The sequence below is a fragment of the Paraburkholderia sp. IW21 genome (genome assembly GCF_041321145.1).
In the GTDB taxonomy this organism is placed as follows: domain Bacteria; phylum Pseudomonadota; class Gammaproteobacteria; order Burkholderiales; family Burkholderiaceae; genus Paraburkholderia.
Genome location: NZ_JBGGWA010000011.1, coordinates 170,947 through 286,289, shown reverse-complemented (window position 1 = coordinate 286,289; position 115,343 = coordinate 170,947). Strand labels below are relative to the sequence as shown.

The window sequence follows — 115,343 nt, the reverse complement described above, 5'->3', positions numbered from 1 at the left end:
CCTTCCCGTCCGAAGCCGCTGTCCTTGGCTCCGCCGAACGGCGTTTCCGCCGTCGAGGCGACGAACGTGTTCACGCCGATCACGCCGGCCTGCAGGCGCTCGGCGGTTTCCAGCGTATTGCGCATCGAGCGCGTGAATACGTAGGCGGCGAGGGCGAACGGCAGGCGGTTGGCTTCCTCGATGACTTCGTCGGTGGTCGCGAATGGCGTGAGCGTGCCGACCGGGCCGAACGGCTCGTCGTTCATCAGGCCGATATGCGGCGCCGGGTTGGCGACGAGCGTCGGCTCGTAGAACCAGCCTCGGCCGAATTGCGCCGGGCGCCGGCCGCCGCAGAGAATCTGCGCGCCGTCGCTTGCCGCTTCGTCGACGAGCCGTTCGATCGCTTCGCGGCGGCGCGACGTGGTGAGCGGCCCGAGATCGGTGTTCTGCTCGAGCGGATCGCCGAGTTTCAGTGCCGTCGACCGCTCGACGAGCGCCTTCACGGTCTTGTCGAAGATTGATTGGTGCACATAGAAACGCGTCGGCGATGCGCAGACCTGACCTGCATTGCGAAACTTGCCGAGCGAGGCGAGCTTCGCGAACGCGGCGATATCGGCATCGCGGTGCACGATCACCGGCGCATGGCCGCCGAGTTCCATCGTGACTTTCTTGAGCGTCTGCGCCGACATTTCGACGATCTGCCGGCCGATCGGCACCGAGCCCGTGAAGCTGATCTTGGCGACGCGCGCATCGGCCATGATCGTCGGCGTGATGACGTCGGGCTTGCCGATCACAAGGTTCACGGCGCCTTCGGGGAAACCGGCGTCGGTGAAGCAGCGCACGAGCGCCATCGTCGCGCCCGCCGCCTCGTTCGACGGCCGGATCACGATCGCGTTGCCCGCCGCGAGCGCCGGGCCCATCTTGCGGGCCAGCAGGAGCAGCGGGAAATTCCACGGCGTGAAAGCCGCGACGACGCCGAGCGGCTCGTAGTGCACCAGATAGCGCCCGCCCTTGACGCGGCTTTCATACGACATGCCGAACACGCGGCGCGCTTCGTCGGCGAACCAGTCGATCGATTCCGCTGACGCGTTCGCCTCGCCCGTCGCCTGCGCGATCGGTTTGCCGGTCTCCAGCGTGACGATGCGGCCGAGTTGCGGCGCCCGCTCGTGAATCAGCACCGCCGCGCGCCGCAACAGCGCCGAGCGCTCCCACGGCGTCAACTTGCGCATCGCACGCGAGCCGATCACAGCCGCGGCGACGGCTTGCGTCACCTGCTCCTTCGTCGCCAGCGGCGTGTGGCCGAGCGGCGCTTCGGTGGCGGGGTTCACCGACACCTGGCCGTTGTCCGCCGACGCCGGATGCCAACGCCCCCCGATCAGCAACCCGTGCTCGCGGTAGTGCTCGTGTAATTCCATGCTGCCTCCTGATATGAACCGAGGGCCGATTCGCCAGACGGAATCCGTCGAACTGCCCGGGTGTCGGATGAATGTATTTTTTTGTCTGCACTCTTTTTCTTATATCAACACCTTGACACCTAAGTGTCAACACTTTTAAAGTGTGTGTCAGCGAAACGCGGTCAGTCGCATGCAAACGCGGAAGAGTTCTTGCGATTCGCTTTCGAAAATAACGAACGTGCCGGCGCCGCCGCGCGCGTCCCCGATGCAGCACGCCCTTTCATGGAGCGAGACAAATGAATTCGTATTCCCGTCGTGCCTTTCTTCAAACTCTTGGTGCAGCATCCGTCGCGGCAGGCGCGAGCGTGGTGGCGCCCATGGCTCGGGCGCAGGCCGCGCAATACAAGTTGAAGTACGCGCACAACCTCGCCGTCTCGCACCCGCTGAATATCCGCGCCAAGGAGGCAGCGGACGCGATCAGGAAGGAAACCAGTGGCCGCGTCGACTTGCAGATCTTCCCGAACGGTCAGATGGGCACCGACACCGACATGCTGTCGCAGGTCCGCTCCGGCGCCATCGACTTCCTGACGCAAGGCGGCGTCGTGCTCTCCACGCTCGTGCCGGTATCCGCAATCAACGGCATCGGCTTCGCGTTCAAGGATTACAACCAGGTCTGGGCCGCGATGGACGGCGATCTCGGCGCCCACATCCGCACGGCGATCTCGAAGGTCGGGCTGGTGGCGATGGACAAGGTGTGGGACAACGGCTTCCGTCACATCACCAGTTCGATCAAGCCAGTGCAGACGCCCGCCGACCTGAAGGGCCTGAAGATTCGCGTGCCCGTGAGTCCGCTGTGGACATCGATGTTCAAGGCATTCGATGCCTCGCCGACCAGCATCAACTTCAGCGAAGCGTATTCAGCGCTGCAGACCAAGGTGGTTGATGCCGAGGAAAACCCGCTCGCACTGATCGATACGGGCCGCTTCTATGAAGTGCAGAAATACTGCTCGCTGACCGGCCACATTTGGGACGGCTTCTGGTTCCTCGGCAACGCACGCTCGTGGGGCAACCTGCCGCCGGACCTGCAGGCGATTGTGGCGAAACACCTCAATGCCGCGGCGATCAGGGAGCGCGCCGACGTCGCCGCGCTGAACACCTCGCTTGAAACGCAACTGAAGGCGCACGGCATGATATTCAACAAACCCGATACCCAGCCGTTTCGCGCCGTCTTGCAAAAGGCCGGCTTCTACGACCAGTGGCGCAAAAAATACGGCGACGAATCGTGGGCGCTCCTCGAGAAGTACGCGCAAAAGTTCGCATGAACGCGAACCGTCCAAGAGTGTCTGGAGAACATGTGATGACTTCCCGAGTTCACCCGGAACAGGTATTCGCAAACGAATTCGCTGCGCCCGACCTCCCCGCCGGGTCATCGAAGGTGGTGCGCGTAGGCGTCGCGCTCGAAACGTTCATCAAATGGATCACCGAAGTGCCGGCCGCGGTGCTGCTCGTTGTCGAGGTCGTGCTACTTCTGACCAACGTCACGTGCCGCTATGTCCTGCACGACCCACTCATCTGGGGCGACGAGCTCGCCTCGATCCTGTTCATCTGGCTGTCGATGCTGGGTGCCGTGATCGCGCTGCGGCGCGGCGAGCATATGCGCCTCACGATGTTCCTCGCGAAGATGCCGCAATCGCGCCGAATCTTCGCGGAGACGCTCGGCAATTTCATCGTCATGACTTTCGTGCTGCTGCTCGTGCAGCCAGCCACCCTGTGGGCGATGGACGAGTGGATCATCACGACGCCCGCACTCGGCCTGCCGAACGCGATTCCCGCCGCGGCGATTCCGGTTGCCGCCGTGCTGATGCTCGCGCTAGCGGTCACGCGTCTGCTGGAACGTTCGACACTGCGGGACTGTTTCGCCGCGTTCGCGGTCGTGGGCGGCCTCGCCGTCATCCTGTATTTCGCGCGCAACGCGCTCGCCCCGATGACGGCAATGAGCCTCATCCTGTTCTTCGCTGTCGGCACAATCACGATCATCTGCCTCGGCGTGCCAATCATGGTAGCGTTCGGCGTGTGTACGCTCGCGTACCTGTCGACGGTCACGGCGGCGCCCTTGACGATCGTGGTCAGCACGATGAACCAGGGCATGTCAAGCCTGATCCTGCTCGCCGTGCCGCTCTTCATCCTGCTCGGCGCGCTGATGGAAGCCATGGGACTCGCTGAGGCGATGATCCGCTTTCTCGCATCCCTGATCGGGCACAAGCGCGGCGGCCTCGCCTATGTGCTGATCGGCGCGATGTATCTGGTGTCGGGCATCTCCGGTTCGAAAGTGGCCGACATGGCCGCGCTCGCACCGGGCCTGTTCCCCGAGATGAAGAAGCGCGGCGCGAACGAGGGGGATCTCGTCGCGATGCTCAGCTCGGCGGCGGCGATGTCGGAAACCATTCCGCCGAGTCTCGTGCTGATCACAATCGGCTCGGTGACCGGCGTCTCGATCGCCGCGCTGTTCACGGGCGGTTTCATGCCCGCGGTGGTCGGCGCGATCGCGCTGTGCGCGGTGATCGGGTACAAGAGCCGCAAGGAGCAGTTAGAAGGCGTCAAGCGCGCGTCGCGCGCCGAGATCGGCCGCACGCTCCTCTTCGCATTGCCGGCACTTGCGTTGCCATTCGTGATCCGTGCGGCGGTCGTCGAGGGCGTGGCGACTGCGACCGAAGTCGCGACGATCGGCGTCGCCTATACGTGCCTGGTCGGCTTGCTGCTGTATCGGCGCTTCGAGTGGAACCGGCTGTACCCGATCCTGGTGGAGACGGCGTCGCTGTCGGGCGCGATCCTGATCATCATCGGCTGCGCGACGGCGATGGGCTGGGCGCTCACGCAGTCGGGCTTCTCCGCGCAACTCGCCGCGCTGATGATGGCGGCGCCCGGCGGCAAGTTCGGCTTCCTGGCGATCTCGGCTGTGACGTTCGTGGTGCTCGGCAGTTTCCTGGAAGGAATTCCCGCGATCGTGCTGTTCGGGCCGCTGCTCTTTCCGATCGCGCGCGCGATGGGCATCTCAGACGTGCACTACGCAATGGTCGTCGTGTTCGCGATGGGGCTCGGCCTGTTCGCGCCGCCGCTCGGCCTCGGCTTCTATGCGGCGTGCGCGGTCAGCAAGGTGGATCCGAGCACGGCGATGCGCCGGATGTGGCCATATCTCGGCGCGCTGGCACTCGCTTTGATCGTCATCGTCGCGGTTCCGTGGGTGTCGACCGGGTTCCTGGGTTAAAAGCCGTGCAAAATAGGAACGAAAATGGCATTGATGAGAGCGGCGGCCCAAAAACCGACATGAAACGTGAGATGAAAAGTGAGACAACTGGCGCGATCGACGGCAAGGTGAACGCGCGTGCGCCCGAGGCGATCGCATCGAAGCTGGATGACATTCGCGACCAGGTGCGCGCGATGATCCAGCGCGGCGAACTGCGCCCCGGCGAGCGCGTGAACGAGCAGGCGCTCGCGCATCAGATCGGCGTCGGCCGCAACTCGGCGCGCGAGGCGTTGCGCGCGCTCGAACAGGCGGGACTCGTGCGCATCGTGCCGAACCGGGGCGCGGAAGTGCGGCGCCTGTCGCTCGAGGAAGCGATGGATCTCTACGAGATCCGCGCGGGTCTCGCCCGCACGGCGGGGCGCCTGGCCGCACTGCGCCTGACGGGCGACGAGGAACAGTTGCTCGGCATTCTGCTCGAACAGATGGATGCCGCGGTCGCCGCGCGTGACGGCCGCGAATATCAGACTCTGAACACCGAGTTCCACCGGCAATTGATGGACGCGACCAAGAACCCGCGGCTCATCAAGATCAATCAGGCCGTCGAGGATGAGTTGACGCTGTATCTGCACAAGGGCGTTTATTCGTTCTCTCAGATGCAGCGCTCGGCGAAGGAGCATCGCGAGCTGTTCGAAGCGCTGCGCACCGGACAGGCCGACCTCGCGGCACAGGCGTTCGAAATGCACGTGCAGACCGGCAAGAAGCGCATGCTCGACACGGTTTCCACGAATCCTGCCGATCGTTGAGCAGGCTTTGCTGGCACACGCAAAAGAACTGGAGTCGGTATTTGAAAACCATCGTCTTTCTGGATCGCGCGACGCTTTCCGTCGACATGCCGGAGCTTTCTTTCCCGCACCGTTGGGTCGAATATCCGTCGACTACACCAGAGCAGGTCGTCGAGCGCTGCAACGGCGCGCAGATCGTCGTGACCAACAAGGTGCCGCTGTCACGCGAAGCGCTCGATCAATTGCCCGAACTCGAACTGATCGGCGTGCCCGCCGCCGGGGTCAATCACCTCGATCTGGAAACGTGCCGCGCGCGCGGCATCGGCGTCGTCACGTGCGCCGGCTATTCGACGATCTCGGTGCCCGAGCACGCCTTCGCGCTGTTGATGGCGTTGCGCCGCAATCTCGTGCCGTATTGGCGCGACATATACGCCGGCGGCTGGAGCGGCTCGCCGACGTTCTATGCGGAACTGCATCCGGTCGTGGATCTCTATGGCTCGACGCTTGGCGTCATCGGGTCGGGGCATGGCGGCAAGCGCATCGCCCAACTCGCCGAGGCGTTCGGCATGCGTGTGCTCTTCGCCGACCGCAAGGGCGCAACTGCGCTCCGTCCCGGCTACTCGGCATTCGACGAGGTGCTGCGCGAGTCCGATGTGATCAGCCTGCACTGTCCTCTCACGGAAGAAACACGGCATCTTTTCGGGATTGGCGAATTCGAGCGGATGAAGCGTACTGCTTCGCTCGTGAACACGGCGCGCGGCGGGATCGTCGACGAAGCTGCGCTCGTCGACGCCCTCGATCGCAAACTGATCGCCAACGCCGCGCTCGACGTGCTGGAGCAGGAGCCGCCTGCGCGCGACCACCCGCTGCTGCGCAATCCCAGAGCCGACTTGATCGTGACGCCGCACGTCGCATGGCGTACGCAGGTAGCGATGAACCGGCTGGTGACGCAGTTGGCCGAGGGCATCGAGGAGCACTATGCGCAAGTAGCGTAAGACGGAAAAGATGAGGCATCGAAGTCCTCACAGCGCACATATCTGTTTTGCAGTGCCCATGTTCAATAGGTCGCCCGGCCGCCGGTCAGATCGAAGGTGAAACCTGTCGTAAAGCTGCATGCCGGGCTTGCGATCCACGCAACCATGTCGGCAATTTCTTCGACAGCAACGAACCGCCCCATCGGAATTCTGGCCTTGATTGATGCGATGAATTCTGGCGTCATCTGCTGCTGGAGAGCGGTCTCGGCCATGGTCGGCGCGACACAGTTGACGAGTACGCCCGACTGAGCCAGTTCCTTTGCGATGGACTTGGTATAGGCGATCACGCCGCCTTTCGCCGCTGCGTAAGCGCTATTGTTCGGATTGCCTTCCTTGCCAGCAATCGAGGCTATATTCACGATCCGTCCGTAGCCGATTTCGCGCATCTGCGGAATCGCGACGCGACAGCAGTTGAACACGCCAGTCAGGTCGATATCCAGCACCCGCTGCCACTCGTCGGCGGGATAGTCCCACGTAGGACAGATAGGTCCGTTTATTCCCGCATTATTGACGAGTATTTCAACTCGCGCCGCCGCAGCAAGGGCCTCTGCGAAAGCAGCGCTAACCGACTCAAGGTCAGCGACATTCACCTTCTGTTTGAGCAGCGGTTCGAAACCCGCCACCGCGGAATCGAAATCGGAGAAATCGATATCCCACAAGACAATCCGGCGACCTTCGGAGGCGAGACGTTGCGCAATGGCGAGGCCGATTCCTCGGGCGCCACCGGTGATAATCGCTGTTTCAGTCTTTGGGACTACGGGCGTGGTCATGCGAATTTCGGCCTCCTGAACCAGTTCAAAGTCACAGACTTCAATGCGCGCAATGCACGGCATGCACGTATCGGCTGTGGTCTTAGGCACCGCCGTGACAGTACGGCGGCGCCTTGCACTATTCAATCACGCTGTCCTGGCCTCCGGATGGGACGCCGCGTCCTCATGCATGACGCCTAGCAGCCTTGCCTGCGTGAACTCGTCACGCTCCAGCGCTTGCGCGGTGTCCTGATACGCCACGCGTCCGTTGACGAGAACATAGACACGGTCCGCGATAGGCAAAACCATGTCCGCCTGATGCTCGACGATGATCACACTCGCGCGGTCGCGTAGACGCACCACCGCATCGAGCACCTCCTGCACAACAGCCGGCGCGAGCCCTTCGAACGGTTCGTCTAGCAGAATCGCCTTAGCCGGCGCCATCAAGGCGCGGGCAATCGCCACCATCTGCCGCTCGCCGCCCGAAAGATTCTCGGCACGCGTGTCCTTGCGGTTCGCGAGGCGTGGGAAAAGCGCGTAGATTTCGTCGACGCTCACGCCGCCCTTGCGCGCCGCGAGCCGCAGATTCTCGTAGACCGTCAGGTTCGGGAAGAGCCGCCGTCCTTCCGGCACCATCGCAAGACCGAGCCGGTTGATCACATGGCTCGGCTGGTTGGTGATGTCGTGCCCGTCGAACGTGATCGTGCCGGAATTGACTTGCACGATGCCCGTGGCCGCCCGCAGCGTGGTCGTCTTACCGACGCCGTTACGGCCGAGAATCGCCACCACCTCGCCTTCATTGAGCGTGAGGTCAAGGCCGTCGAGAATCGTGTTGCCACCGTAACCGGCCTTCAGATTCCTCATGGTCAGAAGCGGTCTGGTCGCGGCCGCCCGCACCACGCGCGTAGTCACGCGCTCGGCCATCGGCAGCGTCAGCTTCGAGCGGCCCATGTACGCTTCGACGACTTCCGGATGCGCGGCCACTTCCGCGGGCGCACCATCGGCAATCAGATGTCCGCGATGCAAGACGCTGATGCGGTCGGAAATGGCCAGAACGCGGTCGATATCGTGTTCGATCAACACCACCGCATGATGATTCGCCAACTCGCGCACAAGCTTCGCAACGATCTCACGGTCTGCTTCCGCCAGACCCGCGAGCGGCTCGTCGAGCAGAAGGATCTTCGCCCGGGTCGCCAGCGAGATGGCGATTTCAAGCAGACGCTGCTCGCCATGCGACAGGTTCTCGCACGCCTCGCCCGCCTTCTCGACGAGGCCCACCGCCGCAAGCAGCGACCACGCACGGGCATTCTGCGTTTCAGCGCCATGGGCATCGAGCCACATGCCGAGACGGCCGCGTTCGGCCGCCTGTACGGCCACGCGCACGTTCTCGAACACCGTCAGATTACGAAACACGCTCAGAATCTGGAAGGAGCGGCTCATGCCGAGACGTACGCGCCTGAACATCGCGAGGCGCGTCACATCCTGGCCATCGAAGACGATGCGCCCAGCCGTCGGTTGCAGCACACCTGTCAGCATGTTGAAGAACGTGGTCTTTCCCGCACCATTGGGACCGATAAAGCTGTGCAATCGATAGGGAAACACGTCGAGGTCGATCTTGTCGGCGGTGACCAGCGAACCGAATTGTTTCGACAAACCCCGTACCGAAAGAATCGGGGTATTGGGGTCGACGTCGATACGTGCGCTCCGGTACGGCTCGATGACAGCGGGTCGCGCGGGAATCGTTTCGCGCACCAGCGTCCAGCGAGGCTTTTTCAGAAGGCGCTGCACCAGCCCCTGAATCCCTTCAGGGGAGAAGAACGCGAACGCGATGATGATCGGCGCAAACAGCAGCCACCAATGTTCCGTCAAACCGCTCAGCTTGTCTTCGAGCAGGATGAAGGCAATCGCACCCCACAGCGGCCCAAGGAACTGGTGCACGCCGCCGAGCACGGTCATGAGCAGACTGTCGCCCGCGTGTTCCCAGCTGAGGGTGTTCGCATACGCACCTTGCAGCATCAGACAGAGCAAGCCACCCGCATAACCAATGATCGCCGCGGAGATAACGAAGGAAAACAGTTTCAGGCGATACGTGTCATACCCGAGGCTTGCCGCACGTTGCTCGTTATCGCGCAGCGCCTGCAACGCGCGGCCGAACGGCGAGTGGACCAGCCGCCACAAGGCCCATGCGACGGCCACCACCGTCACGCAGGCGAACACGTGGAATGCCGGGAAGGTCGCGAACATCGGCCGCGGCACATCCTGCAGGCCGTTCTCGCCGCCGGTCACATCGGTCCATTTGAAGGCGATCTCAAAAGCAATCTGCGAGCATGCGAGCGTTAGCAGCGAGAAGTAGAGTCCACGGCGTTTCAACACGATCGCGCCGATCAGTAACGCCATCGCCGCCGTGAGCATGACGCTCAACACCAAGGCGAGTACTTCGTTGTGCACATAGCGTTGCAGTGACACAGCGACGAGATACGTCGACGTACCGAAGAACACCGACGCACCGAATGGCACGAGGCCGGTGTACGCAACCAGCAGATTCACGCCCATGCCGTACAGCGCGTAGATCGCCACTTGCGTGGCACGCTCGAGCGGCGTGCCGGTCAGTGCGAGCAACGCCGAGACGACCATGAGGCAGATCGCGAGCAGCGCGACCGGATGCCGGGATACGAGTTTCAAGTTCATTCGAAGCGCTCCCAACGTTCGCCGAAGAGCCCGCGAGGACGCACGAGCAGCACGATGGCCATCAACACGTACATCGCGACCGCCGAGCCTTCGGGGAAGAATTGCACGGCCAGCGCCGTGACGACACCCACCAGCAGACCCGCCGCCACGGCACCCGCGAAAGAGCCAAGGCCGCCGATAGTGACGATCACAAACGCCGGCATCACAGCGGCCGTCGCCATACTCGGCGTGACGGTCACCAGCGGCGCCGCGAGCAGACCCGCTGTACCGGCCAGCAACGCGCCGAGACCGAACGCACCGGTCAGGACACGCGGCAGATTGATGCCGAGTAAGCCGACCATCTCCGGGTCACGACTGCCGGCGCGCAGGATGCGGCCGTACGGCGTGAATTTGAGGAACCACCAGAGCGCGAGCAGAATCACGACCGTCGTGACGAGCACGAACAGGCGGTACTTCGTCAGCAGGAGCGGTCCATAAACAATGAGGCCCGACAGTGCCTCCGGTGGACTGAATGGCAAGCCGCCCGCTCCCCACACCAGCTGGATCAGCGCGGTCAACAGCAGGGACAGCGCGAACGTGACGATCAGTCCCAGCAGCGGCTCCTTGCCATATAGCCTGCGGATGAAGATGACCTCGATCAGCATGCCGACCCCAGCCACCAGAACGGGCGCGAGCACGACCGCCCACCAGCCGAATTGCGTCGACAGAGCGATCGCGAAATACGCGCCGAGTGCGAACAGCGCCCCGTGCGCGAAGTTGACGATCCCAAGCAACCCGCAAATGATCGAGAGTCCGATCGCGAGCAACACGTAAAGAAATCCCATCACCAATCCATTGGCGATCTGGGACAAGACCATTTCTGCCATGTCCGTACTCCCGGTACCAGCGTGCTTGAAGGATCAGGTCTGACGCGGCGGCATGGCGCAGCCGATTTCCTGGCGCGTTCCGTAGAGCCTGTCGAGATCGGCGGGGTTCTGCGGCACGACCGAGACCCGGTCGAGCCAGTCCCATTTGTCGGCGATGTGGTCCTTGACCTTGAATACGGTCCAGCGACGGACCATCTGGTGGTCCCACGAGCGGTAATAGGCGGGCACAGCGCCGTCGTCCAGTTTGACGGTTTCGAGGCTCGCGGCGATGTCCGCGCCACTCGTGCTCTTCGCCTGCTTGATCCCCTCCAGCAGACCGCGCGTGGCGAACCAGCCAATCCACGCCTTGTCGGCTGGCGGCTTACCGTACTTCGCCGTGTAAGTCTTGATGAAGGCGAGTTCGGCGGGTGTATGGCCGGGTGAGCTGAAGTGCCACGGCTTGCCGTAGTAGCCGGTCGCAGCGTCGGGACTGATCGACCAGAGGTCCGAGTCGCCGATGATCGGACAAGCCACCGGAATCGTCCCCTTGAGGCCCATTTCTGCGTACTGCTTGAGGAACGTCGACAGATCGCCGCCGGGTAGGCCCAGCACGACGACGTCTGGCTTCGACTGGCGGATCTTGAGGATGAAAGAGCTGAAATCGGTGGTGTTCAGCGGCGAGACGTCTGCGCCCGTCATGGTACCGCCCGCCTGCTTCAGCAACTCCGACATGGCGCGCTGGATGTCCTGTCCATAGGCGTAGTTCGCGACCAGGAAGTGCCAGCGCTTGCCCTTTGCGAGGAGCGACGGGGCGAGCGCGCGGCACGTCACCGGCGTCGGCGCGAGCGTACGGAATGTGTACGGGTTGCAACTGCTACCCGTCAGTTCGCGGGCCGCCGCGTTCGGTGCGATATAGGGCACTTTCGCGCGGTTTGCCACTGAAGCCATGGCAAGCGACGTGCCGCTATTGGTGCCCCCGATCACCGCGACGACCTTGTCCTCTTCGACGAGCTTCTGCATATTCTGCTGCGCCGACTGCGGATTGGGTTCGTCGTACCAGACCAGATCGATACGGCGGCCGCGCACCTGATTGCCGGCATCGGCCAAGGCCAGCTTCACGCCGTTCACAATCATCTCGCCCTGTTCCGTCCACACGCCCTGCTTCGCCATCACGAGACCGAGCTTCAGCGGCTGATCGCCCTGCGCCCGCACGAAAGCCGGTGCGGCCAGCACCGCCGCGCCGCTCGCGAGCGTTTTGCCGGCTGCAGACAGCCAGCCGCGTCGCGTCATTCCGCCTGAAGTCCCGGCCGCCTTGTCACCTTCTTTCATGTCTTCACCATGGTCATGACTCATCTGTCTTCCGCTCCTGTTTATGCATCCGGGGGGATCCGGCTAAGTGGGTGTTGCTGTCGATTCCCAGTTTTTTGTGAATATTAATTTTATTTAGAACTGTATTCAACAATCGGCAACCCTTACAGGGTTTTCGTGAATACTCAAAGCTGTGCAAGGACAAGCCGAGCGCAATCTATTGCCGCGTGCGGTAGAACGCGAACGTCTGTCGCAAGCCATCTTCCAGCGGCGTAGCAGGCAAACCGGGAAGCAGGCGATCGAGCGCTGGATCGCACGGAAATTCGGTGGCGATGGGCAATGGCGGCCCGGCGGTGTCGAGGCGAGCGCCGGGCGCCAGAGCGGACAGCTGCTCGATCACGGTATCGACCGAGGCGATCTCCCCTGCCAGCGTGAACACGTGCGCCCCTTGCGCCGGCGCGAAGAGTGCGGCCTCGTACGCCGCGGCCACATCGTCGGCGAATACGAGGCCGGTCGAGCCCGTAAACGGAATCGTGTACGCCTCGCCACGCGCCGCCGCGCGGCACGCGAGACTCGGGCCCGCACTCGACCCGCTTTCCCGTCCCGCGCCATACACGACGAGTGGCCGGAATCCAATACTGGCGAGGCCGCAGTCGTTCCAATACGCGCGTGCCGAGCCTTCGCAGGCCAGCTTGAAGGCGCCGTAGTGCGTCTCGGGATGGGGCAGCACGCCGTCGTCGGGGCCGAAAACGCCGGCGCTGCTCGCATAAAGGACGCTGTGCAAACCCGCCGCGCGCGCGGCGTTGAATACGTTCAGCGTGCCGATCAGATTGATTTGCGCGCCGCGTACGGGGTCGCTCGCGCAACTGGGCGTCAGCACCCCTGCCAGGTGAATGACGTCATCGCAACCTTGCAGCGCGCGCGTCACATCGCCCGCGACGGAAATGTCGCCCGTGACCCATTCGACTTCGCCTGCCTGCTCCGGCGCGAGTTCGCCCAGCAAGCGCGCGTCGCAGCGCAGGTCGAATGCCCGCAAGCTGACACCGCTCGCCAGTAGGCGCCGCATGATCCATGCAGCAAGAAAGCCGCTCCCACCCGTGACCAATACGCGCATCGCTCACTCCTCCCTTGTTGAAAATATTTGATTTTTACGGTTTTTAGAATACCATTCCATTAGTAAAACTTGTTCTACACATTTCTGCAGCATGCAGACGGAGACATTCGAGGGATGAACGAAGCAAGGCAAACCCATTGGGACGAGGAAGTTGACCTGCTGGTGTTCGGTGCCGGCGCGGGCGGCATGACCGCCGCGCTGGTCGCGCATCACGAAGGCATCAAGGTTCTCGTGTGCGAAAAGACCGACGCCGTCGGCGGCATCACGTCCACCTCGGGCGGCACCACCTGGGTGCCGGGCACGCGTTTGAGCGTGAGCGCCGGCGTGCCCGACAGCGTCGACGACGCGCGGCGTTTTCTCGCGTCGGTGGTTGGCGAGCGCGGCGGCGACGAAGCGCGTGAGGCGTTTCTTGAAAGCGGGCCAACAGCGATCGACGAACTTCAGCGCATCAGCGAGGTGAAGTTCTTCGCCGCGGCCGCACACCCGGACTATGTGACGGGGCCCGGCGCGGCCTTTGGCGGGCGCGCGTTGGCGCCGGTCGCATTCGACGGACGCTTGCTCGGCGACGAGTTCGTCCGCGTGAGACCGCCACGCAAAGAGTTCATGGGACTCGGCGGCATGATGGTGGCGCGCACCGATCTCGACGCGCTGCTCGCGCCCTTCGCCTCGACGAAGAACTTCTCGCGGACGCTGGCCGTCGTGGGCCGCTATGTGATGGATCGCCTGCGCTATCCACGCGGCACGCAGCTCGTCATGGGCAATGCGCTGGCCGCGCGGCTCTTCTACAGCTTGCGCAAACAGAAAGTGGAAGTCCGCTTCGAAACACCGCTGATCGAACTGGTGATCGAGCAAGGCGAAGTCACCGGCGCCGTAGTCGAACAGAAAGGCACAGGACGGAGGCGGATTCGCGCGCGTCGCGGCGTGGTGCTAGCCACCGGCGGCATTACCCGCCATCCGGTTTTGCGTAAGCAGTTGTTCCCCGCAGGCGCCCAACCGTTATCGCTTTCGCCCGACACCCATACCGGCGACGGCGTAGACAGTGCGCTCAAGATCAACGCGCAGCTCGATGATGGGCACGACAGCCCCGGTCTCTGGATGCCCTGCTCGATCCTGCGTTCACGCGACGGACAGGACGGCGTCTGGCCGCACATCATTCTCGATCGCGCGAAACCGGGCCTGATTGCGGTGAACGGCCGCGGCGAACGATTCGTCAACGAGTCGGACTCGTATCACGACTTCGTCATGGGCATGCTGCGCAACGCGGGCAACGCTCAGAGCGTGCCCGCCCACCTGGTCGTGGATGCCGCCTTCATTCGCGACTACGGCCTCGGATTGCTGATGCGCGAGCGAAGCCGCAGGCGCATCGCCAGTTTCGAAAAGGCGGGGTATCTGATCAAGGGCAATACGCTGGCTGAACTCGCCGGGAAGCTAGGCGTCGATGCAGCGGGACTCGAGCGCACCGTCGGCACCTACAACCGAGATGCCGCGCAAGGCCAGGACTCCGCGTTTCACCGTGGCTCCAGCCCAATGAACCGGTTCAATGGCGACGCCGCACAGAAACCCAACCCCTGCATCCGTCCGATCGGGCCAGGGCCGTACTATGCCGTGACGGTCTGGCCAGCAGACCTTGCCTGTAGCGCGGGGCTTGCGGGCAACGCCAACGGTCAGGTACTCGACAACGACGGCCATGTCATTCCGGGCCTGTACGCATGCGGCAACGACCTCGCCTCGATATTTCGCGGCACCTACCCCGGCCCGGGGACCACGCTCGGTCCCGCAATCGTGTTTGGTTGGCGAGTGGCAAAGTGTGCGGCTCGCGCGGGGTCTGGTTCGGCTGCGCCGGGGCAGTCCAACTCAGTCGCACCGCCTCCGCGGACGACTGTGTGAAGCCGTTAGCGGGTCTGTAAAAGAGAAAGTTTACGACGGGCGCCCTTGTGGCGCCCGTTCTGGCTCTTATCCGGCAGGTCGTTTGATGTAGCAAAAGCGCGGTGAATACTGCTCGCCGTACTCCGCACGGTGGACTACGGTGGAACGTCACAGGCAGATACGCCACCGCCCGCGCGAACATGCCGCAAGCCGAACGACCCGCCCGGCATACGTGCTTTATGCCGCCCGGGGCCGCCCCTTGCGCTTGGCCACGACGGGCACCACATCGCCCGCCGGCACGACGGGCACCACTTTCAGGCTGCGCTTGAAATACGGCGAACTGAGCGTGGCCGCGCCCATATCCGATGCGGCCTCGAGCAAGGCAGGCGCAAGCTCCTTCAGACGCGCCTCCGGCAACCGGCTAGTCGGTCCGGCCAGACTCACCACACCCACGGCCACGCCGCTCACCGGATGACGGATCACCGCGGCCATCGAAGTCATCCCGACCTCATACGTGTCGCTGGCGACGCCATAGCCGCGTTTGCGCGCGCCGGCCAGATCCTGGAGCAACTGCTGGATCGACTTCGGCGCTCTCGGCCCGGTCTGCCCTGCCTTGCCGATGCCTCCCTGGCGCGAAACCAGTTCGAGGGCCTCTTCGTCGCTCATGGTCGAAAGCCACGCCTGCCCGCTCGCGGTGCAGTGGAGCGGCGGCTGACTGCCCATGTCCGGGTCGTAGCGAAGACCGGATTTGGCTCCCTGCGCCTTACCGACAAACGTGATGTGATCGTCCTCGACCACGCCGAGCCGCGCCAGTTCGCCCGACGCCGACGCCAGCCGGTCGAGCACGGGCTGCGAAATATCGAGCACCCCGCCCGTGGACAACCAGATCAACGCCAGCGACACCAGTTTGAGCGCCAGCACATACTCGCCGTGCTCGTCCTGCCGCACATAGCCTTCTTCGCTTAGCTCAGCCAGCAAGCGATGAGTGCCGCTGCGCGGGATGTTCAGCGTGTCGGCGATCGCGGCCAGCTGCATACTGCCGCCTTGTTTCGCCAGCAGTTCGATGATCGCCAATGCCCGCTCAAGATTCCCTGCCATATTGCACTCTCAGTTCGACTTAGATACCGAATGAGAACACGATTCCACATCGGAACTCAAGCAATGCAAATTCCGATGCGGCCCATGTCAGCGGTTTAGCGGCGTTTAGTGGCTGACGGCTTTGACCCGCAGCACCGGCCCACGATGGCGCGCGCCTTTGAGCAACACCGCGGCGGCCCCCACCGCTGCGGGGACCGCAAGCGCCGTGAGTACTTCACCGAAACCCCAATTCGCGTGCAACATGCTGGCGCCGAGCATCGCCCCTGCAATGCCGCCAAAGCGGCCGATGCCGAGCATCCAGCTGGTGCCTGTGGCGCGCATGCGGGTCGGATAAGAACCGGCGGCAAGCGCGCAAAAGCCGGTGTTGGAGCCGTTCATGCAGTAGCCCATGCCGAACGCAAGCGCGCTGATGCCCATGATTCCATGCCCCGGCAAACCCATGTACCACGCAAAGACACCGCCGATGAACACCGTTGCGCCCAATGCGCGGTGCGGGTTGACGCGGTCCATCAGCCAGCCGATTGCGAGCGAGCCGATCGTGCCGCCCGCCTGAAACAGCGCGCCGACAATCGCCGCCTGCTCAAGCGTAAACCCGGCGCCCCGAATCAATGTCGGCAGCCAGCTGCCCAGCAGATAAACCGTCAGCAAGCCCGCGAAATAGCAGATCCACAACATCACCGTGCCGAATGCGTAGTCGCGCGACAGGATCAATCGCACCGGGCTGCGCTCGCGTTGCTGTGTTTCCTGCGAGACGAAGCGTGTTGCTGCGTCCGCCATGTCCCGCTGGATCCGATTCAACACGCCCACGAGCCGCGCGCGGCGCGTCTCCTTGAGCGACAGATAGCGCGCCGATTCGGGCAACCATTTGATCATCAGCGGAACATAGAGAATCGGCAGTACGCCCCCGAGTATCAACACCGAGGGCCAGCCGTGCGCGGCGATCAGCCAGGTACTCACGAAGCCGCCGCCCGCAGCGCCGAGCGTGAAGCCGCAAAACACGGTCGTCACCATCAGCGCGCGGCAGCGCTGCGGCGCATACTCGGCCATCAGCGTCGCCGCATTGGGCATGGATGCACCGAGTCCGAGCCCGGTCAGAAAGCGCAGCACGGTCAGCTCGGTGACGTTGCTCGCGAACGCCGAGCCGAGGCTCCACACACCGAAAAACAGCACGGCGATCGTCATCACCGTCTTGCGGCCAAAGCGGTCGGCAAGCGGTCCGGCGCACAGCGCGCCGAAAGCGAGCCCGAGCAGGCCGCCACTCATGACGGGACCCAGCGCATCGCGCGGAATGGCCCAGGCGCTCGAGAGCGCCGGCGCGATGAAGCCCATCATCACGGTATCGAGGCCATCGAGCGTCACGATGAACATGCACATCATCAAGACGAGAATCTGGAAGCGCCCGACGGGCTGTTCGTCGAGAAGCTGTTGTACGTCGATGACGCGCGACGCTCGTGTGTTTGGCCGGTTGGCCTTGAGTGAAGCATTCATGGGTTGTCTCCGGATCGTTATTTGTTGTTGTCTTGTTGTCGAGAATGGATGCCAGTCCGTCCGTGCAGCATCTTGCGCGTGCTTTTCAACGGACTGCGTTGTGCGCTGCCACGCGTATCAGCCGCCTGCATAAGCCCTTGCGACCACATCGAGCGTCGCCTCGCGCAGCTTGCGTGCGCGTTCGAGCGCCGGCGCGGTCTTCGCCCATTGCTCCGTCGGCACTTCGACGCTGAGCGGCAAATGGTCGGGAAGCGCGCGCAGGATGCCGGCGAGATCAATCCCGCCTTTGCCCGGCATCATCCGCTCGCAGCGTGCCTGGAAGAGCAGCGTCTCAAGGTCGGTCGGGCGCTCCGCGGGTCCATCGCAGAACTGCACGTAGCCAAAGTACTCGCGAGGCAATGCAGCGAGGTCTTCCGTCGACGAACCGGCACGGTCGAAGTGAAGCGGGTCGATGATGAGGCCCGTATTGCTGCGACCCGCTGCCTTCACGATGCGAGCCGCCTGCGCGATGTCCTTCGCGTTTGTCCACGGCATCGGTTCGAGCGACGGGGACAGTCCGAGCGGCTTCGCGAGATCGCAGAGTTGCGCGAGCCGGTCCGCGGTGCGTGCTTCGTCGGGGTCATTACCCGCCACGAGGACGTAGCTTGCGCCAAGTTCCGCGGCGGTCTCGAGCATGGGCTTGTAGTCCGTCACATCCGTCTCCGGCTTCAGGCGCAGAATCTCCACGTCGAGCACCTTGATGCCAGTGTCCCGCAAGCGCGCCAGCGTTTCACGTTTCAACGGCGTATCGCCGACGATCTCGTGCTGCACTTCCTGGTCGGTTGCGGGCAACAGGCGCAGCCCGACGTAGTCATAGCCCGCCTGCGCCGCGCATTCCACCATCTGCGGCGGAGTCAGTTCAAGCGCGGTCAACGCCGAGAGAGAAAGCGCGCGAGAGTTGTGCTGTGTCATGTCGTTTCCTTCAGTTCTATTGCTCATTCGATGGCTCATTGCATTCCTGAGCGTCTTCAGCGCAGCGGTGAAAACGGTGCCGGCATGCAGATAGTCGATTCCATCGTGGTCAGATGCGCGGGACCCCCCTTGGGCGGCCAGACGCCGTCTTTCACCGCTTCGGCGCGAATCCGCGAACGCTCGTCGACGCTTGTATACGCCCAGATGTTCAGGAAGCGCGGCACGGTGCCGTCGAGCGAATACATCGCACCGATCAGCGGCGAGCGTTGCGTGCGTTCAGGCAAGGCCTTTTCCCACGCGTCGATCGTGTGCCGCAGGCTCGCGAGTTTCGTTCCGTAGACGCGCATCTCGTAGACGCCGCCGTGCACGGCAGGCGCGATCGGCGGCAGGAAGGGGAACAGCGAATAGCTGTCGATCTTCACATCGGTGATGAATTCGCCACAGCCAAACGGGTTGCCTTCGAGCAGCATGCGCTTACGTTCGGTGATCAGCGCGGCTTCCGATTCGAAACCGCGCAGCACCATCACCTGCCCCAGCGCGCCGATGTCCGAGTACCAGCAGCCGAGGAGTGTCGAGCCGGGCTGATTGCCGCTTGTCCCGACGCTCTCGAAGACCTGCGCATTCGAGCCGATTTTCACGGTAAGCGTCACTACGTCATAGAGGGTCATTGCATATGTCCTTGTGCATGATTTGAGGATTCCGCAACCGGAGCCGCCTGGGCCAGACCGGCGAGAGAAAGGCCCGCGAGGTAACCGAATGTCATCGCGGGACCGAGTGTGATGCCGCCAGCCGGGTAACAGCCGCCCATCATGCTGGCGCTGTCATTGCCGACCGCGTATAGACCGGCGACTGGCCGGCTCTCGTTGTCGAGGACGCGGGCAGCCGCATCGGTCGCCAGCCCGGCGAAGGTGCCGAGGCTGCCGGGAAGCAATTTGACGGCGTAGAACGGGCCGTCTTCGAGCGGCGCGACGCACGGGTTCGGCTTGTGCTGGGCATCGCCCTGCACGCGGTTGTACGGTGTGGAGCCGCGATGAAACTGCGGATCGACGCCGTCCTTTGCATCGTTGTTATAGGCCGCCACGGTGCGCGCGAGACCTTGTGGATCGATGCCGCACTGCGTGGCCAGCTCGACCAGACTGCTGGCCCGTTTCAGATAACCCGAGCGCCGGTATGAGCCCGTCGGAAACGGAAACGGCTTCGACACGCCCAAACCGTAACGACGCTGGAAACGATGGTCGCAAACCAGCCACGCGCAGACTTCTTCACCTCGCGGCGTCGACTCGAAGAGCGCGCTCATCAGGTCGTAATAGGACGACGCTTCATTGGCGAACCGCTTGCCTGCACGCGTCACCGCTATCACACCAGGTTTGGCGCGTTCGATCAGATGCGGGAAGGCGACGGGAGGCTCGCCGTTTCGTTGCGGCACGAGCGACACCGGCGCCCACGCCGCGGGCGCTTCGAGCGCGGCGTCGAAATGGCCGCCGATTGCCTCGCCGAGGCGAATGCCGTCGCCCGTGTTTGACAACGGTGCAGCCGACCAATGCTCGCGTCCCGACGGCGTGTAAGCGAAGGTTTGCGCGCGCCGCGCAGCGTCATGCGGATAGCCTCCGCAGGCCAATACGACACCGTGCGTGGCCCGTACCTCGTTAGCGACGCCATCGATCTCGACGTGTGCGCCCACCACGCGGCCCGCCTCGCGCAGTAGTCCTACTGCTTTTGCGTTCGAGCGCAGATCGACGCCACGGTCAGCCGCCGACTTCAGCAGCCGCGCAACCAGCGCGTTCCCGTTGACCAGATGCATCGAGCGGCCATAGCGAAGCTTATGGACAGCAAATGTCGCGAGGCGCCGCGTGACATACAGTGCGGAAAGTAACGAACGCGTCGCGTTGAAAAAATGGCCGAGGTCCGCTCCCGAGGCGATCGCCATTCCCTTGAGCGTCGTTACGCCGAGCGGCGGGCGTAGCTTGTGGATCAGCGGTCCCAGCGCGCGGCCGTCGAATGGCATGACGCAGACCGAGCGGCCTCCGGTTCCAGCGCCTGGCGTTGTGTGGAAGTCCGGAATCCGGTTGCCATCGATGAAACGCATCGACGTATGCCGCTCGAAGAACTCGACCATCTGTGGGCCGTGTTCCAGCAACGCGTTAGTCTTGTCCGCATCGAAATGCGAGCCGAGTTCGTGGCGCAGATAGGTGCGCGGCGCGGCGTCGTCTTCGGTGATCCCGGCGCGGACGGCGAGCGGATTGCGTGGTATCCACATCCATCCGCCGGACCATGCCGTCGTGCCGCCGAAAACCGCCTCCTTTTCCGCCACGATCACACGCAGCCCCCGCACGGCGGCGGTGACCGCAGTGGCCAGGCCACCCGCGCCTGAGCCCAGTACCAGCACATCACATTCGAGCATCGGTTCGCGCTTCATTGCCAATCCGTTTGATCCTTCGGGAGATCCAGTCATTTGGTGAATACTATTCCATTTTATTATTTTATTCAAACATGACTTGATCCTATCCACTCAGCCTGAGCAAAGCCAGGCCGCAGTCAGGAAGCCGCCCGCCCCGGAATCGTTCCGAGCAGACGGTCACAGAGACCGCCGTCGACGCGCAAATCCTGACCGGTCACGTAACGCGATGCGGGTCCAAGCAACCACGCCACCGCCTCGGCGATGTCCTCCGGACGGCCGATTCGCGCAAGCGGCACCCGTTCGGTCCGAAGGCGCTCGACTTCAGGGTCGTGGTACAGAGACTCAGTGAGCGGCGTGCGAATCATCCCCGGCGACACGGTATTCACGCGGATGCCGTGTACTGCCCACTCCTGCGCAAGTTGCCGGCACAGCATCGAGAGCGCTGCTTTCGCGGCCGAGTAGGCACCGTAGCCCGGATGAGGGAACGTGCCGGACATGGAGCTAACCGCGACGATCGCACCGCCCGCTTTGGCGAGATGCACTCGTGCGGCCCGTGCGAGCAGCCAGACCGCGCGGGTATTGATGTCGAACGTACGGGCCCAGTCTTCGAGCGAACCCTCGGCCAACGCAGCCGGCGCGGTGATGCCAGCGTTGCAGACAAGCCCGTCGAGTCCGCCGAGCGCATCGCTTGCGTTGACGACCAGGCGTGCGCAGTCGTCAGGGTCGGAGATATCCGCGCCGAATGGATGCGCCTCCGCGCCGGCCGCGCGCAGTTCACCGACCAGCGCATCGAGCGACGCGCTCTTGCGCGAGCCTGCGGCCGCGATGGCAATGGACGAACCATCCTGTAGCGCGCGGTGCACGAGCGTGTGACAGATCGCCCGCCCAATTCCGCCGCTCGCGCCAGTCACGAGTACGCGCCGCCGTTTGCCGGTCGCCGGTTGCATGCGCGCCTCCATCACAGGGACGGCGCGACGCGCGCGCCCGCTGCAACCGCGCGATGCACGGCGAAGGTCGCGGCCAGCGTGCGGGCCGCATCGTCGCCCGAACAGACCGGCGTTTCGTCACCCGCGATCACCGCCGCAAAATGCCGTAGCTGCTCGGCGTACGGATCGCCGCTGTGCGGCGTGCTGCGCTCCACGGTCAACGGTTCGTGCCAGCCTTTGCCGCTGCGGTACTCCCAGATGTCGAGTTGCGGCAACGTGAGCGAAGCATCGGTGCCCGACAGAAAATGCGTGTTCACCTGCTGACGCGGATAGTGCGCCGCCTCGCCTGCCGCGAGGTCCCAGTTCCATGGCGATGCCGCGCAGTCGGATACGGCCAGCGTGCCAAGCGCCCCATTCGCGAATCGCAGGATGACGGCCGCGGTGTCCTCGACTTCAAAACCCCGCACCGCGTTGGACGTCAGCGCCTGCACGTCGACGATATCGCCGAGCAGGAAACGCATCATGTCGATGTCGTGGATCAGGTTGATCAGGACCGGTCCGCCACCGGCACGACGGCGCCATTCGACGTCGAAATAGGCGTCCGGTTTGTAGAAAGTCGCGAGACCCGTGGCGGTGACGGGCTTGCCCAGACGTCCTGACTGCACGATCTCGCGGGCCCGCCGCAGAATCGGGTTATGCCGGCGATGATGGCCGACGAGCAGCGGCACGCGCGCTTCGACGGCAGCGCTATTCAATTGCTGCGCCTGTTCGACGGTGTCCGCCACGGGCTTTTCCATCAGCACCGGCACGCCGCGCGCGATACAGTCGAGCCCCACGCCGACATGCGTCGCATTGGGCGTCGCGACGATCGCGCCTTCGGGTCGCACGTCGTCGAGCATCGACCGGTAGTCAGCAAACCAGCGCAAACCCTGCTCGCGTGCGAAAGCTTCTGCTTGCGGCGAGGGGTCGGCGACCGCGACGATTTCGCCCTGCGCATGGGATCTCGCGCGCTCGACATGCATGCGTCCGATTGCTCCCGCACCGATCAACACCAAACGTCTCCTGCCCATCTGCTTCTCCTTGATTTGAACGCTCCTGCGCATCTGGCCGGAAAGCCATCCAGCGCATCTGAAACCTTCTTTAATTGTTGAATAGTATTCCAATCAAGATTAAAGTTCACGGAAAATGTGCAGCGGCGATGATCCAGGCCGTCCGGATGGAGACGGACGGTCGTACGCCCTGCGCATGGGACAGAATGGACACCACAGGAGGTTGAAACCAGCATGAGCCAGCAGAACGCATCTTCGTTTTCCCCGTCGCTCGACGAAGGCCTTAGCGGCGCGACGCGCATTTATTTCATCGTCGGCGACCCGATCGCGCAGGTCCGTTCGCCTGCCGGCGTCACCGGCGCGTTGCGGGCGGCCGGGCGCGACGCGCTGGTGGTCCCCGCCCACGTGGCGCCAGCCGATCTCCCCGCCTTCTTCGCGGGCGTAAAGCCGATGCGTAACGTCGACGGCGTGATCATCACCGTGCCACACAAGTTCAGTGCGGCTGAGTACTGCGCAACGCTTTCTGACGAAGCGAGCTTCCTCCGCGCGGTCAATACACTGCGCCGCACGCCCGATGGCAACTGGCACGGCGCAATGTTCGACGGCACAGGATTCGTGGCAGCGCTGACGGATGCGGGTTGCGATCTGATCGGCAAGCGCGCGCTGCTCGTGGGTGCTGGCGGGGCGGGGTCGGCAATCGGCCACGCGCTAGTGAGTGGGGGCCTCATGTCGCTCGACATACGTGATAACGACGCGGCCCGTACGGCGTCTCTGACCGACCGGCTCAATGCGCTGCAACGTGGCAAGGTTTATAGCGCCGCAGCCGATGTGGAAGCGCACACGTTCGATATCGTGGTCAACGCGTCGCCTCTCGGCATGCGTGCGGACGACCCGTTGCCGATCGATGTGTCGCGTCTTCGGGCTGAGACCTTTGTGGGCGACGTCGTCACCAAGCCGCCGCTGACACCGTTGATCGAGGCGGCGCGCGCGCGTGGATGCCGGACGGTGACGGGCACGCAGATGTTTGGCCGCGTCTGCGACCGCATGGTGGAGTTTTTGCTAGGCGCGCAGCAATAAGTACAACGCGCTGCGAACACGTGAACCTGCGTGTGCGCAGCGCGCCAGAGGAAAGCCTGCCGTCAGTGAGTGGGAAGTGGCATCCGGTTCGACGCCTTTGACGTCCCGCTGCTGGCGAGCGTCTCATCGTCGTCATGACATTCATGGTCCATTGCATTGGCCGCATGGCGGCCAGCGACGTAACCGAACGTCATTGCAGGACCGAGGTTGATCCCGCCCGACGGATAGAAACCGCCCATCACACTCGCCATGTCGGTTCCCACCGCATACAGGCCGGCAATGGGCTTGTCATTCTTGTCGAGCGCCTGCGCGGACCCGTTGGTTTTCAGGCCGGCAAAGGTGCCGAAGCTGCCCGGGAATACCTTGACCGCATAAAAAGGACCCTGCTCGATCGGCGCCACACACGGATTGGGCCCCCCGTGCAAAGGGTCGCCGCCTTTGCGGTTATAAGGCGTGGAGCCGCGTCCGAACTGCGGGTCCTCACCGCGGCGCGCATGCTCGTTATAAATCTTGACTGTCGCCGCCAGCGCATCAGGGGCGATACCGCAACGCCTCGCCAGTTCTTCAATCGTTGAACCGCGTTGCAGATAGCCGCTGCGGATAAAAGAGCCGACCGGCACAGGGAATGGCCGCGCGTAACCCAGCCCATACCGACGCAGAAACCGGTGATCACAGATAAGCCACGACGCAACTTCCTGTCCTTCTGGCGCAGTCGCGACCATTGCAGAGGTGTAGTCGTAGTAACCGTCCGCCTCGTTCACAAAGCGCCGGCCGTTCGAGAGCACCCCGATCACACCGGGCTTGGCGCGGTCGATGATGTGCGGGAAGTGGCCGATGCTGCCGTCAGCATGCCAGACTTTCGACACGGGAGCCCAGGCGGCAGCCGATGCCACATCCGTGACCAGACACCCACCCGCCGATTCTCCAAGAGTCACGCCATCGCCCGAGCAACTCTCTGGGGGCAAGGCGAGGTGTTCGCGGCCAGTCGGTGTGCGCGGAAAGAGCGCCTTGCGTCGTGCGACATCATTGGGGAAACCACCGGCGGCTAGTACAACGCCCTTAGCAGCACGAATCGTCAGTTCGCCCGTAGTCGTCGAAACGACTGCGCCACGAACCGCCTTACCCTCAAACACCAGCCGTCTTGCCGGCGCCGACTCCATCAAGGTCACACCCAGGACCTGCGCCGACCTGGCGAGACGCGCCACCAGCGCAACGCCGTTCACCAGTTGCATCGCGCGGCCGTACAGCGCCAGATCAAGCAGATGGCGCGTAAAGCGCTTCGTCACGTGCATGAATGATTTGAACGAGCGCGTCATGCTGAGAAAAGCCATCAGGTCCGCGCCGGCCATGATCGGCATGCCCATGAACGAGGTTTCGCGCATGGTTTTGCGCAGAAGTTTGATCAGCGGGCCGACCTGCCGTCCATCGTAGGGTGCAGCAATCACCTGATGGCCCTGCGTGGCAGCACCTTCAACGTTGCCATGTACGTCGGGAATGCCGTTGCCATCGACAAATTGCAGCGACGTATGCTCTTCGAAGAAGGACACCATGTGCGGGCAGTTGTCGAGAAACGCGTCGACACGCTCCGGGTCGTAGCGGTGGCCGAGTTCGTTCCTGAGATAGGTGCGTGGCTGCTGCGGGTCTTCAATGATGCCAGCGCGTTTGGCCAGCGGATTGCCTGGCACCCACATCCAGCCGCCTGACCATGCGGTTGCGCCACCGAATACGGCGTCTTTCTCTACGACGATTACCTTGAGACCATGCCATGCCGCGGTTACCGCGGCGGCCAGACCCGAGGCGCCGGAGCCGATTACGAGCAGGTCGCAGTTCATCTGATTTGAAGTGTTCATTTCCACAGTTGCTACGAATGAGCCCTTGTCGGGCGCCGAATGCTGTATGGGCCGGTTCATCAATGACGGTGAACCTGAGGGCAGATGGGGTAACACGTTAACTGAATTTCATTCCATGTGGAATACTATTCCACATGAAGAAGGATTGTGTCAATATCGGTCCCGGCACTTAACGACCAGGCGATTTCAGTCGGAACGAAGAATCTGGAAAAACGCGTGTTCTCAGTGGTGGAGACGAGATGCCCTCCATCACACGGTGCAGCCGGCGCGCACGACGGAACGCATCATTGCAATCAGGCGAGGAAGGCGACAGCGAGCGGGGGATTGATTCGGCGCTTGAATATTATGATTTCTTTATCTATGCGTAGGCCGCGGCGCCGATCCATTGCCCGGTACGCAGCGGCTCCTATTAGCGTGGGAGATCGTCCGCGAGTAGACCCGGAATGGGTTACTGGACTGTGTTCACGCCGACACGTTCGGCACTGGATTCGCCCATTGCGCCAAGGCGGCGCGACGCAAGCCGGACAGCACATGGCATCTGGACGAGATGTTCGTGACCCGGTGCCGCGCAGAATCGTTATCGACCAGCTGCGCAGCTATCCGGCGGCGAAAGGCTGACATTCCCGAGCTCGCTCATGTGAAGCAGGTTTTCGTCAAAGCGGCTGCACGCGTGAACAACCGTGCCGAGCGCCCATCAAGTCCATCTTCTCGACGGTTCGCAACGGTCCGGTCGAGGGACGAACGGCATCATCGCATTCAACCCTGACTCGTAACCCTAACTGGCTGTAGCCGCCACATTGGCCCGCGCCTTATGCAATTTTTTGTAGCTGTCGATCAGGCGGTGGTGCCTATCGAGACCCTCCAGTTTCATACTCGTTGGCGTGAGCCTAAAGAAGCGCACGCTGCCGTCCACTGACCCCATTACCGCGTCCATCCGCGCGTCGCCAAACATCCGACGGAAGTTGACCGCGTAGTCGTCCAGTTCCAGGTCGTCATCGAGCAGCACCTCCAGCACCACGTTCAAGGCCTGGTAAAACAATCCGCGCTCGACCGTGTTGTCGTTGTATTGCAGGAAGGCTCCCACCAGCTCTTGGGCCGCCTCAAATTGCTGCAAAGCGAGATGAATCAGCAGCTTCAACTCGAGAACCGTTAGCTGCCCCCAGTCCGTATTCTCGTCGAATTCGATGCCGATCAAAGTGGCAATATCGGAGTGCTCATCGAGTTCACTGTTATCCAACCGCTCAAGCAGTGCTGCCAGGCCGGCATCGTCCAGGCGATGCAAGTTCAAAATATCGGCGCGGAACAACAGCGCCTTGTTTGTGTTATCCCAGATCAAATCCTCTACCGGATAAACTTCCGAATAACCAGGCACTACAATCCGGCAGGCTACGGCGCCCAGCTGGTCATACACCGCCATGTACGCCTCTTTGCCCATGTCTTCGAGAATTCCGAACAACGTTGCGGCTTCCTCGGCATTGGAGTTTTCACCCTGCCCGGAAAAATCCCACTCGACAAACTCGAAATTCGCTTTGGCGCTGAAAAAGCGCCACGACACCACACCGCTGGAATCAATGAAGTGCTCAACGAAGTTATTAGGTTCAGTCACGGCGTTACTGACAAAGGTGGGCTGAGGTAAATCGTTCAGGCCTTCAAAACTACGCCCCTGCAGCAATTCCGTTAGACTCCGTTCCAGCGCCACCTCGAAGCTTGGGTGCGCGCCGAACGAGGCAAACACACCGCCTGTCCGCGGGTTCATCAAGGTGACGCACATCACCGGGTAGGTCCCACCCAGCGACGCATCCTTTACCAACACCGGAAAGCCCTGCGCTTCCAATCCCTGAATCCCGGCCAGGATGCCAGGGTATTTCGCCAGCACCTCGTGCGGCACATCAGGCAATGCGATTTCACCTTCCAGGATTTCGCGCTTTACCGCCCGTTCGAAAATTTCGGACAGACATTGCACCTGCGCTTCGGCGAGCGTATTACCGGCACTCATGCCATTGCTGAGGAATAGGTTTTCGAGCAGGTTGGACGGAAAATACACCACTTCGCCGTCCGACTGCCGCACATACGGCAGCGAACAGATACCGCGCTGTACATTGCCGGAGTTGGTGTCGTACAGATGCGAGCCATGCAGCTCGCCATCGGGATTATAAATTTGCAGGCAGTACGCATCCAGAATTTCAGCCGGCAGCGCATCCTCAGGGCCAGGCTTGAACCAGCGCTCGTTCGGGTAATGGACAAACCCCGCATTGGCGATGTCTTCGCCCCAAAACGCAGCGCCGTAGAAATGGTTGCAATTCAGGCGCTCGATAAACTCTCCCAACGCTGACGCCAACGCGCTTTCTTTGGTCGCTCCCTTGCCATTGGTAAAACACATCGGCGAGTGCGCATCGCGGATATGCAGCGACCACACGTTGGGAACGATATTGCGCCACGAAGCGATTTCAATCTTCATGCCCAAGGCCGCCAAAATGCCCGACATATTGGCGATGGTTTGCTCCAGCGGCAGATCCTTGCCCGCAATATAGGTGCTGGCGTCAGAAGCCGGCTTCAACGTCAGCAAGGACTGAGCATCGGCATCCAGGTTTTCTACCTCTTCGATGACAAACTCGGGCCCGGCTTGCACCACTTTTTTGACCGTACAACGGTCGATAGAACGCAAAATACCCTGGCGGTCTTTGTCGGAGATGTCCGCCGGCAACTCAACCTGAATCTTGAAAATCTGTTGGTACCGGTTTTCCGGATCGACAATATTATTCTGCGACAGGCGGATATTTTCGGTAGGAATATTGCGAGTTACGCAGTACAACTTCACAAAGTAAGCTGCACACAAGGCCGATGAGGCCAGAAAATAATCGAAGGGGCCCGGCGCCGAGCCATCGCCCTTATAACGGACAGGCTGGTCGGCCACTACCGTGAAGTCATCGAACCTGGCTTCAAGACGTAGCTTATCGAGAAAGTTGACTTTAATTTCCATGGGGAAATTCCAAAAATGGTGCGCAAAATAAAATATAAAGCCCTGCAAAAAACAGGGCTTTAATAGTCGATCAACCAGCGAATGATGTTTCCTGGCGGCAATTCTACTCCCTCTCGATCGTCGGTCCCATGGCGGGAGCCCTGTGGGGACACTGCCTCTGCGCTGCTCACGACCCACAGCGCTTCGAACAATTTATCAATCTGACCCATGTCGATACCGACAGAACGTTTCAGCGTGTCGGAGGCCGAAAGATTAATTGGTTATACGAAGCGTATGACGAGGCCGGAACCATCGTCTTACATCAAAAAAACACGATAATAGGCCGGATACAAGCGGTGAAAAGCGCGTCCGTATCGACCGGCGCCTCGCGCCACTTCAGCGAACCGACACAAAGAACATCGACACCACACACACGACCCCGACGAACCAGACCAGCGAGCGCAACGATGCGAGGTTCGCCACGTACAACATGCCGTGCAGCACGCGCGTCACGACGAAAGTAATCGCCAGCCAGTTGATCCATGGGCTCGAACCGCCCGCCTGCCCTGCCACGACGACCGCCGCGGTAAACATCGCCAGCGCTTCCCACGCGTTCTGATGCGCAGCGTGAGCCCGCGCGCGCCAGCCTTCGAGGCCGGCGAGGTAAGTACGCGGCGTGCGATTGTCGTAGCGCTTGCTGACCTTCGCCAGCATGGTCCACGGAAACGGCAGCAACGCCACGATGAGCAGGCATAGATGTGGGATCGTCATTCGTCAGTCTCCTTGTATGCGCGGCGCGAATGCCGCGAGCCGCTGTTATACCCGCCCGCACCGGCCGCCGCCAATCTGAATGCCGCGAGCGCCACCTCTACCGATACCCGAAAAGCGGCAGTCAAAGTGACCGGGCTGCACTTCGGCCATACGAAATACATATTACGAATACCAAATGAACTGGCACACACAATTAATACAATAATTACATTTGTCAGACATCCACCATGCACTGAGATTCTCACCGGAATACGCTCCAGGGATTAATACGGATAAACGCCGGTTCATTCATGCAAGCGTTTAACCGTCGGCGTACACTCGCTCGAAGCCCGCGCTACGGGGCGTACGGGGCTGCAACGCCGCCTTCGTCAATCACGGGTTATGAGAGACTCAGGAGAACAATCCATGAGCTGGACACGGGAACAGAGAAACGTCACGATCGCCGCCTATCTAGGCTGGACCCTGGATGCATTCGATTTCTTTCTAATGGTATTCGTATTGAAAGATATCGCGGCGGAGTTCAATACAACAATCCCGGAGGTCGCCTTCGGCATCATGCTGACCCTGGTGATGCGTCCGCTCGGCGCCTTGATTTTCGGCTGGCTCGCCGACAAATACGGCCGCCGTCCGACGCTGATGGTCAACATCGCTTGCTTTTCGCTGCTTGAATTGCTGTCCGGCTTTTCGCCGAATCTGACCACCCTGCTCGTGCTGCGCGCATTGTTCGGCATCGCCATGGGCGGTGAATGGGGTGTCGGCGGCGCACTGACGATGGAAACGGTGCCGCCGAAGTCGCGCGGCTTTGTGTCGGGCCTGCTGCAAGCCGGTTATCCGAGCGGTTATCTGCTTGCCTCGGTCGTGTTCGGGCTCTTCTATCAATACATCGGCTGGCGCGGCATGTTCTTCGTCGGCGTGCTGCCCGCGTTGCTCGTGTTGTACGTGCGCGCGCACGTCCAGGAATCGCCGGCATTCAAAACGCTCGAGAAGAAAACGCGTCCGGGTCTCCTCGCCACGTTGAAGCAGAACGCCGGGCTGTCGCTCTACGCGATCGTGCTGATGACCGCGTTCAACTTCTTCTCGCACGGTTCGCAGGATCTGTATCCGACCTTCCTGCGCGTTCAGCACCATTTCGATGCGCATACGGTCTCGTTGATCACGATCACGCTGAACATCGGCGCGATTTGCGGCGGCCTGTTCTTCGGTTTCATCTCGGAGAAGATCGGCCGCAAGCGCGCGATCTTCATCGCCGTATTGATTGCGTTGCCGGTGCTTCCGCTGTGGGCTTTCTCGTCCACGCCGGTGCTGCTTGCCGTTGGTGCGTTCCTGATGCAGATCTCCGTGCAAGGTGCATGGGGGGTGATTCCGGTGCATTTGAACGAAATCTCGCCCGATGAAATTCGCGCGACGTTCCCGGGCCTCGTGTATCAACTCGGCAATCTGATCGCGTCGGTGAACGGCCCGCTGCAGGCGAGCGCCGCCGAAGCGCATGGCAACAACTACGCGCTGGTCATGGCCGTCGTGATCGGTATCGTGGTTGTGGTGATCGCCGTGCTGATTCCGTTCAGCCGTGAACGCCGCGGCATCGACATGACGCAGTCGGCGAAACAGGTAGCAGCACGCGCCTAAGGAAGTCCCCCGCTCCGAAGGGCAAAGGCCAAACACAGAGAGCAAGCAATACGAGGCCGTTCCGATTTCGATCGGAACGGCCTTTTTTATTTCCGCGCGGTTTGACAAGCCCCGCGTGCATCGGAAAGGTAGACCTTCGTCAGGTCTTCTAGAGGAGTTAGTCCACACAGGACGCTTGATCGCAGTCCTCATCCTTCTTATCCTGAAAAAAAACGGCTGTTTCAAATAGTCATTTGAATCGCTTGTTTGCGCGCCGGATGCCCGGCAACTGGGAGACGCAACATGGCAGTTCGCACAACAGGCCGGCATGCCGGCGACACGAAGTCCCGCATCCTCGACGCCGCCGAAACACTGTTCATCGAATGCGGCTATGAGGCGATGTCGCTGCGCCAGATTACTTCGCGAGCCGAAGTAAATCTCGCGGCGGTCAACTATCACTTCGGCAACAAGGAAGCGCTGATTCACTCGATGCTGTCGCGCCGGCTCGACCGGCTCAACCAGGAGCGGCTCAAGCTGCTCGACCGCTTCGACGAAATGCTCGGCGCGCGGCTGACCTGCGAGCACGTGCTTGGCGCCATGTTCATTCCCGCACTGCGGCTGTCGCGCGATCCGCGTGTCGGCGGCAAGGCTTTTCTGCGTTTGCTGGGGCGCGCTTATACCGACCCGTCGTCGTTCATTCGCGACTTCCTGAATGCGCATTACGCCTCGGTGGCGGTGCGCTTTTTCGATGCGTTCCAGCGTGCGCTGCCGCATCTGCCGCGTGAAGAGCTCGGCTGGCGTCTGCACTTCGCGATCGGCGCGCTGTCCGGCGTGCTGGCCGGCACCGATACCGACAGCCTGATTTCAGAGTTCTCGCAGGGCAAGTCGATGAACGACCTGCAATTGATCGCGCGTCTCGCCTCGCTGATGGTGGCCGCGCTCAAGGCGCCGCTGCCCGACGGCACGCAACTGGCCGCGTTCGCCGCGGTGCTGGGCGATGCCACTGAGGGCTGCCCGGAAGGCCGGATGGAAGGCGCGAATCCGGCGGCGTCCATGCAGCAAGCGCCACGCGGGTCGGCGCCGTCGACGCCGCCATCCCTGGAGGGCGAGCGCCGCGGTGGCAACATCGCAGCGAGTTCGTTTCAGCCTGCGTTGCACGGCACGGCTTAAACCGGAGCGGGCGCGATTCGAAAGTCGCTCCTCATCACGTAAAAAAACGCCTAAAGAGCGGCTCAAAAGCGCTCCGAGTGTGCGGCGAAGCAGCTAACCGCCGGTTAGAAGATCAATAGAACGCGAACCGTCCGCGCCCCGTGGATGCATTCGCCCACACCATCGAAACAGGAGGAAACGTCATGTCGTGGTTCATCCTGACGCTCGTCATTGCCGCTCTCGCGCTTGTCTACGTTCAGGCGCGCGCCTCCTGGTGGCTTGCCTTCATGATCGTCTGGGTGGCAGCCGCGCATGTCGGCGGCGCAGCGGGCCCGGTGGCGACAACGGTTCTGGCCATCCTGTTCGTGCTGCCCGCTTTGGTGCTGACGCTCACACCGCTGCGCCGCGCGTGGCTCACGAAGCGTGTGCTCGATATCTTCCGCAAGATCCTGCCCGAGATGTCGCCGACCGAGCGCGACGCAATCGAAGCCGGCACCGTCTGGTGGGACGCCGAACTGTTCTCGGGACGCCCGCACTGGGACACGTTGCTCGGCTACGGGCCCGCCACGCTGAGCGCTGAAGAACAGTCGTTTCTCGATGTCGAATGCGAGCATCTGTGCGATCTCGCAAACGATTGGGAAACCACCATGGTGTGGCAGGACCTGTCGCCGAAAACCTGGCAGTACATCAAGGCACGCGGCTTTCTCGGCATGATCATTCCGAAGCAGTACGGCGGCAAGCAATTCTCCGCCTACGCGCATTCGCAGGTCATCATGAAGCTCGCCACGCGCTGCTCGGCCGCCGCCGTCTCGGTGATGGTGCCGAACTCGCTCGGCCCCGCCGAACTGCTGATGCACTACGGCACTGAAGAGCAGAAGAACCACTATCTGCCGCGCCTCGCGCGCGGCGACGAAATCCCCTGCTTCGCGTTGACGAGCCCTTACGCCGGCTCGGATGCGGCGGCGATTCCCGACGTCGGCATCGTCTGCAAGGGCACGTTCGAAGGCCGCGAGATGCTCGGCTTTCGCGTCACCTGGGACAAGCGCTATATCACGCTCGGACCGATCGCCACCGTGCTCGGCCTCGCGTTCCGCGCGCTCGACCCCGACCATTTGCTCGGCTTGAATGAAGAGCCCGGCATCACCTGTGCGCTGATTCCGACCGACCATCCGGGTGTCAACATCGGACGCCGTCACTGGCCGTTGAACGCGGTGTTCCAGAACGGTCCGAACTCGGGCAATGACGTCTTCATTCCGCTCGACTGGGTGATCGGCGGCCGCGCGCAAGTCGGCAACGGCTGGCGCATGCTGATGGAGTGTCTCGCGGCGGGCCGCGCGATTTCGCTGCCGTCGTCGAATGTCGGGATGGCGAAGATCGCCGTGCGCGGCACCGGTGCCTATGCAGCGATTCGCCGCCAGTTCCGCACCCCCGTCGGCAAGTTCGAGGGCGTGCAGGAAGCGCTCGGCCGCATGGGCGGCAATCTCTACGTGATGGATGCCGCGCGCCGCCTGTCCGCGCAGGCGGTGGACCTCGGCGAAAAGCCGTCGGTGATTTCGGCGATCGCGAAGTATCACATCACCGAACGCGCCCGCATGGTCATCAACGACGGCATGGACATCGCCGCCGGCAAGGGCATTTGCATGGGGCCGTCGAACTTTCTCGCGCGCGCCTATCAGCAGGTGCCGATCGCGATCACCGTGGAAGGCGCGAACATTCTGACGCGTTGCCTGATCATCTTCGGCCAGGGTGCGATTCGCTGTCATCCGTATGTGCTGAAGGAAATGGCCGCGACGCGCGAAACGGATCGCGCGAAGGCGCTGCGCGATTTCGATGCAGCCTTCTTCGGCCATGTCAGCTTCACGCTGTCGAACGTGGTGCGCAGTGTCGTTTATGGCGTCACCGGCGGCGCTTTCATCACCAGGCCGCATAAGGCGCACGCACCGCTGCTCTCGTATTACAGCGCGGCTACCCGCCTCTCGACCGCGTTCGCCTTGCTCGCCGACGTCTCGATGTTCGTGCTCGGCGCCGACCTGAAACGGCGCGAACGCATCTCCGGGCGTCTGGGCGACGTGCTGTCCCAGCTCTACCTGATCTCGGCGACGCTCAAGCGCTTCGAAGACGAAGGCCGTCAGGAAGACGATCTGCCGCTGGTGCGTTGGGGTGTCGAAGATTCGCTGTACAAAGCGCAGCACGCGCTCGACGGCGTGCTCGCGAATTACCCTAACCGCCTCGCCGCGGGTCTGGTGCGGGTGCTCGCGTTTCCGTTCGGCCTGCCGTATCGCGAACCCGCCGACCGCCTCGGGACCGAAATCGCCGAGTTGATGCAAACCCCGGGCGCGGCGCGCGAGCGTCTGGTATCCGATTCGTATGTGCCGCACCCTGACGTCGATGCGCTCGGCTATGGCGAACGGGTGTTCCAGTTGAACCCGCGCTTCACGCAGATCGACCAGAAACTACGCGACGCGGTCAAGCAAGGTCTGCTCGAACCGATGCCGCAAAGCCTGCCGCAACTGGCCGCGTGGACCGAAGCGGCGCAGCGGAAAGGCCTGATCGACGCCGACGATCGCCGCGTGCTCGAGGACTATGCGCATTATGGCGAGCAAGTCGTGAGGGTCGACGACTTCCCGCCCGACTTCGACATGCTCGCCAACTTGCAAAAGCGCAAGGAAGCGCTCGAAAAGGCGCTGGAACTCGCGGCCTGAGCGCCTTGGAAAAACATCCGGAGGGGGCACACTCAGTGCCTCAAACTGAGTGCACACTGACACACGTCCGACGTCCCCAATCCCCCAAGGGGGACTTTCTTCGGGGCGGGGATCTCCTTCGAGCGTGGCCAGCGGAGCAACGAACAATATGAACGACGCTTATCTGAACTTCGTCAATTCTCCGTTCGGCGCGCGCCTCGCGCGCTCGTTAGGCTTACCGAAGCCCGAGGTATTGCGCCGCTATCGCGCGGACCAACCCGAGTTCGACGGGCTGGTGGCGATCGGCGCGGGCCGCGAACCGCGTCTGCTCGACGCGCTCGCGAATCTCGTGACCAGCATCGGCGTAACGAGCGTGGCGCATGAAAGTGCCGGGCTCTGGGTGCCGCTCGCGAACCGCCATGGCCTGATGACGGGCCGTTTCGAACCGGCCGATTCCGGCTCGCACGGCAAGCTCGCCGCTCTCCTGTTCGATGCAAGCGGTATCGAAGACAGCAGCCAGCTTGAACCGCTGCACGGTTTCTTCCACGATACGTTGCGCTCGCTCGGCAAGTGCGGCCGCATCGTCGTGCTGGGACGGCCGCCGGAAGCCTGCGCGAGCGCGCGCCAATGGACCGCGCAGCGCGCGCTCGAAGGCCTCACGCGTTCGCTCGGCAAGGAAGCGCGGCGCGGTATTACCGCCAATCTCGTCTACGTCGAGCAAGGCGCCGAGAACGGCATCGAGGCGACGTTGCGATTCTTTCTATCGCCGCGTTCCGCCTATGTATCGGGCCAGGTAGTGCGCATCGGCGTGCGCGCCGGCGCAGACGTCATGCCCGCGTTCGACTGGAATCAGCCGCTCGCAGGTCGGCGCGCGGTGGTCACGGGCGCCGCGCGCGGCATCGGCGCGTCGATCGCGAGCGTGCTCGCCGCGGAGGGCGCACACGTGATCGGCATCGATATCCCATCAGCACGTGACGCACTCGATTCGACCATGCGCCCGTTGAACGGCACCGCCCTCGCCTTCGACATCGCCGCGCCCGAAGCGCCCGCGCAGATCGCCGCGGCGCTCGACGAACTGGGCGTGGATATCGTCGTCCATAACGCCGGCATCACCAAAGACAAAACCATCGCGAAGATGACCGACGCCGCGTGGCAAAGCGTGATCGACATCAACCTGTCCGCGCAGGAGCGGATCGACGATGCGTTGCTCGCGGCCGGCATCTTGCGCGACGGCGGCCGCATCATTGGCGTGTCGTCGATCAGCGGCATTGCGGGCAATCTCGGCCAGACCAATTACGCCACATCAAAAGCAGGCGTGATTGGCCGGGTGCAAAGCATGGCGCCGCATCTGCGCGCGCGCGGCATCACGATCAACGCGGTCGCGCCCGGCTTCATCGAAACGCAGATGACCGCGAAAATTCCGCTGGCCATTCGCGAGGCCGGCCGCCGTATGAATTCGATGAGCCAGGGCGGCCAGCCGGTCGACGTGGCGCAGACCATCGCATGGCTCGCGCATCCGGGATCGGCAGGCGTGAGCGGCCAGATCGTGCGCGTGTGCGGACAAAGCCTGATTGGAGCGTGACCATGGGTGAACCGCGTGATCCGTTCAGGGGCGACCATACAGCGGACGCGGCGCGGCCTGATGCGGTGCGTTCGAAAACCGTCGTCGTCGATCGACTGCCCGCGCCGCCGAAGCTGTATGCACGCGCGCTGTCCGGCATCGTCAAACGTGGGCGCGATACGCACTTGCCGGCGTTGCGCCTCGTGCGCCCCGCGGTTGCCCTCGATCCTGGGCCGATCTGGCGTTACGCGCGGGTGTGCGGCTTCATTCCCGAGCACGGCGTGCCGCTCACGTATCCGCATCTGCTTGCCTTCCCACTGCATCTGCTGATGCTGACCGAGCCGGCGTTTCCATGGCCGGCACTCGGCCTCGTGCATCTGGCGAACCACGTGCGGCTGCGCCGGCCGCTCGCTTACCAGGACGTGTTGCGCGTCGAGGTGGAATTCGGTGCGCTGCTGCGCCATGACAAGGGCCAGGCGTTCGTGCTGCATTCGCGTCTGTACCGGCGCGGCGAAGCGGTCTGGGACGGCGACAGCGTCTATCTGAAGCGCGGCGTGCCGGCGAGCGGCACGCGGCTCGATTCGCTGGAACTCGGGCACGACGCGCTGCAGCGCGTCGCGCGCTGGCAACTCGCGCCGCAGTTGGGCCGCGACTACGCGAGCGCATCCGGCGACTACAACCCGATTCATCTGACCGCGCTATCCGCAAAGGCATTCGGCTTTCCGCGCGCCATCGCGCACGGCATGTGGACGCTGGCGCGCGCCGCCGCCGCGCTGCAGCCGCCCAAGCCGCTCGCCGAGGCTACGCTCTCTGCCGAATTCAAACTGCCGATGCTGCTGCCAGGCGAGGCGTCGTTGTGGAGCGCGTCGCCTTCGCTGATCGAGCGCGACATCGAAGTGCGTGATATTGCCGGAGAAAAACCGCATTTGCGCGGCCGCATGCAGTGGAAACTGCTATGAGGCGCACGCGTGGTTTCGTAACAGCATGGAATTGAAGTTGCCTGGGAATCGTTGTTGAGATAACACGGCCGCCAGCGCAGGAACGAACTTAAAGACGCATTGATCACCCTTCGCACCGTTCAATAACCAGCGAACGACTCAAAGGAGCCGAGCATGTCCAACCCGCTGCCCGCCGTGCGCCGCGTCGCCATCATCGGCGGCAACCGGATTCCGTTTGCCCGCTCGAACACCGCCTACGCGACCGCGTCGAATCAGGACATGCTGACCTTCACGCTGCAAGGCCTGATCGACCGCTACAACCTGCACGGCGAACGGCTCGGCGAAGTGGCGGCCGGCGCCGTCATCAAGCATTCGCGCGATTTCAACCTGACGCGCGAAGCCGTGTTGTCCACCACGCTCGCCAGGGAAACGCCCGCCTACGACATCCAGCAAGCGTGCGGCACCGGGCTGGAAGCGGCGATCCTCGTCGCCAACAAGATCGCCCTTGGGCAGATCGAGGTGGGCATTGCGGGCGGCGTCGATACGACGTCCGATGCACCGATCGGCGTCAACGAAAGAATGCGCAAAATCCTGCTCGAAGCGAATCGCGGCAAGAGTACGGGCCAACGCGTCGGCGCGCTGGCCAAGTTGCGGCCCGGCATGTTTTTCAAGCCGCTATTGCCGCGCAATGTCGAGCCGCGCACCGGGCTGTCGATGGGCGAGCATTGCGAGCTGATGGCCAAGCGCTGGAACATCTCGCGCGAAGCGCAGGACGTGCTCGCTTACGACAGCCACCGCAAGCTCACCGAGGCGTATGCGCGCGGCTTCGTCAACGATCTGATGACGCCGTACCGCGGTCTTGCGCGCGACAACAATCTCCGCTCCGACCTGACGCTCGAGAAACTCTCCGGTCTGAAGCCGGTATTCGATCGCGACGCCGGCACGCTAACCGCGGGCAATTCGACACCGCTGACCGACGGCGCCTCTGCCGTGCTGCTGGCGAGCGAAGAATGGGCGGCCCAGCGCGGGTTGCCGGTGCTGGCGTATCTGAGCGGGTCCGAAACCGCCGCCGTCGACTTTTTCGACAAGAAAGAAGGCCTGTTGATGGCGCCTGCCTACGCCGTTCCGCGGATGCTGGCGCGCGCCGGGCTCACGCTGCAGGATTTCGATTTTTACGAAATTCATGAAGCCTTCGCCGCGCAGGTGTTGTGCACGCTCGCGGCGTGGCAGGATGACGAGTATTGCCGCACGCGGCTCGATTTGCCTGGACCGCTCGGCGCGATCGATCGGGCAAAATTGAATATGAACGGCAGCTCGCTCGCCACCGGCCATCCGTTTGCCGCCACGGGCGGCCGCATCGTCGCGGGGCTGGCGAAGATGCTCGCACAACTCGACAAACCGGCCGGCACCGCGCGCGGGCTGATCTCGATCTGTGCAGCGGGCGGCCAGGGTGTGGTGGCGATTCTGGAACGCTGAGCGTCGCCACTGCCTCAGCGCGTGTTTCAATGAATGCCTTGCTTCGAAGGCTGCTGCAACGACCGCTTTGATTGCCGCTTTGATAACGTCAATGACTGGCTGCAAGACCAGCACACATACAGACGAAGCCACTGCTTCAGGAGACGACCGATGACCCAGCCCACGCAAGCCCCGCTCTCGCCCGCCACTGGATCGGCGCCATCGGCGAACGCGGCGAATCCGGCACCGACTCAGTCTCCGGCTCAGGGTCCGGGTTTGCCACCGAATCCTGCGCCCAACACCGACGGCATCTGGTACGAGTCGTATCCGGCTGATGTGCCGCGCGAAATCGACGTCATGCAATACGAGTCGATCGTGCAGTTCTTCGACGAATGCACCGCGCAGTTCCGCGAGCGGGTCGCGTATGTGAGCGTGGGCGCGAACCTCACATATGGCGAACTCGGCCGCAAAGCGACCGCCTTCGCCGCGTATCTTCAAAGCATCGGCGTGAAGCCCGGCGAGCGCGTCGCGATCATGCTGCCGAATACGTTCCAGTATCCGGTGTCGCTGTTCGGCGTGCTCAAGGCGGGCGGCGTGGTCGTCAACGTGAATCCGCTCTACACGGTGCGCGAACTCGCGCATCAGCTGAAAGACAGCGGCGCGCAAACCATTATCGCGTTCGAGAACTTCGCGAAGACGGTCGAAGACGCGCTGCCCGGCACCAAGGTGCAGAACGTCATCGTGACGGGTCTCGGCGATCTGCTCGCCGACGGTCTGAATCTGAAGGGACGTCTGCTCAATTTCATGCTGCGCCATGTGAAGAAGATGGTGCCGGCGTACAACCTGCCCAACGCGGTGCCACTACGCCAGGCACTTTCGATCGGCTACGCGCGGCCGTTGACGCCCGTGCGCCCGACCCACAACGACATCGCTTTCCTGCAATACACCGGCGGCACCACGGGCGTCGCCAAAGGCGCGATGCTCACGCACAAGAACATCATCGCCAACCTGTTGCAGGCGAAGGCGTGGTCGCAGGGGCAGTTGAGCGGCGAGGTCGAAACGGTGCTCACACCGCTGCCGCTCTATCACATCTACTCGTTGACCGTGAACGCGCTGATCTTCATGGGACTCGGCGGACGCAACATCCTGATCGCGAATCCGCGCGACATGAAGCGCGTGATGATGATCATCCGTCATGAGAAATTCACCGGCATGACCGCGGTGAACACGCTCTATAAAGCGTTCCTCGACAACGAAGCGTTCTGCAAGCGAGACTTCTCGAACCTGAAGCTCGCGATGGCGGGCGGCATGGCCACGCAGAAGTCGGTCGCCGATCGCTTCAAGGCGGTCACCGGCAAGTCGATCATCGAAGGCTATGGGCTCACCGAGTGCTCGCCGATCGTGTCGATGAATCCCGTGGACCTCACGAATCTGCGCGACTTCGAAGGCACGATCGGCCTGCCCGCGCCGTCCACGCACGTGCGCTTCAGGAAAGACGACGACACGTGGGCGAACATCGGCGAAGCGGGCGAACTGTGCGTGAAGGGGCCGCAGGTGATGAAAGGCTATTGGAACCGCCCCGAAGAAACCGCCAAGGTGATCGACGACGATGGCTGGCTCGCCACCGGCGACATCGGCGTGATGGACTCGCGCGGCTTTATCCGGTTGATCGACCGGAAGAAAGACATGATCCTGGTGTCCGGCTTCAACGTCTACCCGAATGAAGTCGAAGACGTGATCGCGGCGCTTCCCGACGTGCGCGAGGTCGCCGCAATCGGCGTGCCCGACGCGGCACAAGGCGAGCGGGTGAAGGTGTTCATCGTGAAGCGCAACCCGTCGCTGACCGCGGAACAGGTGATCGCTCACTGCCGCAAGAACCTCACGGGCTACAAGGTGCCGAAGCTTGTCGAGTTCCGCGATGAGCTGCCGCAGACCAATGTCGGCAAGATTCTGCGCCGCGCGCTGCGCGACGAGGAACTCGCGAAGCAAAAGCCTGCCTGACAGGCTGGGCGCTCGATAACACGTCTTGCGCCACTTTTTCGGAGAGCTTCATGAAGCACAGCATGTCCGCACGCTCGCGCCGCTTGTGCCACCCGTTGTGCCATTTGTGCCATTCGCCGGCCTTCATGCGCCTCGCCCGGTTTTCGTCGGAGACCGCCACGTTTTGCGCGCCGCTGACAGCTTCATTGCGTGCGGCTTCGTCACGGGGACTTCTGATCGGCGCGCTGGTGGCCGCCAGCGCTGCGGTGGCAACGCCGTCGGCGTTCGCGCAGAACGATGACACGCCGCCCGCGCTCGATACCGCCAGCGCCGTCAAGGCGCCGGCCACGCCGTCTTCACAGGTGGGCAAACTCACGCTGGATCAGCAGGTCAAGTGGCTGCGCGCCGCCCAACAAAGCGGCGCGATGGAAAAGCTCGACGACACGCAACTGGTGTCGCTGTTCCAGTCGCTCGATCCGCTTGCGTTGCCGCGCTACATCAAGGAAGGACCGAACCGGTATCCGTCATACGAGTTTACGATGTCACGCTCGGAACGCATTCACGGCCAGTGGCCCGATAAGCCCGATCACATGCTGGTACGCGTCGCGCACGACCCGCTGCGGATCTACGCAAAGTGGCTGGCCGATGGCGCGCATGCCGGCCAGGAAATCATCTACGACGAGTCGAGGCGCACCGACGAAATGTATGGCCACCTCGGCGGCATCATGAATGTGATGCCGGTGTGGACTTCACTGAACGGCGCCCTCGCCCGTGCGCAATCGAATCACCAGGTGCGCGATCTCGGCACCGAGTACATCGCCAACCAGTACCTCGCCGAGGGCAAGAAATACATCGAAGCCGGCTTGCCGCGTTCGACCCAGGTGGCAGTCAAAACCGTCGACGGCGTGCGCGTGGTCGCCTTCACCTTCGAAACGCCGACCGGCCAGCCGCAGTTCTACGCGAAGAAAGAAACGCTCGGGCTGGATCTGCGGCATCCGTATTTCCGCACTGTCGAGTCTTATGCTAACGACGGCAAGATCTTCGAGAAGATCGTGTTCGAAACCATCACGCCAAAGACATTCGACGACTCGACCTTCGATCCGAAGAACAACGCGTACAAGTTCTAGCGGACCAGGCACGGTGTTAACGCGAACGCGACATGGGCGGCCTGCGTGATGGATCCCGCGCCCTGTTCGTGGCTGTGTTCAACCATCTGCCCGACGCGAGTGGCAAGTTCCTTGAGCACGAAGTAATCCGATGCGCGCGTGAGGCCGATCAGCGACGCCGGCGTTTGCGCCGGCACGTGTCCTAGCAGCGGCGCGAGCGTCGAATACCAAAGCGAGCCGATGTCGTCGCCCGTTTCGAAGGTGGGAAGATTCATGTGTGCGAGGTAGTCGGCGAACGCGGGGCCGTACGCCAAGGTGGAGTCGACCACCGCCAGCGTGTTGCGGCGAGCGGCTGCGTGCGCGAGCCACGGCCACGCCCCGCCTGCCACGGTCGAGAACCATGCACCGGTCATCACGAAAGTGCGTCTGTCCATTGCTTCATCACGCCTCACGCCTCACGCCTCACGCCTCACGCCTTCAGGTATAACCTCGCCGGTCGCGCCATGCTGCCGGCCAGATCCCCTGCTTGCCCGGCGCGAGAATGCCGTTCGGGTCGAGCGCGTCCTTGATCGTTTCCGAGAGCCGCAGCAACGCGCCGTCGTTGAAACTGTATTGCGCCGCGGCGAAATCCATATACGCGAGATGCGCGCGATATTCGCCGTAACCCGCCGCGCGTGCATCGCTCATCAGCGAACGCAGTAGCGCGCCCGCCTGCTCGACCTGATTGGCGTCGTCGCGCTCGAAGATCGCCGCGAAGATGTGGTGCAGATGACGCACGCCTGCCGTAAAACCACCGTAGTAATCGAAGCCGTATTCCGCCGCGCGCGTCTTGACCATCGTGTATTGGCGCAACGCGTCGCGCCCGGTCGCCGGACACACTGGCGCGAAGTCCACATGCGCGCCCGCGCCGCCGCGCCAGTCGAGCATGCGAAACGCGCTCATCGCCGGGATGCCCGCAAGGTTGCGATCGCCGCCCGCGGTAGGTTGCGCATCGCCCGCATAACGCGCGGCCGAAAGTCTCGCCTGCGGCACGCGAGCGAAAGCACGCTGCACGATCGCATAGCGCGCGTCGATCAATTCGGGCGTTCCGTACAGCGCGAAATGCAGATTCCAGCGGCCCACGTTCAGCTTGTCGAGCATCGCCGCCACCGCGCGTTCAGGCATCGCGCCTTCGCCTTCGTACCACTGCTGACGCGCCGACAGTCCAGCGGCGCGGCGCAAACCGCCCTCGATCACCGCGTTGTTGCGGATCGTTTCATCGAGCCGCAACGGCCGCAGAATATCCACGATCGCTGCGAGATCCTGCTCATGACGAAACTGGATTTCGCCGAGCAGATAAGCCGGCGGCGCAGGCATCAGCCACACGCCGAGCTTGGTGACGATGCCGTAGTTCGACTGCATGAACATCGCATCGAACGACGGCCCGTAACCCGGCTGATAGAGCTGCCACGCGGTGCCGATTTCGATTCCGCCCATCCCGGTGCGCAACACGTCGCCGTTGGCGAGCACCACTTCCATGCCGCACTGCGTCGCCGCATGATCGCCGTACGCGGTATAGCCGAAGCCGCGCTCGAGCGTATTGCCGACCACGCTGCCCCAACCCGCCGCGGGCGGATCGACCCAGAGCTTGCAGCCTGTGTCGCGCAGATGCGCATACAGATCGAAGTAGCTGACGCCCGGCTCGACCAGCGCATAGGCGAGCGTCTCGTTCACTTCGATGATGCGGTTCATCCGTTGCAGATCGAGCACCACGGAACCGGCCAGCCGCGGCGCGGCCCCGCCATACGCGAAGTTGCGTCCGGTCGAGACCGTCCATAACGGAATGCGGTATTGGTTGGCAATGCGCAACACCGCGCGAATCTCGTCGACCGATGCAGGCAGCAACGCGGCGGACGCGGAAAACGCCTCGCGCTCGCCAGGCGCGAACGGATCGAGATAGGCGGCGAGCCCGGCGGCCGAGGTCACCACCTGCGGCTCGCCGACAATCGCGCGCCAACCGGCAAGGGCGCGGTCGAACCGGGTAGCGGAAACGTTCGGCGGCAAGCTGCGTGTCAAGGCGTCTCCTTTACGGCTGCACGTGAGCGCAGCGGCAAGCTAGCGGTGCATCCCACCACCGCCGTGGCCACCGTGCGACATGCCACCCCACGGGTGCATCGGCGCACCGTGCCAGCCGCCGTGCGTACCCATTCCATGCGATCCGTGCGAATCACGCACATGATCCATATGATGAAAATGATGAAAACGGTCGACGAAAATAAACGACACGCCGGCACCGAATACCACCGGCGGCCCCCAGTACCATGGATCGTAGTAGTAGACCGGCGCCGGTGCCAAGGCCAACGCGGCGGCATCGTCTTCGACGATCTGCCAGCTGCCGTCCGGCTGCAGGCACGCGCGGCCGCTAACCTGCTGCATGACGCCGTCGATTTCCGCCTGGCCCACGACGAAGCGGCACGTCGAAGCGTCAATCGACGGTGCATTCGCATCCGATTGCGCCTCGACCGGCGCCGCGCAGACGGCGCACAGGCACAGACAGGCTACGCCGGAACACCGCCGCCCGCCGAACTGATGAAAAGTAAGCATGATGTTGCTGCCTCGACGCCTCGGCGTAGCGACTCGCAAGGAGCGTGTCGACACCGTGAAGACCCCGTCGGTTTGCCTCGCACGAGACCATGCCGTCGCGGCGTGCATGCAAGCCGCGACGGCATGGTCCTGCAGCGAGTAAACGAAACGCCTTGCGATGCTATTCCGACGGCGCCCGGCGAGCGCGAGGCGTGTCTGTTACCGGGTGTTGCAATGAGATCGTGTGGCCGGCGCCTGGCATGTCCAAGTGCTTGCCGCGCTTACCGCAATTCCCGCACTACTGCCACGCCTCCGGCTTACCGCCGAGCGCGCTGCACACCTCGACAGCAATGGAACGCAGCTTGCCTTCCGCAATCGGCCCGGACAACGCGTAGCCCATACGGTCGCTCACCCAGTAGAAGGTGCGGCGGTTGCCGTCGCGGAACAGGCGGAACGCGGTTTCGTCGCGCGAAATACCGGTGATATACAGCGTGAGACGCGCGCCGCTGCGATTCTCGTACATGAACTGCGCGGCCGGCCCCGCTTCGCCGGGCAACAGGCGCCCACCCACCAGCGAGTAACCGTACTCCTGCAATGACGGCACCGACAGCGGCCGGTTCAGGCGTTTGGACAGCCAGTTGATCAGATGTTCTTCCTCGCTCGCGGCGACTTCCACGGGATGGCGCCGCTCGGGCGTGTACACCGCATACGCGATATCGGCGCGCTCGGCAAAGCTCGGCGGCTGACCGCCCAGACCGTTCCACGCGCCGCCCGTCAGACGCGGTGCGAGCGGCCCCAAAGCAAGCGCGAGACCCGCGCCGGCCGTGAGCCAGCACGCCGCGATGCCGACGCGCTGCCACCACGGCGTCGGCCGGCGCACCACGATGAAAGCCGGCTCATCGGCCACGCTCTGCCCACTCTGCCCACTGCGTCCGCTGTACCCGACATCCTCACGCTGCGGCGCACCGCACAGCGCCTGCAGCGCGGCCTTCTGTGCGCGCCACGCAGCCACTCTCGCGCCGGCCTGCGGCTGCTGCTCCAACTGCGTCTCGATCGCGGCATGCTCCGCAGGCGGCAACTCGCCATCGACAAACGCCGACAGCGCTCGCAAATCGAGCCCGTCGGGCAAGCCGGAATCGTGGTCGTTATTCATCACGGATTTCTCACTACTTTCAGCGGTGGGACTTTACGCGCCAGCCCCACCGCACCCCCTTCAACCGGCCCGTCCGTCAACAGCACGCGCATATGTTCCCGCGCGCGCGACAACCGCGACATCACCGTGCCGATCGGCACGCCAAGCGCCTTGGACGCTTCCTGATAAGACAGTTCCTCCACGCAAACGAGCAACAGCACTTCCCGTTGCTCGACCGGCAGACAATACAGCGCGCGCTGCAGATCGCGCAGCACCAGGCCGTCGACCTCGCCATGCGGCGCTTCGAGATTGCGCCACGGCGCGCTTTCGTCGTCGACCGCGATCTCGCGGCGGCCGCGCAACTGATCGATGTAGAGATGCCGCAGGATCGTCAACAACCACGCACGCAGATTGCTGTTCGGCCGGAACGCCGCCCAGCGCGCGAGCGCACGCTCCGCCGTATCCTGCACGAGGTCGTCGGCCCATGCGCGGTCGCCCGTCAGTGCGCGCGCATAGCGGCGCAACTGCGGGAGCCACGAAATCACTTCCGCTTCGAAATTCACCGGCGTGGCGACGCTCAGTAGCCACCGCCGCTGCCACTGCCGCCGCTGCTGCTGCCCGAAGCGCTGTTGTCGGGTGCAGAGGTGCAGGCGCTCGTCGCAAGGGAGCCTAGCACCAGTGCCAGCAGCACAAAGGCGGCGGAAAGAATGCGGGATGCTTTCATGGTGAGTCTCCTGATGAGCGCCTGGCCGGCGTGTGCGGGCAAGGACCCGATCGGCCACATGCGATATGCAGCGCTGCCATGCTTGACTTAACGTGAGCGGGCTGCGATTTATTCCGCGCGCGGCATCGGCGCGGGTCATCTTTTTCCGCCATCCGCGCCGGCAGTGCTCGACCGTGGCCGAAGAATGCGCGATTCGTCCGCAGATTCGTAACTCAACGTTACAGCCCATACTTATCAGATGCTTATGTGCGCGCAAGCCGTTATAGTGGATCCAGTTCGGCCGCCGACGCGTTCCATCCTCACACAGGGTAGAATCGCGGCGAATAACCGTCTTTCTAACCTGAATTGTCCATGGCTTCCGCAGAATCGCATCCGCAAAACGACTTCATGAACGCTGCGCGCAAAGAACGAAAGCGCGTCGAGATCTACCTTGTCAACGGCATTCGCCTGACAGGATGCATCGAGTCGTTCGATCAGTATCTGGTGATGCTGCGCACGCCTGTCGGCCTGCAAGGCATCTACAAACGCGCGATCTCGACGATCCAGCTCGACACCGGCACGCGTCCGGCGCCGCGAGCCGGGCGCCCTTCGCACGGCGAGCACACTACGCGCGGCCCGCACGGCTCGCGTGAACCGCGCGACCATCGTGAGCCACGTGAACCGCGCGAATCGTACGGCGCGCCGTCGTCGGACCGCCCTGCGTCCGATCGTAGCAGCAGCCCGTCTGACGGGCCAGTGGTCGTAACCCGCCGGCGGCGTCTATTCGGCACGGGCGGCGGCGACGGCGGCAACCATGGCGGCAATGGCGGCAATGGCGGCGCCTCCGGCGGCAACGAATAAACGGCTGCCGCAGCGGCCGGCTACTCCGCGGAATGGCCGAGCCGCTGCAAAATATTTTCCAGCCGCATCACCTGCAATTCCGTTAACTCGAATCCGCATTTGACCGCCAGCACGCGGCGCCGCCAGTACACGGCGTCCAGCATGCGTAGCGCCGGTTGCCGCGTCGCCCAATCCAGATGTTCCAGTTCCGCGTCCACCACGTGTGAGGCGTTAAAGCGTTGCGCGCGCGCAGGGTTTTTTCGGTCCATAGTGTTGGTTGCCTTGTTGTTCGCTGGTTTTGTTTGCTCTCCCCAGGCGCGACATTGCCGGTTCACGGTATCAAGCGTGATTTGCCGATCGGTGTAGTCGGCGGATGTTTTTTGTATTTTTGTTTTCTCGCGACATACGGAAAACGATTTGATGCGGGCTGGTTTTAAATTTTGCTTTTTGCCCGTCGGATTTTTGGCGCCAGGCTTTGAAGGAAATGCTTACGGCACGAAGACCTGGGTTGTTCGGCCCATGTTCGCCGACGCCTGCTTTGCGCTATGCTGAATCGTTGACTCTCTTCCAACGGAGCCTGTCATGACCAAGCATAAGCATCACGCGCCTCATTCTAAGGAAGCCGAACCGCCCACTAAGGCCGCGGATAATCGCCTCGATGAGGCTCTCGAAGAAAGTTTTCCTGCCAGTGATCCGATCGCCGTTGATATGCGTGATCCGCATCACTTGCCAGTGAAGGGGGAGCCTTCGGGGAAGAAGAAGCAGCACTAGATACGTGCTTTGCCGTGGCGCGGCGGCTTGCGGCGGCGATGCTTCGGAAACAGGATGGGTACTGCGCGGGGCAGGGACTTACGTTACGACTACCACGTGTTCTTCCAGTGGGTCGGGCGGCGCTTTCAAAGGCGCTCCGCCCTTCCACCGTCCGGTCTCTCGACCATCGCACTCAGTGCGAAGGCAGGCCGGTTTCCAGTTGACGCTGCAGTTCGCGAACCTGGCGTTGCGTGGCGCGCAGCTGGTCTTGTGCGGCAGCCTTCTGCTGCGCCAGCGCCGTTGCCTGGGCACGGGTCTGCTGCTGCTGGTTCGCGACAATCGTCTGCTGCTGATGGGCGACGTCAAGGTCAGCCTGCAAGCGGTTTGCACGGTCCTGCGACAACGCAATCATGCGTTCCGTGAACGCCTTCTGCGCTTCCAGCTGCGTGCGGCGAATCTCGACGTCCGACAGTTGCTGCGTCTGCCGCACAAAATCCCTGTAAATCATGTCGGCGCGCGCCGCGTCCTGCGTCTTGATGACGCGCCAGAAGTTTTTCTGCTGGAACAACGCAACGTAGTACGTCATCTCTTTGCCGTAAAACAGCAAGCTCGCTCCATAGCTGCCGTTGTACGTCGTGCGCAATTCGCTCAGATCCGATCCGTGGATCATCTGCTGCAATTCCGCCACATTGCCCGCCGCGGACTGCTTCGCTTCGTCCGGTGTCAATGCGTTCGTCTGCGCCTGTTCAGGCTGCAATGTCGCCGGCAAGGCCGTTGCCGCACCCGGCTGGGAAACGACGCCAGCGCTCGTGCCGCTAGCCGGCAGAGCCTGCGCATGCACGCCCCGCACTGCCCCCAACGCGATGAATGCGGCCAGGGCAATCAGTCGTAGTTTCGACTTGTGGTCCATGTAATTCCTGCTTGAACAGTTTTTGTTTTAGTACAACTGTCTCATTATTACTCACTTTCGCGTGTTTCGGGCTCTTCATCAAAAATTTGATACTTACGCATCTTCTCCCACAAAACCTTGCGGCTGATGCCCAGATAGAGCGCCGTATCCTGCCGGCGCCAGCCGTTTGCGTCGAGCGCGGCCAGCACGCGGTTGCGCTCGGCCATGTCCCATTTGCTGCGATCCACCGGCACTTCGGCCGGCACCGGCTGGCTGGTGCGCGCAAGCGCAAGCAGCCGCTGCAGGCGCACTGCATCCCACGCGCCGATCTGCCGCACCGTCACGCCGATCCGCTCGGCCAGGTTGCGCAGTTCGCGCACATTGCCGGGGAAACAAGTGTCGGCCACCGCTTCGGCAAGCCAGTACGGCAGGTCCGGCAAGGCAGCAAGCCGCTCGCTGCCGACAATCTGCGCGATGAACGCCTTGAAGATCGCAATCTTGTCGACCGCGCCGCGCTCTTCCAGTGACGGAATCTTCAACTCGATCACCGCAAGCCGATAGTAGAGGTCGGCGCGAAAGGCGCCCTCCTTCACGAGTTGCGGCAAATGCTTGTTGGTCGCCGCCACCAGCCGGAAATCGAGCTTCACCGGCGTGGCCGCGCCGATTCGCGTGACGGCGCTGTCTTCGAGCACGCGCAGTAGCTTGACCTGCTGGTAAAGCGGCAGATCACCGATTTCGTCGAGAAACAGCGTGCCGCCGTCGGCCTGCTCGAAGTAGCCCTTGTGCGCGACCACCGCGCCCGTGAACGCACCTTTCGAGTGACCGAAGAACAGCGATTCGAACAGACCGTCCGGAATCGCGCCGCAATTCACAGCGACAAAAGGCCCTTGCCCGTAGCGGGTATGCTTTTCGTGCAACAGTTGCGCGATGCGCTCCTTGCCGACGCCGGTCTCGCCATGCACGAGCACGCTCGTGTCGCAGTCGGCGAAGGTGCCGACTTCCTGCAGCAGCGCCTGCATGCACTCCGAATGGGCGATCATTGCGTCCGGCTCGTGCGTCCTCGCGCTATGCGCGCGCATTTGCAGCACCAGCTTCATGACCATTCCGCGCAATTCGGCGCAGGTAAAGTCGAGCGGCAGGATGTGCGAATACTCCGACGGGTACATCGTCGGATCGTGGTCGCGCGGCGCGGCGCCGACCCACACGACCGGAACGCCGTACGCGGCCTGCCAGTCGCGCACGATCAGCGCGCCGCTGTCGATCACGGAGACGCTGATGATCGCCAGCGATGGCCGCAGCGCCGTCCGTTCAGGCGAGATCGCGATATCGTCCGCGCGAAGCACTTCGACCTCGAAGCTCGCCATGCAGCGCGCAACCCGGTCGACGATATCGGCCTTGCCTTCCCAGACGTAGATATCGAGTTCCTCGATTTTGGGGGTGGTTCTCATCTTGTCCTGGTTACGCTAGTTGACCAGTTGCGCGACACCGCATGTCAGCGACAGGTCGTGAATCGTGCTGACGCCAACCTGCGCGCCGAGAAGTTGCAAAACGGGAACGAGTAGTGTGTCGAGGCCCGCAAGCGCAGGCGCCAGAGTCTGACCGAGCGTCGTTACGATAGGTGAGGCAATCGAGCCCAGCGACAGGTTTATCCCGTTCAGCAGCCTGATGCTCAACGCGTTCGGCTGGGCCAATTGAGTCCCGAGGCCCGCCAGAGCGTTGGAAATCACGCCACCTGCATAATCTGAATTGACCGACTGATATTCGTTGTCGACCACCCCGTCGAACGTCAGATAGGCGGGATTGGCCGATGGGTTGACCAGGGCGACGGAAGCCCCCGCCTGAACGGTCACCAGATTCGCCACGTTGACGAGCGTGGCGGGGTTGCCGCAGCTAAATGGCTTCGAGGCCGACAGATTGGCGGGCGGATCTCCCACGCAGATATTCGCGAGACCGGTTTGCACACCGATCACCGACTGGCTCGCCTCGCGCGTCGCAGCACAGTGGGTCGCGCTCAGGCCAGCGGTTCCCGGCGCCGCCTCGATGTAAAGCGGCAGGTTGACATTGACCGGAATCAGCGCCCCGAGCAAGCCTAACGGCAACGACGACGTGCCCAGATTCAGCTTCAGGTACGCGCGCACCTGCGCCGAACGCGCGCTGGTGACCCACGCCGTGGTGCTCCCGGGCGTCGTGCCGGCTTCACCGACGGCCAGCACCGGCGGCTGGATCACCTGCACCCGCAAGGTCGTGCTGAGTCCCGGCAGGCTCAACCCGCCCGCGATATCGACAGGCGGCTGCCCCTTCTGGGCGATCTCGGCGGCCACGACCAGCGCGTCCAGCGGGCTGATCGTCGCGTCCAGCGCGGACTGCGTATTGGCAAGACCAAGCGCGAGCAAGCCCGAGCTCGATGCGCTATTGCCGATGTTGAAGCTGCCCGGCAGGTTGACGCTCGCCACTGTATTGAGCGCGGCAATGGCGGTCGACAGATTGGCATTGGCAATCGTGGTCTTTTGCAACGCCTTCACCATGAGCCCGGCCAGGCTGCCGACCGAGACCGGCAGTGCAAGCAGTCCGTCGACTGTGCCCGCCTGGGCGGCCACCACCAGATCGCGCACACTGAGCCGCGTGGTGGCGAGGCCGCAATACGAGACTGCGTCCAGTTGCAGGTTGATGCCGAGCAGCCCGCCGAGCACGCTGTTGAGGACGCTGGACGATGCCGTGCAGCCATTGCTCGCCACCGAAATCAGCGAGGTTCCGATCGTGAACGCACCGATGTTGGTCGCCTTGGCGGTTGCCGACGCCTCGACGTCGAGCGGCGGTCCGATGAAAAACAGCGGCACGCTTTCGCGGACCGTCACTTTCACCGCATTGATGGGCGAACCGGTGCCGTCGCCCGGCGGCGTGGTCAGCGTGGTGTTGGTGGCGGTGTCCCACCTGCCGCACGCGACCGTGACCGTGCCGCCGGACGGCAAACCATTGGCCGTCGCGCTCTGCGTCGCCGCGCTGGTCGCCAGCGTGCAGCCCGTCGAGCTATTGACCAGTTGCGAGCCCGCTATCGCGGCCATATCGGCGGTCCGTTGCAATTGCCGCCGCGTGAAATACAGGTTGCCCACGTCCAGTACGCCTAATGTCACGAGCGCAACACTTAACCAGATCGCCGCCAGCACGGCGACCGCGCCATGCTGGCGGCGCCCGGCCCGTGCCGCCGCGCCCGCGCGCCGCGCGCCGTGTGGACGCGGCGCGCGAACAACATCGGCAGCGGACGGTCGGCGGCTGCCCATGTCAGTTCGCGCCGGCGAGTCCGCCCGGCGCGCTGCCTGCGCCGCCGCTGCTGCCTGCGCCGCTGTTGTTCAGCGTGGAACCATACAATTCAGGAATCCTGCTACGGAACGATTCCATATAGCGCCGGTAAGCAAGCCCCGCTTCGGCGCCGAGCATCGGCAACTCAGGCGCGGCTTGCGTGTTGCTGCTTTGGAGGTCGAGCCAGGCGCGGGTTGAGCGACCGACCTCGCTTGCCCTCACCGACCGCGGCGCGGCCCGCGCCGGCTCCAGGGCCTCGCCCGTCTGCGCAACGGCGGACGCCGACGCTCCCAGCAACGCGCCGATGCACAGCGTCGACGCCACCCAGTTGCGTTTCCTTATGCCGTTTTTCATCTCTGCTTCCTTGATGGGTCTCACCGGTCACTGCGCGAAGCGCTGTAACAGCCGTGGCGCCGCATCGATGCCCTGCGCGCTCGCGACGGTGCCGGCGCCGGCACGCGCCTGCCCGACTTGCCGTTGTGATTGCGTTTGCACACCGCGAGCTTGCGCGCGCCCCGCCGCGGCCACTTTCGCGGCATCGCTGCGAATTGCCGCGCGCACGTCCGGGGTCAGCTTCTGCTGACTCATCACCGCCATGGCTTGCGCCTGGTCGCCGTGGGCGAGCAGATAGAGCGCCACGTTGCTGACGATCTTCGGATTGTTTTGATCGAGTTCGGCCGCCTTCATCAGCGGTACGCGCGCGCCGTTCACATCGCCGTCGCGCAGTCGTGCATAGCCGAGGTCCGACAAGGTCACCGCATCGGTCGGCGCGCGTTGCGCGGCCTGTTGCAACTGCTGGGCGGCGTTCGCAAAGTCGCCGGCCGCCCCGGCGATCAGCCCGAGCCCGCGATAGCCGCGTGCGGCAAGCGGCGTCTGCAGCAGCTGTGCGTAAGCGCTCGCCGCGGCGGCCGGCTGATCGGTCATGCGCAGTGCGTCGGCGCGCAGCAAAATCGTGTCGGGCGTCGTGCCGTACTGCTTTTCGTACGCGTCGATGTGCGCAAGCGAGGCGAAGTACAGCTCCTGCGACTGCATCTGGTCGATCAGTCCGAGGTACATGCCGGGGGTGTCCGGCGCCGGATCGCGATTGGCCTGCTGGACCATGGCCGCGCGCTCGGCCTGCGCGCCGACGCCATAGCCCACCGGGTCTTTCGACGCGCACGCGCCCAGCAGCGAAAACGCGGTCAGTGCCACGGCGCAGCGCACCGCGGGTTTCAAAAAATCAAACGACAGACAGGCGGCCATTGCAGAAATCCTTACTGTTGTATGAGACGCAGCGAACGCGTGACAGCGAGCACGCCGGGGCCTGCAGTGACGATCATCAGCGCGGGCAGCAGCGTGAGAATCATCACGCCGGTCATCTTCACGGCGAGACGGCCAATGCGTTCACGCAACATTGCGCGGCGCGTTTCTCGCAGGCGGTCGCCGAATTGCTTGAGCGGCTCCTGCACGGCGCCGCCGTGCCGGTCGACCTGCACGAGCAGGCGCACTACCGCGCGTAAATCTTCGTTGTCGTAGCTCGTCCCCAGCCGGTTCAACGACTGCTCGCGCGAGCGGCCCGCGGCGAACTGGCGCTGCGCGATTTCGAGCTCGCTCGCAAGCACCGGCAACATGCCGCGAAAATCGTTGACCATCACCTGGAGACTCTGATCGAGCGACAAGCCCACGCCCTGCAGCAGGCGCAACAAATCGACCAGCAGCGGCAATTCGTCGACCACCCCGTTGCGGCGTTTGGCGGCGCGCCGCTTCAGGACGATCTTCGGCAACAGGAAACCTGCCACCATCGCGATGACGACCAGCGTCACGTAGCGAAGTCCATCGACATGACCCCGCGCCAACGTGCCGGCCAGTGCCGGCAGCCCCAGCGCGCCGACGAGCCGCGCCACGAGAAACAGGCCACGTGTGCGCGTATCCACGAAGCCGCACTGTTCGAGCAGCCGGCGGTCTTCCTCGGCGACGATCTGACGGCCTAACGGTGTATCGAGCCAGCGAATCCCGGTATGCGCGAAACGTTCGAGCACGCCTTTGAAACCCTCCGGCTGCGCGCGTCGCCCAGCAGCTCGCGCGCCGTCCGCGCCGCGAGAGGCCATTGCAGCGAGTGTCGCGGCCCGCAGTGCGCGTTCGTCGAGCGCATGGCTGAGCGTGCGTTCGCTTCGCCGCACGGCGGCCACGCGCGCCAACACGAGGCCGGCGATCAGAAGCAGCGCGAGCGCCGCGAGCAGGAGTCCGACTGCGAAGAGTTGATGGGCCTGCATCGTCATGTCCTCAGGTTCGCCAGCCGGTACAGCAGCCACGCTCCGATCACCTGCAACGCGAACGCCAGATAGACGAGCAATCGTCCGCTCGGGTCGACCCACATCGACGCGAAGTACTTAGGATTGGAGAGGATCAGAAAGCCGCCTATGCCGATCGGCAATAGGGTCAACACCCACGAAGACAAGCGCGTTTCCGCCGACATCGCCACGAGCTCGCGCTCAGCCTGTTCCAGATCGCGCATGAACGACGCCATGCGGTCGAGCATCACATCGGCGCGGCCTCCGTATTTGACCGATAGACGCAGCACGGCGCCAACCAGCTCGAGCTCGCGCACCCCATAGATCACGGCGACCTGGTACAGCGCGCGATCGATTTCGACGCCGGTGCGCAGCATCCGTGACACGTAGTCGAGACATTCACGCAGCGGCGCTTCAGTGGTTTGCAAGGAGGCCTGAAACGCGGCCGGCACACTGTTGCCGAGCGTGATCAGGCGCACGATGCCATCGAGAAACAGCGGCAATTGCCGCACGATCATGTGCCGGCGCTTGCTCGCGCGCACCGTCAGCAGGAAATAGACGAACATCGCGCAGGCAATCCACGTCGCACCGGCAGCCAGCGCGCCGCCGAGGAACGCCCCCCAACCGCACAGCAGCAGCACGATCGCCCCGGCGATGGCAGCCGGCCCCTTTGCGTGGGCCACGCCCGCGCGAGCCATCGCATGTTGCAGCGTGAAGCGCAGGCGTGCTTGCAGGTAACGCCATTGCGCAAGCCAGCCGGCACCGGCCGGGGGCGCTGGCGGTGCGATCGCGACGGGCGCCGCCGCAGCACGTGCAGCCGAGGCGCGTGGACCGGCGGACGCTCCGCTCGCCAGACCGTCCGCGGCGCCTGCGCTCACGACGGTCGGGACGGCCGACGCCATACGTCTGTCGATATACCGTTGCGCGCTCATCTGGCCTTTGCGTTGCGCGCCGCGCTGCCAGAGCAACACCGCGCCGGCAGCACATAGCAGCGCGAGCGACGTAAAGGCCAGGATCGCACTAGACATTGAAGCCGCCTCCGAAACCTCCACCGAAGCCACTGCCGCCGCCAGCGCCGAAGCCCGCGCTGCCGAACCCATTTCCCTGTGCATCGCCGCCGAGCGTCTGACGGAAGCGCGCCAGTTTCGGCGAGTGCGGATGAATGCCGAGCGAGACCCAGTTATCGAGTTCATCGCCTTCCGCCGTCGCGACCGGCTCGTAGCGATACAGCTCCTGGGTCGCGATGATGTTGTCCGACAGACCCGTGACTTCGGTAATCGACAGAATCCGCCTGCGGCCGTTCGAAAGACGCCCGATCTGCACGATGAAGTCGATCGCATTGGCGATCTGCCGGCGCAAACTCGATTCGGTGCCCTGGAAGCCCGCGAAGCCCGCCAGCATTTCAAGGCGGTACAGGCACTCGCGCGGCGAACTGGCATGCACGGTGCCCATCGATCCGTCGTGGCCGGTGTTCATCGCCTGCAGCATTTCGAGCACCTCACCGCCACGCACTTCGCCGACGATGATGCGGTCAGGCCGCATCCGCAAGGTATTGCGCAACAGGTCGCGAATCGACACGACGCCTGCGCCGTCGAAGCCGCCCGGACGGCTTTCGAGCCGCACCACGTGCGGGTGGTTCAGCGACAGTTCGGCCGTGTCTTCGATCGTCACGACCCGCTCCGGCTCGGGAATGTGAAACGCCAGCGCGTTGAGCAGTGAAGTCTTGCCTGAGCTCGTGCCGCCCGACACCAGCACGTTGCAGCGCGCGGCGACCGCCGCGTCGAGCAGCGCGCCGATTTCCGGGTTGTAGGTGCCGTTGGCGAGCAGATCCTCGGGCCGCATCGGATCCTTGCGGAATTTACGGATCGAGACAATGGGTCCGTCGATCGACAGCGGTTCGATCACCACATTCACCCGCCCGCCGTTCGGCAGGCGCGCATCGACCATCGGATTCGATTCGTCCAGACGCCGCCCGATCGGCGCGAGAATGCGCCGCACGATGCGCAGCAAATGCGCGTTGTCGGCGAACCGCACCGGGATCTTGGTCAGCATGCCGTGACGCGATACGTATACGTCGTTGTAGCCGTTGATCAGAATATCTTCGACGGCCGGATCGGCGAGCAGATCTTCGATCGGGCCGAAGCCCGCCAGCTCCTTGGTCAGCGCCTCGGCGATCGACCGCACTTCGCTCTCGTTGATCGGAATCCGGCGCAGCCGGACGAAACTGTCCATTTCCAGATCGACGAACTGGTTGATCGCGTTACGCGACCAGCGGCCGAACTCCGAGCCGAGCTCCTCAATGCGCGTAAGCAGATGTTCGTGCGCCGCGTTCTTGATGTCCTGGAACTGCTGGCTATGCGCGAACGAAGGCGCGTCGTCGGCAAATTCGATTTCTTTTGCCATCGTCTATGACCGCTTGTAAGGGGGTGGAATGAAGCGCTTGAGGGCACCAAGCGCGGATTTTCCGCGTGCTTGCGCAGCCGCGCGCGCAGCGCCGCCAAGCCGTTCGATCAACGGTTCCAGCGCGCGCACATAAGGATCGCGTGCCGCCGCGTCGGCCAGCAGATGCCCTTGATTGACCGCCTGGCCAAGCGCCACTCGGCGCTCCGGCAGTGTGGCCAGCAACGGGATCGCCAGACGCTGCGCGATCTGCGGGGCAGCGAGACCGAGATCGGCGTCGAACTTGTTGACGATTAGCCGTACATTCGCCGTATCCACGCCTTCTTCGCGCAGTGCGTCGAGTACGCCGACCGCGGAGACGATCGAGGCCACGCCCTGATCGCACAACAGCCAGGTTTCGTCGGAGGCCTGCACGACGTGAGCGATGAACTCGCTATTGGTGAAGCCGCCGAGATCGACGATCTGCTGGTCGAAGAACGCCCGCAGCCGGTTCAGCAGGCCAATCGAAGACGAGTACGAGACCTCGCGCATGTCGGCGAGATTGGGCGGCAGCGTGGTGAGTGCGAGACCACTGGCATGGTGCGACAGCGCGGTGTGGACGAAGGTCTGATCGAAGCGACGCAAGTTGCGCACGGCTTCGACGAAATTGAATTCGCTGCGCGTGTTGAGGAGCAGTGAGCCGTCGCCTGCGGGCAAGCCGAGATCGAGTAACGCCGCTTGCCGCCCTTGGGCGACGTCGCGCCGCTGCAGCAGCACCGCGAGATTCGCGGCCAGCGTGCTCACGCCCATGCCGATACGCGCGCCCAGCAGTGCGGTGACATGGCCATGACGGCTGACCGGTTCGACGAGGTTGTCGAGCACCTGGCGTGTGATGCGCAAGGCGTCCTCGGCGGGCGCGCACCGATCGATGAAGTCGCGCACGCCGGCGCGCAACGCGGCTAATGCGCTTTCCGGTTCGGCAAGCGATCCGAGCGCGACGATCTGCATGCCGGGATAGGCCGTGCGCACCGCGTTCGCCGCTGCGCTCGCCGCCGCGGCGCGGCCGCCGGAAAAGTCGACGAACACCAGCGTCGGGTTCAGCGCTGCAATACGCTGCATCAGCATCGACGGATCGAGTGTGGCCGCTTCAACCGCGCCTGCGCCCACCAGCGTATCGGCGAGCCAATGCACGTGTTCGTCGGCTAGCGACGCGAACACGAAATAATCGGTGACCGCGCGTTCAGTCAATGAATGCGTTCTCGCGTTCATATTGGCCCTCCTTATGCGGCATGGGCTGCGAAGCCACCGCGTCATCCTGCCTGCCAGCAGATGCACGCGGTTCGCCCGCGCGCAGGTCCACTTCCCCACAAATCCGGTGCGCCGCCGTGCCGCCCACCGGCTTCACCTGGAAAACCCCGGCACGGCATCGTGCCCCGCCGCGCCGCCCAGCAGTGAGCGCCACACCGGCCCGTTACGCTGTTCGGACTGCTCGCCCGGCGTCGACGGCAAGGTCGCCCCCTTCGCCAGCGGCGACACCAGATGCGGTGTCACGATGATCACCAGTTCCTTTTCGTTCTGCTGATAGTTCAACTGCTTGAAGAACGTGCCGATAATCGGCAGATCGCCGAGCAACGGCACCTTCGACACATTCGACGCGGTCTCGCGATCGATCAGGCCACCGATCACAAAGCTCTCGCCGTCGCCGAGTTCGACGGTGGTGTCCGCGCGCCGCGTAGTGATCGCAGGCACCGACACGCCGCTGATCGTCACGGCATTCGTGAAGTCGAGCTGACTCGCTTCAGGTGCCACCTTCAGCGCGATGCGCCGCGGGCTCAGGACGGTCGGCGTCAACGTCAGTCCGACGCCGTACGGCTTGTATTCGATCGAGGTCGAACCCAGGGCCTGCGGCACCGGCACCGGAATCTCGCCGCCGGCGAGGAAACTGGCGCTTTGGCCCGACAGCGCCACTAGCGTCGGTTCGGCAAGCACCCGCGCGAGATTGTTGCTCTCCATCAGACTCAGGTCGGCGAAGATGCCGTGGGTCGCCGAACTGAACACGAGATTGAACGCGGACGACAGCGGTGAAGCCAGCGCAGGACCCACCGTCGTGCTGCTGGTCGGGCTGAACTGCGTCTGCGGCAAGGTTGCGGAGGTCGCCCCGTTGGGCCCGAATGTGCCGAACGCGAAACCGTTGTTCTGGCGGAAGAAGTTGAAACCGACCTGCTTGAGCACCGAGCGGCTGAACTCAACCACCCGCACTTCGACCTGCACCACCGCACGGCTTCCCACCGTCGAGGTGTCGAACACCGCGCCGTCCTTGCCGAGTGAGCCCTCCGCTGCGACCACTGCGCGCTGGTGCGATTCCATCGTCGCCGACGAGCCGGACACCACCGCCGTGCCGCCGAGCACCTTCAGGCTCGGCGTGTCGGGGCCGAGCAGCGAGGCTGCGGCGGCGGTCGTCACGTTGACGGTGTAGGTCAGCGGCGCGTCGCGGTCCCGCTCCCACAGCATCAGGCTGGTGGTGCCCGCCGCCTTGCCCACCAGTAAGACGCCGCCACGCTTGTCACCCTTAATAATCAGCACGTCCGCCACCGACGGATCGCCGATCGCGACCCTCCGCAGCGCATGACCGGTCGCGAGCGGCTGCTGGCCGCCCACCGTCAGGCCGACAGTCCGCGCAGGCATGCTTTGCATCGTCTGCGCGGCTTGCCCCCGCTGTACCGTCTGGCCCGCTGCGTCGGTCGTGGCCGACAGGGCGAGCAAAGCCATCCCCGCGCATGCCGCCTTCCCGAATACGAAAATCCGTTCTGTCATGTCGTCACGGACGCGTCCGGCCGCCCGCTCCCTGAAACTGCTTACCAGGCGACCGTTTCGGCGCGCCCACCCCGTATCACTTCGACACCGCTCTTTGTATTGTTCGTCTTGCCGGCCATAGGTGTAGCCGGCAAAGGCACGCGCGGCAGCGACACTTGCCGCGCGCCCGCGCCTGCCGGATTGGCGCTTCCCGACAAGGCCTCGAGCGCCACGCCGGCCGCGGCGCGGGTCGAATCCTGCGCGGGCTCGCCCCCAGCGGCATGGACAGCCGTCTTCAACACGCCCGGATAGACCGGCAACGCGCTCTGATCAACTACTTCGGCATCCTTTGGATTACGCAACGCGAAGATCAGACGGCCCGCGGCCTCGGCGAGCGTCAGCCGGTCCACGTCGGCAACCGGCACGGCCAACACCGCCGTGCGCACCATGCCATTCGGGTCGCCGGCGCTATCGCCGCCGGCGGTTGCGTTACCGAACGCCAGCACGCGCACTTTCGACAACAGCAAGCGCGCCTGGGTACGATCGATTTCAGCGCCGCCGCCGAGATTGCCATCGCGTTTAAGCGTAAAGAACACGTCGACGAAATTGCCCGGCCGCAAGCGGTTGCCGACCGCATTAGCTTCGTCCACCCGCACGGCGAGCGCGCGTTCGCCCGGCTCGACATGCTCCGCCAATCCCGACGACAACTGCGCTTCCAGCACCGGCGAGTCTGCGACGATTCCGGTGCTCGGCACGCGGCCCACGAGTTGCGAAGGATCGGTGAAGGCGCCGCTCGGATTGATCGGCAGCGACTGCACGCGCAGCGCATCGATGGTGATCGCCTTGCCTGCCGGCAACGTGCGGGTCGCCAGCACCACCGGGAAACTCGCTGGCATGGCGGGCGTGACGGCGACCGGCACCGGACGGCGCGCCAGTGTCCACGCAAATAGGCCGAGCACGACCGCTGCGGCGATGAGCACGCCGGCAAGAATTTTGGTCAGATTCGGCATGACGGCTCGCGGCGTCGGTTGAACGATGCGTGGCCGTGCGCGCGTTCGTGCGCGCGTCGACGGGCGGAAAGGCCGAGGGCCGGCGCGTGCGTCACTGAATGTTCTCCGGGTTGAGTTGTACCGTGGCGCTGCCCGACAGCGACTTCGGTATCGTGAAGCTCAGAAGCGGCAAGTTCGGCACCAGCGGATACGTGCTGTAGTCGTAGTTCAACGCGACATTGATGCATTTCATCGCGTTGCTCGGTCCACATGACGAGGAAGTGGGCGTGCATGTCAGGTTCTGCACCAGCGGGGAAGCAACCAGGGTCGCGGTTTTGCAGGCGGCAGCGCCGCGATTGTCGAGTGCGTTTTGCACCGAGTTGTTGCTCTGCCAGTTCAGGGCGGCGCGCGCGCCTTCTTCAGCCGCGAGCGTCAGGTTCTGCTGCGCCAGCAGGATCAGGCTGAAGGTGACGATCGCGTAGAGAATCGTGAAGAACAGCGGGAGCACCAAGGCGAATTCGACTGCGGTAGCGCCGCGCTGCTTCCGCAACCGGCGCGCACCGACTCGCCTGAACAGCGGACTTGCGGCTTGGGGCGCCCATCCTTTCATCGCACGCCTCCGGCCAATGGCAGCAGCAACAGCCACGCGCTGGCGGCGCCCGTAAGGCACGCCGCGTACGGCGTGGATGCCCTGCCGCTCAACTCGAAAGTCGGGCCGCCGTGACGGCCGAGGTCCGCGATGCGAGTGCGCGTCGTGATCAACAGCCAGACGGCGTGCAAGCCGGCGGCGAGACTGGCGCCCATCCATAGACCGAGCAGCGCATGCGCGCCGCACCACGCGCCCAGTACAGCGAATACTTTCACGTCGGCGGCGCCCATTGCGCCGAGTGCGAAAAACGGCAGTAGCGCGATCAGGCCGATCAGCGCGCCGACACCGGCCTGAGCGATCGACACGCCAAATGGGCCGCATTGCGCGAGCGCGCAGCCCCATGCCGCCATTAAACCGGCGGCCACCAACGAATTAGAAATGCGCCTGCTGCGGCAGTCGCATATCGCAACAGCCGCCGCCCAGGAGACAAATAACACCATTCCGACATAGGCATTCATATCGCACTCAACAGGCGAAGCAAAGCAATGCGAATTGGCCTGCAATTCGCATTAAAGACCACAGCGTATTTGCGGCACGGCGAATGCCCTGATGCCCGTGCAACAGGGTGTTTCGCTCACGCCAACGAGATATCCCCTTGCCGCGCTAACCGCCGGTACCCGCGGGCGTGCCGCCGGTCGACGGGGTGGTTATCTTGCTGGCAAGAGTGGTCAATACGTTGTTGAGGTTGGTCCCAATGTTGCCCACCGACGTAGCGATGACAAGAACAACTAACCCCGCAATCAGACCATATTCGATGGCCGTCACGCCTCTGTTATCGCGCAGGAAGCGTTTGGTGAATTTTTTCATTTTTACCCTCGGACTTCATTTTTTCGTTTGTTTTCGTGCTGCCTCAGATGACGGATTCTTCAACGCTGCGGACCCTGGTCTCTCATTCCTGGTCCTGCGTATTGCCTGTTGCGCTGCCGAAGCACCGCCTTGCAGCCGGCTTCAATGAAACAGATGTCTATGAGCTGTCTGATCGATAACGCACCTCCTCGTCAATCCGTAATGCTTTCGGGTTTTATAGCCGAACAATCATGTTTAAGCAATTATTCAGTGTCCTCAGCCTCAAAGCACATGCGTTTTAGCCACGCCATCAGATTAACGGCAGTTCGTGCGTTGCAACACATAGGATTAACCATTATTTAGATTTGGTCCACTAATTATTTGCTTCAACAGAACATTCCAAGCGGGCGAGGCCTGTCGTTGCGCTTGCGTTACGCCTTGTTTCGTAACGGCGCGTGCGTCCCGTTACGTTACGCAGTCCTCGCAAACGTTTGGCTAATTCATTTTTACGGGGCGTATCTGATTTAGCCGGCACTCCATTTATCGCTCAAAGCCATATTGCGTCCGGCTTCACGCCCTCCGGCTAAAAAATCTTCCGCATTGCTCAGTCGAAATGGCACGGCCCGTGCAGAGGTAGTCACGCAGCGATACCCAACAACACATGCGATGCGAGGGCGACATGAACATTCAAACGGCCAACACCACGGTAAGAGCAACCCTGATTGCGGCCAGCGTAGCGGCGATGCTTTCTCTTGGCGCTTGCGGAGGCTCCGGAAGCCTGAGTTCCGGCACGGACAGCAACGGTAGCGGCTCTGCCGGCGGCACCCTGTCCACCACCGGCAGCGGTTCGATGGGCTCGGGCGGCTCCCGCTCCAGTACCGGCAGCAACGGTTCGGGGAGCGGCTCCGGCACGGGCAGCGGCACCACCGCGGTCGTCAATGCGCTCGGCACCGTGGCAGGCAACACCGGCGGTGTGGTCGGCGACGTTGGCTCGACGGTCTCGAGCATCGGCACCGTGATCGGCTCGCAAACCCTCCCGGGCGTCAGCTCGCAAACGATGCAATCCGCCGACGGCATCGTGCAGCAAGTCGGCGTGGCGGTCTCGACGCTCGGCGGTGGTGTATCGCAAGGACTCGGCCAATTCGGCAACGGCGGCAATGCGGTCGGCACGACCGTCTCGAGCCTGGGCGGTGTGGCCGGTCATGTCGGCGGCGCCGTGACGGATGCAGGCAGCCTCGTGACGAGCCTTGGCAGCGGCCCGCTCGCGCCGTTGGCGGCCATCACAACGCCGCTCGGCGGCGTCGTCAATACGATCGGCGGCGCAGCGACCAACGGCGGCGGCACGCTCACCACCGCGCTCTCGACGGGTCCGGTCCAGCCAATCACGCAAAACCTCAGCACCGCCATCACGCCGATTACGTCGATGGTCGCGGCGACCACGCAGACGGTGGGCACGACCACCGGCCTCGGCGTGCCGTTGAATACCCTGCTCACAACCGTCGGCGGCGGACTCGGTCAGGCGGGCACGCTGCTGAGCGCAACCGGCGGCAATCCGATCACGACTGCTCTCGGCCACACGGTTACCGATACGGGCACCACGGTCGCATCGGCGGGTGGGCTGCTTACCGGAAGCACCAGCGGCAATCCGCTGGCACCGCTCACCGGTGCTCTCGGCGGCCTGACCGGCGGCACCGGCAGCGGCCCGCTCGCTCCGCTCACCAGCGCACTCGGCGGCGTAACAGGCGCCGTAGGCGGTGCATCGAGCAACACCAGCCCGTTGGCGCCCGTCACCGGCCTGCTCTCGAGCGTGACGAACGGCCTTAGCAGCGCGACCGGCAGCAGCAGCCCGCTCGCACCGGTCACCGGCTTGCCGTCGAGCGTCACCGGCGCCCTCGGCGGTGTTACCACCATGGCGGCCGCAACGCCGACCACGACCACCACCACCGCCTCAGTCGGCTCCGGCACCGGCCTGCCGCTGTCGACCACCAGCGGCAAGGGATCGGACAGCAATCCGCTGGCCCCGGTGACGTCGCTCGTCGGCGGTCTGGTCGGCGGCCTGACGAAGAAGTAAGCGACGAGCAGACCGGCCTCAGCGCGCCGACGGGCGGCGTACTTGCAGTCGTCCATCGATGCCGCACGCGCAAGACGTCCTTCAGACATCCCGTTACGCAGCGCATAAGCGGTCTGCCCCATCACGTGCTCCGCGCTTTTGCAGCCCATGCTCAAGCTCCACAAGGCACGTGACGTACTACTTGCAAGCACGGCAGTATGCGTCGAGCCACATAAGCGATCGCAACCAGCCCGGCCAGGTGGCGCGCCCGCAAGACAAGAACGGCATACGAGGAAAATCCGATGAAACGCGGGTACGGCAGCAAATGGACCTTCCTGCTCGCGGCGATTGCAGCAAGCGCGATGCAGGTAGAAGCACACGCGCAGTCTCGCCCGTCCGGTCCGGTAGCCGGCGGCAACCCGCTGGATTCGCTGCCGCAGATCAAGGCGCCCGACAAGGGCCCGAACGTGACCGTCCAGGTCGCGCCGCAAGTGCCCCAACTTCAGGAACTGCTCAGCCGCCATCTAACGCCGTCGCGCGTGCAGGTCGAGGGCGTGAAGTCCATTCCGTTCGATGAAGTGGCGCAGCGCTTCACGCCCCTCGTCGGCAAAGACACCACCATCGGCGATCTGATCGAGGTCGCCAATGGCGTCACGAAGTTGTATCAGAACCGCGGCTACGCGCTCTCGTTCGCGTTCATTCCCGCGCAGACGTTCGACGACGGCGTGGTGCGCGTGACGGTGGTGGAAGGCTACGTGTCCACGGTCAAAGTGACGGGCAACGCCGGCGCGGTTGAAGACAAAATTCGCGCGATCGCCGACCACATCGTCGCCGACCGGCCGTTGCGGCGCGCCACCTTCGAGCGTTACGTCAACGTGCTGGGTCTGTTGCCCGGCGTGAAGGTCGCGGCCAACGTGCCGCCGCCGCAAAATACCGACGGCGCCACCACGCTCGAGTTGAAGGTGGACCGCAAACCGTTCGACGTCAGCACCGGCATCGATTTCAATCACCCCGGCGTGCAAGGTTTGCTGACGGCGACCGAAAACGGCCTGACCGCGCCTGGCGAACAACTGAGCGTGTCCGCCTTGCTGCCGAAGGGCCGTGACAACGTGACCTATCTCGCCGCCCACGGTGCGGTGCCGATTGGCAGCAACGGACTGATCGCGAGGATCGACGCGTCGCACTATCGCGGCAATCCGGTCGACAATCCAGGCCTGCCCGCTTACATCGAACGCACGGTCATCAACGACAAGGTCGGCGGCTCACTGGCCTATCCGATCCTGTTGAACAACAGGCAAAGCGTGATCGGCACAGCCTCGGTCTATGCCTCGCACGACGAAGATCGCTACAACAATCACGACAGCGGCGCACAGATCGGCTTGCGCTCGCAGGTGCGCGTGATGCAGTTGCAGGCCGACTACGCCAGTGTGGAACCGGGCCAGGTGCGCCGCGCGAGTGTCAATGTGGCGAAGGCGTTTGATATCCTGGGCGCGTCGAAATCCGGCGACTCGAATATTCCTGGCACGTCCGTCACGAATCCGGCGTCGATTAACTTCGTGCGGACCGGCGCAAGCTTTTCGCAAACCAACGAGTGGCCGATGAAGATCGGCACGGCGATTTCGTTGACCGGCCAGTACAGCGCCGTCTCGCTGCCGACCTCGGAACAGATCTCGTTCGGCGCGCAACGTTTCGCGCAAGGCTATCAACCGGGAGAAGCATCGGGGGATTCGGGCTGGGGGGCGATGTTCGAAGTCAACCGGCCGTTCACGCCGGGTTTCACCTTTCTGCGCACCCTCACGCCGTATGTCTCGTTCGACATGGCGCGCGTGTATCTCCATGCGGGTACGCCTTCGCCGTCGAAGCTGTCGTCGATTGCATTCGGCTTCCGGATCTCGGATGCGAAGTACTACAGCCTGGATTTGTCGGTGGCCAAACCGATCGGCGACGCGCCGGTGGAGAGCGCGTCGCGCAGCCCGCGCATCAACGCAACGTTCTCATACCAGTTGAACTGATTCCCGAAAGTGCTGCCGCCTGATTAGAGGTTCCACTATCAAACGGCACGCGCACTTTCACGTATTCTGCGCTGACGATGTGCGACCCGCGGCGCGCAAGCCGCGAGTCGCGGACCGATTCATCCAAAGTTGAACCTGAGGGGCAATACCGGGCATCACGGCGTCAAACAGACTGCCCGAGATGCCAATAACGCTGCGCGACCATGAGCGCGCCGTCTTTAATCAAGGAGGAAGACAATGATGCGATTCACTCAACGCGCTCGCGCAATCGCGCTTCGCACAGCCAAACATGCCGCTCTCGCCGGCGTGCTGCTCGCCAGCGCCGTCACTGCGATGGCGCAGACCGACACCCCGATTGGCACGTGGCAAACCATCGACGATCACACCGGCCAGCCCAAGGCGCTTGTGCAGATTGCAGAGGACAGCAGCGGCTCGCTTAGCGGCAAGGTGATCAAGGGTCTCAATGCGAACGACAAACCGGATCGCCGCTGCACGGAATGTACGGACGCGCGCAAGGACCAGCTGATTCTCGGCATGACGATCATCAGCGATATGAAAAAGGACGGCGACGCCTGGGATCACGGGCAGATTCTCGATCCGGAAAACGGCAAGGTCTACAAGTGCAAGATGCACCTGGAAGATGGTGGGAACAAGCTGGTGGTACGCGGCTACATCGGCGTCTCGCTGCTGGGCCGCTCGCAGACCTGGGTTCGTCAGCAATAGTGAGCGGGACGTTCAGGCGCCGACGCCTGACGCGTGACGGTGGCGTTCCATCAGGGCAGTTGCTGCTGCCACGATGGAACCAGAAACAACGGCCGACGATCGCCGTCGTTCGGCCGTTCTTGCGGTTTGAAGTCGGCGGGTCGGCGTTGTCATGCAGCGTGCTTGAAGGGCGACGCAAATGCGAACGGCGAAGACGGTAACGGCTTGGGCGATGCCGGGCTGTACACCGCGGGCACTGTGGCCGAAGCCTTTTCTGCATCAGCGCTCTTCTGTTCCGCGCTCGGATGCGTGCGCATGCGCGCTTCCATCAGGTTGCAGAGTTCCTCGCTCGCCGCGCCGAACAGCTGATCCATCACGCGCTTGAGCACGCCGGATTCATACCATGCCTTGAAACGGCGATGGCAGGTTTGATACGACGGGTATTTGCGCGGCATAGCCGACCAGGTCGCGCCGCTATACATCACCCATAGCACGCCATTGAGCACGGAGCGCGTATTGGCGAGCGGGCGGCCACGCAGTTCGGAACGCGGGCGCAGTTCAGGAAGCAACGGTGCGACACGTTGCCATTCTTCATCATTGATATCACGGTACGGATTCATGGTTTCTCCTTTGTCAGAACCATGACAAACAAGATATCCAGTCGTCCGCGGACGGAATATAAGACCAATCCGAATCTTGAAAATGCGCCTTGGGACTCCGCCTGTTCGGCGAGCGGACCGTGATCTATCGCAAAAGCATCGTCGCCCGCTTTACGCGGCCCTTCAGGTCAGCGACGTATCGACGATCCGGCGCGGTGTGTCGAGATATTCTTTCGATTGCATTTCAACGATGCGCGACACCGTGCGCGTGAATTCGTTGGCCATCGGACCGTCCACGTAGAGTTGCTCGGGCGGCACCGCAGCCGACATCAACAGCTTGACCTTGTGGTCGTAAAACACGTCGATCAGCCAGGTGAAGCGGCGCGCCTCCGAGGCCATGCGCGCCGACATCTGCGGCACGCCCGACAGGATCACCGCGTGAAAGCGGCTCGCCAGCTCCAGGTAGTCGTTCTGCGAGCGCGGACCGCCGCACAAGGTGGCGAAATCGAACCACACGACGCCGTCAGCGCGGCGCAGTGCCTTCAGCTCGCGCTTTTCGATGTGGAGGATAGGGCTTTCGTCAGGAACCGCTGCAAGGCGCGAAAACGCGTTGCGCAACGCTTTGTCGGAAGCCGCGCCAAGCGGCGCGTGATACACCTCGACCTGGGCCAGCGTGCGCTGCCGGTAATCGATGCCCGCATCGACATTGATCACGTCGAGCTTCGTCTTGATGAGCTCGATTGCCGGCAACATGCGGTCGCGATGCAGGCCGTCCGGATACAACGTGTCAGGATCGTAGTTGGAGGTCATCACGAACTGCACGCCGTTCTCGAACAACTTGTCGAGCAGACGGTAGAGGATCATCGCGTCGGCAATATCCGACACGTGGAATTCGTCGAAGCAGATCAGCCGGTAGCGTTTGGCGATACGGCGCGCGAGTTCGTCGAGCGGATCGGCCGTGCCCTTCAGTTCTTCCAGTTCGCGGTGCACCTCGCGCATGAATTCGTGGAAATGCAGCCGCGTTTTGCGCTGCACCGGCACGATCATGTAGAAGCTGTCCATCAGGAAGCTCTTGCCCCGCCCTACGCCGCCCCACATGTAGATGCCGCGCGGCGGGTCTGGACGGTTGATCAGTTTCTTGAACGCATTCGAGCGGCGCGATTTGTACTCGACCCACTCTTCATAGCACCGCTGCAGACGGTCGACCGCCGCGCGTTGCGCCGGGTCCGATTGATAACCCCGCGTCTGCAGTTCTTTTTCGTAGTATTCGGTGACGTTCATTGTGTTGCTGCAAAAAGAAAGGCGGGAGGGAGTGAACCCGCCCGCCTTTGTGGTGATGCCGAAGTTGCGTTCAGTCAGGCGTGCGTGATTACATGTTCAGCGCGCGCTTGTCCACGGCGAGCGCCGCTTCGCGCATGACTTCCGACAGCGACGGGTGCGGATGGCAAATGCGGCCGATGTCTTCCGACGCCGCCTTGAATTCCATCGCCACCACGGCTTCCGCGATCAGGTCCGATGCGTTTGCCGAGATGATGTGCACGCCCAGCAGTTCGTCTGTCTTCGCGTCGGCGATCATCTTGACGAAACCATCCGCCTTGTTGATGCCCAGCGCGCGGCCGTTCGCCATGAACGGGAACTGGCCCGTCTTGACTTCTCGGCCTTCGGCCTTCAGTTGCTGCTCGGTCTTGCCGACCCACGCGATTTCCGGTTCGGTATAGATCACCCACGGAATGCAGTTGTAGTCGATATGCGGCTTCTGACCGTCGATGATTTCGGCGACCAGCACGCCTTCGTCTTCAGCCTTGTGCGCGAGCATCGGACCACGCACCACGTCGCCGATCGCGTACACGTTCGGCACAGCCGTCGCGCAGTGGTCGTCGACGTCGATGAAACCGCGTTCGTTAGCCTTCAGACCGATTGCTTCGAGACCGAGGTTGTCGGTGTTCGGCACGCGGCCGATCGACACGATCAGGCGGTCGGCTTCGAGCGTTTGCGCGTTGCCGTCCTTGTCCGTGTAGTTGAGCGTGACGCTCTTGTCGGTCGTCGTCACTTCACCGACCTTCACGCCGACGTGGATGTCCAGACCTTGCTTCTTGAACTGCTTGGCGGCTTCCTTGGCCAACGCCTGGTCTGCGGCGCCGAGGAATTCAGGCAGCGCTTCGAGCACGGTCACGTCCGCGCCCAGACGGCGCCATACCGAGCCGAGTTCCAGACCGATCACACCTGCGCCGATCACGGCGAGCTTCTTCGGCACGGTGTCGAAGCTCAGTGCGCCTTCGTTGTCGGACACGATCTTGTTGTCGACCGGCACGTTCGGCAGGTGACGCGCCTTCGAGCCCGTCGCGATGATCACGTTCTTCGCCGTGACGACTTCGGTTTCGCCTTCGCCGCTCACTTCGATCTGCACGCCGGCGTCCGTCTTGCCGGTGAACTTGCCATGACCCTTGAGCCACGTGATCTTGTTCTTGCGGAACAGGAACTCAATGCCCTTGGTCATCTTTTCGACAATACCTTCCTTGCGGGCCAGCATCTTCGTGATGTCGAGCTTCACGTCCGACACATTGATGCCGTGGTCCGCGAGGTGATGCGACGCGTTTTCAAATTCTTCCGACGACGCCAGCAGCGCCTTCGACGGAATGCAACCCACGTTCAGACACGTGCCGCCGAGCTTCAGCGCGCCGGCCGGGTTCTTCCACTTTTCGATACATGCGACGGTCTTGCCGAGTTGCGCTGCGCGGATTGCGGCGATGTAACCGCCAGGGCCTGCGCCGATCACGACGACGTCAAATTCTTTGGACATGACAATCCTTTTGATAACGGAACGGCGCGCGGCCACGCTTCGTGGCGCGCGTCGTTCCTGTACTGCGGAATGCTAGATGCGTAGTGCTTATATGGCGGTGACTTGAATAGCTACAAGCCAGCGATTACAAGTCGAGCAACAGGCGCGCGGGGTCTTCCAGCGCATCCTTCATCGCGACCAGCGACAGCACCGCTTCGCGACCGTCGATGATCCGGTGGTCGTATGACAGCGCCAGGTAGTTCATCGGACGGATCACGATCTGGCCGTTTTCGACCACAGCGCGTTCCTTCGTTGCATGCACACCCAGAATCGCGGATTGCGGCGGGTTGATGATCGGCGTCGACAGCATCGAACCGAACACACCACCGTTCGAGATCGAGAACGTGCCGCCCGTCATTTCTTCGATCGACAGCTTGCCGTCCTTGGCCTTCTGGCCGAATTCGGCGATCTTCTTCTCGATTTCGGCGAGGCTCAGCTGATCTGCATTGCGCAGGATCGGCACCACCAGACCACGCGGCGAACCAACCGCGATACCGATGTCGAAGTAGCCGTGATAGACGATGTCGTTACCGTCGATCGACGCGTTCACGAGCGGGAACTTCTTCAGCGCGTGGACGGCCGCCTTCACGAAGAACGACATGAAGCCCAGCTTCACGCCATGTTCCTTTTCGAACTTGTCTTTGTACTTGTTGCGCAGGTCCATCACCGGCGCCATGTTCACTTCGTTGAACGTCGTGAGGATGGCGTTGGTTTGCTGCGACTCGAGCAGACGCTCGGCGATACGCGCGCGCAGACGCGACATCGGCACGCGTTGTTCCGGACGGTCCTTCAGCCATTGGTCGGCCGATGCCGGTGCCTTGACGTCCGGCAGCGACGGCTTCGCAGCCTTCGGAGCGGCAGCGGCCGGGGCCGGTGCCGCCTTGGCAGCCGGAGCGCCGGCGGTCAGCACGTCACCCTTGGTGATGCGGCCGTCGCGGCCCGTGCCCGACACGTCGCCTGCGCCCAGACCCTGTTCGGCCATCAGCTTGCCGGCAGCCGGCGAAGCAGCGGTGTTCGCACCCGTTGCGGAGGCAGCCTGCGCGGCCGGTGCTGATGCGGCAACCGGCGCCGGCTTCACTTCGGCTTCGACAGCGGCAGCGCCTGCCTTGCCTTCGGTGTCGATCTTGGCGATCACCTGATCCGCCACGACGATGTCACCGTCGTTCGCGATCACTTGTGCGAGTACGCCGGCGGAAGGTGCCGGCACTTCGAGCACGACTTTGTCGGTCTCGATTTCGATGAGAATTTCGTCTTGCGCAACAGCCTCGCCGGGCTTCTTCTTCCACTGCAGCATCGTGGCTTCCGAAACCGACTCGGAGAGCTGGGGAACCTTGACTTCAACAATAGCCATTATGAATATCCTGAATACGTATCGGGTGACGGCGCGGTGAACGACGACCGCCTGCGAACCTCGAATGCCACGAATGATCCTTCACCCACGGCACGGGAAAGCGCCCTGCGCTTTCCCGGTTCGGCTCTAGTGTTTACCTGGCGATCGACGCGCTCTTGAGGCGGCCGAAAGCGCCTTCTACCAGCGCCTTCTGCTGCTCGTAGTGCTTCGCGTAGTAGCCGACTGCCGGCGAGGCCGAAGCCGGACGGCCGCTGTATGCCAGCTTCTGCCCTTCCTTCATGCCTTCCTTCAGGTGGTGCTCGATGTAGAACCACGGGCCTTGATTCTGCGGCTCGTCCTGCACCCAGACCACTTCCGTCGCATTGTCGTACTTCTTCATTTCCGCTTCGAACTGCTTATGCGCGAACGGATAGAGCTGTTCGATACGGATGATCGCGACGTCGTTTGCCTTCACTTCGCGACGATGTGCGAGCAGGTCGTAGTACACGCGGCCCGAGCAGGCGACGACGCGCTTGACCTTCTTCGCGTCGATCGCTTCGTCGATTTCGCCGAGAATCGGCTGGAACGCGCCCTTCGCCAGTTCCGACAGATCCGATACGGCTTCCTTGTGACGCAGCAGCGACTTCGGCGTGGCGACGATCAGCGGCTTGCGGAACAGGCGGATCATCTGACGGCGCAGCAGGTGGAAAATCTGCGCCGGCGTGGTCGGCTGAACGACCTGCATGTTGTGGTCTGCACACAGTTGCAGGAAACGTTCGATACGTGCCGACGAGTGCTCCGGACCCTGGCCTTCGTAGCCGTGCGGCAGCAGCATCGTGAGACCCGAAACACGGCCCCATTTCACTTCGCCCGACGAGATGAACTGGTCGATCACGACTTGCGCGCCGTTCACGAAGTCGCCGAATTGCGCTTCCCATGCGACGAACGTATTCGGTTCAGCGGTCGAGTAACCGTATTCGAAACCCAGCACGGCTTCTTCCGACAGCACCGAGTCGATCACCGTGAACTTCGCCTGACCTTCGGCGATGTTCTGCAGCGGCACGTACGTGCCGTCGTTCCAGCGCTCGCGGTTCTGATCGTGCAGCACCGCGTGACGGTGCGTGAACGTGCCGCGGCCCGAGTCCTGACCGGTGAGGCGCACTGCGTAGCCCGACGCAACCAGCGACGCGAATGCCAGGTGTTCGCCCATGCCCCAGTCGAGCTTCGCCTCGCCACGGCCCATCGCGCGACGGTCGTTGATGACGCGCTCGACCAGCGGGTGGACCTTGAAGTTTTCCGGGATCGTGGTGACGCGCTCAGCGAGGCGCTTCAGTTCCGCGAGCGGCACAGCGGTATCCGCTGCATCGGTCCACTTGCGGTTCAGGAACGGGACCCAATCCACCGCGTACTTGCTCTTGTAATTCGAGAGTACCGGATCGACCGTGTGATGGCCTTCGTCCATCGCCTTGCGGTAGGCCTTGACGAATTCATCAGCCTCTTCGGCCGTGATCACGCCCTGCTGCACCAGCTTTTCAGCGTACAGCGCGCGCGTGCCCGGGTGCTTCGCAATCGTCTTGTACATCAGCGGCTGCGTGACAGCCGGCGTGTCCTGCTCGTTGTGACCCAGCTTGCGGAAGCAGACGATGTCGACAACGACGTCCTTGTGGAACTGCATCCGGAAGTCGATTGCCAGCTGCGTAGCCAGCACGACCGCTTCAGGATCGTCACCGTTCACGTGCAGCACCGGCGCCTCGATCATCTTGACGACGTCCGAGCAGTACAACGTGGAGCGCGAGTCGCGCGGGTCCGAGGTCGTGAAACCGATCTGGTTGTTGATGACGATGTGCAGCGTGCCGTGCGTGCCGTAACCGCGTGTTTGCGCGAGGTTCAGCGTTTCCATCACCACGCCTTGGCCTGCGAAGGCCGCGTCGCCGTGGATCTGCACCGGCAGCACTTGCAGGCCGCTGTCGTCGCCGCGACGGTCCATACGGGCCTTCGCCGAACCTTCGACCACCGGGTTGACGATTTCGAGGTGCGACGGGTTGAACGCGAGCGACAGGTGAACCGGGCCGCCTTCGGTCGAGACGTCCGACGAGAAGCCCTTGTGGTACTTCACGTCGCCGGCCGGCAGGTCGTCGACGTGCTTGCCTTCGAATTCGGCGAACAGATCAGCCGGCATCTTGCCGAGCGTATTGACCAGCACGTTCAGACGGCCGCGGTGGGCCATGCCGATGACGATTTCCTGCACGCCGTTGGCGCCGCCATGACGCACGACTTCGTCCATCGACGCGATGAAGCTTTCGCCGCCTTCGAGCGAGAAGCGTTTCTGGCCGACGTACTTGGTGTGCAGGAAGCGCTCGAGGCCTTCGGAGGCCGTCAGGCGATTCAGGATGTGCTTTTTCTTTTCGTTGGAGAAGTTCGGCGTGGAACGGATCGATTCGAGCTTCTCTTTCCACCAGCGCTTCTGTTCCGGATCGCTGATGTACATGTACTCGGCGCCGATCGTGCCGCAGTACGTGTCACGCAGGGCCTGGACGATCTCACGCAGCGAAGCACGCTCGAACCCGAAATACAGATTCGTTGCGCTGAACTCCTGGTCCATGTCGGCTTCGGTGAAGTCGTAGAACGCGGGTTCAAGTTCGGGGATAGCGGGACGTTCGCGGCGCTTCAGAGGATCGAGATTGGCCCATTGCGAGCCGAGGAAGCGATATGCGCCGATGAGGGACTGCACATAGACTTGCTTGCGGGAAGTAGCGAGATCTTCGCCGCCGGCAGTGGCGCGCGGGATGAAGGCGTTGGCCTTGGCCCGTTGCGCAAACGATTCGACGATCGGGCCATGGGCCACGTCGTTGGCATTGCTGCCGTCCGATGCAGGGACATTCTGCAACGCGTCGAAATAGCTGCGCCAGTTCTCGGGCACTGACGCCGGATTGTCGAGATACGCTTCGTACATTTCTTCTACGTACGGAGCATTGCCGCCGAACAGATAAGAGTTCGACTGGAATTGCTTCATCATTTTTACGCTCACCTTTCTTCGAGTTTCTCGAGAAATAGCGGGTTACAGAACCTTCCGCGACACGGCCTGACCGTTTAGCGGATTGCGCGAATCAAGTCTTGCTTGGAAGGACCTAAAACTTTGCACCCGGGGAGCATATCACAGAACCGATAGTCCAGATAGCAGACGGATTGCCGCTCAAGCCCGTCGCGACGGGCTTTCTGAGCAGTTTTAAAAGTCCGCAACAATGGCTGTCGCCGGGCGCAACAATCGCGGGTTGGATCACTCCGAACAGCCGAAAGTCCCGAAGCCAGTAGCGGCATCTGGGCGCGCTCTCACTTCCTGAGCGGCAGCGCCGCACCACCGTCATATCTATCCAGGACCTTCGCCCACGCAATTTTCCACACACTGAATGGGCGCAATACGGTTTCGGCGTTAGTGCCAAAAAGGCGCGGAGCGCCGGGGCCATTGCGTATCGGTACGCTGTTCGTTCTATGACTCCTACAGGAACCGCAAATGGAACTTAGTGCTCAGTACACTGGCGCATCATCTATGCAAACCACGCCCCCGGGGACCTCCGCCGACTCGTTGCTGCCCGCGGATGGACCGCAAGTCAAGCCACGGATTTTCCCCGAAGACAATTTCACCGGTCGATCCGCCATCACGCTACACGACCAGTCGGTCATCCCGCCTCGCAACACGGCCGAGCGTCCCTGGCTGAACGCTGGCGAGCGCGATGCGAGCACCGACCAGCCTCACAGCAGGGAAAAGCGCGGCGGCGTGCTGGGCGCATGCGCGAAATCGGATTTTAGGGAATGCCGGGGCGGCGACGCCCTCAAAGAAGGTTCGTCGTCGTCGTACGTGAAATTCGATCAATTCGACCGCAAAAAGACTCGGGGCGAGGATGGGCGGGGAACGTGCAACGGCATCGTTCGCGAAGCAATGCGTCGCATTGACCGCAGTATTGGGGGAGCGACGACAGATTTACCATCGGCGGTCACCTACATGACGAGCGATATGGGCAGCGGCCGCGCAGAAGCAGACCGAACCGGCATTTACGGCAGAATCCAGGCATTTCAGGACAACCCGAGCCGCCTCGGACTACTGAATTACCGCGATTCCGCAGGCATGCATTGGAACCCGCGCGGCTCATCGACACGTGAGGATCGCATAAACGGTCTTATGCGCAGCGTAGGCACCATGCCCGGCATGCCGCCGGGTGGCCTCGCATACATAGGTGTGCGCATCCAACGTACTGACGAGACTTCGACACCCAGCGGTCATGTGCTGCTGGTACAGCGTCTTCCCTCAAACGCGCAGGGCGACGCGTCCTCCTCTTCGGGTCGATATGCCGTCTTCGATCCTAACAACGGTGTATTCACATACGAGGATTGGGCCCATACGGAAGCCGCCCTGCGGGGCTATATGGATTCAGCATATAACGAGGATGGCTACACCGTAATGCCGGACACGGTCGAATTCTACGTTCCTGGCTCGGGAAACAGGACTCAACCGTTTAGACCAAACCCTTACCCCACCCCCGCCGACAGTCAGCGCGAGCCCCCGGAAGTAGCGCATCACGCTTATGTCGGACACGATGACCTGTAATCGCACCACGGCAAAATCGGGACGATAGGCGGCGACGCAATCCCGCCCAGGCACCTAACCAAACAAAAAAAAGCCGTTCCGGGCAGGCCCGGAACGGCTTTTTTCATCAAGTAAGCAGCGTTGATATCAGAAACAGCGTTTCCGACCACAGGGCTGCCCTTCGATCATCAGTCCACCGCGCCCTTACGGCTCGCGCTGCGGCGCTCGTGTTCCTTCAGGTAACGCTTGCGCAGACGAATGGATTGCGGCGTGACTTCGACCAGTTCGTCGTCGTCGATGAATTCGACCGCGTATTCCAGCGACATCTGGATCGGCGGCACGAGACGCACTGCTTCGTCCGTACCCGACGACCGCACGTTGGTCAGCTGCTTACCCTTGATCGGATTCACGACCAGGTCGTTGTCACGGCTATGAATGCCGATGATCATGCCTTCGTACAGCGGCTCGCCCGGCGACACGAACATACGGCCGCGATCCTGCAGCTTCCACAGTGCATACGCAACCGCCGCGCCGTCGTCCTGCGAAATCAGCACGCCGTTGCGACGCTCGCCCACCGCGCCTTCCTTGACCGGCTGGTACGAATCGAACGTGTGGCTCATCAGGCCAGTACCGCGCGTCAGCGTCAGGAATTCCGACTGGAAGCCGATCAGGCCACGCGCCGAAATACGGTACTCGAGACGCGTACGGCCACGGCCGTCCGACGCCATGTCGAGCATTTCGCCCTTGCGGCGGCCCAGCTCTTCCATCACGCCACCCTGATGGCCGTCTTCCATGTCGACGGTCAGGTTTTCGTACGGCTCGTGCTTGACGCCTTCAATTTCCTGCATCACCACACGCGGACGCGACACGGCCAGCTCGTAGCCTTCGCGGCGCATGTTTTCCACAAGAATGGTCAGGTGCAGTTCACCGCGGCCCGCCACTTCGAACGTGGTTTCGTCGCCCGTTTCTTTCACACGCAGCGCAACGTTGTGGTTCAGTTCCTTCATCAGACGGTCACGGATCTGACGGCTCGTGACGAATTTGCCTTCGCGGCCGGCCAGCGGCGACGAATTGACGAGGAAGTTCATGGTGAGCGTGGGTTCGTCGACGGTGATCATCGGCAGCGCTTCCGGCTGTTCCGGTGCACAGAGGGTCACGCCAATGCCGATTTCCTCGATACCGTTGATCAGGACGATGTCGCCGGCTTCAGCGAAGTCGACCTGCACGCGCTCGAGGCCCTTGAACGACAGCACCTGGTTGATCTTGCGGTTGAGGATCGCGCCATCGGGGCCCGAACGCACGGCGACAGCCATGCCCGGCCTGATCGTGCCGCGCGTGATGCGGCCCACGCCGATACGGCCGACGTACGACGAGTAATCCAACGACGTGATCTGGAGTTGCAGCGGCGCTTCCGGATCAGCCGGGCGAACCGGCACGTGCTGCAGCACGGCTTCGAACAGCGGGCGCATATCGCCTTCGCGCACGTCCGGGGCCAAGCCTGCGTAGCCATTGAGACCCGATGCGTAGACGATCGGGAAGTCGAGTTGTTCGTCAGTTGCGCCCAGCTTGTCGAACAGGTCGAAAGTCTGGTTGATCACCCAGTCGATCCGCGCGCCCGGCCGGTCAACCTTGTTGATCACGACGATCGGCTTGAGGCCGAGCGCCAGCGCCTTCTTGGTCACGAAGCGCGTTTGCGGCATCGGGCCTTCGACCGCGTCGACCAGCAGCAGCACCGAGTCGACCATGGACAGCACGCGCTCCACTTCACCGCCGAAGTCGGCATGGCCCGGGGTGTCGACGATGTTGATGTGCGTGCCTTCGTACTCGACCGCGCAGTTCTTCGAAAGAATCGTGATGCCACGTTCTTTTTCGATGTCGTTCGAGTCCATTACCCGCTCGACAACCGCCTGGTTGTCACGGAACGTGGCGGTCTGGCGGAGGAGTTGGTCGACGAGCGTGGTCTTGCCGTGGTCGACGTGGGCAATGATGGCGATATTGCGTAGGGCGCGAGTCATAGGAACCTGGAGACAGTTGAGTGCGCCAGCAGCAGCATTGTGTACGAAGCCAACAAAGCCCAAAGCGCACTTTTGGGAACCCAACATTATAGCACGCCCAAATGAAGCTTTCTGGTATTCCCTGATAGATCGACCGTCGTCCATGGAGCGGTGCGCGGGAAATAAGCTCGCCCCGCGTCGGCAATACCCTACGCAAATCCACGTGCATTCCGACTTGAGCAGGGAAAGTTCCTTGCCTAAGCTGTAATAACACTTGCCGCGTCAATCAACCGCCCTCTATAATCCTGCCTAGTCAACCATTGCATTCGCACGAGATCATGACGGAGCCGTCCTCTACCCCCATGCCGGACCTGAGCGAGTACCAGCTAGGCGAAAGCGTCGGCTATCTGCTCTCGCGAGTGAAATCGACCATGTCGAACCTGATCACCCAGCGCAGCATGGCCGAACTGGGCATCACCAGCCAGCAGGGCAGCATCCTGTTCATGGTGGCGAGCGGCAAATGCCTGCTGGCGGCCGAACTGGCGCGCGAATACGGCATCGACGCAAGCGCCGTCACGCGTCTGGTCGACCGGCTGGAGAAGCGCGGCCTGCTGACAAGGGTGCGCAGCAACGAAGACCGACGGGTCGTACGGCTCGCACTGACACCGGAAGGTCATGCGATCGCGGCCAGAATGCCCGCTATTTTCAACGGCGTGCTGGACAGTTTGCTCGGCGGCTTTACCCCCGAAGAGGTGGGTTTCCTGAAGAGCATGCTGCGCCGCGTACTCGTCAATTCCGGCGAACAAACGGGGCTAACCCGTGATGCAGCAAGCAATTTTGACAGTAAATCGTAATAAATTGCTTGCAGTGTCCATCATTACATTTCACTCAAAGAGTCGAGCGATGAAATCCCTTTCCCTGTCCGCGCCCGCGCTGTCGAGCCGGGCCGCCGTCGCCGCCGCGGTGACGGCGCTCGCCCTCACGGGGTGCGCGAACTACTTCGGTATGAAGAGCGACAAGCAGATCTCGTCGCCGGCTCAGTACGAGTCCGCTCAGAGTCTGTCTGGCCAGGGCGGCCAATGGCCGTCGCTCGACTGGGCCAATCAGTTCGGCGACCCGCAACTGTCGAAGCTGATCGCGGAGGCGCTGGAAGGCAGCCCATCGATCGCGCAGGCGCAGGCGCGCGTGGCCAAGGCCTCGTCGTACATCGAAAGCTCCCGCTCGGCGTTGCTTCCCAAGGTCACCGGCAGCTATACATGGAACCGCGAGCTGTTCTCGGCGAACGCGCTCTACCCGCCTCCTTATGGCGGCACCTGGTATAGCGAGAACAACGTGCTGGCGAGCGCGTCGTGGGATCTGGACCTGTGGGGCAAAAACCGCCAGCGCCTCGGCCAGGCCGTGTCGCAGGAAAAGGCCGCGGAAGCCGACATGCAGCAGGCGCGCGTGACGCTCGCCGCTTCGGTGGCGAGCACGTACAACCAGCTTGCGCAGTTGTATGCGTTCCGCGATATCGCCGCGCGCGAAATCGCCAACCGCCAGGATATCGGCCGCATCACCAACGGCCGCGTGACCGCCGGCCTCGACACCAATGTCGAACGGCAAACCGCGAACGGCAACATCGCGACCAGCCAGTCGACTTTGACGGATCTGGACGGCCAGATCACCGTGGTGCGCTACCAGTTGGGCGCGCTGCTCGGCAAGGGCCCGGATCGCGGCCTGCAGATCGCCCAGCCGGTTCTGACCAAGGGCGACACGGTAGCGCTGCCGAACAACCTGCCTGCCGACCTCGTTGCACGCCGCGCGGATATCGTCGCCGCACGCTGGCAGGTCGAAGCCGCGATGCACGACGTGAAGGAAGCGAAAGCCGAATTCTTCCCGGACGTCAACCTCGCCGCCGGTTTCGGGTTCGATGCGTTCGGCTGGGGCCGTTTCCTCAAGGCCGGCAGCCGTCAGATGCAGTTCGGTCCGGCGATCCACCTGCCGATCTTCGACGCCGGCGCACTGCGCTCGCAATTGAAAGGCCGCTATGCAGACTTCGACCTCGATGTGGCGAACTACAACCAGACGCTGATCAACGCGCTGTCCGACGTCGCGACGCAAGTGTCGTCGATCCGTTCGATCGACCAGCAGTCGGGCGATGCACAGCGCGCGCTCGACGCGTCGACCAAGGCCTATCAGCTGGCGGTGATCCGCTACAAGGCCGGTTTGTCGCCGCAGTTGCAGGTGCTGACCGCCGACCAGAGCCGCCTGGCCGCTGAACAGACGGTAGTGGGCCTGAAGATGCGCCGTCGCGATATGCAGATCGGCCTCATCAAGGCACTCGGCGGCGGTTTCGACGCAACGCAGACCGGCCTCGTGGTGCCGACCGATGCTCCGGCATCGGCCCCCGCCGCGGCCGCCGCTGCAAACTGAAGCCACATCGGCGCGCCCCACACTCGCACGAACATCCGAATAAACGACGACGCTTGAGAGAACCGGAGCACATCAATGAGCACCCCCCAACAGCCCGCGGCCCCCGCACAACCGGCGAACAGCGGCAAACGCAAGCGCATGATGACGCTGCTCGTCATCGTGATCCTGATCGCCGCGGTCGCCTACGGCCTTTACTATTTCCTCGACGCACGCTTCCATGAAGACACGGACGACGCCTACGTGAACGGCAACGTCGTGCAGATCACGCCGCAAGTTACCGGCACGGTGGTCGCCGTGAACGCGGACGACACGCAAACCGTCAAGGCCGGCGACCCGCTCGTCGTGCTCGATCCGGCCGACGCTCGCGTTGCGCTCGAACAAGCCGAAGCGAATCTCGCGCAGACGGTGCGCCAGGTGCGCGGCCTGTTCGCCGACGACAACCAGTACCAGGCGCAAGTGGCCATGCGTCAGGCCGATCTGTCGCGCGCTCAGGACGACCTGAAGCGCCGCCTGACGGTCGCGCAAACGGGCGCCGTGTCGGCGGAAGAAATCTCGCATGCCCGCGACGCCGTGAAGAGCGCGCAAGCCTCCGTCGACGCCGCCCAGCAACAACTGGCGTCGAACCGCGCCCTGACCGCCAATACCACGATCGCGAATCACCCGAATGTGCAGGCCGCCGCCGCGAAGGTCCGCGACGCTTACCTGAACAACGCGCGTAACAACCTGCCGGCGCCGGTCACGGGCTACGTCGCGAAACGCTCGGTGCAGGTCGGCCAGCGCGTCTCGCCGGGCACCCCGCTGATGGCCATCGTGCCGCTAGGCGGCGTGTGGGTCGATGCGAACTTCAAGGAAGTGCAACTGAAGCACATGCGCATCGGCCAGCCGGTCGAACTGACGGCCGACGTGTACGGCTCGTCGGTTGTATTCCACGGCAAGGTGGTCGGCTTCTCGGCCGGCACGGGTTCGGCGTTCTCGCTGCTGCCCGCGCAGAACGCCACCGGCAACTGGATCAAGGTGGTGCAGCGTCTGCCGGTGCGTATCGCACTCGACCCGAAGGAACTTGAACAGCATCCGCTGCGCATCGGTCTGTCGATGCAAGCCGACGTGACCATCAAGAACGACGAAGGCGGCCAGCTCGGCAACGCGCCGAACACGGTCAATCAAACCAACGTGTTCGAAAAGTATGGTGACCAGGCCGACGCGGAAATCGCTCGCATCATTTCGGAAAATGCAGGTCCGAACGGCGGCTCGCAGAAGTCGGCGCAAGCCGGCGCCGCGAAGCCCGCAGCGAAGTTGATGTAAAGCGGCGCGGCGATTCATAGAAGGTTTTTCAATGGCTCAGGCTCAGGCGCAAGTCCCTCATCCGCCGCTCGAGGGCGCGCAACTGGTGATCGGCACCATCGCGGTGTCGCTCGCCGTGTTCATGAACGTGCTCGACACGTCGATTGCGAACGTATCGATCCCGTCCATTTCGGGCGACCTCGGTGTCTCGTCCGACCAGGGCACGTGGGTCATCACGTCGTTCGCGGTGGCGAACGCGATCTCCGTGCCGCTGACCGGCTGGCTCACCGACCGCATCGGCCAGGTGCGCCTGTTCATGGCGTCGATCATTCTGTTCGTGATCTCGTCGTGGATGTGCGGCCTCGCGCCCACCCTGCCGTTCCTGCTTGCCTCGCGCGTGCTGCAAGGCGCCGTGGCCGGCCCGATGATTCCGCTGTCGCAAACGCTGCTGCTCGCGAGCTATCCACGCGCCAAGGCGCCGATGGCTTTATCGATGTGGGCGATGACCACGCTGATCGCGCCGGTGGCCGGACCGATTCTCGGCGGCTGGATTTCGGACAATATCTCGTGGCCATGGATTTTCTACGTCAACATTCCGGTCGGCGCGATCGCCGCCGTGGCAACGTGGTCGATCTTCCGCAACCGCGATTCGGTCATCAAGAAGGCGCCGATCGACGGCGTCGGTCTCGGCCTGCTGATCCTCTGGGTCGGCTCGTTGCAGGTGATGCTCGATAAGGGTAAGGACCTCGACTGGTTTTCGTCGACCACCGTGGTCGTGCTGGCGCTGGTCGCGGTGATTTCGCTCGCGTTCTTCATCGTGTGGGAATTGACGGCCGAGCATCCGGTGGTCGATCTCTCGCTCTTCAGCCGGCGCAATTTCACGGGCGGCACGATCGCGCTTTCGATCGGCTACGGGCTCTACTTCGGCAATCTCGTATTGCTGCCGCTGTGGCTGCAAACCGATATCGGTTACACCGCGACCGAAGCGGGCCTGGTGATGGCGCCTGTGGGCCTGTTCGCGGTGCTGCTGTCGCCGATCACCGGCAAGGTTTTGCCGCGTACCGATCCGCGTTATATCGCGACCTTGTCGTTCCTCGTGTTCGCGTTGTGTTTCTGGATGCGCTCGCGCTATACGACTGGCGTCGATACTTTTTCGCTGCTGATACCGACGCTGATTCAAGGCATCGGTATGGCCGGGTTCTTTATCCCGCTGGTGTCGATCACGCTGTCAGGCTTGCCGGGCAACCGGATTCCGGCTGCGTCGGGCTTGTCGAATTTCGTGCGGATCATGTGCGGCGGTATCGGTACGTCGATCTTCCAGACCGCATGGGATCACCGCACCATCATGCATCACGCGCAACTGGCCGAACAGGCGAATGCGTACAACCCGGTATTCGACCAATCGATCCGGCAGATGGGTGCGGCGGGGTTCAGTCAGCCGCAGGCGTATGGCCTCTTCAACACGATGGCCACGCAGCAGGCCGCGCAGTTGGGCGTGAACGATCTGTTCTTTATCTCGGCCGGGATCTTCGTCGCGCTGATCGCGCTGATCTGGATCACCAAGCCGGAACGCGCGGGCGGTGACGCCGGTGCAGCGGCCGCGGCGGCGCATTGAGGTTTTAGCTTCAGTCCGCGACACGGGCTATAGATAGGAAAAAAGGCGGGGCCGCAATTAGCGGTCTCGCCTTTTTCGTTGCTACTGCCCATGCTTCGGCCGGATTCGCTGCCGATGCTGATATCCAGCCTGGCTCGCTGCCACGACGATGCCGATCAGCTTGTTTCGACCGCGATACCTGTCTTCGGCTTAGCTCGCAGCCGTGACGACCAGGCGCTCAGGGGCCAGCACCCCCTCGCCTTGCTTCGCGACGCCAAGCAGACGCCCGTCCGCTGCATACACGCGTACGCGCGGCGCATTCACCGCCTCGCCAGTGATGGTCAACTCGGAAAGCTTCAGCCGCTGCCCATGCAGGAAGCGGCGCGTCGCGTCTTCATCCAGCTTGACAAGCGGAAAGGTGGACAGCAATGCATCGACCGGCTGGAGCCAGGCATCGCGCTCGCTTTCCGTCGCGTCCGACAATGCGTCGAGCGTCACCGCATTCTCCAGCGTGAGCGCGCCGACGCCGGTACGCCGCAGCGCGACCAGATGCGCGCCACAACCGAGCGCTTCGCCGATATCCTCGGCCAGCGTGCGCACATAGGTGCCTTTGCTGCACGTCACGCGAAACGTCACGTCGGGCAACGCACAGGCAAGCAGTTCAAGTGCGTGAATCGTCACCTGACGCCCTTCCCGCTCAACCGTCTGCCCTGCACGCGCATATTCGTACAGCGGCTTGCCGTCGCGCTTGAGCGCCGAATACATTGGTGGGACCTGCATGATGTCGCCGAGAAATTTCAGCATAGCCACCTGGACCGCCACCTGATCGCACGTCACGTCGCGCGTGTCGACCGCTTCGCCTTCGGCGTCGCCGGTGGTCGTGCGGATACCGAGGCGCATGGTCGCCTCGTAGGTCTTGTCGGCTTCGAGCAGGTCTTGCGAAAACTTGGTCGCTTCGCCGAAGCATAGCGGCAAGAGGCCCGTGGCGAGTGGATCGAGCGTGCCGGTGTGGCCCGCCTTTTTCGCCAGATAGAGACGCTTCGCGCGAATCAGCGCGTCGTTGCTCGACAGGCCGAGTGGCTTGTCGAGCAGCAGTACGCCGTCGAGCGCGCGACGCGGCACGCGGGGGCGTTGAGATGCGGTCATGTCAGAAAGACGGGGTCTTCGAAGTGGTCGGAAAACAGCCCTAAGCGCGTCACAACCAAGGCGTTGCAGCCAGGAACACAGATAACGGCGCGCTCAGTCTTCTTTCGCGCGATTAGCGTTCGCCTCGTCGATCAGACGAGACATTTCGACGGCCCGTTCGATCGTCTGATCATAGTGAAAATGCAACGTCGGCACGGTGTGAATATGCAGGCGCTTGAACAGCTGATTATGCAGATGGCCGGCCGCATGCGTCAGCGCTTCCAGCGTCTGTTGCGGGTCGCCGGTCAGCGTCGTGAAGTAGACCTTCGCATGGGCGTAGTCGGGCGTCAGCTCGACGCTTTGAATCGTGACGAGGCCGATGCGCGGATCCTTGACCTCGCGCAGCAACTCGGACAGGTCGCGCTGGATCTGATCGGCGATCTGCACGTTGCGATTGGGAGAAGAACGTTTTTTAGGCATGGTGATTGTGTGATCCGTTCTGACGGATGCAAAAAAATTGTTCGCGCGTACCGTGGCGGTTGTTGCCTCGCCGCCAACGAGCGGCTTCATGGCAACTGCAAACTACCGTGGGGCGCCATACGCGACACATGCGCAGGCCCAAAAACAACGGGCGGAGCGGGCGCTTAAGCCCGCTCCGCCCGTTGAGCCAATGCCGCGTGATTACAGCGTACGCGCGACTTCGGTGACCTCGAAGACTTCGAACTGATCGCCTTCGACGATATCGTTGAAGTTCTTGATCGACATACCGCACTCGAAGCCCTGACGGACTTCCTTCACGTCGTCCTTGAAGCGCTTGAGCGAATCGAGCTCGCCGGTGAAGATGACAACATTGTTGCGCAGCACGCGTACCGACGACGAGCGCTTGACGAAACCGTCCGTGACCATACAGCCGGCCACCGCGCCGATCTTCGGTACCTTGAAGACCTGACGCACTTCGACCGTACCCGTTACGACTTCGCGCTTCTCCGGAGCCAGCATGCCCGACATCGCGGCCTTCACTTCATCCACTGCGTCATAGATGATGTTGTAGTAGCGAATATCGACGCCGTTGCTTTCCGCCAGCTTGCGAGCCTGCGCATCCGCACGGGTGTTGAAGCCGATGATGACCGCCTTGGAAGCCGTAGCCAGATTGACGTCCGACTCGCTGATGCCGCCGACTGCGCCGTGCACGATCTGCACGCGGACTTCGTCGGTCGACAGCTTGAGCAGCGACTGCACCAAAGCTTCCTGCGAACCTTGCACGTCGGCCTTGACGATGAGCGGCATGTACGCCACTTCGCCTTCGCCCATCTGTTCCAGCATGTTCTCGAGCTTCGCGGCCTGTTGCTTGGCCAGCTTGACATCGCGGAACTTGCCTTGACGGAACAACGCAACTTCACGCGCCTTACGGTCGTCCGGCATGACGATGACTTCTTCGCCCGCTTGCGGCACTTCCGACAGACCCTGGATTTCGACCGGGATCGACGGACCCGCCGACTTGGTCGGTTTGCCGGTTTCGTCGAGCATGGCTCGGACGCGGCCGTAAGCGCTGCCTGCCAGCACCACGTCACCACGGTTGAGCGTACCCGACTGGACCAGGATCGTTGCAACCGGACCCTTACCCTTATCGAGCTTCGCTTCAATGACGAGGCCCTTGGCCGGCGCTTCGACCGGTGCCTTCAATTCCAGCACTTCGGCTTGCAGCAGCACGTTTTCCAGCAGTTCGTCGATGCCCGCGCCGGTTTTAGCCGACACCGACACGAACGGCGAATCGCCACCGTATTCTTCCGGCACGACGCCTTCCGCAACGAGTTCCTGCTTCACGCGGTCCGGATTGGCATCCGGCTTGTCGATCTTGTTGATCGCGACGACGAGCGGCACGCCGCCTGCCCTCGCGTGGGCAATTGCTTCTTTCGTTTGGGGCATCACGCCGTCGTCGGCTGCAACCACCAGAATCACGATGTCGGTTGCCTTCGCACCGCGAGCACGCATGGCCGTAAATGCCTCGTGGCCCGGCGTATCGAGGAACGTGATGACGCCGCGCGGCGTTTCGACGTGATAGGCGCCGATGTGCTGCGTAATCCCGCCCGCTTCACCCGCTGCAACCTTGGCGCGGCGGATGTAGTCGAGCAGCGAGGTCTTGCCGTGGTCGACGTGGCCCATGACCGTGACGACCGGCGGACGCGGCAGTGCTTCTGCGTCCGTGATCTCGCCTTCGACCAGCATTGCTTCCGGATCGTCCAGCTTGGCCGCAACCGCGTGGTGGCCCAGTTCCTCGACGATGATCATCGCCGTTTCCTGGTCCAGCATCTGGTTGATCGTGACCATCTGGCCGAGCTTCATCATCGACTTGATGACTTCCGAGGCCTTCACCGCCATCTTGTGCGCCAGATCGGCGACCGTGATGGTTTCCGGCACGTGCACTTCACGCACGATCGGTTCGGTCGGCGCCTGGAACGTGGTGTTCTGATCCTGATGCTTGCCGCGACCCTTCGGGCCGCCGCGCCAGCCGCGATCGACACCGCCGCTCGAATCGCCGCGCGTCTTGATACCGCGGCGCTTCGCTGCGTCGTCCTGCCAGCCGCCCTTGCCGCCGCCCGGCTTCTTCTTGTCGCCAGCCGACGGTGTGGTCGTTGCCGCCGGAGCCGCAGCAGCCGGCTTCCTGGCTGCCGGACGCGCCGGTGCCTCACCTGCCGGACGCGCCGGCTTGTGCAGGGTACCCTTGGCTTCCACAGGCTTGGCGGGCTCAGCGGGCTTCGGCGCCGGTTCCGGTGCCTTGACCTGCGCCTTGCGCGGCGTGTTCATCATTTCGCGAATCGCACGCGCTTCAGCTTCTGCCGCTGCACGGCGCTTGCTGATTTCTTCCTGCTCGGCACGCGTTTTTTCGGCGGCCTGACGCGCTGCGTCTTCCGCTTTCTTCGCTGCTTCGCGTTGCGCCGCACGTTCTGCCGCAGCGCGCTCGTCGTCCTGTTCGGCCGCCGGTTCGGCAGCCTTGGCCACTACCGGTTCAGCCTTGGCGGTCGCCGGCTGCGCAGCGGGCGCTTGCGGCTGGGTCTTCTCGCGAGCAGCCGCTTCGGCCGCAGCCGCCGCGCGCTTCTTCGCCGATTCTTCTTCCGCACGACGACGCTCGGCTTCAGCAGCCTGTTCACGCGCCTGACGTTCGGCTTCTTCGCGCTCGAGTTGCTCCTGACGCGCCTTCAACTCCTGAGCCTGCTTTTCGAGCAGCTCGGCTTCGTGACGAGCTTCCTCTTCACGGCGCTGGAGTTCGAGATCGTCTACGTCGGCCTCGGCCACATGATTCGATGCATCGCCGCCTTCAGCGGCGGATTCGTCGCGGCGGACGAAAGTGCGCTTCTTACGCACCTCGACCTGAATGGTGCGAGCTTTACCCGTCGAGTCGGATTGCTTGATCTCCGACGTATGCCGTTTCGTCAGCGTGATCTTGCGCTTGTCCGCGTCAGTCGAGCCGTGAGACTTGCGCAAGTGGTCGAGCAGACGCGCCTTGTCCGTTTCGGACAAGCTGTCGTCTTCGCTCGCTTTGGTGACGCCCGCTGCCTGCAGCTGCTCGAGCAGCACGCCTGCAGGCATTTTCAGTTCCGCGGCAAATTGGGCTACGTTGTTACTCGCCATTCATTCCTCTTAATGCAAGGACCGATTCCTTGCGGTTAGCATCGGGTCATGCGGCCTGACGGCCGCGTTCAATTTAGTGCGCCATGGTCATTTCTCACTGGAACCAATGTTCACGTGCTTTCATGATCAACGCCTTAGCGGCATCCTCTTCCATTCCGGTCATCTCGACCAGTTCATCCACAGCCAGCTCGGCGAGTTCGTCGCGCGTCTGAATCTGGTGTTCAGCAAGCTTGGCGAGCAGGTCGGCATCCATGCCGTCCAGGCTCTTCAGGTCGAGTGCAACATTCTCGACCTTTTCTTCATTCGCGATCGCCAACGTCAGCAATGCATCGCGCGAGCGATTACGCAGTTCGTGAACGGTGTCTTCGTCGAATGCTTCGATTTCGAGCATCTCGTTGAGCGGCACATAAGCGATCTCTTCGAGGCTCGTAAAGCCTTCGTCGATCAGGATGTCGGCAACTTCTTCGTCGACATCGAGACGCGCCATGAACAGGTCACGCAGTACGCCGCGCTCCTGATTCTGCTTCTGCGCAGATTCGTCCGGCGTCATGATGTTGATCTGCCAACCGGTGAGTTCGCTGGCAAGACGCACGTTCTGGCCGCTGCGGCCGATCGCGACCGCCAGTTCGTTTTCGTCTACGACGACGTCCATCGAATGCTTTTCTTCATCGACGACGATCGACTGGACGGCTGCCGGCGCGAGCGCGCCGATCACAAACTGTGCGGGATCTTCCGACCATAGCACGATGTCGACGTTTTCGCCACCGAGCTCGTTACGCACGGCCTGTACACGCGAACCGCGGATACCGACGCAAGTGCCGATCGGATCGATGCGCTTGTCGTAGGCGACCACGCCGATCTTGGCGCGCACGCCCGGATCGCGCGCCGCCGCCTTGATTTCCAGCAGGCCCTGTTCGATTTCCGGCACTTCCATTTCGAACAGCTTCATCAGGAATTCAGGCGCCGTACGCGACAGTTCGATCTGCGGACCGCGAGCGGTGCGATCGACCTTCGCGATATAGGCGCGCACGCGGTCGCCCACGCGCAGATTTTCCTTCGGAATCAGCTGGTCGCGGCGCAGCAGCGCTTCGACACGGCCGGTTTCGACGATGAAGTTGCCCTTATCCAGGCGCTTCACCGAGCCGGTCATGATGTGCTCGCCGCGCTCGAGGAAGTCGTTCAGGATCTGCTCGCGTTCCGCGTCGCGCACCTTCTGCAGGATCACCTGCTTGGCGGCTTGCGCGCCGATACGGCCGAATTCGATCGACGGCACCGGTTCTTCGATGAACTCGTCGAGCTGGATTTCCGGCTTCTGTTCGCGTGCTTCGAACAGCAGGATTTCCTGATCCGGCTCCTGCAGACCGGCTTCGTCCGGCACCACTTTCCAGCGGCGAAACGTTTCGTGCTCGCCGCTTTCACGGTCGATCTGGACGCGGATGTCCGCGTCTTCTTCGAAGAGTTTCTTGGAGGCCGAAGCGAGGGCCGCCTCGAGCGCGGCAAATACCACGTCTTTATCGACGTTCTTCTCGCGTGCCAGCGCATCCACCAGCATCAACACTTCGCGACTCATTGTTTGCGGCTCCTAAAGTCAACTTTCGGAACGAGGCGTGCTTTATCGATATCCGCGACGGTGAAATCGAGCATCGCGGCGCCTTCCTTCCCTTCAAATTCCAGACCGATCGTCTCGCCTTGCGGAGCATGCACGATGCCCCGGTACGATTTCCGTCCGTCCAATGGCTTTTTCAATGTGATTACCACTTCGCTGCCTGCGAAGCGTTCGAAATCCGCCAGTTTTTTCAGCGGGCGGTCGAGCCCCGGCGACGACACTTCAAGCCGCTCGTAATCGATATTTTCGACCGTTAGAACGTGCTGGAGCTGACGCGTGACTTTCTCGCAGTCTTCGATCGCAATGCCGGCCGGCTGGTCGATATAAATACACAACATGCCGCGCCCCGTGCGCTCGATATCGACGAGCTCGTAGCCGAGTCCCACGACCGTGGTTTCAATCAGTTCCGTCAGTTGCACAGTGCCCTCTAAGATGTTCGCGCGGCGAGACCTGCCGGGTTTGTCTGCAAACACCAATGCGGGCCGCGCGCCAAGCCGGCGCACGTTCGTGCTACCCGAGATGCCGAACCACTTAGAACTGAGCGGCAAAAAAAAATGGGCTAAACGCCCATCATCTTATTACCAGTGGTCGCACCTGAGCCGCACATGAAAAGCCGCACGCCCAGCGACTTCGCGATTGTAGCCATTTTTCGGGACAAACGCAAACCGCGGAACGCCGCGCGAAGCGCATTTCCGCTTGATTTCATGGGAATCTTTCAACGATAGGGCGACGCCTCGGGCCTTGTGCAAGGCGGCCTGCGCCGCCTCGGACTCGCGCAGGACAAGCGGGGCCAAGAAACTCTGCCCCTACTTATGGCGCATGCAGCGGTTTTATGCGTTACGCGAAATCCGTGACGCCCATCGATTGATTCTGACGGTGGCCTGGCGCAATCGTTGAAAACGATCAGCGGCCCACCGCCATGCTTCTCATTCTGCTCAACGGCCGCGCGAACGGCCGCGCGGTGCACCGCCGCCGCGATTGGCGCCGCCCGCGTTGGCATTACCACCGCCTGCGCGGTTGGCGTTGCCGCCACGATTACCGCCCGGCCCGCGGCTGCCGCTGCCCGGATTGGCGCCGCTGCCGCCACTGCCGCCGGCACGCTTGCCGCCGCCAGCCGCACGATTGGCATTACCCGACGGTGCGCGATTGCCGTCGACCTCACGGCCACCGCGCGGGCCAGGTGCACCGCTGCCGCCCATCGGTCCGCTGAAGCCTCCGGCACTGCGGCCAGCGCCGCGATTGCCGTAGCCGCCACCGAAACCGGAGCCGGCACCACCGCCGGCACCGCCGCCGAAGCCGCCCCCCGCCGCACCACGCCGGCCTTGGCCGCGCGGCTGCTGCTGGTCGAAGCGGCCATGCGACATCAACACCGGTTCACGGCTGATGAAGCCCATCGACGTTTGCATCGGATCCGGCTGCTTGCGCTCCGGCGCCGAGTTGCGGCTGCCTTTTTCTTCGCTCGGCGCCTTGAGGCCGACCGAGGCCAGCAGCGCGCGCACCTGATTGTCTTCGAGTTCTTCCCAACGGCCGCGCTTCAGGCCCTTCGGCAGCGAGATCGGGCCGTGACGCGTGCGGATCAGGCGGCTGACCATCAGGCCAGCGGCTTCGAACATGCGGCGCACTTCGCGATTACGCCCTTCGGCGAGCGCGACGTGATACCAATGATTGGTGCCCTCGCCGCCGCCATCGCGGATGCGCAGGAAATTCGCCGGGCCGTCTTCCAGCTCGACGCCGTGCAGCAGCTTCTGACGCATGCCTTCGGCCAGTTCGCCCACCACGCGCACCGCATATTCACGCTCGACGCTGTAACGCGGATGCATGAAACGGTTCGCCAGATCGCCCGAAGTGGTCAGCATCAGCAAACCTTCCGTGTTGAAGTCGAGGCGGCCGACCGCGAGCCACTTGGCGGTCTTCATCGGCGGCAGCTTGTCGAACACCGACGGGCGGCCTTCCGGATCAGCGTGACTGACGATTTCGCCGGTCGGTTTGTGGTACAGCAGCACGCGCGGCGGCTTGTTGGCCAGCTTGCGCTTGACCGGTTTGCCGTTGATGCGGACCTGGTCGGTCGGCATGATGCGTTGGCCGATGTGAGCCGGCTCGCCGTTCACCGACACGCGGCCGGCGACGATCAGTTCTTCCATGTCGCGACGCGAGCCCATGCCGGCTTCAGCGAGCACCTTATGCAGCTTCGGCGCGTCGTCGTCCGCGGCCAGCACGCGCTTGGGCGCAACCGGCTTGCCACGGCGCAGCATCGGGGCGTGCACGCCGCCGGTGGTGCCGTTGTCCGCATCGAATGCGGGCGAGGTGACGTACGAGAACAGGTCGTCCGGGCTCGCTTCGGTTGCTGCTGCCACAGGTGCTTCGCCGCCACGGCGATTCTGGCGCTGACCGCCTTCGCGCGGTTGACGCTCGCGGGGCGCGCCATCGCGCTGCCCTTCTCGCGGCGCACCTTCACGCTGACCACCCTCGCGCTTCGCGCCGCCCGCATTGCGGCGCGGGCCTTGGCCCTTGGCGCCTGCATCCTTGCGGGGCATGCGCACCTGCGCGACCACCTCGCCGTCCGGCGGCGCTTCGGCGACAACCGGCTGCCCTTGCGCGGGCGCGCCTTCGGCGCCCTTCGTCTTCGCTCCGGCGCGGCGCCGCGCAATCAGGCTGCGCGGTCCGCGACGCAGGCCGCGACGCGGACGGTCTTCGCCGTCTGCTTCCGTGGTCTGCGCCGGGCGCTCGCCCTCGCCTGCCGATGCTTGCGTGGTGCGCGCTTCGTCGGCGCGCGCCGACGGCACGGCGCGCTCGGATTCGGACGAATCGGTGTCGTGGGTATCTGTCAAAACAACCTCAAAATGTCAGGTCGCGCGCGCCCGTTGCGGGCGCGGCAAAAAAAAGTTCGGTTACGTCAGGCGCTGCGCGACTCGGGTTCGTCGTCGGTCAGAATGCCTGCGTCCTGCGCCGCATCGCGACGATCCTCAGGATCGCCGTGCGCCGCCGTGGTCGGGTTCGGCTCGGTGGCGTGCTCCGTATTGCGGAGTACGCCCGAGTCGTGCGCGGGTACTGCCGGATCGGTCTGGGAGACCGGATCGTGATTCAGTGCGGGCCCGACAGCGCCGGCCTGCGATTCAACTTCAACGTTTGCTGCCTCGACATGTTCTTGCACCGCCGGTACGGCGGCAGCACCCTGATGCGACTCGGGTGCCGGCGCGGCAACAGCAGTGCCATGGCTTGCCTCGCCTGCCTGCTGCGTCTGATGGGCCGACGCGAGATGCTCTTCAGCGTGTTCGTCAGCGATTGCCGTGCCTGCCGCGTCGCGTGCTTCTTCGGCATGACCGTTATCGGCATGCCCAGCCGCGCCTGCGGACCCGATTTGCAGCGTATCGCCGGCTGCCTGCGAAGCGTCCGGTTGCGCGCTATCGGCCGTCTCGCCGAGGGATTCGCCTGTTTCAGCGCCCGCCTCGACTGCAACGGAGTCCGGCTGCTGTTCCAGCGTGCCCTCGTCGCCGGAAGCCAATGCCTTCACGGCGTCGGCCTCGGAAAATTCGATCGCATGCTGACCGAGCAGATCCGCATTCAACTGCGCCGACGGATCGGCGAGCGGCGGCAATTCGTCGAGCGCCGTCAAACCGAGGTCGTCGAGAAATTGCCGCGTGGTCGCGTACAGCGCCGGACGGCCTGGCACATCACGATGGCCGATCACTTCGATCCAGCCGCGATCCTCGAGCTGCTTGACGACCTGCGTATTCACCGTGACGCCGCGAATCTCTTCGATATCGCCGCGCGTGACCGGTTGCCGGTACGCAATGATCGCCAGCGTCTCCAGCACCGCGCGCGAATATTTCGGCGGCTTCTCAGGATGCAGACGGTCCAGGTACGAACGCATCGCGGGCTTGCTTTGAAATCGCCAGCCCGACGCCAGCCCGACCAGCTCCACACCGCGCCCAGACCAATCCTGCTTCAGGTCTTCGAGCAAAGTCCGAACGGTGTCTGCCGACACGCCGTCGGCAAAGAGCTTGCGCAGCTCGCCGAGCTTTAACGGCTCCTGCGCGCAGATCAAGGCAGTCTCGAGGACGATCTTCGCCTCTTGGGTATTCATGCAGCTAGGTCAGACCCTGTGGTCAAAGAACCGGATCAAACAGACGATATGGAACTGAAGACGCGCTCGCCCGATTCTGATCGGTCATATTGATGGGAGCACGCACCGGGGGGAGGCGAAACAGGCAATCGAGCCAAACCCAGCCGGACGGAGCAGCGATATTCCTGAAAGGAATCGCGTGACTGAGCGCCATATTACGCAAAAACAACCAGTGCGTAAAGACGAAATCCCCGGCGCATTTTCCGTGCTTTGCCTTTTCATGCGCGCTTAAAAGGAAAAGCGGACGGAAATGAACAGGAGTCGAAGCGGGAATAGCACCTTAAACCGGTCTCCACCCGCCCGCCCCGCCGTGCCTCAATACGTGCCGGGTTGAGCCAGAAACCGTTTCAGACGCGCCACACCCGCATCCAGCCGCGCCGTGTCGCAGGCATAACACCAGCGCACGAAGCCCTCGCCTTGCGGGCCGAACGCGCTGCCGGGCGCCACGCCCAAACCCACTTCGCGCACCATGGCCTTGCATAACTCGAGACTGCGCGACGCCCCCGGCATCGAGAAAAACAGATACATCGCCCCGGCTGGCGCCTTCACGTCGACACCCGGCAACGTGGACAGCGCCGCCACCAGATGGTCACGCGACGCCTTCAGGTCGAGCACCAGATCCTGCGTAAAGCGCTCGCCCTGCTGGACGGCCGCGATGCCGGCCTGCTGAACGAAAGCCGGCGCGCACGAGGTGTTGTATTCGACCAGCTTGCCCAGATCGTCCATCAGGCCGGCCGGCGCGACGATCCAGCCGAGCCGCCAGCCGGTCATCAACCATGCCTTGGAGAACGAATTCACGCAGATCACGCGTTCGTCGCGCGTGGCCAGATCGAGAAACGACGGCGCGGTGCGCGAATGCGCGCCATTCGCGCCGGGAGCAGCGTCGTCCGCGTAATAAAGACGCTCATAGACTTCGTCGGCGACGATCCAGATACCGTGGCGACGGCAATGCGCCAGCACCGCGCGCTGCTCGTCGCGGCTCATCACCCAGCCGGTCGGATTGTTCGGCGAGTTGATCAGCAGGATCTTCGTGTCCGGCGTCAGCGCCGCCAGCAATTGCTCGAGATCAAGTTGCCAGCCGCGCTCGCCGTAGCCCAGCGCAACGGTTTCTACCTGCGCGCCCAGAATCTTGGGGATCTCGACCAGATTGGGCCAGAGCGGTGTCACGGCGACGACGCGGTCACCCGCGCCCACCACCAACTGCGCGGCCAGCATCAAGGCACTGACGCCAGCGCTCGTCACCGCGATGTGGTCGGGCGAAGTCGCCCCATGCAGCTCGCTGACGTAGCCCGCGAGCGCCGCGCGCAAAGGCGCAATGCCCAGGTTATGCGTATAGAAGGTCGCACCGGCCGCCAACGCGGCGCTGGCGGCGTCGCGGATGAAGGCCGGCGTCACCCGGTCAGACTCGCCGAACCAGAACGGCAACACGTTTTCGACACCGAAACCGGCATTGGCGACTTCGCGAATCTGCGAAGGACGCAGTGCGCGCACGGCATCGCGCGCATTCGGGAGGGATGGCACAAGCAGATCCGATTCGCTCATCGAGGCTTCCATCATCGAGGCTTCCAAACAGGTAACGGGTAAAAGGTTGGCTTGCAGCAGAGGCGACAGTTTAGCGCGGCGCCTGTTTTCGGGATCAGCTCAAATCCTCCGCCCGTGCCGGCAATTCGCGAATCAGGCTCCACACCGCCTCCGCCGCCGGCGACAGCGAGCGGTCGCGCCGCCGCACCAGTTCGACAGTGCGCTCCGCGCGCGGCACGAGCGGGCGCGCCACCAGCGCCGCGCCCGCCGGCAGGGGCAGGGCCAGCCAGGGCAGCACGCTCACGCCAACACCCGCTTCGACCAGGCCAAAGACAGTCGCGGAATGCCCCAACTCCTGCACCACTGCGGCGTGTACGCCGTATTCCTGCATCACGGCGTCGATGATCGGCCGGCTGCCCGACGCGTAATCGAGCATCACGAGTTGCTGGCCGTCGAGGTCCGTCCACGCTACCCGCTCCTGCGCCGCCAATGGGTGATCGTCGCGCGAGACGACGCAAAACGAATCCGTCATCAACGATTCGCTGAGCAGGTCGTCGGCGGAAAACGGGCCGATGATCACGCCGAAATCGACCTCACCCGACTTGACCTTGCGCACCACGTCGCTTTGCACGTCGTCGCGCAAGCCCAGCGTGATGTACGGGAATTGCCGGCCGCACGATGCCACGACACCGGGCATGAGGCGGCAGGCGACCGTCGGGCTAGCGGCCACGACCACGCGGCCGCGCCGCTGCTCGCCGATTTCGCGGATCTCGCGCAACGCGTCGTCCAGATCCGTCAGCAGGCGCGAAACGCTGGATACCAGGTTGCCGCCGACGTCGGTCAGCTGCACTTCGCGCGTGGTGCGGTCGATAAGCTTGAGACCGATTTCGCCCTCCAGCTCACGTACACAACGGCTGACTGCCGACTGCGTCAGGCCGATCTCGTCGCCGGCCCGGCTGAAGCTCTGCAAACGGGCGACCTCGATGAAAACCCTTAGCTGGCGCAGCGTTACATTCATTTACCGACCTCATCAATAACCTCATTTGATGCGCATTGTATGGGGAAATGCCCGACCACAACGGCTTTTCACGTTGTCGCTGCAATGCAGCAATAAGGCGCAAACGCACGGAGGCCGGGCCTGATTGCACAAGATTGGTGATTGTCCCGATTTGCGAGATGGGTTTTTTGGATTCTCATACGCCCCTAGCTAGCGCTCGCGCTGGCCCGCTGTCACAGGACTTTCAGGCGGTCGGACTCAACTTGGCACACTTCCTGCATTTAGAGATACACAGGATCGGCGCCACGACTTCTGACTGCACAGCAGGACCGTGGCAAGCCCGTCCCCCCTTGGCACTCGCCTATCGAGTGCATGGAGAGTGCGCGGCGCGGGGCAGCGCACCGGAGTTGGCTTCGCTGAGGTGAAACATGATGCTGTTCGACGATTTGAGAGACAACGAGTGGGCGCTGGTCGAGGCGTTGTTCTGTGCGGAGCCAGCACGGAGCGAACGGCGCGGTCGACCACGCGTGGAAGCACGTGCGGTTGTCAACGCCGTGCTTTGGGTGCTATCGACGGGCGAAGGCTGGTCCAAGCTGCCGGGCCGCTATCCTTCGCCACCGACTTGCCGCCGCCGCTTCGACGAGTGGCAAGCCGATGGTACGCTCGCCGAAATAGTTAAGCGACTCGGCACGAGCGGCCGTGAAATTTCGCTGCGCGGCCGGATTGGCGCGACCGCGGCAAAGCCGCCGGCACCGCCGAGCCGCGACCGTCTGCGGGGCGCATTCTGGACCAATCCGGAATCGTGGCGCGCACCGGTCAAGATGGCCTGACCGAGGATTGTTTTGCCGCCGGACGCCCTCAGGCGCCCGGCGTATCTGGGCCGCCGGGCGTCGTATGTGGACACCCGGCCGGCCGGCAATGGGCACCGCTCTCCGGCGCGCCCACTGCAGTCGTCCCCTCCCGCTCCCCTCCATGTTGCCCATCGAGCCGCTTCAGACACCTGAAGCAATTCGATGGTTACTCATGAAACATCCCTTTACCATTGCTTACAGCGTCCTTTCGCTCCTCGGCATACCTTATGAGTATGCAAACACGCCATGATTCGATCGGCTTGACGGGAGCTCAGAATGAAACCAATGTCACTGCTTCTGTACGGCATTGTCGTTTCATCAATGGCCGCACCGGCGCTTGCACAGCAGCGCCCACAAGGGTGGAACTGGCGGCCGGATCGCACGGCCACCGCTGAAGCCTCGCAGCAAAGCGGAGCGCGCAGCCGCGATTTCACCCCGCCAGCGCCGCGCGGCGACTTGCGCGGCGATATCGCAAGCAATGTACGCACACGGCCGGAACCGCCGCGCGAAGACCCCACGCACCATCGTTAGGGGCGCGTCGTCGCGGGCGTGACTGACTCATCGTGGATGTCTCGTCCCGAGCATTCGGGCGCTAGCCGCTGTTGTCCGCGCTGTTTTATCTGCTCTAACCAGCTCCTGCGTCAGCTGCGAGATAACACGCTGCACTGCGAATTGAACGATCGTGGGAACCACCCGGCGCGGCGCCAGTCTGATTTAACGCCATCAGCACAGCGTGGCAGTAGTAATTCCGGTACGCCCGTATCCTCGTGATACGGGCTTTTTTTTGCGTGAACAGGAGAGCGGCGCGCGCTGCATCGAGGCGCAGAAGCAGAGCAACAAGACGGAGCGATAAAATCACCGCCAGCCGCATAAAGCGGCCGGATAAACGGCGCCGGGTCTCTGCCTGCCGTCCCTAAGGCCGGGCTTCGAGAGTAGCTGTGGGTCGCGTTTCGGCTGCGGCGACGACGTAGTCGTTCATTCGCTGGATTGTCCAGCTCAGCAGGCGTTCGTCATGCGCGAGCCGCGCAAACTCGGCCCTGCCACGCTCGGTGAGCACGGCAATATCGACAGGTGCGTGAAAGCCCGGAGCCGGTGCGACGGTGCGCTGTCGAACGGTGTCCATCAGGCCTAGCGCGCGAAGATATTGGAATACACCCGGACGTCTAGCCCATGGAACCTGGCGATATTGCGCCCGCCGCAGCGCTTCAAGTACCGCTTCGTTGGAATACGTGGTCATCTCACTTCTTTCTTAAAGTGCAGCTATGACTCATTTATGCCCAACACGTCACCGCGCCACCAGTGACGCGCATAGCACTCGCCCTTGGCTGGAAGCCGGCTGCATACCATGCGGCCGAATTCCGCCAGGTGCTGCCTGGTCTCGACTTCGGAACCCCCGTCTGAACGGCATGTTAGCGTTCTGTCCAAAGGCCGACGATGCAACCGCTGCGGCGCGATAGCAAGCCCTTGGATTTGTCCCGAAAGTCATACGTTACCCCATCTAAATTGATTCTATTCACTTTATTAGCGCTTTTTTTTGCAGCAATCGTGCTGTGGAAACGCGCCCGCGGACCCCTGGCCATTTGCACGGCCACCCTCTTCTGGCTGCTCGCCGCCGGCTGGCTCACTGCTCCATTGCTGGAATTGGCGCAACCGCATCGGCAGATCGACACACCTGCCCGCTTCGCGCCGCGCACCGCGATCGTCATGCTGGGCGGCGGCACCCTCTACGATGGCGACGATGTGCTCGTGCCACCGCGCGACGTACTCGCGCGCATCGCCATGAGCGCCGAGCGCTACGCCGCCTGCAAACGTACGGCAGCCACGTGCCAGGTGATCGTCAGCGGTGGCAATCCCCAACGGCATCGCGCGACCGAAGCCGACACCTATCTGCCCTACCTGTTGCGCAGACAGGTTCCGCGTGCGGACATCGTGCTGGAAAACCGCAGCCGCACGACTTACGAAAACGCGCGCAACGTATCGGCTATTCTAGAACGATCACGCTACGGTTCCTTGATACTCATCACCTCCGCGTACCAGATGCCGCGCGCACTGCTCGACTTCCACCGCTTTGGCCTCACGCCACAGCCGTTGATCTCGGGCGCACGGCACGCACATCTTGGTGTACTGCCGCGTTATGACAATCTGGTGAATGCGGAGATCGCTCTTCACGAACTGATTGGGATTGCGCAGTTTCATGTCTATCGTGCAATCGGATGGTTCTGAATTCCGAATTACACAATGAGCCATTTATTTAGAGATGCGAATATTCACTGTATCGACAATACACTACCGATCTGGCCGCAAGTTCGTGATGGGCCGCGACTGTGGACTAAAGGTAACAACATGTAACTAATTGTCATTGCCGTTACAAAACGTCCGCTGGAGCGGATGTTGCTGGCTAGAATGCATTGTCTTTCCGATTGGACAGGCAAATACTCGGGTCCATAACCACTCTGCGGAGGTAACGATGAAGAAAGTGTCCCTGGCGATCCTGGTTTCCCTCAGTGCCGTAACGGGCTTGGCTTATGCGCAGGACAACGGCGTCATGATGAGCACCGATCCGGCCAAGGCCGCCGACGTCGAACAGCGCGCGCAAGATTTGCAATCCAGGCAGCAAGCAATGGAAAACGCACCGGCCATGCCGGAGAAGCATCACAAGATGGCCCCGCATCATCACAAGAAGGCCGCCAAGGCCGACGCCAGTTCGTAAGCGCAGTTGACTGCATCACCCGCGGCCTCCCCGCGAAGGTGAAAAGCCGAAGCCGGCACCGCCGGTTTCGGCTTTTTTATTGTCTAATGGACTTGCCAAAGACTCCCGAGCGTTCAATGCGAAACGCGCCGGTGATATGCCAGGGTATCGCTGAAGAGGCGCTGAAGGCCCGCCGGCAACGCTCTGCAGAAGCGCGAACCGGGCGCGGCAGGCCCGCGGCGCCCGGCTGCCGTTATGCTAAAGTCGCGCACCGACCGGCGCCCGCCGGAATCCCCCTAACCCGTGCGCACCTTGGTGCGGAGGACAGCATGAGCAATATCCAGCTAGATATCGAATGGACTGAAGCAGCATCTCGCAAAATCGAAAAACTGATGCCGCGCGGCGGTCAGGAGGCATTCCTCGCGCTGCCGCCCGTCGAGTGTCTGCCGATGGAAGGCGACGTGCTGTTTCTTGGCCCGGACGGCAAGCAGCAGCCGTTCATCGTCGCGGAACGGCAATATCACCACGATGGCGATGCCGACTGGACCATCATCCTGATCCTCGACGTGCCGCAAGCAACCCACTAAGGATAAGCGGCGAGTGCCGCACAAGCCGGATCCGACCGGGCTGCTCACTCGCCGTAATGCGACGCTTTTAAACGCTCACGCAATCTTCGACACAACGCGAATTTCCGCGTGCTCGACCCAATCCGCCACTGCTTTCTTATAAGCCTCGATATGCGCGGATCTGGCATGCGCCGCCAGCGCCTCCTGACTTTCCCATCGCTCGACAAACACGAACCGGCGCGGCTCCTGCACGTCACGATGCAGATCGTATTGAAGCGCGCCCTGCTCTTTGCGCGTGGGCTCGACGATGCCTTCGAGCGCTGCGCGCAGTTGCTCTTCATTGCCCGGCTTAGCCACCGAGATTGCGACGACCGCGATTTCCGCCATTGCCCGACCTCCGTTTCACGAAAAGCAGCAGCATACCTGTCGTCCGCCAAACCTGCAGGCGGGCCGCGCTCACTGATCCGGCTCATTCCGCTGCAACTGGGGTAGCCTGGCGAAAGACCGACCGTTCCAGTACGCAAACGTCTGAGCACGGTCCTGGGCTGGAGTTTGGCGGGCACCCACTTGCCGCCCTGCTACGCTCGGCTTCATACGCGCGATTAATGGCGTTTTAACGATCTGACTTGCGAGACGCCTGCGACGCTGTGGCCGACTCACGCGTCACAACCAGTTCGCCGGGCCCTCAACCACGTCCCGCTTCTGTGATAACCCGCACATTCATGCGAAGTGCGAACTGCTAGACTGGTTTTGAATAGTCCGCCGGAGTCCAGCATGGCTGGCATTGCTCTGCGCGTTCTCGGGTTTTGCCGGCCTCACCGTGCCGACGCCTGGGCTGTGCATCCGTTGCGCGCCGAATCTGTCCGCGCGCCCTGTCACCCGTTTGCCGCGATGTCACTATGCCCGCTCTCATGCCCGCCTTTATGCCGACCGTCAGCGAATTGACCCTGCGCGGCCTGCTCCCGCATCTGGTCCGGGACGAGTCCGGCTGGACCGCGACGTGGCGCGCATTGACCCTGCACAGCGTGTTCCAGCCGGTGCTGTCCGTCACGCATCAGTGTGTGGTCGGCTATGAGGGACTGCTGCGCGCGTTCGATCCTGTCGGCCTGCCGGTCTCGCCGGAGGTACTCTTCTCTGGCACTCGCTCGGCCGCCGACGCCCGCGAACTCGACCGCATCGCACGCTGCCTACATGTGGCGAATTTCATGGAACAAGGCATCAGCACCGGGTGGCTATTTCTGAATACGCGTCCGCAGGTGTTCGAGACCGGCTGGCCGCAGCGCACCTTCATCGACGAGTTGTCGGCGCACTTCGGCCTGCCGCAGGAGCGCATCGTGATCGAGGTGCTCGAACAACCCGCCGACGACGAATCCGCCGTCGCCAGCATGCTCGCGGCATCGCAGCCGCGCGACTTCCTGATCGCGATTGACGATTTCGGCACCGGTTTTTCGAACTTCGACCGCGTATGGCGTTTCCGTCCCGACATCGTCAAGCTCGACCGCTCGCTGGTCGCACGCGCCGGCAAACGCGAGGGCGACGATTCGATGATCGGCCACCTGATCGCGATGCTCCATCAGTCCGGCACACTGGTGCTCGCCGAAGGCGTCGAAACCGACGAAGAACTGATGATTCTGATGCAAGCCGACGTCGATTTCGTACAGGGTTTCTGGCTCGGTCAGCCGAAGAGCTCAGTGCAAGCTGCGTGCGCCGCGGTGCCGGCGTTGATCGAGTCGATGTGGAGCAAGTTCGCCGCTTACGAGCGCGCGCATGCCGGCCACCAGCGGCTCGGCTTTGAAGGGTTTGCCGAGGCGGTACTGGCCGCCGTCGACACCTTCAAGACCACCGGCGATCTGCGCCAGGCGGCGCAAAAGGTGTGGCATCTGCGCGAAGCGCGCCGGGTTTTCATCACCGACGGCCAAGGCGAACAGACGCAAGCGTCGGTCACGGCTCCATCGGTGCCGCCCCCTCCGCTGCGGCTCGCGCCGCTCTACACCGACACGCGCAGCAACTGGTCGCGGCGCGCGTATTTCAAGCATGCTCTCGCAGCGCCCGGGCGCGTCGCCATGATGGGGCCGCATTATTCGCTTGCGGACGGCCAGGACTGCTATACCGCGGCAATCGCATTCGAGCGCGACGGCACGAATGTGCTTTGCGTCGATTTTGTGCCGGCGGCATCAACAACCGATACGCGTCCCAGTGGACGCGGGGGTAAGCGCTGATGAGCTTAAGCGACGCTTGCCACGCGTTCTATTGCGGAACATCTGAGCGCACCCTTGAGGACATTTTCGAGGGCCCTCCCAGCAGCTTGGTGCCCTGGATCGGCCTTTAATCCTCCACCCGGCCGCGGCCGGATTTGATCTCGCTGCGCTTGGCCTTGCCATCAAGTCGACGTCGATTCGATGCACGCGTCGGCCGGGTCGCGACCCGCGGCTTGCGGGTCACGCTGACGCTTTCGATCAGTTCATCGAGGCGCGCCAGCGCCGCCGCGCGGTTCATCTCCTGAGTGCGGTGTTGCTGTGCCTTGATGATCACCACGCCGTCGCGCGTGAGCCGATGATCGGACAGCGCGAGCAGGCGCATCTTCAGCACGTCCGGCAATGACGAAGCCTGCACGTCGAAACGCAGGTGAATGGCGCTCGATACTTTATTGACGTTCTGACCACCCGCTCCTTGCGCGCGCACGGCGGTCAATTCGATTTCGTTCGGAGGGATTGGATAACGGGATGTCATGACTGGCTTCGACTAAGAGACGCAAGTGTACACAGGGCGCAGCGGATCACGGACTACGTACTATCCGGGCGCTGCAGCCAATGCGAAAAACTATTTGCATCGACACGCCCGGTTCACCGATACTGCCGCTTTCGCTTACAGCGTAAATTCATATGAAGCTCCGTCCGGGTTTTGTGCTGGAACTGGCCGTCAACTTTCTGCTGCCGTGGCTCGCTTATCGCCTCGCGCTGCCGCACCTCGGCGAGACCGGCGCGCTGATCGCGTCCGCCGGGCCGCCGATCATCTGGAGCCTGATCGAACTGGCGCGCTTTCGACGCGTCGACGCGCTCAGCGTGATGGTCGTGGCGGGCATCGTGCTGTCGGTCGCGGCGATGGCGCTGGGCGGCAGTCCTCGCATGCTGTTGCTGCGTGAATCACTGGTGTCCGGCGCGGTGGGCGTGCTGTTTCTGCTGTCGTTGCCGATGCGCCGCCCGCTGATCTTTTATCTTGCACGCGCCACCGTCGCCCGTGAAATGGAAGGCGGCGCCGCGCGCTTCGAATCGCTGTGGCGCGAGCGGCCTGCTCTCGTCAGGGCGATGCGGCTGATGACGCTGGTATGGGGCGTCGGCCTGACCGGCGAAACGGCGCTGCGCGCGTGGATGGCTCTTACCTGGCCGATCGAACGCTTTCTGGTGGTGTCCCCGTTCATCGGCTACGGCATCTACGGCGGCTTGACGCTGTGGACGCTGTGGTATCGCAAGACCATGCGCAGCCGGGTCGAGGCGCGTGTGCAGCAAAGCGGGATGGCGAGCTGAGTGAGTTCACCGCGCTGGGCGGTTTGGGCGGCCGCTTGAGCCGCTTGAGCCGCTTGAGCCGCTGACCTGCTTGAGCTGCTTGAGCTGCTTGAGCTGCTTGAGCTGCTTGAGCTGCTTGAGCTGCTTGAGCTGCTTGAGCTGCTTGAGCTGCTTGAGCTGCTTGAGCTGCTTGAGCTGCTTGAGCAGGCCGCGAGCATATTCCGCTGCCCCACGCCATGCTACCAAGCGCTGCGCCACGCCTCCTCAATTCGAGCGGCTAACCCCGAGTCGCGCTGTGTCGGCGTCGCGATAGCCTGCGCCAGTATGGCGCTCGCGCCAATTATTTCCACTCGTTCACGCGCGCGGGTAATCGCCGTGTACACAAGTTCACGCGACAACACCCGGCTGAATACCGACGGCAGCATCAGCACCGCGTGTTCAAATTCCGAGCCTTGCGACTTGTGGACCGTGAGCGCGAACGCGGTGTCATGCGGCGGTAGCGCCGCAGGCGATACCGCTCGCAAACCGCCGTCGCCGGTACGGAAATACACGCGCAACGCGCCACCCGCGCCCGGCAGCGCAATGCCGATGTCGCCGTTGAACAGCCCGAGCGCGTAATCGTTGCGCGTCACCATCACGGGTCGGCCGGCGAACCATTGCGCACCGACCGCCAGCGTCACGCCCGCCGAGCGCCGCACCTGCGCGGCCATCGCAGCATTCACCTGATCGACGCCGCGCGGTCCCGAACGCGTCGCGCACAAAATTCGAAAACGGTTCAACGCGTCGAAAAGCGGCAACGGGTCGGGTATAGCGGCGGCCAGCGTTGCGGCAAGCGCGTCGCCATACGGCGCAAAACCCATGGCCAGCCGCGCGACGGTGCGCTCGGCAAGCGTCGCATGCGTGTCTTCGTGCAATGCCGCTGCACAGGCTTCGGCAGGATCGATGCGCAGGACATCGAGCGCCGCGCCGGCCAAGCCGTTGCGGATCGCGAGCGACAGGCGGCCGATCGGCGATTCGAGGCCGAATCGATAGTTGCGTTCGAGCCAGACGACGCAGTCGGCGAGCGGGTTTTGAGCCAGCGACGGCGATGCCGATTTCGAAGACGATGGGGATTGCAACGGCAACTGCGATGCGACCGCTTGCGCTGACACCGGTGCGGATACGCCCACGAAGGCATCGCCGCCGGGCACTCCGTCAAAGGCGCCCGGCTCATTGGCATGGCCGAACAAGCCGCCCGGCGGCGTGCCAAAAGCATCAGGCGGAGCAGCCTGCGCGAACAGATCGTCAGTTGATTCGTCGAAGCCGCTCGACGCGTTCGGCAACCCTTGCGCCAGCCGTGCTCCTTCGATGCCCAGCGCCTCTGCGATTCGCTGCAGCCCGCTTGGCGTGAAGGCAGGCCGCGCGCTGAGCTCGGCGAATACCGCACCGGCCTCGACGGCAGCGAGCTGGTCCTTGTCGCCCAGCATCACGAGACGCGTCTGTGGCGCAACGGCATCGAACAGATGCGCAGCCATTGCAACGTCGATCATCGACGCCTCGTCGATCACGACGACGTCGTAAGGTAACGGATTGTCGCGATGATGCCGGAAGCGGCCGCCGGGCCCGGAGCCGAGCAGACGATGCAAGGTGTACGACGTCTGCGGCAAGCGCGCGGCGAGTTCGGGCGGCAAATCGCCGGCACGCGCGAGCAAGGCTTCCTGCATCCGCTGCGCCGCTTTGCCGGTCGGCGCCGCCAGTGCAATTCGCAGATCGGCGCGCGCATCGAGCAGGCAGGCGAGCACACCGACCACGGTAGTGGTCTTGCCGGTGCCCGGACCGCCGCTGACGATGGTGAGTTGCCCGGACAGCGCCATGACTGCCGCGACACGTTGCCAGTCGACCTCGTCGTCCTGCGGTGGACCGAAGTACCGCAGCAGGCGCTCGTGTAGCGTTTGCGCGTTGGCGTTGGCGCTAGCCGCGGCAGCATCGTGACCATGAGCGCGCGCATCCGCCGCCCCCCCCGCATGCGCAACCAGCGAGCGGGCGAGACGCCGCTCATAGTCGTAATATCGCGCCAGATACAGCCGCCCCTGCCCATCAATCACCAGCGGCCGCAACGCCGCCGCGCTTTGCGAACCGTCGCTGGCCATGCCGCTTGCGAACAGTGCCGTGCGCACCTCAGCGCTCGATGCATCGAAGCGTCGCGCCAGCACCGCAAGCGGCACGCACACGTGCCCTTCGGCAGTCGCGCGGCTCGCAGCGAAGGCGGCCCGCGCCGCCCACTTCACCGCCTCGGCCGCCGCACCGCCGCGCTGCGCCAGCGTGCCGATGCGGCGCGCGAACCCTTCCGCGAGCGCGGTGCTGAAATCGGCCGGCGTGGGTAAATTCACCCCGATGTCATCGAGCTCCGGGGGCGCCGACGAGATCTGCTCGAATGTACTCATGCGACACCTCCGATCATCGCCGCGTCGAGCAATGCGACCAGTTCGAATGCAGGCCGCCGCATGTGCACGCCCGCCGGCCCTTCAGCATCGCGCCATTGCGGACGCACGCCGCGCACGAAGAGATACAGATAACCGCCCATGTGCGTGTCGTACGCGTAATCACGCATCCGCGTTTTCAGATAGCGATGCAACGCCACGGTATAGAGCAGCGCCTGCAGGTGATACGCGTGGCTAGCCATGGCCGCTTCGAGCGGCGCCGCGGCGTAGTCGGCGGCGGTGTCGCCCAGATGGTTCGACTTCCAGTCGACGATCCAGAAACGTCCGTCGTGCTCGACGATCATGTCGATAAATCCTTTGACGAAACCGCGCAACACGCCCGGTTCCAGCGCCACGTCGGGGTAGCCGTGTTCTGTCAGCAGCTCGCGCAACGCAGGGAAATCGAGCGACGGCGCCGCAAACAGGAACTCGAGTTCGTTCAGACGCCGCTGCCGATTCAACCTGGCGAGCGCCATGCCCGGCACAAGCTCGGTCGTCACGACGTCCGCGATCAGGTTATGCATCATGGCGGGCAAACGTGCCGCGAGTTCAGGCACAGCCGGCGCCGGACGCTCGCGCAACGCACCCCGGATAGCATCCGGCCAGGTTTGCGGATCGGTGAAATCCGCGAGTTCGAACATGCGATGCAGACAGTCGCCCGCCGCCGCGCCGCGCGGAAACGCGAGAATGTCGTCCTCCGCGTAAGACTGCGCTTGCGGCGTCGGCAACGGCGTAGGTGCGAGCGCGTCGGCAATCTCATCGTGATCGGGCCGCACCTCTTCCATCGCCGCGTGGGCCTCGTCGGCTTTGCTGCCGGCGGCGATCAGGCCGCTGAAGCTCGCCATGCGCCACTGATCGCGCAACGGCCGTCGATTGGCGCGCGCCTGCATGCGTGCGCCACTGTCCTGGAGGCTTTCCAACGGCACACGGCGTTCCACTTTCGGCAACGCCTGCAACGTGATCGGGCCGCCCGCCAGCGTCTGCCATCGCTCGGACAAGGCGGCTTCGTCAGGCGGATCGGTCAGCCAGTCGTCAAAGCTGTGGCCGCTGCCACCCACCAGCCAATTCAGCACGCTGCGACGCGACTCCTTGGTGGAGCGCGACGACAGATAAGTACCGGCGACCAGATAGCAGCGATATACCGCGCGCGTCAGCGCCACATAGACGAGCCGCGCCCGTTCCGCCGCCTGTTCGCGCGCCGCGTAACGCGACGCGCGCTCGGCCTCGTCGTCATCGCAACCGTAGTGCAGCACCGCGCCGCCCGTTTCATCGTGATACTCACGCGCATCGGGCAAGCCGGAGGACGGCGGTTCGCGCAGCGCGCCGTCGTTCAGAAACGGACAGAACACGACCGCATACTCGAGCCCTTTCGATTTGTGGACGGTGACGATCTGCACGAGGTTGCGATCCGATTCGAGCCGCAACTGCGCGTCTTCGCCCCCGCCTTGCATGCGTTGCGCGGCGAGCCAGCGCAAAGTCGGCGCGATACCGGGTTGCGTGGCGGCACGCGCCTGCACGAGTTCAGCCAGGTGATTCACATTCGTCAGACGGCGCTCACCATCCGGCCCGGCAACCAGCCGTTGCGCGACCCGCAGCTCGCGCATCAGCGTGCGCCACATCAAGGCGAAACCGCGCTCATGCCACAACGTGCGATAGCGTGAAAAACGCTCGACCCACCCCATCGCATCCGCGGCATGCGCCGGATCGCCGGCGGGTGACGGCGCGTCGGCGACCTGCTCGAGACGCCACAGCGCAGCGGCGTCCAGGCCGAGCCAATCGGTGGCGAGGGCGGTGCGTAGGCCGCGCAGGTCGCCCGGCGTATCGACCGCGGCCAGCACGCGTTCGATCTGCTCCGCATCCAGCGTCGCGAACACTGAAGCCTGCGCCAGTTCCACACTGCCGACGCCCCACGATGCCAGCACGCGCTTGATCAGACTACCCTGCTTGTGCGTCTGTACGAGCACCGCGATATTGCCCGGCGCGAGCGGCGCATCGCCGATCGTCACGATGCCTTGGCGTGCGCCACGCAAAAGCCGCACGATCTCGGCGGCACAGGCTTCGCTTGCCGCACGCTGCGCCTCGCGTTTGGTCAACGCGGCGTCACCTTGCGGCAAGGTCCAGATACGGAAGTCGCCCGCGTTCGCATCGGGATCGCGCAAAAGCGGACGGCGCCGCTCGCCGGCGCGAACCGGCTGATAGTCGAGACCGTCGAGCACGAACGCCTGAGGGTTGGCTTCGAAGAGCCGATTACAGGCCTCGACAATCGGCGCGGTCGAACGCTGATTGACGGCGAGCGTGTAGCACGCGGAAGCCGCCGCCCGTGCCGCCAGATAGGTATGCAAATCCGCCGCGCGAAAACTGTAGATCGCCTGCTTCGGATCGCCCACCAGAAACAGCGGACCGGCGGGCGCGAAGATACGGCTGAAAATCGCGAATTGCAACGGATCGGTATCCTGAAACTCGTCGATCAGCGCCGCCGGATAACGCGTACGCAAAGCATCGGCAAGCCAGGGATTGGCAGCGAGCGCACGATACAGGTTGGACAGCAGATCGTCGAACGACACCACCCGGCGGGTGCGTTTGCGCGCCACCAGCTCGGCGGGCGCGTAGTCGAGCCAGGTTTCCACGAGCGAGAGCCAGCGCGCGCGTTGCGCGGCTTCGGCCGCGACGACGGCGGCCGCCAGTGCTTCGGCGTGCTCGAAGAAGGGATGCTCGGGCGGTTCGAACTTGACCTTGGTGGCCTTTTTCAAGGCCGCTGCCGTCAACTTCAACGCGGCCCTTGGCGGCGGCGCATGACAATCGCCCTGCGCGAAATACGCTGTCCACGCGGCAATCGCCGCGCTCACGAGGTCAGGCTTGTGAGAGGTCTTGCTCAGGCGGTCTTGCGCTTGCGCAAGCAGACTGACGATCGCGTCGCGCTCCGCCTGCCAGACTGCGCAGGCGGCATCGAAACCCGCTTGCGGATCGACGCCGTTTCCACCTGCGTCGAGCGTGCCCCAGCGCAACTGCGCCAACGGCTTTTTCAGGCGCCGCGCGAGTTGCTCATCGAGCGACGCGGGGCCTGCGCGTTTGGCCACCAGCCACGCGGCGAAAGCAGGATGCGCATAAGCCACCGGTTCCACTTGCTCACGCCAGAAATCGGCCGCCATTTCGAAACGCAAGGCCGCGTCGTCGGCTTCCATTTCGAATGCGAACGGCATGGCGGCGGCGAACGGCGCTTCCTGCAACGCGCGCTGACAGAATGCGTGGATGGTGTGGATCGCGGCTTGATCGAACGTTCGCAGTGCGCGGCGCACGACCTTCAACGCGGCCTCACGATCAATGCCCCCCTCCGGCGCCAGCGTGGTTTCAAAGAGACGCTGGATGAACGGATCGCCGCCGTCGTCGTCCGTTTCGATAGCGCGATGCAGTTCCGCGAGCCGGCCGCGAATGCGTTCGTGCAGTTCCGCGGTCGCCGCCTTCGTGAAGGTAACGACGAGAATCTGATCGGCCTTCAGATTCTTCTCCAGCAGCAGCCGCACGTACAGCGCGCAGATGTTCCAGGTCTTGCCGGTTCCCGCCGACGCCTCGATCTGATTGACGCCGTCGAGCGAGCAGGCAAAAACGTCGAGCTCCTCGGCAACCAGCGCGTAATTCCGAACGGCGCCGCTCATGATGCGCTCCGCAGATGCTGCACGAGTGGTTTGTAGACGATCGAGGCGAGACTGCCGAAGGGTTCGTCTAGCGTAAGCGGCGTGCCGCGCAGTGCGATTCGCAACGCGGGGTCGTCGGATTCACCGCGCACCCGGTCATTGATCCAGGCGCCTTGTGCCGCGGAATCGCTGTCGCTGACTTTGGCCCAGGCGCTCTTCGGGAAGAAGCGCAGGGGCAGCCTGCGCCCGGCTCTGAACAACGCGGCAAGCGGCGCCAGTTCATCGAGGGGCGCCGCGACCGGCGTGAGCTCGAAGCTCGCGCCGCTGCCATGCCAGACAGTGCGGCGCGGGCCGTTCGGCTGCGCCGCGCAATAGACCAGATGCGCGAGCCATGCGGACAGATAGTCGCGCGCGGTGGGTTTGGCGTAGCGAAAAATCACTTGTCCTGTTTCGGTCAGCAAATTCAAGGTGCCGTGCAGTTGCAGCGGTGTTTCGGCCGCTTTGCGGAGTGCTGCATCATGCGGGCCGAAGATGGTCTCTGCAATGCCGGCACTATCGGGCCAGCGCGGCACGATATCCAGCACGAACGGCAAACGCTCGACACCCGACGCCACTTCGCGCCGCACGCTGTCGGCGAGCTGACGCAGCGCACCCAGTTCGCGCGAGCGCCATACGGCGCCGGTCGCGCCGCCCGGCAACTCGGGACTTGCCGCAGCGACGCGGCGTACGCGTTCGAACATCGCGTCATCGTCTTCGGCGCCGCTGTCGAGCAGCACGGGCAAGAGCCGCTCCGCCAATGCATCCTGACCCGCGTAATCGAGTTCGAACGGCTCGGTGTCGAGCAACTCGCCCTGCGCATCCGACAACACGATACCCAAACGGTCACGCAACAATGCCCGCGCCGGATGACGCCAGAAACGCACGAATTCGTCGAAGGCGACGAGCGGCGCATCTTCAGCGGGCAACGGTTGATCGAAGAACGGCGCCGCAGCCGGATGCTGCGGCGCGGCCAGCAAACTGGCCAGCTCCGCACGATCCACGTCGTAAGTGAACAAGCCGCGCTGCGACGAGAAATAGTCCGACGCGAACGCCTGCAGCGGATGATCGACGATGAATGCATGCCGTGCGGCGTCGATCTCCGCGGGACTCGCCCCTTCGCCCGCCGACACCTGCGCGAGGTAATCGAGCAATTCGTCGACCAGCGCGGCCGGCGGCAACGGCGCATTGTCGCGGATGCTGCGGCCCGTATAGGCGATAAAAAGACGATCGCGCGCGGCCAGCAGCAGATCGAGGAACAGATTGCGTTCGTCGTCGCGGCGCTGCCGGTCACCGGCCTTGCCGAACGCGGCCATCAGATCGAATTCGTCGGCGCGCGCGAGACTCGGCAACACGCCGTCGTCCATGCCGAGCAGGCAGACGATGCGATAGGGCAAGCCACGCAGACTGGTCAGCGATGAAAACGTCACGCTGCCCCAGGGCACCCCGCCGCGCGCCGGGTCGTCCAGCGCTTCGGTGAGCGCACCGCGCACCACGGCGGCCGGCAGCACGACGTCTTGCGCGCCAGCTTGCATCGCGTCGCCCATCTTGTCGAGGGCGTCGCGCACCGCCGCCAGCGAGTCGGCGAACTCGACGCCACCGTCGAAACACTGCGCGAGCGTTTCAAGCAACAGTTGGGTCCATTCGGCGGGCGTCTGCTCGACCGAGCAGCGCGCTGCGAAGGTATCGATATCGTCGACGAAACGCGACAGACGCCCAAGCAACTCCGCGTCAGAACCGTCGGCGCCCTCGACCGGCAACCAGGCACCGACCGGCTCGCCGCCATCCGGCATCGCGTAGCCGAGATACAAACGTGTCAGGGCATCGGCGAACGTATGACGCGCGATGGGCACGTGTTCGCCCGTCGGCTCGATGGGTGCAAGTCCTCGACGCGCGCCGGCTGCCGCGAGCCATTCCTGCGCGGCTTCGAGGGCACTGGCATCGATGCCGTAGCGCATGGCAATCGCGTCGACCCGCAGCCATTCGATCAGATCCGGCGCGCCCACGCTGCGCTCGGGCAACGCCAGCCAATCCAGCAGCAGACGCGCGACCGGATTGGCCTGCGATGGCGGCAAGCCGGTGATCCGATACGGAATGCGGCGAGTATCGCCATGGGGTGCGGTGCCGAACACCGCGTCGATCAACGGGCCGGCCGCAGCGAGGTCGGACACGGCAACCAGCACATCGGACGGCTGCAGATCGTCGAACTCATCGAACCAGCCAAGCAGACGGTCATGCAGCACCTCGAGTTGCCGCGACAGGCTGTGACACACATGGACTTCGATGCCGCTTTCGATCGGCAACTCGTCCGCGTCCGTTTCCGATCGTAGCGCGAGCATGCCGTTCTGCACCGCGGCGAGCCAGCTCGGTTCGGGATTTTCGGTAAAGTCGCCGGTCTCGCCGGATGCTGCGCTCTCGGTCAGCTCATGCAGCATATGCAGCTGCGCCTGGGTCTGACGACCCCACTCGGCCAGCAGCGGATGCCCGACTTCCTGGTAGTCGAGCTGACCGGCTGCATCGAGCGCTTCGACGCGCCCTGCGCTGACGACGTCGAACCAGAATTCGCGGCACGGGTTCATCACATACAAACGCACATCGACCCAGCGCGAGAGTGCGCGCAGCAAGGCGACATGCAGCGGCGGCATGGTCGGCAGTGCGAACACGCTGACCGCTTCGGGCCACTGCGCGTTCGAGATGGCTTCCAGATCGAGCGTGCCGATTTCTTCGAGAAAGCGATACGCAGGCGGCAACGCTGCCGCGGGCGTTTGCGCGTTGCCCGCCACTTCGGCGAGCACGGCGCGCCACAGTGCGGCTTGCCAACGCTCGTCCTCACGCGCGGCTTCGCTTGCACCGACGAGACGCGGGCCGTTGTCGTCCGCCGCGCCGCTCGCGAAGACCGATCCGCCCTTCTGCCATTGCAGCAGCCATTCCGGGCGATAGGTCAGATAGTGGTCGAGCACGGTGGCCACGCGCCGGGCCAGTTCATAGCGCATCGACGCATCCGCCGCGTCGAGATACGTACGCAGACGCGGCGAGGCATTCCACGGCAGTGCTTCATCCGCATCCGCCAGCAACCGGTAGGCGCGCCAGACTAGCCGGTCCGGGGCGAACGGCGAATGCTTCGGCACTTCGATTACGCCGCCGATTTGCGCCCACAGCCACTGCGCGAGATAGCCAAAATCAACATTCGCGCAGATGCCTTGACGCGCCGCGATGTCGAGCTCGAGCCTGCGCCGCACCGCCGCGCTCGGGACGATCACGGGCTGCGCGGTCCAGGGATCGGACGGCGCTTGCGCAAGGTCGTCGAGCAGCGCGCCGACAAGGGTTTCGTAGCGGTTCGAATAGAAGAGTTGGAGCATGGATCCTGGGAAAGCGTGCAAAGCGGGCGGAACGCGCGGACCGCGACAGACATTGAAGCGACAGCATAACAAACGCGCTCCCAGGGCAGAACCTGGCCGAATGGATGAGGTCAGATCGGACTCGAAATCAGTTAGACTCGACGGCAGTTCGGGTCTGCCCCTTCAACCGCGTTTTCTCAGTGAATGAAATCCAGGCAGTCGATGCGCTATTCGGTTGAAATAAGAAAATTCCTTTACAGCCAGTACTTTTATGGCGGTCTGCGCATCGCAGTCGGCGTGTCGTTGCCGGCCGTACTGTGTCTGATCGTGTTCCACGATCGCGAGCTCGGCTTCACGATCGCGACCGGTGCGCTCGGCGCATGCGTGGTCGATATGCCAGGCCCGCTCAAGTACAAGCACAACGAGATGCTGGCGTGCACAGTGATCGGCTTCCTGTCCGCGCTCGCCACCGGTCTGGCCACGGTCAACGCGGTGGCGCTGTGGTGTACGGTCGTGCCGCTCACATTCGTGCTCTCGTTGATCGTCGTGTATGGCAACCGCTGGCCGCAGATCAGCTTCGCGACGCTCTTCATGATGATCGTGACGCTGGAAGAGCATTTCACGCCCATGCAGGCGCTCGTCAATGCGTCGTGGATTCTGGTGGGCGGTCTCTGGTACACGTACTGGTCGACATTCGTGAGCCGCTGGATGATGCATCGCATCGAACAGCAGGCGCTCGCCGAAAGCGTGTTCGCGTGCGCCGACTACCTGCTAGCGCGTGCCGCTTTCTACGATCTCGATAACGATCTCGACGAGTGCTATCGCAATCTGGTCGACAAACAGATCGCCGCGGTCGAACGTCAGGAAGCTGCGCGCGACATCGTGCTGCGCAATCTGCCCAAGCTGAAAACCGGCCGGCTCGAACCGCGCCGCGCGATGCTGTTCAATCTGTTCATCAATACCGTCGATCTGCATGAACTGTTTGTCGGTACGCATGTCGATTACTCGCTGGTACGCAACACGTTTGGCGGCTCCGACCTGCTGGTGTTCTACCGCGATCTGATTCGCAAATCCGCAGCCGATCTCGAAGAGATTGGGCTCGCGGTGCTGCAAAACCAGCCGCCGCGCACGCGTGTGAATGTAAAAGCCGAATTGCGCGCCATCGAGTTCGAGATCGAACTGATGCGCAAGCAGGAGCTGTCGGTTAAAAACCCCGAGGCTTACTCGGCGGTGTCGTCAACCTTCCGGCGCATCTGGAGCGCCACGCGCCTGATCGACAAGATGCGCAAGAACCTGTCGAGCGAGCCCGGCGCGACCGAGACCGACCTGCGCCTCGACCAGGCGCTGAGCCGCTTCGTATCGAGCCGCCGCGTGCCGTTCGGGCAGATCTTCTCGAATCTGACAATGGCCTCGCCGAGCTTCCGTCACGCGCTGCGCGTGACGATCGCGGTCGCCGTGGGCTTCTGGCTCGGCCGTCTGCTGCCGCTCACCAACGCATACTGGATCGTGATGACCACCGTCATCATTCTGAAGCCCGGCTATTCGCTGACCAAGCAGCGCAACGGGCAGCGGATCGTCGGCACGCTGATCGGCTGCGCGGCGAGCATCGCGTTGATGATCTTCGTCAAGGAACCGCACATCCTGCTGGTCGTCATGTTCGCGTCGATGGTGATGAGCTACAGCTTGTTGCTGTTCAATTACACGGCAAGCGTGGTGTTCACGTCCTCGTATGTGCTGCTGATGTTCCATCTGCTCGCACCGGGCAGCATGCGCATCATCGGCGAACGC

The 115,343-nt window shown here is 63.2% G+C and carries 90 protein-coding genes and 2 pseudogenes (2 of these 92 only partly in view); 33 read left to right on the top strand and 59 right to left on the bottom strand.

What is annotated here, in order from left to right; translation table 11 throughout:
- Positions 1-1,394, bottom strand: the 5' portion of a protein-coding gene (locus ACAX43_RS25210) for an NAD-dependent succinate-semialdehyde dehydrogenase (protein ID WP_370711115.1). Its footprint begins 97 nt before the window's first position; 1,394 of the gene's 1,491 nt are visible here — the first part of the coding sequence; it begins with the start codon at positions 1,392-1,394; its stop codon lies beyond the left edge, outside the window.
- Positions 1,395-1,669: 275 nt separating this feature from the next.
- On the opposite strand from ACAX43_RS25210, the gene ACAX43_RS25205 reads away from it, so the two are divergent.
- The 4 genes from ACAX43_RS25205 (at position 1,670) to ACAX43_RS25190 (ending at position 6,394) form a co-directional block, all read left to right on the top strand.
- A complete protein-coding gene (locus ACAX43_RS25205; RefSeq protein WP_370711114.1) occupies positions 1,670-2,695 on the top strand; it encodes a TRAP transporter substrate-binding protein in 1,026 nt (341 codons plus the stop codon).
- 35 nt (positions 2,696-2,730) lie between these two features.
- A complete protein-coding gene (locus ACAX43_RS25200; RefSeq protein ID WP_370711113.1) occupies positions 2,731-4,638 on the top strand; it encodes a TRAP transporter large permease subunit in 1,908 nt (635 codons plus the stop codon).
- Positions 4,639-4,709: 71 nt separating this feature from the next.
- The gene (locus ACAX43_RS25195; RefSeq protein ID WP_370711112.1) at positions 4,710-5,420 is read left to right on the top strand and encodes a GntR family transcriptional regulator; all 711 of its coding nucleotides are present in this window, start codon (positions 4,710-4,712) and stop codon (positions 5,418-5,420) included.
- A gap of 41 nt (positions 5,421-5,461) precedes the next feature.
- On the top strand, positions 5,462-6,394 hold the full coding sequence (locus ACAX43_RS25190) for a D-2-hydroxyacid dehydrogenase (protein ID WP_370711111.1): 933 nt from the start codon (positions 5,462-5,464) through the stop codon (positions 6,392-6,394).
- Positions 6,395-6,456: 62 nt separating this feature from the next.
- Here ACAX43_RS25190 and ACAX43_RS25185 read toward each other — a convergent pair whose 3' ends face one another.
- The 5 genes from ACAX43_RS25185 to ACAX43_RS25165 all read right to left on the bottom strand — a co-directional run bounded on the left by ACAX43_RS25185 (position 6,457) and on the right by ACAX43_RS25165 (position 13,137).
- The gene (locus ACAX43_RS25185; RefSeq protein ID WP_370711110.1) at positions 6,457-7,203 is read right to left on the bottom strand and encodes an SDR family NAD(P)-dependent oxidoreductase; all 747 of its coding nucleotides are present in this window, start codon (positions 7,201-7,203) and stop codon (positions 6,457-6,459) included.
- A 126-nt stretch (positions 7,204-7,329) separates the two neighbouring features.
- Entirely contained in the window at positions 7,330-9,870 is a 2,541-nt protein-coding gene (locus ACAX43_RS25180) for an ATP-binding cassette domain-containing protein (RefSeq protein ID WP_370711109.1), read from the bottom strand.
- Entirely contained in the window at positions 9,867-10,736 is an 870-nt protein-coding gene (locus ACAX43_RS25175) for a branched-chain amino acid ABC transporter permease (RefSeq protein WP_370711108.1), read from the bottom strand. Before ACAX43_RS25175 ends, ACAX43_RS25180 begins: the two co-directional genes overlap by 4 nt.
- A 33-nt stretch (positions 10,737-10,769) precedes the next feature.
- Positions 10,770-12,068, bottom strand: a complete 1,299-nt coding sequence (locus ACAX43_RS25170) for an ABC transporter substrate-binding protein (protein WP_370711107.1) — start codon at positions 12,066-12,068, stop codon at positions 10,770-10,772.
- A 172-nt stretch (positions 12,069-12,240) separates the two neighbouring features.
- Entirely contained in the window at positions 12,241-13,137 is an 897-nt protein-coding gene (locus ACAX43_RS25165; RefSeq protein ID WP_370711106.1) for an NAD-dependent epimerase/dehydratase family protein, read from the bottom strand.
- Between the two features lie 114 nt (positions 13,138-13,251).
- Between ACAX43_RS25165 and ACAX43_RS25160 the strand changes: the two genes are divergently transcribed.
- The gene (locus ACAX43_RS25160) at positions 13,252-15,024 is read left to right on the top strand and encodes an FAD-dependent oxidoreductase (protein ID WP_370711105.1); all 1,773 of its coding nucleotides are present in this window, start codon (positions 13,252-13,254) and stop codon (positions 15,022-15,024) included.
- Positions 15,025-15,240: 216 nt separating this feature from the next.
- Here the strand turns inward: ACAX43_RS25160 and ACAX43_RS25155 are convergent, their stop codons facing one another.
- The 7 genes from ACAX43_RS25155 to ACAX43_RS25125 all read right to left on the bottom strand — a co-directional run bounded on the left by ACAX43_RS25155 (position 15,241) and on the right by ACAX43_RS25125 (position 22,934).
- Complete coding sequence (locus tag ACAX43_RS25155; RefSeq protein WP_370711104.1) at positions 15,241-16,101, bottom strand: IclR family transcriptional regulator; 861 nt, start codon at positions 16,099-16,101, stop codon at positions 15,241-15,243.
- 105 nt (positions 16,102-16,206) lie between these two features.
- The gene (locus tag ACAX43_RS25150) at positions 16,207-17,589 is read right to left on the bottom strand and encodes an MFS transporter (protein ID WP_370711103.1); all 1,383 of its coding nucleotides are present in this window, start codon (positions 17,587-17,589) and stop codon (positions 16,207-16,209) included.
- 117 nt (positions 17,590-17,706) lie between these two features.
- Positions 17,707-18,540 (bottom strand): sugar phosphate isomerase/epimerase family protein, encoded by an 834-nt coding sequence (locus tag ACAX43_RS25145; protein WP_370711140.1) that lies wholly within the window; start codon positions 18,538-18,540, stop codon positions 17,707-17,709.
- Between the two features lie 56 nt (positions 18,541-18,596).
- Positions 18,597-19,208 (bottom strand): NIPSNAP family protein, encoded by a 612-nt coding sequence (locus tag ACAX43_RS25140; RefSeq protein ID WP_370711102.1) that lies wholly within the window; start codon positions 19,206-19,208, stop codon positions 18,597-18,599.
- Entirely contained in the window at positions 19,205-20,956 is a 1,752-nt protein-coding gene (locus tag ACAX43_RS25135) for an FAD-dependent oxidoreductase (RefSeq protein WP_370711101.1), read from the bottom strand. Before ACAX43_RS25135 ends, ACAX43_RS25140 begins: the two co-directional genes overlap by 4 nt.
- 119 nt (positions 20,957-21,075) lie before the next feature.
- Positions 21,076-21,885 carry an SDR family NAD(P)-dependent oxidoreductase gene (locus ACAX43_RS25130; protein ID WP_370711100.1) on the bottom strand — a complete coding sequence of 270 codons (810 nt, stop codon included), beginning with the start codon at positions 21,883-21,885 and terminating at the stop codon, positions 21,076-21,078.
- An 11-nt stretch (positions 21,886-21,896) separates the two neighbouring features.
- A complete protein-coding gene (locus ACAX43_RS25125) occupies positions 21,897-22,934 on the bottom strand; it encodes a Gfo/Idh/MocA family protein (RefSeq protein WP_370711099.1) in 1,038 nt (345 codons plus the stop codon).
- 213 nt (positions 22,935-23,147) lie between these two features.
- Between ACAX43_RS25125 and ACAX43_RS25120 the strand changes: the two genes are divergently transcribed.
- A complete protein-coding gene (locus tag ACAX43_RS25120; protein WP_370711098.1) occupies positions 23,148-23,990 on the top strand; it encodes a shikimate dehydrogenase in 843 nt (280 codons plus the stop codon).
- A 62-nt stretch (positions 23,991-24,052) separates the two neighbouring features.
- On the opposite strand, the gene ACAX43_RS25115 is transcribed toward ACAX43_RS25120, so the two are convergent.
- Positions 24,053-25,840, bottom strand: a complete 1,788-nt coding sequence (locus ACAX43_RS25115; protein ID WP_370711097.1) for an FAD-dependent oxidoreductase — start codon at positions 25,838-25,840, stop codon at positions 24,053-24,055.
- A gap of 469 nt (positions 25,841-26,309) precedes the next feature.
- On the opposite strand from ACAX43_RS25115, the pseudogene ACAX43_RS25110 reads away from it, so the two are divergent.
- Positions 26,310-26,570: pseudogene (locus ACAX43_RS25110) on the top strand (IS6 family transposase); the annotation flags it as partial.
- A gap of 45 nt (positions 26,571-26,615) precedes the next feature.
- Here ACAX43_RS25110 and ACAX43_RS25105 read toward each other — a convergent pair.
- Both ACAX43_RS25105 and ACAX43_RS25100 read right to left on the bottom strand, forming a co-directional pair.
- Positions 26,616-28,820, bottom strand: coding sequence for an OsmC domain/YcaO domain-containing protein (locus tag ACAX43_RS25105; protein WP_370711096.1), 2,205 nt, complete (start codon positions 28,818-28,820; stop codon positions 26,616-26,618).
- A gap of 375 nt (positions 28,821-29,195) precedes the next feature.
- A complete protein-coding gene (locus ACAX43_RS25100; RefSeq protein ID WP_370711095.1) occupies positions 29,196-29,570 on the bottom strand; it encodes an MAPEG family protein in 375 nt (124 codons plus the stop codon).
- A 405-nt stretch (positions 29,571-29,975) separates the two neighbouring features.
- Here ACAX43_RS25100 and ACAX43_RS25095 point away from each other — a divergent pair, with 405 nt between their 5' ends.
- From ACAX43_RS25095 to ACAX43_RS25060, 8 genes are all read left to right on the top strand, one after another.
- A complete protein-coding gene (locus ACAX43_RS25095) occupies positions 29,976-31,196 on the top strand; it encodes an MFS transporter (protein ID WP_370711094.1) in 1,221 nt (406 codons plus the stop codon).
- 282 nt (positions 31,197-31,478) lie between these two features.
- Positions 31,479-32,345, top strand: coding sequence for a TetR/AcrR family transcriptional regulator (locus ACAX43_RS25090; protein ID WP_370711093.1), 867 nt, complete (start codon positions 31,479-31,481; stop codon positions 32,343-32,345).
- 182 nt (positions 32,346-32,527) lie between these two features.
- Positions 32,528-35,026: an acyl-CoA dehydrogenase gene (locus ACAX43_RS25085; protein ID WP_370711092.1), complete on the top strand. Its 2,499-nt coding sequence runs from the start codon at positions 32,528-32,530 to the stop codon at positions 35,024-35,026.
- Positions 35,027-35,174: 148 nt separating this feature from the next.
- On the top strand, positions 35,175-36,587 hold the full coding sequence (locus ACAX43_RS25080) for a 3-oxoacyl-ACP reductase (protein WP_370711091.1): 1,413 nt from the start codon (positions 35,175-35,177) through the stop codon (positions 36,585-36,587).
- A gap of 2 nt (positions 36,588-36,589) precedes the next feature.
- Complete coding sequence (locus ACAX43_RS25075) at positions 36,590-37,525, top strand: MaoC family dehydratase (protein WP_370711090.1); 936 nt, start codon at positions 36,590-36,592, stop codon at positions 37,523-37,525.
- 153 nt (positions 37,526-37,678) lie between these two features.
- Positions 37,679-38,980, top strand: coding sequence for an acetyl-CoA C-acetyltransferase (locus ACAX43_RS25070; protein ID WP_370711089.1), 1,302 nt, complete (start codon positions 37,679-37,681; stop codon positions 38,978-38,980).
- A 150-nt stretch (positions 38,981-39,130) separates the two neighbouring features.
- The gene (locus ACAX43_RS25065) at positions 39,131-40,960 is read left to right on the top strand and encodes an AMP-binding protein (RefSeq protein ID WP_370711088.1); all 1,830 of its coding nucleotides are present in this window, start codon (positions 39,131-39,133) and stop codon (positions 40,958-40,960) included.
- A 50-nt stretch (positions 40,961-41,010) separates the two neighbouring features.
- Positions 41,011-42,066, top strand: a complete 1,056-nt coding sequence (locus tag ACAX43_RS25060) for a DUF1571 domain-containing protein (protein WP_370711087.1) — start codon at positions 41,011-41,013, stop codon at positions 42,064-42,066.
- Here ACAX43_RS25060 and ACAX43_RS25055 read toward each other — a convergent pair.
- From ACAX43_RS25055 to ACAX43_RS25030, 6 genes are all read right to left on the bottom strand, one after another.
- Positions 42,063-42,479 (bottom strand): hypothetical protein, encoded by a 417-nt coding sequence (locus ACAX43_RS25055; RefSeq protein ID WP_370711086.1) that lies wholly within the window; start codon positions 42,477-42,479, stop codon positions 42,063-42,065. The two genes, ACAX43_RS25060 and ACAX43_RS25055, sit on opposite strands and share 4 nt — an antisense overlap.
- A gap of 43 nt (positions 42,480-42,522) precedes the next feature.
- Positions 42,523-44,100 carry an FAD-binding oxidoreductase gene (locus tag ACAX43_RS25050; RefSeq protein WP_370711085.1) on the bottom strand — a complete coding sequence of 526 codons (1,578 nt, stop codon included), beginning with the start codon at positions 44,098-44,100 and terminating at the stop codon, positions 42,523-42,525.
- A 39-nt stretch (positions 44,101-44,139) separates the two neighbouring features.
- The gene (locus tag ACAX43_RS25045; RefSeq protein ID WP_370711084.1) at positions 44,140-44,628 is read right to left on the bottom strand and encodes a hypothetical protein; all 489 of its coding nucleotides are present in this window, start codon (positions 44,626-44,628) and stop codon (positions 44,140-44,142) included.
- 277 nt (positions 44,629-44,905) lie between these two features.
- Positions 44,906-45,760: an anti-sigma factor gene (locus tag ACAX43_RS25040; RefSeq protein WP_370711083.1), complete on the bottom strand. Its 855-nt coding sequence runs from the start codon at positions 45,758-45,760 to the stop codon at positions 44,906-44,908.
- Positions 45,760-46,302, bottom strand: a complete 543-nt coding sequence (locus ACAX43_RS25035; protein WP_370711082.1) for an RNA polymerase sigma factor — start codon at positions 46,300-46,302, stop codon at positions 45,760-45,762. The genes ACAX43_RS25040 and ACAX43_RS25035 overlap by 1 nt, the downstream gene beginning before the upstream one ends.
- A 14-nt stretch (positions 46,303-46,316) precedes the next feature.
- Positions 46,317-46,463 (bottom strand): hypothetical protein, encoded by a 147-nt coding sequence (locus ACAX43_RS25030; protein ID WP_370711081.1) that lies wholly within the window; start codon positions 46,461-46,463, stop codon positions 46,317-46,319.
- Between the two features lie 351 nt (positions 46,464-46,814).
- On the opposite strand from ACAX43_RS25030, the gene hfq reads away from it, so the two are divergent.
- Positions 46,815-47,303 carry an RNA chaperone Hfq gene (hfq, locus tag ACAX43_RS25025; protein ID WP_370711080.1) on the top strand — a complete coding sequence of 163 codons (489 nt, stop codon included), beginning with the start codon at positions 46,815-46,817 and terminating at the stop codon, positions 47,301-47,303.
- A 20-nt stretch (positions 47,304-47,323) separates the two neighbouring features.
- Here the strand turns inward: hfq and ACAX43_RS25020 are convergent, their stop codons facing one another.
- The gene (locus ACAX43_RS25020; protein ID WP_370711079.1) at positions 47,324-47,551 is read right to left on the bottom strand and encodes a hypothetical protein; all 228 of its coding nucleotides are present in this window, start codon (positions 47,549-47,551) and stop codon (positions 47,324-47,326) included.
- Positions 47,552-47,864: 313 nt separating this feature from the next.
- On the opposite strand from ACAX43_RS25020, the gene ACAX43_RS25015 reads away from it, so the two are divergent.
- Positions 47,865-48,053 (top strand): hypothetical protein, encoded by a 189-nt coding sequence (locus tag ACAX43_RS25015; protein WP_370711078.1) that lies wholly within the window; start codon positions 47,865-47,867, stop codon positions 48,051-48,053.
- Positions 48,054-48,225: 172 nt separating this feature from the next.
- Here the strand turns inward: ACAX43_RS25015 and ACAX43_RS25010 are convergent, their stop codons facing one another.
- The 14 genes from ACAX43_RS25010 to ACAX43_RS24945 form a co-directional block, all read right to left on the bottom strand.
- Positions 48,226-48,942 (bottom strand): DUF2968 domain-containing protein, encoded by a 717-nt coding sequence (locus ACAX43_RS25010; RefSeq protein ID WP_370711077.1) that lies wholly within the window; start codon positions 48,940-48,942, stop codon positions 48,226-48,228.
- Between the two features lie 47 nt (positions 48,943-48,989).
- Positions 48,990-50,369: a sigma 54-interacting transcriptional regulator gene (locus ACAX43_RS25005; protein WP_370711076.1), complete on the bottom strand. Its 1,380-nt coding sequence runs from the start codon at positions 50,367-50,369 to the stop codon at positions 48,990-48,992.
- A 15-nt stretch (positions 50,370-50,384) separates the two neighbouring features.
- Positions 50,385-52,199 carry a TadG family pilus assembly protein gene (locus ACAX43_RS25000; RefSeq protein WP_370711075.1) on the bottom strand — a complete coding sequence of 605 codons (1,815 nt, stop codon included), beginning with the start codon at positions 52,197-52,199 and terminating at the stop codon, positions 50,385-50,387.
- Position 52,200: 1 nt separating this feature from the next.
- Positions 52,201-52,572, bottom strand: a complete 372-nt coding sequence (locus ACAX43_RS24995) for a DUF3613 domain-containing protein (protein ID WP_370711074.1) — start codon at positions 52,570-52,572, stop codon at positions 52,201-52,203.
- Positions 52,573-52,599: 27 nt separating this feature from the next.
- Positions 52,600-53,460, bottom strand: a complete 861-nt coding sequence (locus ACAX43_RS24990) for a tetratricopeptide repeat protein (RefSeq protein WP_370711073.1) — start codon at positions 53,458-53,460, stop codon at positions 52,600-52,602.
- An 11-nt stretch (positions 53,461-53,471) separates the two neighbouring features.
- Positions 53,472-54,470: a type II secretion system F family protein gene (locus ACAX43_RS24985; RefSeq protein ID WP_370711139.1), complete on the bottom strand. Its 999-nt coding sequence runs from the start codon at positions 54,468-54,470 to the stop codon at positions 53,472-53,474.
- Between the two features lie 2 nt (positions 54,471-54,472).
- The gene (locus tag ACAX43_RS24980) at positions 54,473-55,516 is read right to left on the bottom strand and encodes a type II secretion system F family protein (protein ID WP_370711072.1); all 1,044 of its coding nucleotides are present in this window, start codon (positions 55,514-55,516) and stop codon (positions 54,473-54,475) included.
- The gene (locus ACAX43_RS24975; RefSeq protein WP_370711071.1) at positions 55,509-56,891 is read right to left on the bottom strand and encodes a CpaF family protein; all 1,383 of its coding nucleotides are present in this window, start codon (positions 56,889-56,891) and stop codon (positions 55,509-55,511) included. Before ACAX43_RS24975 ends, ACAX43_RS24980 begins: the two co-directional genes overlap by 8 nt.
- A gap of 3 nt (positions 56,892-56,894) precedes the next feature.
- Positions 56,895-58,136 (bottom strand): fimbrial protein, encoded by a 1,242-nt coding sequence (locus ACAX43_RS24970; RefSeq protein WP_370711070.1) that lies wholly within the window; start codon positions 58,134-58,136, stop codon positions 56,895-56,897.
- A 132-nt stretch (positions 58,137-58,268) separates the two neighbouring features.
- Complete coding sequence (locus tag ACAX43_RS24965; protein ID WP_370711138.1) at positions 58,269-59,561, bottom strand: type II and III secretion system protein family protein; 1,293 nt, start codon at positions 59,559-59,561, stop codon at positions 58,269-58,271.
- 161 nt (positions 59,562-59,722) lie between these two features.
- Positions 59,723-60,670, bottom strand: a complete 948-nt coding sequence (cpaB, locus tag ACAX43_RS24960; protein ID WP_370711069.1) for a Flp pilus assembly protein CpaB — start codon at positions 60,668-60,670, stop codon at positions 59,723-59,725.
- A 91-nt stretch (positions 60,671-60,761) separates the two neighbouring features.
- On the bottom strand, positions 60,762-61,259 hold the full coding sequence (locus tag ACAX43_RS24955; protein ID WP_370711068.1) for a TadE/TadG family type IV pilus assembly protein: 498 nt from the start codon (positions 61,257-61,259) through the stop codon (positions 60,762-60,764).
- Positions 61,256-61,756 carry a prepilin peptidase gene (locus tag ACAX43_RS24950; RefSeq protein WP_370711067.1) on the bottom strand — a complete coding sequence of 167 codons (501 nt, stop codon included), beginning with the start codon at positions 61,754-61,756 and terminating at the stop codon, positions 61,256-61,258. The genes ACAX43_RS24955 and ACAX43_RS24950 overlap by 4 nt, the downstream gene beginning before the upstream one ends.
- 145 nt (positions 61,757-61,901) lie before the next feature.
- Positions 61,902-62,105, bottom strand: a complete 204-nt coding sequence (locus ACAX43_RS24945) for a Flp family type IVb pilin (protein ID WP_370711066.1) — start codon at positions 62,103-62,105, stop codon at positions 61,902-61,904.
- Positions 62,106-62,763: 658 nt separating this feature from the next.
- Here ACAX43_RS24945 and ACAX43_RS24940 point away from each other — a divergent pair.
- From ACAX43_RS24940 to ACAX43_RS24930, 3 genes are all read left to right on the top strand, one after another.
- Positions 62,764-64,155: a collagen-like triple helix repeat-containing protein gene (locus ACAX43_RS24940; RefSeq protein ID WP_370711065.1), complete on the top strand. Its 1,392-nt coding sequence runs from the start codon at positions 62,764-62,766 to the stop codon at positions 64,153-64,155.
- Between the two features lie 281 nt (positions 64,156-64,436).
- Positions 64,437-66,146 carry a ShlB/FhaC/HecB family hemolysin secretion/activation protein gene (locus ACAX43_RS24935; RefSeq protein ID WP_370711064.1) on the top strand — a complete coding sequence of 570 codons (1,710 nt, stop codon included), beginning with the start codon at positions 64,437-64,439 and terminating at the stop codon, positions 66,144-66,146.
- A gap of 237 nt (positions 66,147-66,383) precedes the next feature.
- Entirely contained in the window at positions 66,384-66,869 is a 486-nt protein-coding gene (locus tag ACAX43_RS24930) for a DUF2147 domain-containing protein (RefSeq protein WP_370711063.1), read from the top strand.
- Between the two features lie 149 nt (positions 66,870-67,018).
- Here the strand turns inward: ACAX43_RS24930 and ACAX43_RS24925 are convergent, their stop codons facing one another.
- From ACAX43_RS24925 to ACAX43_RS24905, 5 genes are all read right to left on the bottom strand, one after another.
- Positions 67,019-67,468: a transposase gene (locus ACAX43_RS24925; RefSeq protein WP_370711062.1), complete on the bottom strand. Its 450-nt coding sequence runs from the start codon at positions 67,466-67,468 to the stop codon at positions 67,019-67,021.
- Between the two features lie 162 nt (positions 67,469-67,630).
- Complete coding sequence (zapE, locus tag ACAX43_RS24920) at positions 67,631-68,728, bottom strand: cell division protein ZapE (protein WP_370711061.1); 1,098 nt, start codon at positions 68,726-68,728, stop codon at positions 67,631-67,633.
- Positions 68,729-68,816: 88 nt separating this feature from the next.
- A complete protein-coding gene (gene lpdA / locus ACAX43_RS24915; RefSeq protein WP_370711060.1) occupies positions 68,817-70,247 on the bottom strand; it encodes a dihydrolipoyl dehydrogenase in 1,431 nt (476 codons plus the stop codon).
- Between the two features lie 124 nt (positions 70,248-70,371).
- A complete protein-coding gene (gene odhB / locus ACAX43_RS24910) occupies positions 70,372-71,637 on the bottom strand; it encodes a 2-oxoglutarate dehydrogenase complex dihydrolipoyllysine-residue succinyltransferase (RefSeq protein WP_370711059.1) in 1,266 nt (421 codons plus the stop codon).
- 133 nt (positions 71,638-71,770) lie between these two features.
- The gene (locus ACAX43_RS24905; RefSeq protein ID WP_370711058.1) at positions 71,771-74,632 is read right to left on the bottom strand and encodes a 2-oxoglutarate dehydrogenase E1 component; all 2,862 of its coding nucleotides are present in this window, start codon (positions 74,630-74,632) and stop codon (positions 71,771-71,773) included.
- A gap of 495 nt (positions 74,633-75,127) precedes the next feature.
- On the opposite strand from ACAX43_RS24905, the gene ACAX43_RS24900 reads away from it, so the two are divergent.
- Positions 75,128-76,219 carry a hypothetical protein gene (locus tag ACAX43_RS24900; protein WP_370711057.1) on the top strand — a complete coding sequence of 364 codons (1,092 nt, stop codon included), beginning with the start codon at positions 75,128-75,130 and terminating at the stop codon, positions 76,217-76,219.
- 167 nt (positions 76,220-76,386) lie between these two features.
- Here the strand turns inward: ACAX43_RS24900 and typA are convergent, their stop codons facing one another.
- Positions 76,387-78,213 carry a translational GTPase TypA gene (gene typA / locus ACAX43_RS24895; RefSeq protein WP_370711056.1) on the bottom strand — a complete coding sequence of 609 codons (1,827 nt, stop codon included), beginning with the start codon at positions 78,211-78,213 and terminating at the stop codon, positions 76,387-76,389.
- Between the two features lie 317 nt (positions 78,214-78,530).
- On the opposite strand from typA, the gene ACAX43_RS24890 reads away from it, so the two are divergent.
- The 4 genes from ACAX43_RS24890 to ACAX43_RS24875 all read left to right on the top strand — a co-directional run bounded on the left by ACAX43_RS24890 (position 78,531) and on the right by ACAX43_RS24875 (position 83,500).
- Positions 78,531-79,046, top strand: coding sequence for a MarR family winged helix-turn-helix transcriptional regulator (locus ACAX43_RS24890; RefSeq protein WP_370711055.1), 516 nt, complete (start codon positions 78,531-78,533; stop codon positions 79,044-79,046).
- Positions 79,047-79,095: 49 nt separating this feature from the next.
- Positions 79,096-80,604 carry an efflux transporter outer membrane subunit gene (locus tag ACAX43_RS24885; RefSeq protein ID WP_370711054.1) on the top strand — a complete coding sequence of 503 codons (1,509 nt, stop codon included), beginning with the start codon at positions 79,096-79,098 and terminating at the stop codon, positions 80,602-80,604.
- 75 nt (positions 80,605-80,679) lie between these two features.
- On the top strand, positions 80,680-81,906 hold the full coding sequence (locus tag ACAX43_RS24880; protein WP_370711053.1) for an EmrA/EmrK family multidrug efflux transporter periplasmic adaptor subunit: 1,227 nt from the start codon (positions 80,680-80,682) through the stop codon (positions 81,904-81,906).
- A gap of 31 nt (positions 81,907-81,937) precedes the next feature.
- Positions 81,938-83,500 (top strand): DHA2 family efflux MFS transporter permease subunit, encoded by a 1,563-nt coding sequence (locus tag ACAX43_RS24875; RefSeq protein WP_370711052.1) that lies wholly within the window; start codon positions 81,938-81,940, stop codon positions 83,498-83,500.
- A gap of 189 nt (positions 83,501-83,689) precedes the next feature.
- Here the strand turns inward: ACAX43_RS24875 and truB are convergent, their stop codons facing one another.
- From truB to ACAX43_RS24830, 9 genes are all read right to left on the bottom strand, one after another.
- On the bottom strand, positions 83,690-84,625 hold the full coding sequence (gene truB, locus ACAX43_RS24870; protein WP_370711051.1) for a tRNA pseudouridine(55) synthase TruB: 936 nt from the start codon (positions 84,623-84,625) through the stop codon (positions 83,690-83,692).
- A gap of 93 nt (positions 84,626-84,718) precedes the next feature.
- Positions 84,719-85,084 (bottom strand): 30S ribosome-binding factor RbfA, encoded by a 366-nt coding sequence (gene rbfA, locus ACAX43_RS24865; protein WP_115782616.1) that lies wholly within the window; start codon positions 85,082-85,084, stop codon positions 84,719-84,721.
- Positions 85,085-85,285: 201 nt separating this feature from the next.
- Positions 85,286-88,234 (bottom strand): translation initiation factor IF-2, encoded by a 2,949-nt coding sequence (gene infB, locus ACAX43_RS24860; protein ID WP_370711050.1) that lies wholly within the window; start codon positions 88,232-88,234, stop codon positions 85,286-85,288.
- A gap of 94 nt (positions 88,235-88,328) precedes the next feature.
- Positions 88,329-89,804 (bottom strand): transcription termination factor NusA, encoded by a 1,476-nt coding sequence (gene nusA, locus ACAX43_RS24855; RefSeq protein ID WP_168793450.1) that lies wholly within the window; start codon positions 89,802-89,804, stop codon positions 88,329-88,331.
- Positions 89,801-90,259, bottom strand: coding sequence for a ribosome maturation factor RimP (gene rimP / locus ACAX43_RS24850; RefSeq protein WP_370711137.1), 459 nt, complete (start codon positions 90,257-90,259; stop codon positions 89,801-89,803). The genes nusA and rimP overlap by 4 nt, the downstream gene beginning before the upstream one ends.
- A 516-nt stretch (positions 90,260-90,775) precedes the next feature.
- Entirely contained in the window at positions 90,776-92,668 is a 1,893-nt protein-coding gene (rluB, locus tag ACAX43_RS24845; protein ID WP_370711049.1) for a 23S rRNA pseudouridine(2605) synthase RluB, read from the bottom strand.
- A 65-nt stretch (positions 92,669-92,733) separates the two neighbouring features.
- Entirely contained in the window at positions 92,734-93,924 is a 1,191-nt protein-coding gene (scpB, locus tag ACAX43_RS24840) for an SMC-Scp complex subunit ScpB (RefSeq protein WP_370711048.1), read from the bottom strand.
- 354 nt (positions 93,925-94,278) lie between these two features.
- Positions 94,279-95,505: a pyridoxal phosphate-dependent aminotransferase gene (locus ACAX43_RS24835; protein ID WP_370711047.1), complete on the bottom strand. Its 1,227-nt coding sequence runs from the start codon at positions 95,503-95,505 to the stop codon at positions 94,279-94,281.
- A 94-nt stretch (positions 95,506-95,599) separates the two neighbouring features.
- Positions 95,600-96,502: a LysR substrate-binding domain-containing protein gene (locus tag ACAX43_RS24830; protein ID WP_370711046.1), complete on the bottom strand. Its 903-nt coding sequence runs from the start codon at positions 96,500-96,502 to the stop codon at positions 95,600-95,602.
- Between the two features lie 410 nt (positions 96,503-96,912).
- On the opposite strand from ACAX43_RS24830, the pseudogene ACAX43_RS24825 reads away from it, so the two are divergent.
- Positions 96,913-97,308: pseudogene (locus ACAX43_RS24825) on the top strand (transposase); the annotation flags it as partial.
- Positions 97,309-97,608: 300 nt separating this feature from the next.
- Entirely contained in the window at positions 97,609-97,863 is a 255-nt protein-coding gene (locus tag ACAX43_RS24820) for a hypothetical protein (protein ID WP_370711045.1), read from the top strand.
- A gap of 382 nt (positions 97,864-98,245) precedes the next feature.
- On the opposite strand, the gene ACAX43_RS24815 is transcribed toward ACAX43_RS24820, so the two are convergent.
- On the bottom strand, positions 98,246-98,569 hold the full coding sequence (locus tag ACAX43_RS24815) for a hypothetical protein (protein WP_370711044.1): 324 nt from the start codon (positions 98,567-98,569) through the stop codon (positions 98,246-98,248).
- Between the two features lie 266 nt (positions 98,570-98,835).
- Here ACAX43_RS24815 and ACAX43_RS24810 point away from each other — a divergent pair, with 266 nt between their 5' ends.
- The 3 genes from ACAX43_RS24810 to ACAX43_RS24800 all read left to right on the top strand — a co-directional run bounded on the left by ACAX43_RS24810 (position 98,836) and on the right by ACAX43_RS24800 (position 100,608).
- Positions 98,836-99,555: a YdcF family protein gene (locus ACAX43_RS24810; RefSeq protein ID WP_370711136.1), complete on the top strand. Its 720-nt coding sequence runs from the start codon at positions 98,836-98,838 to the stop codon at positions 99,553-99,555.
- 244 nt (positions 99,556-99,799) lie between these two features.
- Complete coding sequence (locus ACAX43_RS24805; RefSeq protein ID WP_370711043.1) at positions 99,800-100,042, top strand: hypothetical protein; 243 nt, start codon at positions 99,800-99,802, stop codon at positions 100,040-100,042.
- Positions 100,043-100,350: 308 nt separating this feature from the next.
- Positions 100,351-100,608 carry a hypothetical protein gene (locus tag ACAX43_RS24800; RefSeq protein ID WP_007182306.1) on the top strand — a complete coding sequence of 86 codons (258 nt, stop codon included), beginning with the start codon at positions 100,351-100,353 and terminating at the stop codon, positions 100,606-100,608.
- 75 nt (positions 100,609-100,683) lie between these two features.
- Here the strand turns inward: ACAX43_RS24800 and ACAX43_RS24795 are convergent, their stop codons facing one another.
- On the bottom strand, positions 100,684-100,974 hold the full coding sequence (locus tag ACAX43_RS24795; RefSeq protein ID WP_370711042.1) for a putative quinol monooxygenase: 291 nt from the start codon (positions 100,972-100,974) through the stop codon (positions 100,684-100,686).
- 512 nt (positions 100,975-101,486) lie between these two features.
- On the opposite strand from ACAX43_RS24795, the gene ACAX43_RS24790 reads away from it, so the two are divergent.
- Positions 101,487-102,806, top strand: coding sequence for an EAL domain-containing protein (locus ACAX43_RS24790; protein ID WP_370711041.1), 1,320 nt, complete (start codon positions 101,487-101,489; stop codon positions 102,804-102,806).
- A gap of 106 nt (positions 102,807-102,912) precedes the next feature.
- Here the strand turns inward: ACAX43_RS24790 and arfB are convergent, their stop codons facing one another.
- Complete coding sequence (gene arfB, locus ACAX43_RS24785; RefSeq protein WP_370711040.1) at positions 102,913-103,317, bottom strand: alternative ribosome rescue aminoacyl-tRNA hydrolase ArfB; 405 nt, start codon at positions 103,315-103,317, stop codon at positions 102,913-102,915.
- 152 nt (positions 103,318-103,469) lie between these two features.
- Here arfB and ACAX43_RS24780 point away from each other — a divergent pair, with 152 nt between their 5' ends.
- Positions 103,470-104,111 carry a VC0807 family protein gene (locus ACAX43_RS24780; protein ID WP_370711039.1) on the top strand — a complete coding sequence of 214 codons (642 nt, stop codon included), beginning with the start codon at positions 103,470-103,472 and terminating at the stop codon, positions 104,109-104,111.
- Between the two features lie 6 nt (positions 104,112-104,117).
- Here ACAX43_RS24780 and ACAX43_RS24775 read toward each other — a convergent pair whose 3' ends face one another.
- Genes ACAX43_RS24775 through recC form a run of 4 tightly spaced genes read right to left on the bottom strand, consistent with a single transcriptional unit; the run spans position 104,118 to position 113,576 of the window.
- Positions 104,118-104,348, bottom strand: a complete 231-nt coding sequence (locus ACAX43_RS24775) for a hypothetical protein (protein WP_370711038.1) — start codon at positions 104,346-104,348, stop codon at positions 104,118-104,120.
- On the bottom strand, positions 104,330-106,513 hold the full coding sequence (locus tag ACAX43_RS24770) for an AAA family ATPase (protein WP_370711037.1): 2,184 nt from the start codon (positions 106,511-106,513) through the stop codon (positions 104,330-104,332). The genes ACAX43_RS24775 and ACAX43_RS24770 overlap by 19 nt, the downstream gene beginning before the upstream one ends.
- Entirely contained in the window at positions 106,510-110,202 is a 3,693-nt protein-coding gene (recB, locus tag ACAX43_RS24765; protein ID WP_370711036.1) for an exodeoxyribonuclease V subunit beta, read from the bottom strand. Before recB ends, ACAX43_RS24770 begins: the two co-directional genes overlap by 4 nt.
- A complete protein-coding gene (gene recC / locus ACAX43_RS24760) occupies positions 110,199-113,576 on the bottom strand; it encodes an exodeoxyribonuclease V subunit gamma (protein ID WP_370711035.1) in 3,378 nt (1,125 codons plus the stop codon). The genes recB and recC overlap by 4 nt, the downstream gene beginning before the upstream one ends.
- A gap of 201 nt (positions 113,577-113,777) precedes the next feature.
- Here recC and ACAX43_RS24755 point away from each other — a divergent pair, with 201 nt between their 5' ends.
- Positions 113,778-115,343, top strand: the 5' portion of a protein-coding gene (locus ACAX43_RS24755) for an FUSC family membrane protein (protein ID WP_370711135.1). 906 nt of this gene lie beyond the right edge of the window; only the first 1,566 of its 2,472 coding nucleotides appear in the window; the start codon lies at positions 113,778-113,780; its stop codon lies off the right edge, out of view.

Coding starts and splice junctions, on each gene's coding strand:
- ACAX43_RS25115 (WP_370711097.1), bottom strand. CDS start 25,840: ATGAACACTTCAAATCAGATGAACTGCGACCTGCTCGTAATCGGCTCC.
- ACAX43_RS24780 (WP_370711039.1), top strand. CDS start 103,470: ATGAAGCTCCGTCCGGGTTTTGTGCTGGAACTGGCCGTCAACTTTCTG.
- ACAX43_RS25010 (WP_370711077.1), bottom strand. CDS start 48,942: ATGGACCACAAGTCGAAACTACGACTGATTGCCCTGGCCGCATTCATC.
- ACAX43_RS25075 (WP_370711090.1), top strand. CDS start 36,590: ATGGGTGAACCGCGTGATCCGTTCAGGGGCGACCATACAGCGGACGCG.
- ACAX43_RS25205 (WP_370711114.1), top strand. CDS start 1,670: ATGAATTCGTATTCCCGTCGTGCCTTTCTTCAAACTCTTGGTGCAGCA.
- nusA (WP_168793450.1), bottom strand. CDS start 89,804: ATGAGTCGCGAAGTGTTGATGCTGGTGGATGCGCTGGCACGCGAGAAG.
- ACAX43_RS25060 (WP_370711087.1), top strand. CDS start 41,011: ATGAAGCACAGCATGTCCGCACGCTCGCGCCGCTTGTGCCACCCGTTG.
- ACAX43_RS24965 (WP_370711138.1), bottom strand. CDS start 59,561: ATGCAAAGCATGCCTGCGCGGACTGTCGGCCTGACGGTGGGCGGCCAG.
- ACAX43_RS24970 (WP_370711070.1), bottom strand. CDS start 58,136: ATGAACGCGAGAACGCATTCATTGACTGAACGCGCGGTCACCGATTAT.
- ACAX43_RS25185 (WP_370711110.1), bottom strand. CDS start 7,203: ATGACCACGCCCGTAGTCCCAAAGACTGAAACAGCGATTATCACCGGT.
- ACAX43_RS24820 (WP_370711045.1), top strand. CDS start 97,609: ATGAAACCAATGTCACTGCTTCTGTACGGCATTGTCGTTTCATCAATG.
- ACAX43_RS24805 (WP_370711043.1), top strand. CDS start 99,800: ATGAAGAAAGTGTCCCTGGCGATCCTGGTTTCCCTCAGTGCCGTAACG.
- ACAX43_RS25195 (WP_370711112.1), top strand. CDS start 4,710: ATGAAAAGTGAGACAACTGGCGCGATCGACGGCAAGGTGAACGCGCGT.
- ACAX43_RS25065 (WP_370711088.1), top strand. CDS start 39,131: ATGACCCAGCCCACGCAAGCCCCGCTCTCGCCCGCCACTGGATCGGCG.
- cpaB (WP_370711069.1), bottom strand. CDS start 60,670: ATGCCGAATCTGACCAAAATTCTTGCCGGCGTGCTCATCGCCGCAGCG.
- ACAX43_RS24940 (WP_370711065.1), top strand. CDS start 62,764: ATGAACATTCAAACGGCCAACACCACGGTAAGAGCAACCCTGATTGCG.
- ACAX43_RS25015 (WP_370711078.1), top strand. CDS start 47,865: ATGACCAAGCATAAGCATCACGCGCCTCATTCTAAGGAAGCCGAACCG.
- ACAX43_RS25030 (WP_370711081.1), bottom strand. CDS start 46,463: ATGAAAGCATCCCGCATTCTTTCCGCCGCCTTTGTGCTGCTGGCACTG.
- ACAX43_RS25180 (WP_370711109.1), bottom strand. CDS start 9,870: ATGAACTTGAAACTCGTATCCCGGCATCCGGTCGCGCTGCTCGCGATC.
- typA (WP_370711056.1), bottom strand. CDS start 78,213: ATGACTCGCGCCCTACGCAATATCGCCATCATTGCCCACGTCGACCAC.
- ACAX43_RS24995 (WP_370711074.1), bottom strand. CDS start 52,572: ATGAAAAACGGCATAAGGAAACGCAACTGGGTGGCGTCGACGCTGTGC.
- ACAX43_RS25140 (WP_370711102.1), bottom strand. CDS start 19,208: ATGACCCTCTATGACGTAGTGACGCTTACCGTGAAAATCGGCTCGAAT.
- ACAX43_RS25100 (WP_370711095.1), bottom strand. CDS start 29,570: ATGACGATCCCACATCTATGCCTGCTCATCGTGGCGTTGCTGCCGTTT.
- ACAX43_RS25135 (WP_370711101.1), bottom strand. CDS start 20,956: ATGAAGCGCGAACCGATGCTCGAATGTGATGTGCTGGTACTGGGCTCA.
- ACAX43_RS24955 (WP_370711068.1), bottom strand. CDS start 61,259: ATGAAAGGATGGGCGCCCCAAGCCGCAAGTCCGCTGTTCAGGCGAGTC.
- ACAX43_RS24790 (WP_370711041.1), top strand. CDS start 101,487: ATGCCCGCTCTCATGCCCGCCTTTATGCCGACCGTCAGCGAATTGACC.
- ACAX43_RS24815 (WP_370711044.1), bottom strand. CDS start 98,569: ATGACCACGTATTCCAACGAAGCGGTACTTGAAGCGCTGCGGCGGGCG.
- ACAX43_RS24925 (WP_370711062.1), bottom strand. CDS start 67,468: ATGAATCCGTACCGTGATATCAATGATGAAGAATGGCAACGTGTCGCA.
- ACAX43_RS24900 (WP_370711057.1), top strand. CDS start 75,128: ATGGAACTTAGTGCTCAGTACACTGGCGCATCATCTATGCAAACCACG.
- ACAX43_RS24830 (WP_370711046.1), bottom strand. CDS start 96,502: ATGAATGTAACGCTGCGCCAGCTAAGGGTTTTCATCGAGGTCGCCCGT.
- ACAX43_RS24935 (WP_370711064.1), top strand. CDS start 64,437: ATGAAACGCGGGTACGGCAGCAAATGGACCTTCCTGCTCGCGGCGATT.
- ACAX43_RS24930 (WP_370711063.1), top strand. CDS start 66,384: ATGATGCGATTCACTCAACGCGCTCGCGCAATCGCGCTTCGCACAGCC.
- zapE (WP_370711061.1), bottom strand. CDS start 68,728: ATGAACGTCACCGAATACTACGAAAAAGAACTGCAGACGCGGGGTTAT.
- ACAX43_RS25055 (WP_370711086.1), bottom strand. CDS start 42,479: ATGGACAGACGCACTTTCGTGATGACCGGTGCATGGTTCTCGACCGTG.
- infB (WP_370711050.1), bottom strand. CDS start 88,234: ATGGCGAGTAACAACGTAGCCCAATTTGCCGCGGAACTGAAAATGCCT.
- ACAX43_RS25160 (WP_370711105.1), top strand. CDS start 13,252: ATGAACGAAGCAAGGCAAACCCATTGGGACGAGGAAGTTGACCTGCTG.
- ACAX43_RS25150 (WP_370711103.1), bottom strand. CDS start 17,589: ATGAATGCTTCACTCAAGGCCAACCGGCCAAACACACGAGCGTCGCGC.
- ACAX43_RS24875 (WP_370711052.1), top strand. CDS start 81,938: ATGGCTCAGGCTCAGGCGCAAGTCCCTCATCCGCCGCTCGAGGGCGCG.
- ACAX43_RS24905 (WP_370711058.1), bottom strand. CDS start 74,632: ATGATGAAGCAATTCCAGTCGAACTCTTATCTGTTCGGCGGCAATGCT.
- ACAX43_RS24835 (WP_370711047.1), bottom strand. CDS start 95,505: ATGAGCGAATCGGATCTGCTTGTGCCATCCCTCCCGAATGCGCGCGAT.
- ACAX43_RS25000 (WP_370711075.1), bottom strand. CDS start 52,199: ATGGGCAGCCGCCGACCGTCCGCTGCCGATGTTGTTCGCGCGCCGCGT.
- ACAX43_RS24770 (WP_370711037.1), bottom strand. CDS start 106,513: ATGAGTACATTCGAGCAGATCTCGTCGGCGCCCCCGGAGCTCGATGAC.
- ACAX43_RS25070 (WP_370711089.1), top strand. CDS start 37,679: ATGTCCAACCCGCTGCCCGCCGTGCGCCGCGTCGCCATCATCGGCGGC.
- odhB (WP_370711059.1), bottom strand. CDS start 71,637: ATGGCTATTGTTGAAGTCAAGGTTCCCCAGCTCTCCGAGTCGGTTTCG.
- ACAX43_RS24885 (WP_370711054.1), top strand. CDS start 79,096: ATGAAATCCCTTTCCCTGTCCGCGCCCGCGCTGTCGAGCCGGGCCGCC.
- ACAX43_RS25040 (WP_370711083.1), bottom strand. CDS start 45,760: ATGAATAACGACCACGATTCCGGCTTGCCCGACGGGCTCGATTTGCGA.
- ACAX43_RS25005 (WP_370711076.1), bottom strand. CDS start 50,369: ATGAGAACCACCCCCAAAATCGAGGAACTCGATATCTACGTCTGGGAA.
- scpB (WP_370711048.1), bottom strand. CDS start 93,924: ATGAATACCCAAGAGGCGAAGATCGTCCTCGAGACTGCCTTGATCTGC.
- ACAX43_RS24890 (WP_370711055.1), top strand. CDS start 78,531: ATGACGGAGCCGTCCTCTACCCCCATGCCGGACCTGAGCGAGTACCAG.
- ACAX43_RS25095 (WP_370711094.1), top strand. CDS start 29,976: ATGAGCTGGACACGGGAACAGAGAAACGTCACGATCGCCGCCTATCTA.
- truB (WP_370711051.1), bottom strand. CDS start 84,625: ATGACCGCATCTCAACGCCCCCGCGTGCCGCGTCGCGCGCTCGACGGC.
- ACAX43_RS24795 (WP_370711042.1), bottom strand. CDS start 100,974: ATGGCGGAAATCGCGGTCGTCGCAATCTCGGTGGCTAAGCCGGGCAAT.
- ACAX43_RS25170 (WP_370711107.1), bottom strand. CDS start 12,068: ATGAGTCATGACCATGGTGAAGACATGAAAGAAGGTGACAAGGCGGCC.
- lpdA (WP_370711060.1), bottom strand. CDS start 70,247: ATGTCCAAAGAATTTGACGTCGTCGTGATCGGCGCAGGCCCTGGCGGT.
- ACAX43_RS25105 (WP_370711096.1), bottom strand. CDS start 28,820: ATGGAAATTAAAGTCAACTTTCTCGATAAGCTACGTCTTGAAGCCAGG.
- ACAX43_RS25125 (WP_370711099.1), bottom strand. CDS start 22,934: ATGGGCAGGAGACGTTTGGTGTTGATCGGTGCGGGAGCAATCGGACGC.
- ACAX43_RS25045 (WP_370711084.1), bottom strand. CDS start 44,628: ATGCTTACTTTTCATCAGTTCGGCGGGCGGCGGTGTTCCGGCGTAGCC.
- ACAX43_RS24975 (WP_370711071.1), bottom strand. CDS start 56,891: ATGGCAAAAGAAATCGAATTTGCCGACGACGCGCCTTCGTTCGCGCAT.
- hfq (WP_370711080.1), top strand. CDS start 46,815: ATGGCTTCCGCAGAATCGCATCCGCAAAACGACTTCATGAACGCTGCG.
- ACAX43_RS24950 (WP_370711067.1), bottom strand. CDS start 61,756: ATGAATGCCTATGTCGGAATGGTGTTATTTGTCTCCTGGGCGGCGGCT.
- ACAX43_RS25080 (WP_370711091.1), top strand. CDS start 35,175: ATGAACGACGCTTATCTGAACTTCGTCAATTCTCCGTTCGGCGCGCGC.
- ACAX43_RS24945 (WP_370711066.1), bottom strand. CDS start 62,105: ATGAAAAAATTCACCAAACGCTTCCTGCGCGATAACAGAGGCGTGACG.
- ACAX43_RS25120 (WP_370711098.1), top strand. CDS start 23,148: ATGAGCCAGCAGAACGCATCTTCGTTTTCCCCGTCGCTCGACGAAGGC.
- arfB (WP_370711040.1), bottom strand. CDS start 103,317: ATGACATCCCGTTATCCAATCCCTCCGAACGAAATCGAATTGACCGCC.
- ACAX43_RS25020 (WP_370711079.1), bottom strand. CDS start 47,551: ATGGACCGAAAAAACCCTGCGCGCGCGCAACGCTTTAACGCCTCACAC.
- ACAX43_RS25155 (WP_370711104.1), bottom strand. CDS start 16,101: ATGGCAGGGAATCTTGAGCGGGCATTGGCGATCATCGAACTGCTGGCG.
- ACAX43_RS24800 (WP_007182306.1), top strand. CDS start 100,351: ATGAGCAATATCCAGCTAGATATCGAATGGACTGAAGCAGCATCTCGC.
- rbfA (WP_115782616.1), bottom strand. CDS start 85,084: ATGCCTAAAAAACGTTCTTCTCCCAATCGCAACGTGCAGATCGCCGAT.
- ACAX43_RS24985 (WP_370711139.1), bottom strand. CDS start 54,470: ATGCAGGCCCATCAACTCTTCGCAGTCGGACTCCTGCTCGCGGCGCTC.
- recB (WP_370711036.1), bottom strand. CDS start 110,202: ATGAGCGGCGCCGTTCGGAATTACGCGCTGGTTGCCGAGGAGCTCGAC.
- ACAX43_RS24880 (WP_370711053.1), top strand. CDS start 80,680: ATGAGCACCCCCCAACAGCCCGCGGCCCCCGCACAACCGGCGAACAGC.
- ACAX43_RS25145 (WP_370711140.1), bottom strand. CDS start 18,540: ATGACACAGCACAACTCTCGCGCGCTTTCTCTCTCGGCGTTGACCGCG.
- ACAX43_RS25130 (WP_370711100.1), bottom strand. CDS start 21,885: ATGCAACCGGCGACCGGCAAACGGCGGCGCGTACTCGTGACTGGCGCG.
- recC (WP_370711035.1), bottom strand. CDS start 113,576: ATGCTCCAACTCTTCTATTCGAACCGCTACGAAACCCTTGTCGGCGCG.
- ACAX43_RS24980 (WP_370711072.1), bottom strand. CDS start 55,516: ATGTCTAGTGCGATCCTGGCCTTTACGTCGCTCGCGCTGCTATGTGCT.
- ACAX43_RS25175 (WP_370711108.1), bottom strand. CDS start 10,736: ATGGCAGAAATGGTCTTGTCCCAGATCGCCAATGGATTGGTGATGGGA.
- ACAX43_RS25085 (WP_370711092.1), top strand. CDS start 32,528: ATGTCGTGGTTCATCCTGACGCTCGTCATTGCCGCTCTCGCGCTTGTC.
- ACAX43_RS25165 (WP_370711106.1), bottom strand. CDS start 13,137: ATGCGCGTATTGGTCACGGGTGGGAGCGGCTTTCTTGCTGCATGGATC.
- ACAX43_RS25200 (WP_370711113.1), top strand. CDS start 2,731: ATGACTTCCCGAGTTCACCCGGAACAGGTATTCGCAAACGAATTCGCT.
- ACAX43_RS25090 (WP_370711093.1), top strand. CDS start 31,479: ATGGCAGTTCGCACAACAGGCCGGCATGCCGGCGACACGAAGTCCCGC.
- ACAX43_RS24990 (WP_370711073.1), bottom strand. CDS start 53,460: ATGGCCGCCTGTCTGTCGTTTGATTTTTTGAAACCCGCGGTGCGCTGC.